Consider the following 115,343-nt stretch of genomic DNA (forward strand, 5'->3'; position numbering starts at 1 on the left):
ACAACCTAGCTTTGGCTGGGTTTTTCTTTTTTTTGAGTGTTACTTGTGATTTAGTCACCACATACTCTAACGCAGACATGATGTTACTGACTTAATTTCTTGAACTCTAAAACCATTTTTCATTCTTGTTAAGTTTAGGAAACCATAGGAAAGACATTGATTTTTTCATCTTCAATTGCGCTCGAGCTCACTTTTATTAGCTAAAAGTGTATTAAGCATGCTTTGGTTTTTGTCATGGGATTAACTGACCATCTTATCCAATATTTGACTTGGTAGAGGTCGGCGATTCGAATTCGCCTCGTTCTACCACTCTTTTTCTAAGGTCTTCCCGTAAAGCAATGCATTGATAACTCCCACTGTAAATCATCTCCGAATCTTTGATGCTCGCTACTGATGTAGTCTAGAAATTTTGTAGAGCCACAGAGGCTGCTTAAGGCGTGTTTTTTTATGATTTGAACTTATTGGTGTGCCAGACCAAAGAATTAATAAGAGAATTTTTTAATGTATACATTGATGCCTAATTTATTTATTATTGAGTCATCGATGATTTATGTAATAAACATTTCTTATAAAAATAAAAGGAGATTGTAATGAAAGTATTTACAGTAGCTGTAATGCCTGGAGATGGAATTGGAACGGAAGTAACTCCTCCGGCAGTTGAATTAGTTAAAGAAGCCGCTAGGCAGCAGGGCGTAGAACTTCGCTTTCAGCATATAGACGCTGGTGCCCAATATTATGCAGATACAGGTGAATCATTTCCTGAAGACCATTATGAAGAAGCAGTAAAAGCGGATGCTATTTTCTTATCGGCAATGGGTCATCCAGATATTCGTTATCCAGATGGGACAGAGATAGGACCACAGCATGATTTACGTAAACGATTAAACTTATATGCTGGTGTTCGTCCATGTCGTACTCTTCCTGGTTTACCTTTACCGCTTGTGGATGAGCGTAGTAAATCGTTAGATTTTGTTATTGTCCGAGAATCGACTGAAGGGTTATTTGCCTTTTCTCGTGGACATGAATTGGACGATGATGAATATGCTCATAATCTGATGCGCATATCGAAAACGACGAGCAAAAAACTTTATGATTTTAGTTTTAATTTGGCGAGACGTCGTGCGGAACAAGGTCGAGGACATAATTTAGTTACTCATATCGATAAAGCAAATGTCTTATCCTCGCAGCATGTTGCTAGGCAATGGTTTTATGAAGCTGCTGAGCGTCATTCAGATGTGACTGCGAATCATCAATATGTTGATTTTGCGGCATTAGACATGGTTCGTCGTCCTTGGGTCTTTGATGTTATGCCTACCGAAAACCAATACGGAGATATATTGTCCGATATCGCAGCTGGCTTGATGGGGGGGATGGGAATGGCTCCTTCTGGTGAAATTGGAGATACTCATGCTGTGTTTCAACCATGTCATGGATCGGCTCCAGATATTATGGGGCAAGGTAAAGCGAATCCTACTGCAATGATTTTATCTGGGGTGATGATGCTGGAATATTTGGCAGATAAAAATAATTCACCTGAACTATTGAATGCAGCTAAAAAACTAGAGTCTTCTGTAGAGGCAGCTTATGCAACTGGCAGTTTGCTTCCATATGAATTGGGTGGAACATCCGGTTTACATGATATTAGCGAGTTGGTTGCGAAAAAATTATCTTTATAATCGATCAATTTTAGTCATCATACTTGGTATCTTCAACGATCTAAAAATAAAGTTTTTATTCTATTAATACTAAACGAGGTTTAAATCCTTGTTTGGTATTAATTATAATATCTATATTTTGCTCTTATTTAAATTTCATATAAATATTAAGTAAAAGTTTTCTAAAAATGGAGTTTGTATGTTTGATATTATTTTAAAAATATCACCTTTGTTTTTTATAGTCGCTTTTGGTTTTTTTTGTAAGAAAAAAAACTTTTTTAATGATAACACTCTTAAATATTTAACCCGATTCGTTATGTATTTATCTTTACCTGCGATTTTGTTAGAAAAACTTGCCACGACAGATTTTGAAACCTTAATTGATGTTTCTTTTTTATTTGCATATTTATCTTCTCTTATGGGAGTAATGCTAATATCAGGAGGGATCGGCTATGTCATTTTTTCTAAAAACATGAAATATAATGTCATGTTAGGACTTGGTGGTGTTTATGGAAATATTGGTTTCCTTGCAATTCCTGTACTTTCAACAACTCTTGGTGAATGGGTATCTGTTCCTCTTGCGTTAATGCTTACCCTTGATTTACTTATTTTATTGCCTGTAGCTACATTTTTACTCCAACTTAATAGCGCTGATGAAAAATCGAATACTAGTCCACTAAAAGCATTAAAGCGCTCTTTGTTTAATCCTCTTATTTTATCTATTATGTTAGGGCTTATTTTATCAATTTTTCAGATAACACTACCTAATAATATAATTTTTGGTCTTGATTGGTTAGGTAAAGCGGCTGGACCTTGTGCTATGTTTATAGTTGGAACCGCTCTTTATGGTAGAACGATTAGCCATAAGCCAATTTCTGCTCTTTATATTTCAACTATGAAATTGATTGTTATGCCATTTGCAGTTTACTTCTTCATGAGTTTGTTCTCTGTTAATCCAGAATGGATTGTTGTTGCAACATTAGGAGCTGCGATGCCTTGTGCTGCAGTATTAGGTGTTATAGCAGAAGAGCATAAAATACTCCCTCAACAATCATCTACAGCAGTGTTACTTACGACTATTTTTTCTGTACTAACCATACCTCTGTTAATCGGTTTTTTTAGTTAAAATATATGAGAAATCTAAAGATTTTTCTATGAGGTGTTGAATAATAGACTAGAGGAAATAAAGGGTAGGTAGCTATAGAACGATAGATAAGCCTTATTCAATAAGGCTTATCTATCGTTTTTATCTAGATTTTTAGAAAATTTTGCTATGTGAATATGGATTAGATATTGTTTAATCCATATTTTTTTAGTAACTCTATAAGCATATTGCCACTAGCATCACGGTGGTTATGATGTATTAACCGTGCTTTCTCTGAGTCGCGAGCTTCTATTGCTAATATTAGATTCAAATGATCTTTATTGGAGTCTGTTGGTTTTGGGCGAAACTTTAATGTCATCATTCTCGCACGGTGAGACTGTTCTATAAAATTACCCACCAAAACATTCAGCCGTTTATTATTACTAAATTCAACTAAATAACGATGAAAACGTTCATCAGAGTGAGCCCATTTTTTTAAGTCATCTTGTAGCAAAGCTTGATCCATTTCTTCTACCGCATCTCTCATCAAGGATAGCTGATCCTCTGACAGGCCTTTTTTTGCACAAAGTGCTGCAGCAGTAGCTTCAATTCCAGTAAGAATTTCATATATTTCCTGCATATCAATAACTGATATAGGTTTGATACGCATACCATGTCTTGGTTTTAATTCTATTAGCCCTTCATTCGCTATTCTTAACATGGCTTCACGTGTTGGTGTTCTGCTCATGTTTAATAATTCGGAAACTTCAGCTTCAATCATTTGCTGACCAGCATGAAGCTCATTATCTAGAATCTTAGCTTTTAACTGGCGATAAGCTTTGTCTGACAACGACTCTTTGCTTTTTGAAATTTTTATGGCCATATTTATATTGCTCGGTTTTTAGGTTTTTTCTCTAAAATAAGTCTAACTTCTGTTTTAACTGTGCTGATCGATAAATACTTTCTTCAATGATTAAATTCTGGATATATTGTTGAGCGCAATTGTGAAGTTCTGAATCATATAACAAGTGATCAGCAACATGCCTTTGAAGAGTATAAACACAATCACCGCCAAAGTTATTTGTTGTGTAATTATACGTGTGGGGAGTCCAATAGCTTTCACCTTTTTGACGTGTACTTATTTTGCCATTGCCTTCTAGTTTTAAGCAAGCCTTGCTCCCTTCAATAAGCATTTCACCCATGGTTACACGTGCGTTCTCTGCCGCATGATCTGCTAAACGATTGCCGTCAAATGTAGCTCTAACCTGATTGTCAAATTCAAATAGAATAATCCCAGAATCTTCACCTTTAATCGCTGGGTTGCGCTTCATTAAGTCGGCATAAACACTTTTTACTTCGCCTAAGAGATAACGAAAAACATCCACCCAATGAATGGCCGTTTCATGAACTAAAAAGCGCTCCATTTGTTGGAAATAGGGTTGTCTTTCTAAATAAGCATCTTTACCTTGTCCATCACCTGGTCGCATCATGAATGTTGCTTGGTATAGTTGGCCAAACTGTTCAGTTAGTAATATTTTTTTAATTTCTTGGTACCAAGGCTGAAAGCGAAAATTTTCATGTATGACAACTAAGGATTTTTTTTCTTCTATTTCTTGAGTCAGTTTTTCAGCTTGACTGAAAGACGGTGTAAAAGGTTTTTGGCAAATACAAGGAATGCCTCGTTCAATTGCTGCCGTGACGAATTCTGTATGTGTTTCTGGTGGTGTAATGATATCAATAAGATCAGGTTTTTCAGAATCTAACATTTCAATAAAGTTAGTAAAGATGACAGGGATGGAATATTTTTTCGCTGTCTCAGCGGCTCCGGTACTACTACGATTGTAGAGTGCTACGACTTCCACATCATTCATCCGATCCCAAGCGTCATAATGGAACTGGCTAAAATAGCCAGTTCCTACTGTTACCACACGAAGTTTCTTTTCTTTCACTTGAGTCTCCTCGGCGACTTATTTCAGTTAATTGATAATTTCTTGAGTAATTGTTTTTGTTTCGATAGCTCTTTTTTCATAAGAAACCAAATCTCTACATGCTCAACTGCTTTATATATATTGCATGCAGTATGGTCGTTGTTAATATGGGCGGAAGGCATTAGGTATAGGTACATAGTGCTTCCTGTCTTGCTATACAATCCAGTGCTTTCTCAGGTGGTAGCTCGGTATACATTAGACCAATAACATCTGTTTTTTGCTGGCATGGTTAAGAATATGTAAAACATAGTGATATACACTCAGCTTAAATACTGTCAACGAAAAATACAGTAATATTAAGCCTCGTCTTATCCATTACGTATTTTTTGATTTGGTGGTATGCCTTATTGGACCTTTAAAATTCCAATGACTCGGTGCTAATCCTTTTATAGGCTGTTTTAGGCATGCTACTTGGTGTCCCAACAAACAACCAAAATAAAGAGTGTTTAGGTTTTGACCTCCAAAAGCCAAACTGGATATATTTCGTAGAAGACTACTTTTCACATTATCTAAATGAGGTCTACCCATACTATGGTTTTGAAAGGCTTCTTCGACCCAATCTAAGTGTTGAGCGTCTACATCTATTAGCATGGTTTCTTGCTGATTACCGTCTTTAGATACTTTTATAACTTGGTTACTAATGATGCTGGTAATCCAAAAATTTTCTTCAGCATCAAGTACTAATCCATCAGGAAAAATACCTGCTCCAAATTCCGTAATGACAGTCTTGTCAAAGAGATCACCATTTTCTGCGATGCTAAATCGTGTGAGACGGCGAGAAAAAGTTTCGTTGACGAATAAAAACTTTCCATCTGGTGAAGCGATACATTCATTTGTATAGCCTAATCCATCTGCGACGATACGAGCTTTATCACCATCGCAAAGTATGACAAAACCATCGCTAATATCAGATCGATAAGCGTTTGCTCTTGGCTTAGTACGAGTGCTTACTGTGATCCAAATTCTGCCTTGAAAATCAAGATGAACATAGTTGGTTGGAGGCAGTGGTTGGTCATCAATAGTTAACAAAAAAGGCATAAGTTCGCCGTTTTGCTTCAAACGGTAGACTCCACCATCTTCATTGCCTAAATGAGCAACTAGAAAGTCACCATTCTCCAATAGGCAAATACCGTTAGGCTTTAATTCAAAATCTTTGTTCTTTGCTAATAAAGACCATTGAGATCCATCTGGTTCTATAATGCTGACGCCGCCACTCCAGTTAGAAGTGAATATTCTGTTATTTGAATTTGTTAGTACGCATTCGGGGCGTTCAAGTTTTTCCCCTAAAAAAACGATTTGATCTAAAGTGTGCATTACCAAACCTCACTGTTATTTTTATTCTATATTGAAGATTTAATCACAATAACGAGTTTGAAAAAATATTGCAAAATAAATTTATTAATGTATAAATTAATTTCAATCCTAACTTAAATCTCTAAGAAAGGATGTCTCAATCTGACTATAACAATAAAAAATTAATTGGAGATGAATATGAAAAAAATCATTACAACACTAGCTGCAAGCGTCTTAGCTACAACGATAGCAACGAGCTCAATAGCCGCTGATCGCTATCCAGAACGTGATATAACAAATGTGGTTGTTTGGTCTGCAGGTGGTGGTACGGATGTTGTTAACCGTATGATCTCTGCGGAAATGGCCAAATCTTTAGATGTTAATATTAATGTGACTAATCGGCCTGGTGGTGTTGCAGGCTCGTTAGGCATGAGTTATGTGAAAAGACAAAAAGCAGATGGTTACACACTTGTTGGCTTGTCTGAATCCGTAGTTGGTTCTGCGGTACAGGGCGGCTGGGATCAGAAAATGAGTGTTTGGTATCCTTTTATTGTCGGTGGATCTCCAGATTTGATTTCTGTTTCAGCTGATTCCAAATATACGACTCTACAAGAATTAATTGCTGATGTTAAAAAAAATCCTCGCTCTATTAAGGCTAGTGCTGGCGGCGCAGGCTCTATTCATCACTTGAATTTATTGGCGTTGATGAATGGTACTGGTGCTGAATTCAACTATATTCCTTACCCAGGTTCAGCCCCAGCTCAAACGGCTGTAATGACTGGAGAAGTTGAGTTGGTAATTACTTCTCTCGCTGAGCAACAGCAATTAATAAAAGGTGGGAAATTAAAACCACTAGCTATGTTAGTTGCAGATGATCAAGCATTAGATGGCTTCGGAACAATCCCTTCAGCTTTTAAAGCTTTTCCTGAACTTCAAAAATACCTGCCAATTATGCAAGCCATTGGTTTAGCTGTTAGTCAAGATGTTCCTGATAATGTGAAGGCTAAATTAACTAAAGCATTTCAGAGTGCTATGGGAAGCCCAGTTATTCATAAATGGGCAAAAGACAACTTTTATGTGCTATCTGGCTTATCTGGTGCAGAAGCAAGTAAAGAGTTTGCATTCCTAGAGTCATTGTTCTCTTGGACATTAAATGACCTTGGTGCAGCTAAGGTTTCACCTTCTACGCTAGGTATTCCTAAACTTTCAGAACTAAAATAGTTTTGTCTTAATAGACAGAGGAATGCGTCTGCATTCCTCTTTTCTTAGTGTTAAATAGTCCTGTTTTGGACGTCTAGAGGTAGTTGTATGCAGCCTGAACAGCTAATGACCTTACGTCGTGCGGATATGAGAACGGCGTCAATATTAATGATTGTCTCTGCTTTCGCGATAATAGAAAGTCTTAGTTTTCCTTTGACGGGGAATTATGCAGGGGTACAAAATGTATGGTACGTTTCTCCTGCGCTGTTTCCCATTATTATTTCTTGCCTAGTCTTTTTATGTGGTGCTGCGTTACTTATAAAAAGTATTATTTTTATTAAGCAAAACGCTGCAATTGGAACCGCAAAAGAAAGCCCTGCAAGTTGGTGGCGTTTTTTTGTTTTGGTATCTTTGATTGCCGGACAAGTGTATGGCTTCGTTCCCTTAATCGATTTTGCCTTGTCTTCGTTTATTTTTCTCTTTGTTTTTATTTTTGCATTTTATTCTGATAACTCGACATTTCAAAAACGTATTTTTGCGATCTGGACAGTGGTCTGTGTTCTTCTCGCTTCTGTAACATTTAGTACAAATTTAACGGATGAAACTCGGTCTTTGTTTGATTGGACGGCACTGGTTTTTATTGTCTGCATGATAGTCACTTTGTATAAATGGGCTAAAAAATCTGAACAATTAAAAGTATGGAAAGTAAGCTGGAAAACAGCACTTATAGTTACCTTGGTAGTTTGTCCGGTGTTCCGACTAGGAATGCTTGTTCCTCTTCCAACGGAAGGTATCGTCATTAATCCTATGGTCGATATCAAATATGTTGTCCGTGACTTTTGGAGAGAAATGTAATGGATATTTTGGCTTCTTTTAGTGTATTTGGTAGCACGTTATTATCTCTTTTATCGTCGCCGACAAATTTAATGATTCTTATGGGGGCGTCGTTTTTTGGCATAATCTTTGGCGCATTACCAGGCCTTACAGCGACATTAGGTGTGGCCTTATTAACAACTTTGACTTATGGGATGGATGTTAATACCGCATTAATTGCACTGCTAGGTCTGTATGTTGGTGCTATTTACGGTGGCTCTTATCCATCGATTCTAATTAATATACCGGGTACCGCTGCTGCGGCGGCTACTGCGTTAGATGGCTTTCCTTTAGCTCAAAAAGGAGAGGGTGGTCGAGCATTGGGCTTGACAACAACAGCCTCTTTGATCGGCACTTTATTAGGTATTCTTGTGTTAGTCATTGCTGCTCCATTAGTCGCTCAAATGGCGTTACAGTTTACTTCTTTTGAATTTTTCTTATTGGCTTTGTTCGGCATATTAATCAGCGGAACATTAACAAGTCCTGATTTGGTTATTAAAGGGTGGATTGCTGGTTTAATTGGACTAGGGTTATCCACAATTGGGCGAGACCCGTTACAGTTTTTTCCTCGATTTACGTTTGATATGCCGGATCTCGATCAAGGTCTAGAAGTTGTACCTGTGTTAATTGGTGCGTTTGGTATTCCCCAAGTGATTAAGGCATTACGTAACAGGGAAAGCTTGGGAGTAATGAAGCAATTTGGACGTATTTTGCCTGAATGGAAAACTCTATTTAAAAATCGCATGAACATCGCTCGATCTTCCATGATTGGTATTGGGATTGGTGCCGTGCCGGGCATTGGTGAGGACATAGCAGGCTGGGTCTCATATGGTGCTGCGAAAAATACATCTAAGCACCCAGAGACTTTTGGGAAAGGTGAGCCCCAAGGAATTATTGCTTCTGAAACAGCTAATAACGCTTGTATTGGTGGTGCTTTAATACCGCTGTTAACATTAGGTATTCCAGGAAGTCCTCCTGCAGCTATGTTATTAGGTGCGCTAATGCTTCATGGCATTACTCCTGGTCCAATGATTGTGGTTGAAAGTCCAAACTTCTTAATCGAAGTTACAGCTATTCTTGTTTTATGTTCCATAGCTATGTGGTTAAACGGCATGTTCTTAGCGAAACAAGTCGTAAAAGTCCTACAGATACCTGCGTCTATTTTTCTTCCTGTTGTTACTTTGATGTGTATTTTAGGATCTTACGCCTTGGGCTTAAATATCTTTAACTTGTACCTAATGGTTATTGTTGGTGTATTTGCTTATTTTCTTGATGAAATGAAATACCCTATTTCTCCGCTTGTTATTGGTGTGATCCTTGGGCCAATGGCAGATGAAAGTTTACGCCGCGCATTAATGGTATCAGAAGGTGATTTAATGCCATTTATTGAACGACCTATTTGCATAGCATTGATTTCGATTATTGTCTTAATTGTTATGACAAAGGCTCCATTCTACCAACAGTGCAAAAAGTCATTTTTTTCATTATTTAAGAAGTAATGAAAGAGCTGAATATTTGACCACAAATTCTTGTTAAGAAAGAGGCAGGTTTTCGCTTCAAATTAGCCCCTTTTCATTGAAGGGGCATTTCTAACTGTTTAATAGCCGAGGTTTTTTTAATGTATATCATTACGGTTGTATTTTCTGTGTATAAAAAAAAATTGGAAGAGTTTTCATTGTTGGTAAATAAGCAAGCATTAGATTCTTTAACAAAAGAAAGTGATTGCCATACTTTTGATGTAGCAATAGGAGAAGAAGAGGGTGGGATTGTACCTTTCTTTTTGTACGAAATTTATAGTACTAAAGCCAGTTTTGATGCTCACCTTGTTTCGGATCATTTCAGTGAATTTAGTGAAAAAACAGCGAACATGGTTGCAAAAAAAGAAGTCAACTCATGGAATAAAATAAACTAAATAACCAGTTAGAAAATATTAGATTTTCAACATTTAATAGTGAGTAAATTCGTTTTTTCAATCATTATTAATTAAATGAGAAACTAATAAAGTATGGCTGAAGTAAAGATTAAGTTAGGTAATCCGAATATCGTTAGGGATGCCTATAAATGGGGAGTTTATAGTGAGCGTTTTATTAGGCTGTATTGCAGATGATTTTACTGGTGCGACAGATTTAGCAAGCTTTTTAGTGCAATCTGGTATGAGAACGGTTCAATTGATTGGTGTACCAACAGAACCTGTGGATCTATCTGATACGGATGCAGTGGTTATTGCTCTGAAATCTAGAACGCTTCCATCAGAAGTTGCGGTTGCGCAATCAATCGAAGCGCTTGAGTGGTTAAAAAGTCTTAATTGCGAGCAATATTACTTTAAATATTGCTCTACATTCGACTCCACCGAAAAAGGGAATATAGGCCCAGTTACAGACGCTTTACTGGATAACCTTAAAGAGTCTTTTACAATTCTTTGTCCTTCTCTGCCTGTGAATGGTCGTACTGTATATAAAGGCAATTTGTTTGTTAACGACGAATTGCTTAGTGAAAGTGGTATGCGTAATCATCCTCTGACACCAATGACAGATTCAAATTTAATGCGGGTTATGGCTGCGCAATCATCCGGTAAAGTTGGTTTGGTACCTTTTGATATTGTGTCTCAAGGTGCTGATAGGGTTAAACGTGCTCTTTCGAAGCTAGCTCATGAGCATCGATATGCTGTTGTCGATACGTTATCTAATAATGACTTACATGTTATTGGTGAGGCATGTGCAGACCTTATGCTGTTAACTGGTGGATCTGGTCTTTCAGTTGGTCTTGCGAAGAACTTTGTAGATAAGGGATTGTTTGAAATTCGTAATAACTCTGCGGAGCTTAGTAAAGTAAAAGGTGAGGCGGTTGTATTATCTGGGAGCTGCTCTGTTATGACGCAAAAACAAGTGGCTCGATTTAAGGAAAGTTTTTTATCAATGAAAATTTCACCACTCGATCTTAAGTCAGGAAAAAGCTCTCTAGCAGACGCTCTTACTTGGTTTGAAAAGAACCGCAATGTTGGTGCGTTAATGTTTTATGCTACAGATACACCTGAGAACATCCGATTTGTTCAAGAACAACTTGGAGTAGAACAAGCTAGTGAATTAGTTGAAAATTTCATGGCAGATTTGGTTTCCGCATTAGATAAAAAAGGCGTGACTAAATTTATTGTGGCTGGTGGGGAAACTTCTGGAGCTGTCGTGAAAGCGCTTAATCCAAGTATGCTAAAAATCGGTGCTAGCATTGCTCCTGGCGTACCTATTACTGAAATAGTGGGTTATTCGCCTAAATTGATTGCTCTAAAATCTGGTAATTTCGGTGACGAATTATTCTTCGAAAACGCGTTGGAGATGATGCAGTGAGTATTTCTGAGAACAAACTTCGTGAACAGATTTGTATCATGGCAAAGTCTTTATTCGATAGAGGCTTAACATGTGGCTCTTCAGGTAATATCTCTGTAAGAACAGAGGATGGCGGTTTATTAGTAACGCCTACTGGAAGCTGTTTTGGGCGTCTTGATCCAGCTATTTTGAGTCGTCTTGATAAAAACGGGCAACACATCAATGGTAATCAACCAACAAAAGAAATGCCTTTGCATGAAGCTTTTTATACGTCTAGATCAAGTGCTAATGCCATAGTGCATCTACATGGTACGTGTTCTGTTGCAATGTCGATGATGCCCGATGCAAATGAAGATAATTTCCTACCTCCGTTAACGCCATATTCGATCATGAAACTAGGTAAGGTGAAACTCTTACCTTATTTTATGCCTGGTGACCCTAGAACGGGTGATGCTATACGTGGACTTGCTGGAAAACGGTCAGCAGTAATGCTTGCTAACCATGGTCCTGTAGTGGCTGGCAAAGACCTTGAAGCCGCTGTGTTTGCCATTGAAGAGTTAGAAGAAACGGCCAAATTGGCTATGATGATGCGAGGGCTGTCGCCAAGAATGCTTGATGAATCGCAAATACGAAACATTATTACTAAATTTAATGTAGAGTGGGACTAATAAGCTTGTCAGGGCTAGCCTGAAATATAATATCTATGTACTTTTAATAGTAGATTAATCGTTCTGTCATTTAAAAAAGAAGTCTTGAGTTAATACTGTTTAGTGTTTTCTATTACTTTGAATTAAAGAATATATAGATGCTAACTATTTGAAAATAATATATAGAGTAATGGTTCACTATTTAATATGATGTTTTAGTAGTCTTAAATGGGAGAAATCAACAATTCTAATCTGCCTAGCCCTATCAGAATATTAAAAAAGAGGTTGACGTTAATTCGTTAACCTCTTTTTTTGTTTCAAGAAGAGCTTTTGTTAATTTACTTAAGCTATAAGTTTGCTCACAACAGTGACGTTGTTATGCAGTGTTTTGTGAACTGGACATTTATCTGCAATTTCTAAAAAGCGTTGTTTTTCCTTCTCATTCAATTCGCCTTCAAAACTGATATTACGAACGATAGCTTCTATGCCATTTTGTTGTTCGCAATTATCGCAGTCTTCTTGATAATTTCGAGTATGTGATAGCTCTACTTTGATGTGCGTAACAGGGAGTTTTTTACGTTCTGCATACATTCTTAATGTCATTGTCGTGCAAGCACCTAACCCTGCTAATAAGTGTTCATAAGGATCTGGACCGGTATTTTTACCACCTACTTTTATAGGCTCATCTGCCAACCAATAGTGGCTGTCTGTGCTGATGTGTTGTGCGAATTTATGGTCTTTTTCTTCAACGAGCACATGTCCTTGATCAACATTACTTTGGTAAGTTCCTACATCTGTTTGGACATATCGACTTGCCCAAGCAGCAATGATCTCGGCAGCGTATTCTGAGTCTTGTTTGTTGTTAAGTAAGTGATCCGCATTGTCTAAGCTGATAAAGCTTTTTGGGTGTAGCGCAGCCTGGTATATTTTTTCAGCTTCACTGATATTAACAATACTGTCGACTGGTGAATGCATCACTAATAATGCTTTTTTCAATTTGCCGATGTGTTGGTTTCCATAATTATTAACATCATCTAAAAACTGTTTTTGAATGTTGAACTTGCGTCCAGCAAGGCTTACTTCCGCCTCACCTTTCTCTTCTATGTCAGAAATATGTGCTGAAAAATTATGAGCCACATGAGCAGCATCAGATGGTGCGCCTATAGTAACAACAGCTTTAGATTCTGCTACTTGTTGTGCAACACCTAATACGGCAGCGCCACCCAAACTATGACCAATTAGCAATTCTGGTGCTTGGTATTTGTCTCGTAAAAAGTTTGCTGCTGCGACTAAATCTTGAATGTTTGAAGAAAAATTGGTGTTGGCAAAATCGCCGTCACTATTACCTAAGCCCGTAAAGTCAAAACGTAATACTGCGATGCCTTTGGCGGTTAGTTCACGACTGATACGAGAGGCGGCGGCCACATCTTTACCACAAGTAAAACAATGAGCGAATAGGGCGTAAAATTTGATGTCCGACTCGGGTGTTTCTAATAAGCCACTGAGCGTATGGTCACCACTAATAAATTCTACTTTCTGACGCATAAGGCATTCCTTCTTTGGGTAATGTATTGCATATAAATTTATAGTTTTAAGTATAGATCAATGTACGTAACAGAAATGTTTTAAAGAAGGTAGAAATGGTAATGCATTGAGGAAATCGAGCTTTTGATTTTAAAATTAAAGTTGTTTAAGCCGAGCTAAATGCTCGATTTTCTTTATCTGGTTTTTAATATTTAAAACCTACTAGGAGCCTTAGTTCATTAACCTGTGATAAACCGTGGACGCAAAATAGTGCTGGCTGTCCCATAGGCAATGTGTATACGTTCACAAACCAGATCTATTGGTTCTTCGATCACTTGCATACCAAAGGCGGTGGCGTGTATTAAGGTTGAATGTGATGAAGCTATTGCCACATGACCTGGCCAAAATAGCAAATCAGCAGCGCTAATATTCTCTCTAGTAATGACTTCTTTTTCAAATGCAGAAGTATGCAGTACTTGCTGTGCAGTGTCTCTAGGCAATAAGCAGCCACACAGTTCATAGCATAACTGTACTAATGACGAACAATCACAGCCCCAACCAGATCGACCTCCCCACATATAAGATAGGCCAATAAACTGTCTTGCGAGTGCAACAGGATCAGTATGAAGTTGGTTATTAAGCACTAGGTGTGCTTTATACACCCATGCCTGTAAGGGGGGAGAAAAGTAGTAGTCATGATTGTATTCAGTATTAAGTTGATTGCCTGTTACCACATATAACTCAGCACCAAATGGTAGCTCGCGTAACACAGGGGATTTCATATCCGGTGCAGCATATAAAGCGGTAGATAGCTGACTGACTTTTGCATTACTTTCAAAGAGAGGCGTTATTGTTTCAGCGCTGTTTAAGTAGCCCATGTAGCCATCGCGTTTACTTTGGACTAGATGCCAATTTTCAGCGATATTATCCATAGCTATTGCATGGTCCCTGTCAGGGCTATGAGAATAAATATCGTAATGCTCACCAAATAATAATTGAGAAACCTGCATAGAGGTTTTATCAGGCGCTTTATAAACTGGAACTCGTCCGGTGAGAATTTGCCCCGTATTAAGTAACGTGCCTTTGGGTGTAGAGTTTTGCATAGAAGTAATGTCTTTATTCATGGTCAATAAACTCTTCTATAACTTTGCGGTCATATCCTTTTGAAGCTAAATTTAGCTGAATTGTATAAGGGTGTTTGGCGTGAGTTTCCCCTTTGCTATTAACTTGTAAAAGTTCAACCAGCTTGCCGTGCTGCATTACAGCAACTTGCTCACACATATAAGATACTACCGCTAAATCATGGCTGACCAATAGATATGTTAGAGATAATTCTTCTCGTAGACGGTTAAGTAAATTAAGTATTTCTGCCTGTATAGAAACATCGAGTGCAGAAGTTGGTTCATCTAATAAGAGTATTTTGGGCTCTAAAATTAATGCGCGGGCAATGGCTACACGCTGTCGCTGTCCGCCCGATAACTGATGTGGATAGCGAAATCTAAACTTACTCGGTAAAGCGACTTGCTCCATAACTTGAGCTATACGCCGTTCACTGTCCTTGAAGCCATGAATGGCTAGAGGCTCAGCCAATATTTTATCGATAGTGTGTCTTGGATGTAGTGAGGCATAAGGGTCTTGAAAGACCATTTGTACTTTCTTATAGAAAGCCTTATCACGCTTACTCTGCAATGCTTCACCTTCAACGAACATGTTTCCATCGTTGTGCTGATTTAACCCTGCTAGTGCTCGTAAAATGGTTGATTTACCAGAGCCAGATTCCCCTACTAAACCAAAAGACTGTTGCTCAGGTACATTGAACGATACTTGGTCGACGGCTTTTACTAAGGATTCATCACTGCCAAAATGAATCGATAAATTATCAAGCTCTATGGCTGACTTGTGTTGAGACTCGATTATCATACTAGGCTCTCTTGCGCGTTTTTGTCTTGCTCTTGTCTGTTTGGAACCTCATCTAACCAGCTATCTTGGCGTTGCAAGGTAGCGAGCGGTTGACCCTTAATGGCATTATTTGGCAGGCAAGAAAGTAATCCTCGTGTATAAGGGTGTTGTGCTTCATTAAGCTTACTTGCTTCAATTTCTTCAACAATTTGGCCTGCGTACATAACCAAAATTCTGTCGCAGAAACTGGCGACCAAAGGCAAGTCATGTGATACCAAAATTAACCCCATTCCGCGCTCTTTAACTAGGTCATCCATGATGGCTAATACTTGCAGTTGCACTGTTACATCTAATGCTGAGGTCGGTTCGTCTGCAATCAATAAATCAGGACTTGAAAGCAACATCATGGCAATCATAATACGTTGGCCCATACCACCAGACACTTCGTGTGGGTAGGTGTTGAAAACCCGTTGAGGATTTCTTATTCGCACCGCTTCAAGCATATCCATACAGCGTTTTATGGCTTCTTTTTTGGAAACCTTCATTTGAATTCGACAGGCTTCTATCATTTGTTTGCCAACGGTCATGACCGGATTGAGCGAGTATTTAGGGTCCTGCATAATCATAGAAATCCGTTTACCACGGATCTCACGATAGTCACGCGTCGATAGGCTCTGTAAATCCACACCGTCAAAAATTAGCTTGTCAGCACTAACATTACCTTCACTTAAACCTAATATAGCTCGTCCGGTTTGTGACTTCCCTGAACCTGACTCTCCGACAATGGCTATTTTTTCGTGACCCATTTTAAATGAAAGATTACGCACAGCCTGTATTGGCCCATGAACAGAAGAAAAGGTTACGTTAAGGTTCTCAATTTCGAGCAGAGTGTTTTTTGAGCTGTTAGAGTGGCTCATTAATTTTGCCCTCCTGATTTTGGATCTAATACGTCTCTTAGACCATCACCTAAAAAGTTAAACCCAAGCGCGACAATAAAAATAGCCAAACCAGGGAAGGTGGCTAGCCACCAGTAACTAAGAATGTAATCACGCCCTTCGGCAATCATTGCACCCCATTCTGGAGTAGGAGGCTGAGCGCCTAAGCCTAAAAAGCCTAAGCCTGCTGCTGTTAGGATAATACCTGCCATATCTAAGGTCACACGAACAATCAACGATGAAAGACAGAGAGGCATAATATGACCAGAAATTAACCGCCAATGGTTTGCACCTTGTAGCTTTGCAGCGGCTAAATAATCAGTATTACGAACAGTTAACGTTTCAGCTCTGGCGAGACGAGCATAAGCTGGCCATGAGGTAATCGCGATCGCAAAAATAGCAGATTCTAAACCACGGCCCAGCGCTGCAGCGAGCGCAAGCGCAAGCACTAATTTAGGAAAGGCGAGGAAAACATCGGTAATACGCATTAACACAGCATCAACCCAACCACCAAAGTAGCCAGACACGGTACCAATGACAAAGCCCAATACAGGAGCGGTGAAAATCACAATGCCGATAATTAATAAAGTGATACGACTGCCCATAACAATACGACTAAAAACATCATTCGCTTGTCCGTCGGTTCCAAACCAATGTTCAGCAGAGGGTGGTAAAAAACGATTTAGTTTAAGCTCGTCACCGGTTAAGCCACTGGTGATTCCTTCGGGCGCAATTAAAGGCGCAAACAATGCCATTAACAACAACATAACCACAATCACAAAACCAATCATGGCTAATGGATTGTGGTAAAAACGCAGCCAGCCTAAATAGCTACGACCCAGAGTCGCTTGTTTTCTTGAATCTGGGTTTTCAGCTAACAGCCAACTTTTTAGCTCTTTCATTTTAAGCAATCCTGTTAGTATTTTGTCTTGCAAAACAGCTTTATCAAATAAGTACTTACTTGGCTCTAGGGTCAAATACTTTATAGAGTAGGTCTGACGTTAAGTTCAGAAGTATAAAAACTAATCCGACAACAATTGTGCCACCTAATACGGCGTTCATATCGGCAGCGAGTAGAGCATCGGTAATATAACGACCCAATCCTGGCCATGAAAAGACAATCTCGGTTAATACAGAACCTTCTAGTAACGTGGCATAAGTGAGGGCTATTACGGTGATCAGTGGTACCCAAGCATTGCCTAGCGCATGTCGCCATATAATGGTCATTTCTGATACACCTTTTACCCGTGCTGTAATAATGTATTCTTGTTTTAGCTGATCAAGCATAAATGAACGCGTCATCCTGCTTAGGTAAGCAATACTGTAATATGAGAGCAAAGAGGCGGGCAGAATAATGTGCGCAAAAGCGTCTTTAAAAGCATCCCAATTACCTGCGATTATAGTATCCACTAAAACCATATTGGTGACTTTGGGTAGGGTGTATTCATACATGACACTGAGTCGACCCTCAGGAGCGGCCACCCAATCCAAATGTTGATAAAAAACCACAATACCGAGCATTGCTAACCAAAATATGGGGGCGCTGTGGCCTATGAGGCCAAAAAATCGTACTAGGTAATCTTGCCATTTATTTTGCTTCACAGCGGCAAGTACGCCAATAGGTACGCCTAATAAAATACCAAATACAGTGGCTAGGGTTGCTAGCTCTAATGTCGCTGGGAAATAATTAAGAATATCGTCAGTGACTAAATTAGCGGTACGTACGGAAGTGCCTAAATCTCCTTGTAACACATCACCCAGGTAGTAAATGAACTGCATTACTATTGGTTCATCTAATCCCATTTCTTTATAAGTTTTTTGATATAACTCTTCGGGGGCTTTATCGCCAATCACCGCAATGACTGGATCTATTGGCATTAAGCGACCAATAACAAAAGTGAGCAATAGTAAGCCCAAGAACGTCATCGCCAGCATGCTGAAGAAGTGAATTAAAGGTTTGGCTTTCTTCTTATAGAAAGAAAAAAAGACGGCAATAAAGCCGTCTTTAGAGGGAGATACTGACATTATTTTTTCACAACATCTTTGTAGTAATTAGTATCAAATGATGGGCCTAATACATAACCATCAACGTTTTCACGTATCCCTGCCACTTCTTGTTCTTGCATAATGAAAGCGAAAGGAGCGCTTTTTTGGTGAGCTTTTTGAATGGCTAAATACATGTTTGCACGTTTATTAGAATCAGGTTCTAATAACGCAGCTAAAGTATCTTTTGTCATTTGCTTAGGCTCATACGCATTACGCCATGCAACAGGTTTAGATTTCGCATCATCGCTATTATCTAAGTTTTTCGCAAAGGTATCAGCATTGGTGTGCGGATCTTGGTAATCAGGCCCCCATGAACCGAAAAACAACTGATGCTTACGTGCGCGATATGTCGTTAGTACCTGTTTTCCATCCATAGGAATTAGCTTAACGTTAATTCCTGCTTTGGCGAAGGTTGTCTGAATAGATTTTGCTGTGTCTATACGAATAGATTTATTACGTACAATTAATTCAATATCAAAACCGTTCGGATAACCCGCTTCTGCAAGTAATGCTTTGGCTTTTTCAACATCGAGAGAGAAAGGCTGATCTTCTAATGCACCAAGGAAACCTTTAGGAAGGAACGCTTGCTGCACTTGACCGCGACCTGCCCAAACTGTTTCTTCTAAACCTTTATAGTCGATCAAGTATTTTAGCGCTTCTTGTACTTTAGGTTTAGCCAAGATTGGGTTTTTCATATTCATTGATAAATAGTAAAGCGATCCTTTACCTTTCTTCAATAATTTAACGTCTGTGCTACCAGCAAGGCTTTTTAATTGTTCTGTATCTAGATTTCGAGCGATATCAATATCGCCTTTTTCTAATAGAAGCTGCTGCACAGATGATTCAGCAATGTGGCGAATGAAGACGTTCTTCATTTCAGGCGCACCTGCCCAGTAATTTTTATTCGCGCTTAATACTACGATTTCAGATGGTTTCCATTGTTCTATTTTATAAGGACCAGAACCTGCATAGTTAGTACGTAGCCAAGCAAACCCCATGTCGCCATCGGCTTCATGCTTCATCACTTCTGTTTTATCAACAATGGACGCTACTGTGGCAGTTAAGCAATACAGCACAAACGTTGGTGCGTAGGCTTTATCTGTTTCTATGGTTAGGGTATGGGCATCAACTGCTTTAATTTTATCTTTTACATTGTCTTCGTTGAAACCGAATTGAGTTAATATAAAGGCAGGTGATTTATCTAGAATAACCGCTCGTTGTAATGAGAAAGCAGCATCTTCAGCGGTCATTTTGTTACCTGAAGAAAAGGTAACGCCTTTACGCATCTTAAAAGTAAATGTCTTACCATCTTTGCTGACAGTCCAGCTTTCTGCGGCAACACCAAATATTTTAGATACATCGTTTGGATCAAAACCAATCAAACGGTCATAAGTATTACCAGCGATTTCAGACCCTGAGAATTCAAATATTTCTGCAGTATCTAGGGTGATGATGTCATCAAACTGCCAACCTACCACGAGTGAATCTTTTGGTGTGGATGCAGATGCAAGGTTTGGGAACACGCAACTTGCCGATAGTGCCAACACTAAACTTGCCGTACTGACTATGCGACGCGTTTTGTTAAAAATTAATTTCATAGTACCTCCGATTATTTCCATGTGTTTTCTATTTTATGTTCACTTAATTTCTATGTGATTTTATCATTACTGTGGTGCTGGAATTTTCTTTGCTGCCAAATGTACTAGCACCATATACGTTGCGCTAAAGTACGCATATTAGTGCCATAAATTGCTTCGATGTCCGCTTGTTTATAGCCGCGGCTTTGAAGTAGCGCTGTCATTTCAAGAAAACGCTCAGGAGGCGCGAATAATATATTCAAAAATCCTTCGTTGGCTTTGTCATAACCGTATTCTGGCGGCCACCAATGGGCTAAATCTAATCCATCAGGACCTTTGTCTAAATGACAGTCATAAACGTAATCTAATCCCAGACCTACATGCTCAGGTCCTAGTAATTGAACTAGATAGTCTATTGCTTCAACCATACTTTCTGGGCTTGCTTGAGCAGAGTTTAGAAACCTTGAAACCCCATTAATGCAAACGACACCACCAGTAGCGGCACAAGCTTGCAACTGATCATCACGATAGTTACGAGCGTGGTCTTTCAGTGCTCTTGGATTGCCGTGGCTAATAATGACGGGCTGTGTTGAGTATTCAAAAATATCCATACTGGTACGATAGCCAGTATGAGACACGTCCATAAATAATTTGTTGGAGTTGATAGCGTCAACGATTGCACGACCTTTTACACTTAATCCAGGGTCTTCATCGTGACAGCCACCCGCTAGAGAATTAGTGCGGTTGTAGGCTAAATGTATTTGTCGTACACCTAGTTGGGCAAATAAATCGACCATTGCAGGGCTTTCGCACAAAGGTACGCCCCCTTCTAAGTCAAACGATACGGCTAGCTTGCCCTCTTTTTGTGCGCGTATTACATCGGCAAAACTGTCAACTTGAATTAAAAAATCCAGTTCGCTAATACGCTTTCTGAATCCTGCAATTATCTGAATAATGTCATCTAAAGGATTGAAGTCCATGCCTACATTAATTGATATATAGTATGCACCGGAGTCAATATGACGTTGTAATGAGGCTAAATCATATTCTGGGAACAGAGGTACACAAGTATGTGCATCCCAAACTGGTATTGCTGTCAAAATATGCTCCTTGTTATAAACTAATAACCACAATTGACCGAATATTACTTGACTCCAAAGTAGAGTAATATTTACGCCATGTCTAGGGCGTACTCAATAAGTTCTGACTTGAATTCAGGTTGTTAAAACGCAACAACTCAAATTTTTTGGTTTCTTTATCTAAAAACCGATTAGTGTAATGGAAGTACTAATCGCTTCAATAAATGTAACTTTGTAATTGGCAGAGTAGTATCGTGTCGTTTAAACTCACGGCACTGTTGAATGAAGGTGCGGTTTTGTAATGAAAGTGAAAATACCGTAAATTACTTTCAATTATGGCAAAAGATTACGTCTTCCGAGTTTATTTGCTAAAATAAGAGTCACAATTCTGATGCTCACGCATCTTATCTACATTTAAGTAACGCCTTTACTGTTTATTTTGGAGAAAAGTATGAATAAGGAGCGACCGGTTAATCTTGATATCAAGACAATCAGGATGCCAATAACCGCTGTTGTGTCTATCTTGCACCGCGTGTCTTCGATCATTTTATGGGTAAGCATGGCGGTTTTTCTTCCCGCTTTGTACTTTTCACTTGTGTCTAATGATGGCTTTGAGTGCGTACTTGAATTCTTTACTCAAAACGCTATCGGTCAGTTTGTTGTGTGGGGATTATTAAGCGCATTTGGTTATTACATGTGTGCAACAGTAAAACATATTATTCAAGACTTCGGCCACTTTGAAGAGCTTGAATCCGGTAAGAAAATTTCTGCAGCTGTTGCCATCATAGCCGCTGTTTTATGTGTTGTATCAGGGGTGTTGGTATGGGCGTAATGTCATTAGGAAAATCACGTAGTGGCACAAAAGAGTGGGTGTTCCAGCGCTTATCTAATGTTGCTATTTGCCTTTGGGGTGTCATTTTTATTGGACTTGTTCTTACTTTAGATAGTGCTACTTTTTCCGATTGGAAAGGTTTGTTTTCTCCGACATGGTTTAAAGTTTATTCAAGTATTACTTTGGTCATGGTTTGTCTTAACTCAGTACTAGCGGGTTGGCAAATAGGTACGGATTATATTAAACCAACCTGTGTAAATCGTTTTTACATGGTTGCTGTAAAGCTTGTAAGTTTGGCTTACGTTGCTTTTGGTTTATATATTCTTTGGATTGTAAGCTAAGAATAAATTATTTTTATATTACAACGATCCAAAAAATAGGGAGACATTTATGTCTCCCTATTTTTTTGTCTGGTGTATTTCTTGAGGCCTACCTATTTATTATTTTCCTAGTTTAGAGAGCATTTCAGGCTTCATAAACTTATTTATGATCAACATAAATAGGATAGACGGAACTAATAATATCAAAGCAGTGATAGATGCTATTTGATAGTTTCCTTCCATACTGGCTGTGTAGAGCAACAGTGGTAATGTACTAATATCGGGCGCACCAACAAAGAAGGTGCCGGTGAATTCATCTAGAGACTCTAAGAAAACAAAAATACAACTCGCAATGATTCCAGGCGCTGCTTGCGGTAATACAATATGAAAAAAAGTATACAAAGGTCCAGCACCTAGATTACGTGAAGCATTTTCTAGCATAGGATCCGTTGCTGAAAAGGCCGCGACACAAATCCAAATCGAAAACATTAATCCGTGAACACTATGAACCATAACAACGCCAAGTAGAGTTCCATTTAGGTTAAATTCATAAAACAGCCTAGCAATATTCATATAGACAGTTAAGTTCGGAAACGCTTGTGGAATTAAAAATAGAATCATCCAAAAAACACGAAATGGCATACTGCGTTTCGAAAGTGCATAGCCCGCAGGAATGGAAACAAGCAAGCAAACACAGACCGTTAGTATCGCAATAAGTAAGCTGGTCAACAGTGAACCCGATACATCGCTATAAGGGTTAAACACTTGCTGCCAATATTTGAATCCCCATTGTGATGGTAAAGCATGAGGGAAATACCATGTCTCAGCGACTGTCCAAAGTAGTAAATTTGTAATAGGGCCAATTAACATTAAGGCAAAAATAACAACAAAGCTGCACTGTATCCAAAAACTGATGTGTGTTGGTGCATGTTTAAGTTTTAACATAAAACTTGTTGTGAGTGTGCTTTTTGAATCCATCATGCGACGGCTCCTTTGTCCTTTAGACTTTGACGAAGATAGAACCAAGCAAGTCCTGCGCAAATAAGGTAAGACACGAGACCTAGAGCGTTAGCTACATGATAATCTCCATAAGAGTTAACACGAAAAGCCATATCGGCACTCATCATCGTTGGTGAACCAGTTCCAATCATCAAAGGAACAGATAGCACAGACATCATGGTGACCGTTGATAGCACCATTGCTACGCCTAAAGTTGGGGTGATTTGTGGCAACATAACTTCAAATAAGATACGAATTTTAGACGCACCTAAATTACGGGCGGCGCGAATTTGTGACTCGTCTAATGCTGCCATTGCACCAGAAATAAGTAAGGTCGAAAAAGCCATTTGCTTCCATACAAACGTAATAATAATGCCGCTCCAACCAAGTAGAGAAATGGTTTCCATTGGCGTGAGTAAGCCAGCCTCAACAAAAGCGTTGTTCATTAATCCGTTTTTTGCCAAAAAGGTTCGCATCATTTGTGCTGTCACAATAAAGGGAATAAATAACGGTAAGCGATACAGAAAACCAAGCAAACTTGTTATGCGTTTAAAGGGTGACAGAGCAATAGTAGCAGCAATAGTGATGGATAAAATTGCGAGTATGAAGACAGAAACGCAGACAAGCATAATGGTGAATAAAATATCATTAGAGTAAAGTTCAAAAGCCTTCTCTAGATGAGTAAGAGTAAAAGAACCATTGTCTAATGTGATGGCAGAGTAGAGAGAAAAATACAGCGGATAGAGAAAAAATACAGCAACCATAAGTGCCGCAGGTGCAATGAGCCAAAGATTGTATGATGCTTTGAAACGCATGAGAGCAAACCTATAAATCAAATAAAAAGTGCGAGAAAACGACATGTTTTTAAACGTTAATTCTTCAATATTTACAAAAGAATTGGTTGAAAAAGATTAAGTCGCTTCTCGCTATTTAGTTATATATTAACGAGATTAATTGGATACGTTACGTTCGTAACCTTCTTTTATATCGTCAAAATAAGGCGCGATAGGAAAGCTTTTTCCATATTGCGATAGATCTTCCGGTGTAATTTCTGCAAAGAGTTTTTCCCATGTAGCTGTGTCTAACTCGCTTTTTACATAGTTTGCATCAATGCCTGGGTACCAGTTGAAGCGCTTAACAATACCTTCCGCTTGAATTTCTGGGCTTGTTGCTAGCTCTATAAAGTCGCGAGCTAATTTAGGGTGCGCAGCTTTGCTTGGCGTAACGTAATACATCGGCTGACCTGGCATTCCAGGAGCGATTAAAGACAGTTTCATTGATGGTGGGATCTTGCCTTCAGCTTTCCAACTGTAAAACATATCAACCCAAACAGGCCCCATGAATATCTCGCCTCGGTTTAGCATATCTAATGTGCCAGCATTACCGGGTGTAAAGGTGATGTTTTTGTTGAAGGCTTTTAAATCTTCAAAAGCTTTATTCCAACTACTGTGTAGGTCTTTATTGTAAGTTTTGCTTGAAAGCGTGTTGGCGTCACTGCCATAAGCGTATATCCAACCCGTGACAAAACTAACACCAGACATGCCATTTTTAATACCGTTGTAACCAAACGCTTTCGGATTTTTTTGTGTCCAAGTGACTAGCTCGTCGTATGATTTTGGAGGGTTTGTGACAAAATCACTGTTATAGGCGATAGCTGTTTGACTATGGAACATTGGCATAACATAGCCATCTACATCTATTCCAAGAGCGTTCTTCGCGCTGTCTCTAGAAACCATTTTTCCTGTTTTAATGTTTGAACGGTATTTAGCCAACAAACCGCTGTTAACCATCTCGCCACCAATTTTCTGGTGAACGACAGCCACATCTATGTCCCAAGAAGTGCGATTGGCATTCTTTTGTGCAGATAGTTTTTCTGAGATTTTATGTGAACCTGCATCTCCAGGGCCAGTACCAACCACATTGACGGTAACATCAGGGTGTAGGGCTTCAAATTTTGGTGCTAGGTAGGTTTTCACGTAGTCCACCATATTTTGGCCGCCGGCTGTCGCGACATTTAAAACGGTTTCTGCTTGGGCAACGCCCATAAACTGAGTAAGACCAAGAGCGGCGATTGCCGCAATTTTAGTTTTAGTAAACATGATTATTCCTCATTTATTTAACTTAAACGACAGTGGATTTTTGATGCACTTTGTTCTCGACGATATTGTCGTAGATGTAGAGTGCATGGTTAGGAACTTGTAAAGACACGGGGGTGTTCATTGGTAAATCACTTGTGTGATCAACCTGTATAATGTGCATCCCGCAGCGCACACTAATTCGATAATTACTGCCAAAGAAAGCGCTTTGTTCTATATGGCCGGTTAGTATTAGTCCTTCTTCTTTTTGTATTTTTGAATTCGTTTGGCGTGTTGATAGGATGACGTTTTCACTACGAAAATAGACTTGTTTAGGTTGGTTTGATGGCTCGTTATTACTTGATTGATGCAATGTGATCTTATGACTGCTATCTGAAAATCCATCCTTCTCTGTTGGCCACTCTATTCGGTTTTCTGCGCCCATAAAGTCGGCAACAAAAGGACTATTTGGTTTGTTATAGATCTCTTCTGGTGTGCCTACTTGTACTATTTCACCCTTGTGTAAAACGGCAATTTTATCTGCCATAACAAGTGCCTCTTCTTGATCGTGTGTGACAATCAGAGAGGTAAAACCTAGCTGTTTCTGAAGGGCTTTTATTTCGTGACGAACATTTAATCTGACTTTAGCATCAAGATTGGAAAGTGGTTCATCTAGTACCAGCACATCAGGACGGATCGCTAAGGCACGGGCCAGTGCGACTCGTTGACGTTGCCCACCAGACAAGGCGGTTACTTTTTCATCTTGTAAGTTATCTAATTTTACAATTCGTAAGAGTTCATTAACGCGTGACTGGATTTCTGCTCGTTTGACTTTTCGGACTTTTAATCCATAGCCAATATTTTCTGCCACAGTCATGTGAGGCCAAAGTGCATAGCTTTGGAAAACCATGGTGATATTACGTTTTTCTGCGGGTAGGTGAGTGATGACTCTATCCCCCGAAAAAATGTCGCCTTGGGAAATAGGAACAAAACCACATAAGGCGTTTAGAAGCGTTGTTTTACCACAGCCAGATGGTCCTAAAAGCGCGATCATCTCGCCTTCTTCTACAGATAAATTAATGTTGTTGAGAATCAGTTTTTCACCATATTTGGCTTGCAGATTTTCGATGTGTAACCGTGTCATGTACCGCTCCGAAACATTACCAATGAGTTGTCGTAAGCGATTTTTAAAATTTATTTCACAAAATGAACACGTGTTCATAGTTCTGTAAAAAAAATGCAATCTCTATACGACATTATGGTTGCCTACTTTGTCGGATCTTTGTGACATTTTAATTAAGCTAAAAAGACATTTTGGTGAGAAGAGATGAAAATTGACGTAATTGGTAGCGGAAGTGCGTTTTCAAAAATCAATAATACTTCATCAATTCATATTGAAGATAATTATAAAAATCAATGGCTTATAGATTGTGGCCCTACTGTTCCAAGAGCTCTGTGGCAACGAAATATAGGTGTGAATAATATTCAGGTAATTTATTTCACGCACATTCACCCAGACCATAGTTCCGGTTTGACGGCATTGGTAAATCAGTGGAAAAGCTTTAATCGTACCAAGCCTTTGGATATTTTTTGCCAAATTGAGCAACAAGAACCTTTAAAATTATTGGTAGCGTTAGCCACTTGGCCAGAAACACATTTGTGTTTCGATATTCATTGGCACGATATTGACGATGAGTTTCATTGGCAACATTGGCATATTCAAACAGCCAATACACAACATGAGATGAGCAACCGAGCGATTCGTTTAAAGGTCGACAATCAAGTGTTGTTTTACAGTGGTGATGGTCGTCCAACAGAGGCAAGTGAAGCCTTGATGAAGGGAGCTGACTTAGCATTCCAAGAGTGTGCCTCATGTGAAGGGTTACCAAGCTATTCGTCTCATGGGGATTTACCTGATTGTTTACGTTTATTGGAAGGATCGGGCATTAAAGCTTTGGGTATTTATCATTGCTTTGATGCCGCTTTGCCCAGTTTGAGTAAGGCCGTTGATAATATGCCTAATGTATTTCTTAGTCATGATGGTTGGTCATTAGATTTAAGTAAATCTGGTGTTAATAAAGGATCGAACTCTGGTGAATATTAACAAGAATCATGCGGTCACCGCCCAAGACGTGGCAACAAAAGCGGGAGTATCTAGAGCAGCGGTTTCCCGCACTTTTACGAATAACGGCAGTGTTGCGAAAGAAACGCGTGAAAAAATTCTTAAAGCTGCGCAAGAGTTAGGTTATCAAGTGAACTTTCTTGCTCAAGGATTAAACCGAAAGCGTAGTCAATTGATTGGAGTCGTTGTTGCACGGCTGAGTGATCCTTTTAGAAGTCGCTTGTTAGAAGGTTTGTTAAGTGAAATTCAAAATAAAGGTTATCAAGCTTTAGTCACAGAGATTGGTAATCCAAAGGATCTAGAAGAAACCATTCGACGGTTTACTCAGTTTCGAGTGTCTGGTGTTGTCGTAACATCAGGACAACCACCCACAGGCCTAGTCAAAGAGTGTGTACAGCATAATATTCCTGTAGTTGGGATTAACCGTCACATGGACATTAAAGACGTTGATTTTATCTGCTCGGATAACCAAATGGGCGCAACGCTTGCTGCACAGCAATTAATCGATTCTGGTTGTCATAAATTAGCTTGGCTTAATTATAAAGAGTCGACATGGTCTGGCGTAAGCCGTGGCGAAGCTTTTCGTAATGCAATTGAACAGAAGCAGGCTGAGCAAGTGTTGAACCTTATTCAAATTACGGCATTACAAGATGGTTATGAAGGCGGTCGAAGCGCAGCTAAGCTGTTTTGTCGCTCTGATGAAAGAGTAGAGGGGGTCTTCTGTGCGAATGCTCAGTTAGCGTGCGGCTTTTTAGACGGGATGCGTGAAGAAGGGTTCGATGCCCCAAGAGACTTTCACCTTATTGGTTTCGATGATACTGAACTGACTGCCCAATACAGTTATCGCCTGACGACTATAGGGCAAGACATAGAAGAAACTGCAGCGCGTGCTTTGTCTTGTTTAGAAGCAAGAGGACGAGATGCAACAACAGAGCCGCGCTTTGAAGTGGTTCCTGTGAAGTTAGTGCTAAGGAATACATCGCCAGCACTGTTTTGTTAATTTTCATCGTTATTGAATATATAAAAAAGGATACTTTTTATGAGTCAGTTTAAAGAATATAAAGCGCTTGAACTTGAGATTAGAAAAGCAGGTGATCGGGCACAAGAAATTCGTCAATCTGGATTGTCTGTCACTATAAAAGGGCGACAAGACTTTGTTTCTCAAGCAGATGTTTTTGTCGAAGAGGCACTTAAAAATATCATTTGTTCTCTATTTCCACAAGACGGTTTTTTAGGGGAAGAAAGTGGTTTAGTAGAGAAAAAAACCAAAGAAAATGAAGTAGAAAATAACCATGGTGTTTGGGTGATTGACCCAATTGACGGTACCACAAACTATTTGCAAGGCATGGATTATTGGTGTGTTTCGGTCGCTTACGTTGTCGGTAATGTAATACAGCTAGGCTTTATTTATGCGCCAGATAGAAATGAGTTTTTCTTTGCTAAGCGTGGTGAAGGTGCTTACTTAAATGGACGGCGTTTAATAATTCAGGAGCCTGAAGAGGGTCAGTCTATTATCGGCTTAGGCCGTTCAAATCGTCGCCCTTTACAAGACTACTTGGGCCTTCTACAGATTTTAGATCAGCATGACATCGAGTATCGACGCTTTGGTGCAGGAGCGCTTATGCTAGCGCATGTGAGTTCAGGGTTAGTTCATGGTTACTTTGAAGCTCATCTTAATAGTTGGGATGCTTTAGCTGGATTATTATTGATTGAAGAGGCGGGTGGGTGTGTACCAAATTTCTTAGAAAATAATGGGTTGATTAATGGTAACCCTGTTTGGGCTGCAAGCCCTAAGCTATGGAATAAGCTAAAGAGGGCTTTCTAGTAGAGCTTTGTAGCAGAGCATAGAATTCGTAATATGGATTTAATAACAGCGACTCCAATCCCGACCTATTTTTAATCGTGACATTTAATCATTATTAAAAATAGGTGTTTATTAGTACATCTAACATCGCAGCGGCGGCAATAGAAAGGTTAGATCGTGGCTGACAAATTACCCCGACACGACGATGTATTTCTGGTTGCGTTACAGGGCGACAGATCGTGCCTTGTTCAGTTGCTTGTTGTCGGCAGATTGAAGGAACCACTGCAACGCCCATTCCCTCACTGACCATGCGGACGACTGTTGTGAGTTGATGGGCATCGAAGGCAACATTTAATTCAATACTAGCTTCATTTAATGTGCTTTCTATCATTGTTCGAACACTAGAAGGTCTTTGTAATGTGATGAAGTCGTATTCTAGCAATGCCTTCCATGTGATATTACTGTATTGTTCTAATGGGTGATCTTTCGGAAAAATAGCGATGAAATTATCATCATATAACGGATAAAAAGCCAATTCTAATAACCCTGTCGGCTCGAACGAAATCCCTAATTCCACCTGATTATTACGCACCATTTCCACGACAATGTCTGATAACACATCATCAATTGCCACCTGAATGTTTGGGTAGGTGGCGTGGTAGTTACGAATTGCTTTAGGTAATAAAGACGCTGCAAAAGAGGGCATAGAAGCAATCGTGATTTTACCCAGTTGCAGAGCAAAACGTTGTTTCATTTCATCTTCAGCATTTTCCCATTGTGCGAGTAATCGCCTTGCTATTGGGACTAGAGCCTCACCTTCTGGTGTCAGCGCAATGCTTCGGGTTGTTCGAGTGAGTAATTTACCTCCTAAGTTTTCTTCTAAGCTTTTTATCGACAAGCTCAATGCTGGCTGAGATAGGTGTAACTGATTGGCTGCATTAGCGAAACTCATAGACTGAGCAACAGCAAGAAAAGCTCGAACTTGTTTGATATTCATTAAAATTCACTTTTAGTGGCTTGATTTATTATTTTTTCTATTTATTTAAAAAACTTATTAATAAATATAAAAAACAAATTTAATTAATTTATTCTCTTGAGTCAAACTGTGGGCAATCAGAATAATAATTAGGAGCATAGTAATGGCTGGTTTTGACAAAGTAGTTGCCTCGTATACTGAAGCTATGAAAGGCCTAGAAGACGGAATGACCGTTCTTGCTGGTGGTTTTGGCTTGTGTGGTATACCTGAAAACTTGATTGCTGAAATTAAGAAAAAAGGCACAAAAGGCTTAACTGTTGTTTCTAATAATTGTGGAATAGACGGATTCGGCTTAGGAATTCTGCTAGAAGATAAGCAAATTAAAAAAATGGTGTCGTCTTACGTTGGTGAAAATGCACTCTTTGAAAAGCAACTTCTGAACGGTGAGTTAGAGGTTGAGTTAACACCACAAGGTACATTGGCTGAAAAAATGCGTGCAGGTGGTGCTGGAATTCCAGCTTTTTACACAGCAACAGGTGTTGGAACCCCAGTAGCGGAAGGCAAAGAAACTAAGATTTTTAATGGTCGTGAATACCTAATGGAAGAAGCCATTATAGGTGATTTTTCTATCGTAAAAGGTTGGAAAGCAGATCGATATGGCAATGTTGTTTATCGTCATACTGCACAAAACTTCAACCCACTTGTAGCAACCGCTGGGAAAATCACGGTAGTTGAAGTGGAAGAAATTGTTGAGGTGGGCGAGTTAGATCCAACTCAAATACATACGCCTGGAATTTATGTCGACCGTGTTGTACTTGGTACTTTCGAGAAGCGAATTGAGCAACGTACAGTAAAACCAACAAAATAATAAAGAGGTTTGATATGGCACTTTCTAGAGAGCAAATAGCGCAACGTGTGGCGCAAGAATTACAAGATGGCTTTTATGTGAACCTAGGCATAGGCATACCTACTTTAGTTGCTAACTATGTACCAGATAATATGGAAGTAATGCTGCAGTCAGAAAATGGCTTGTTGGGTATGGGCGAATTTCCTACCGAAGAAACCATAGATGCCGACATGATCAATGCCGGGAAACAAACGGTTACAGCGATTAAAGGCGCATCCATTTTTTCATCCGCAGAATCTTTCGCTATGATTCGTGGTGGGCATGTGGATTTAACCGTATTAGGTGCATTCGAAGTGGATGTGAACGGTAATATCGCCTCTTGGATGATTCCAAATAAATTGGTCAAAGGCATGGGCGGAGCAATGGATTTAGTTGCGGGCGCAGACAATATTATCGTCACCATGACACACGCGTCTAAGACGGGTGAATCTAAATTACTTTCTAATTGTTCATTGCCGTTAACAGGTAAAGGCTGCATTAAAAAAGTCTTAACCGATTTGGCTTGGTTAGAAATTGAAGAGGGTGCTTTTATTTTGAGAGAACGGGCGCCAGGTGTATCCGTCGAAGAAATTATAGAAAAAACTCAGGGGAAATTGATTGTGCCTGATCATGTGCCTGAAATGGTATTCGCTTAATTAAAAGTGCATTAAGGAATTGAGTTATGAAAGCAGTAATCGTTGCCGCCGCTCGAACACCCGTTGGCGCTTTTAATGGCGCTCTGTCTTCACTGACTGCCGTACAACTAGGTACTCAGCTGTTGTCTGGCATGTTGGCAAAGCAGCCAGTTTTAAAAGAAAATATTGAAGAAGTGATTCTGGGGCAAGTGCTCGCAGCGGGTTGTGGTCAAAACCCAGCGCGTCAAACCGCGCTTCATTCTGGTCTTCCAAATCACGTGTCAGCACTCACCATTAACAAAGTATGTGGGTCTGGCTTAAAAGCGGTACAACTTGCAGCTCAAGCCGTATTAAACGGTGATGCGACTATGGTTGTGGCTGGTGGTCAAGAAAGTATGAGTCAAGCTGCTCATATTTTACCGAACAGTCGTTCTGGTAAGAAAATGGGTAATTGGACACTGTTAGATTCCATGGTGACAGATGGTTTATGGGACGCTTTTAATGATTATCACATGGGACAAACCGCAGAGAATATTGCGTCTCGTTGGGATATTAGTCGTGATGATCAAGATGCTTTTGCCGTTAACTCTCAGCGGAAAGCCGCAGAGGCTCAAACTGCAGGACATTTTGTTGAAGAAATTTTACCTATCTCTATTCCTCAGCGTAAAGGCGAGCCAGTTATTGTTGCTTTGGATGAGCAAATCCGCCCAAACACAAACATAGAATCTCTTTCTAAGCTACGTCCTGCATTTTCTAAAGACGGCTCAGTAACCGCAGGTAATTCATCTACTTTGAATGATGGCGCCGCTATGGTTGTGGTTACTTCTGATGAAGAAGCTAAGCGCTTAGGCTTGCCTGTTTTAGCGGTTATCGAAGCGGCAAGTTCTGCTGGTGTTGATCCAGAAGTAATGGGAACAGGGCCAATTGCAGCGACGCAAAAGGTGCTTAAAAAAGCCAATTGGAAAGTGAGTGATTTAGACCTCGTTGAAGCGAACGAAGCTTTTTCTGTTCAAGCTTTGTGCGTGAACAAAGAGCTAGGTTTGGATGCAGATAAAGTTAATGTGAATGGTGGTGCTGTTGCGTTAGGTCATCCAATTGGTGCATCAGGTTGTCGAATTCTGGTGACCTTGCTTCATGAAATGCAACGCCAAGATGCGAAAAAAGGTTTGGCTACTTTATGTATTGGTGGCGGAATGGGTGTTGCCATGCTCGTTTCTCGTTAAAAAAATCGGGTTACAAGGAGTCAAATTTTTAAAGAATATATTTAAAAAACGTGTGAAAGAAAGTGGTGTTAAAAAGTGTTGCGTTAAGTGCGATTAAAAATCGCACTTTATAGAAGAGAGGATTCAGTTGGTACCATAAGTACCAGTCCTGAATATCTCTCTTTCTATTTTCTAATAAAAAATATAAAAATAGGAAAATCTCATGAATACAATTGAACAAAAAAAAACGGGTCTACAAAAATTAAGTCAGTTCTTTGTGCTGCTATTACAGCGCTATCTTCCTGATCCTTTTATCTTTGCCATTATTCTCACCTTTGCTGTATTTTTGGCTGTGATGCCAAGCACTGGTCAAGGTCCGATGCAGGTCGTCAACGCTTGGGCAGGAGGTTTTTGGAATCTATTAAGCTTCTCAATGCAAATGGCGATGGTTGTGGTAACAGGTCATGCTATGGCGAGTGCACCAGCCTTTAAACGTAAATTAGCTATGTTGGCAGGTGTTGCGAAAACACCGGGACAGGCGATAATTCTAGTGACTACGATCAGTGCTATGGCGTGCTGGGTAAACTGGGGTTTTGGTTTGGTTGTTGGGGCTATTTTTGCCCGTGAAATCGCAGCACGAGTGAAAGGTGTAGATTACCGCTTGCTGATTGCTTCCGCTTACAGTGGTTTCTTATTCTGGCATGCAGGTTTGTCTGGCTCAATTCCATTATCAATTGCAGGTGGCGCAAATATTTCGACTGTCACCAATGGTGCTGTAACCGCTCCTATTCCAACGTCAGATACGATCTTTTCTGCAATGAACTTGACGATTCTTGCTGTCATGTTCGTCACTATTCCTTTGTTGAATCGTTTGATGCACCCAGCACCACAAGATACGATTACAATTGATGCAGAGCTTTTGGAAGAAACTAAAGCTGAGGAAGTTAAAGATCGTGCGGACATGAGCCCTGCAGAGAGACTTGAAAGCAGTCGTGTGTTGTCTTTATTGCTAGGTGCGATGGGTTTTGCTTATATTATTTATTATTTCGTAACGAATGGCTTTGCATTGAATTTGAATATCGTTAACTTCACCTTCTTGTTCTCGGCTGTCTTGCTTCACGGCACACCAAAAAGTCTATTGAGTTCGATTTCACAAGGTGCTCGTAACTGTTCAGGCATATTGCTTCAGTTCCCATTCTACGCAGGTATTATGGGAATGATGACAGCAACAGGTGATTCTGGTGCTTCTCTTGCTGGTGTGATTTCACAAGGCTTTGTGTCTATTTCTAACGAAACAACGTTCCCATTATTTACTTTCTTAAGTGCGGGTATTGTGAACTTCTTCGTGCCTTCTGGTGGCGGTCAATGGGCTGTGCAGGCACCTATCATGATGCCAGCTGGTGCCGCACTGGGTGTGGATGCAGCGAAAACAGCGATGGCCATTGCATGGGGTGATGCCTGGACGAATATGATTCAACCATTTTGGGCATTACCTGCCTTAGCGATTGCAGGTCTTGGCGCGAAAGATGTGATGGGTTATTGCTTGATGGCATTACTTGGTTCTGGTGTGATCATCTCGTTAGGATTTTTAATCTTCTAACGTCTTGTTTTAACCTCAAACATAGATAGAAATAAGAATTAAAAAGCACCACTCAGGTTATCTTGAGTGGTGCTTTTTTGTGTGGAAAAAGAATGTTTGATCCTTTATAAGTTCATCATTATTCAATATTTCTTGGACTATGTTTCATCCTATAAACTTTATAATAGTCGGAGTTTTTTATTTGAAATTAGTTAATGAATCATTAGTTAAAATTAATGGGAGGGTGAAAAAAATCTATAATCTAAAAGTCAAAACAGAGTTTAGAAAATATCTTCTAGGTTTATTTCTTCTTTATGGCATGCAAGCTTATGGTGATGTGAATTGGGTGTCTGTCACACTAGACAACGATTTTTTCATTCAGGAAGACAATGGTTATACCAATGGTATTTATGTTTCGACATATGATGTTTATGACAAGGTGTCATCACAACAAGAGGGTGATATTTGGGTTCAGCCGTTAATGTGGAGTATGCCCAATTACTCGATTGACCAAGCGGTTAATGTATACAGCTTTGGGCAACGACTCACAACACCATATGACATTTCTCAAAGTGTTCCCGCAGAAAATGATTTGCCTTATTCAGCTTTCCTCAGCTTTACCAATACTTACGTCACTGTTGGGCCAAAATATGCAGATAGAGCCAGTACCACTTTAGGCGTTGTTGGTCCGATAGCGTTAGGCGAGCAAAGTCAGAAAACTATTCACTCTGTTATTTCCGCACAAAACCCGAAAGGTTGGGACACACAGTTAAATAATGAATTGGTGTTTGAGTTGTCTCGCGGAAGAACTTGGCGACAATGGGAATCTAATGGCGGTAATGCAGATTTATTATTGGGTGCAAATGTGAGTCTAGGTACCATCAAAAGTGGTGTAAGCACTGCAGCTATTATTCGTTATGGTGAGAATCTCAGATCATCTTACGCAACGGTTTTATTTGCTGATTCAAGAACGTCGAATCCAGTTGCGGTAAACGGTGGTTGGTTTATGTATTCTGGCTTGGCTTTGAAATACAACTTCAATCAGATCTATACCGACGGTAATACGTTTAGCGACAGCCGATCTATCGATTACGATCACAACATTAATATAGTTTCGTTAGGCGCTACTTACTCATGGGGAGAGGGCTCTCTTGCATTCGCAATCAACAGGCCATTTTCACTTAGCGAAGATGAAACTGATCGTAATCTAGATCAATTTAACAGCTACGGCACCCTCACATTTGCATGGAAAATTTAGTTTTTCAACCGTAATGCCTTTGTAGTAACTACACTTTATTGTCAGCATTAGACAATGCATTATTTTAGGTAGTTCTAAAGGAATGCAGAATGTATTTCATAAAAAATCCCACAGTCGATCATTTCGATAGTGGGATTTTTAGGCTCATATAAAGTGCTAAATTAAAGATGTTAAATACGTTTTCCATTCCATAGGCTTACCGTAGTAAGAGCTGTGTGGTAAACGTTGCAGTCTGCCATCTTTTTCGATGATCAAGGTTGGGTAACCGCTTACTTGCATCTTACTCATTAACGTATGGCTTTCCTTGATTTTTTCCATCACCAAAGCCTTAGCGTCTACCATTTTTGCTTTCCACGTTGTTTCATTAATTCCTAATGTAATCGCTAATGCTTGTAATTCTTCCGATTTGTCTAACTCTTTACCCTCTTGATAGTGCGCTTCTTGAATAGCTTTTAGCATTATGTGTGGTTTGATCCCCATTTCAATTCCAACCAAAAAGGCTTGGGTTGGTAAGTATGAGTCAAGAACAAACTCGCCGCTGTTTGCTACTCTCGCTTTGTAAGCATCACCAAAGTGGGCTTTGGTCATAGCTTCGATTTGTTCATCGGCCTGCAAAATATGCTGTCTAAAAGATGGGGCAATCGCACGTGTCGGAATCATGCCACCTGGATGGTAAGTGATCTCGAATTCAGATATTTCTGCCAGAATGCTAATTAATGATGTTGCGCCGTAACACCAACCGCACATAGGGTCGAAGAAGTAGTGAACATTTACCATTTCATTTCCCCTTTATGTACTTTCGCTGCGATGCTTAGATTTAAAGTACCTTGTACATTTGGGTATTCTGCTGTCATTGTTTTAATGAATGCTGTGCTGTCTTTGCTGTCTTTCTTCGCTTTTTGGAACGCCGTGATGTAATTAAGAGAGAAGTTAATGTTGTTTGCTGTTAACTCCGTACCTTGCGTCATATGACCAGAAACCACTGTGGTTGGTTTAAGCGCAAGCATTTCTTTCAATTGTGCTTGCCAAGCTGCTTGAGACTCACCCGATTGCGCATCGGCCATCCACAAATGCATGTTACCGAATATGGCTACATTACCCAAAATCGCTTTGCTTGATGGAACCCAAAGGTAAGGACGGTGAGCCAAAATACCTTCAGTGCCACGAATCTCAATAGTCTGGCCATCAAGCAGCAAAGTGGACTTAGTATAAGCCGCTGGGACGATAGGATTTAATGGTGCATTAGCGCCCATTTGAGGGCCCCAAAAAGCCAATTTCCCAGCCATTTTTTTTTCAATAACTTTTTTTACTGCAGGAGTAGTGATGATGTCTGCCTTCGGAAAAATGTCATGTAGTGTTTCGGCACCAAAGTAATAGTCAGGGTCTGCTTGGCTAATAAAAATAGTTTTTAGTTCTCTTTTAGAATCCAACACTTTAGCTGCAATACGCAATGCATCCGCTTTAGTGAACCCAGCATCAATAACCATAGCCTCAGTTTCACCGTATACCACTGTTGAGGTCACACCAAAGCTGCTTAAGGGCGCATTGTAAACATCTAGTATTAAAGGTTTTGTATCAGCTGCAAAAGTAGAATGAGCAATAAGAGCGGAAGCGGCGAATGTAATTAGTTTTTTCATTTTATATCTCCAAAAAGCCAATGTTTAATTTATGTAGCCATAATAGAGAATTGACGTACTCGGAAAAACACACAAAAATGAACATTATTGTTTCTTAAATCGTTCAAGTCGAAGGTTAGATATGGACAGAGTGACGGCTGCTAAGGTGTTTATCGATGTTGCGCAATCGCGCAGTTTTTCTCGTACTGCGGATCGCTTGAATATGTCCCGCCCCATGGTGACACGTTATATAGAAGCGATGGAGGATTGGCTCAAAATACGCTTGTTGCATCGTACAACACGTAAAATATCGTTAACTAGTGCAGGTGAAAATTGCCTTAAAGACATCGAGCTTTGGCTCGAACAAGCGGATAGTATTTCGGCGTTAGCTAATTTAGAGAATGAATTCGCGGGTGGTATTAAGATAACGACCAGCATGTCGTTTGGCTTTTCACAGTTGATGCCAGCGATCCAAAATTTTATGCAGCTTTACCCTAAAGTGCGTATCGACATGGACTTAGAGGACAGTGCTGTAGACCTTACAGAAAAAAGCATCGACCTTGCCTTGCGGATTGCTTCCAATCCAGACCCGTCTTTAATAGGTAAACCCATTGCTGTATGCGAATCCGCATTGGTGGCATCGCCATCGTATTTGAACAAAATGACTGAGAAATTAGGGAAAGCAAATGGCGTAATTCATCATCCGCGAGATTTAATAAAACATGAATGCTTGGGCTACAAAAACTTTGAACGCCACATTTGGCATCTATCTCAGAAAGATCTATTTGAATCCATCACAGTTGATTGTCGCTTAACGGCAAACGAAGCAACGGCTTTATTACATGCTGCTTTAAACGACGGTGGTATCTGTTTGCAACCCACTTATCTAGTGAACCGTTATATAAAAGAAGGTCGTTTGAGTCATGTATTACCAGAATGGAAGCCCAAAGACCTTACTATCTTCGCTCTATATTCGTCCAGAAAACATTTATCGCCAACGGTACGAGCTCTAATTGATCACCTTAGGGACTATTTTTTAGAGCATCCTTGGTAAGAGAAAGGTCTTATTTATTTCCTAAAATGCTCTGCGAGGATTTGCCATTGCTCTTCTGATTGTGCGGTGAGCATTTCTCCATCCAACATCGCTGGTCGGTATTCTGTGCCGTCTAGTAGTCGACAAACTCCACCCGTTTCTGTGTAGATTAGAACACCTGCTGCGTGGTCCCACGGGAGCATTTTGTAGGTGAGGCTGAAGTGGAAATGGCTAAGGGAAAGTTGGCGATACGCAGGGCAAGACGGTAGGTTATTGATGCGTGCAAAGCGGGTGGCTTTGATGGCGAAGTCTTGTTGTTTTTCGCCTGTGTAGGAATGTATCGACATGATGCCTGCGAGTCTTTCTATTTTTGTCTCTGGTTTGATCTGTAAGGCCAGCGGTTGTTGCGTTGGAGTTTGCTGTGTGCCTCTTTCTGATAAAGAGGTGCGTTGGAAAAAAGCACCTTCGCCTTTGTTGGCATAGATCCAGTCGTCATTGACTGGGTCATACAGTAGTCCCAAACGTGTTTCGCCTTTTACGACGACAGCGAGAATGATACCGAAGTCCGATAAACCGTGGGCGTAATTCCATGTACCGTCAATCGGATCAATGATGACGCAGGTGTCTGTGTTGTCTATTTTGTCTGTGGTGGAGGCGTCATCGGCGGTGGCTTCTTCTCCCACAATGGCCCAGTCAGGAAAATAGTGCTGTATTTCTTTTGTGATGAAAACTTCACAGGCTTTATCGGCGATGGTGACAAGATCACTTAGGCTACTTTTTTCTTCTATGTCTTCGCTGTTAAGTTGTCGAAAGTTTGGCATGACGATCTCTTGTCCTGCACGGCGAACGATGTCGATGAGTCTATTTTGAGAAGCTTTGTCGATATTCATTGTGCTGCCATTCCTTCTTATTTATTCAAAGTTGATTAAATTATACGCGATGAAGATGACAATTTGTTGATGTTGTTTTGAACGGTCAAAATTAAAAAGGCATCTAATAAAATATTAGATGCCTTAGAGAGTGTTACTTTTGGTTTGAGATATATAAGACTACGCGAGTTGTCGTGTGTAACTTTCTTCATTTTGGTGATGAAGTAAGTTATCTATGGTTGTTTCTGCAATATGATTCAAGGCTTCATCGGTGAAGTAACCTTGATGACCTGTTACCACGACATTTGGGAAGGTGAGCATAAGCTGAAAGACACTGTCTTGGATGATGTGAGAAGACATGTCCTCAAAGAAGATTTTGTTTTCTTGTTCGTATACATCCAAACCTAAGTAACCAATTTTTTTGCTGTACAGCGCATCAATGGCTTCTTGAGCGTGAACCAATGCACCACGGCTGGTGTTTATGATCATCACACCGTCCTTCATTTTTTGCAGGCTGTCTTTGTTAATTAAATGGTGAGTTGATTCATTTAATGGACAATGCAAGCTGATGATATCGCTTTGTGTGTAGAGTTCATCTAATGAAATGTACTGGCAACCCTGATCGATCAGTTCTTGTGATGGGTACAGGTCATAACAAAGTACCTTACAACCGAAACCTTTCATAATACGGCAAAACGCAGCCCCAATTCGTCCAGTGCCAATACAGCCAACTGTTCTTCCTTCTAGATTAAAGCCAAGTAATCCTTCTAGAGCAAAGTTGCCTTCTTTGACTCTGTGATAGGCTCTGTGGGTTTTTCTGTTGAGTGTCATGATCAATGCAACAGCGTGTTCTGCCACAGAAGTCGGGCTGTAATCTGGCACATGGAAAACTTTGATGCCTTCTTTTTTTGCCGCTTCCAAATCCACATTATTAAAACCTGCACAACGTAGGGCAATGGTTTTGACGCCTTGTTGTTTTAAGCAATGAATTACTTCAGCGTTAACGTCATCGTTCACGAAGCAAGAAACCGCATCAAAGTCTTTTACTAGGCTGATGGTTTCCATGCTTAATCGGCTTTCAAAATAAGACATAGACAATACAGTGCCATCTTCGGCATTACTGTTTAGTACACTATTGTTAGCGTGAGTAGATAAAGTTCTTTTGTCGTAAGGTTTACAAGAAAAAACGGCGACTTTCATAAACGCATTCCTGTCATTTTTTTAAATATCTTTTTGTTATACTCTAAAAAAGATTGTTTTGCTTACGTCCAGTAGGAGATATTGATATATAACAAAGAAATTTTGCGTTAAATCAAAGAATGCTTAGTTGATTCTTTATTGATTTGTATCTCGGTGTGTCATGGGGAGTGATCGTTTTAGCGTGAACTTTAAACCTAATCCAGAGGGTTAATTGAGATTATTGTTAGTTCATTATTTATAATTCAATATGACGCTATAAGTTGTTCATTAGTCTACACTTACGATTAATTTAATAAGATTAATCTATACTCTTCTTATTTTTTCAATGACATTGAAAGTAATGTTTGCTTGGGATTAAACGTGAATAAAATATCATCTGAGAATGTTTACACTCGATGGGTAATACTAACCCTGCTTTTAGGACTACTGATTACGTGCCTCTTTTCTTATAAAGTCAAAATTAATAATGAAAAACGTATTGCTCAAGCTGTAAATCAAGCTTCTCATAAAATATTCGATGACGTTATTGCTAAGGTTAGAATGTATCAATACGGCCTTAGAGGGGTGAGGGGGGTTGTTCTAACGGCCGGTGAAAATATTATCACCAAAGATATTTTTCGTCGGTATAGTTTAACTCGAGACATTAACACTGAGTTCCCTGGTACGAAAGGCTTTGGGTTTATTCGTCTAGTTCCGAAAAATCAAATTGAATCACTGCTTCAAACCATAAGACAAAGTGGTTGGCCTGATTTTCAAATTAAAGAGCTCTCATCTAATTTTTCTGATCGATACCTTATTCAATTTATTGAACCATTAGAAAATAATGAACAAGCAATTGGCTTGGACATTGCTTCGGAAAAAAACAGGAGAGAGGCTGCCAATACTGCACTATTAACGGGTGAAGTTCGAATTACAGGGCCTATTACGTTAGTTCAAACCTCTGGTCAAGCACAGCAATCTGTTTTGATTTTGATGCCAATTTACCGAGGCGGTAAAACACCAGATACGTTAGATGAAAGGAAACAATTAGGCTTTGGTTGGAGTTACGCTGCATTATTAATGGACGATGTATTGCGTGATTTGGATCTTGATGTGACAAAAGTTCATTATGAGCTTTTTGATGTGACAGATTTGGATGAAAAGGTACGTTTTTATAACAGTGGCGATTTAAGTGATCGTCAATATGAACAAGTCCAATCTACTTCGTTATATGGCAGGAATTGGGAGAGCCACTTTAGTGTTACGGCTGAATTCATTGAAGATCTACAGCTATCTAATCCATTTTCGGTACTGCTCACCGGTGTTTTTATTAGCTTTCTAAGTGTTGTGATTATCGCGATGGTTCGGGTAAATATTGCACGAAAACGAGAAGTAATGACTTATCAGTCTCGAATTACAGCGGTGGTTGAAAGTTCTGCAGATGGCATTATTAGTAAAAATTTGGAGGGAACCATTGTTAGTTGGAATAAAGGTGCAGAGCATATTTTTGGCTATACAAAAGAAGAGGCTATTGGCCAAAATGCATCGGATTTATTAGTACCTGTTGATCTTAAAAAGGAAGACAAATTAGCTTCGGGCTCTGTTCGAGACAAAAATGAATCGCTTCTAATTGAAACGCTACGGAAAAATAAGTCTGGGGCAGATATTCCAGTTGCGCTTACTTTATCTCCTATTTTTGATATGCATCGTCGTGTGGTAGGTATATCGAAAAGTGTTCGTGATATTTCTGAACGCAAAAAAGCAGAAGCTAAAATTCATGATTTAAATACCAACTTAGAAAGTCAGGTGAAAACCAGAACATTGGAGCTCCAAGAACTCAACCTTCTCTTGAATGATGTGCTTGAGGCTTCTTCTGAGATTTCTATTATTGCTACCGACAAAAATGGCATCATTAAGCTATTTAATCATGGTGCTCAACGAATGCTTGGTTATTCTGCCGAAGAGGTGATTGGTCAATTAACGCCTGTTACTTTCCATGTTGGTGAAGAAATTAATCGTCGACGAGAGTCCATCCAAAAAGAAACAGGTTCTTATATCTCTGGCGATATGGATGTTTTGCTTTTTACTGCAAACAGTGATGATTATGAGAGTAAGGAATGGACATATAGAGATAAATACGGAGAGACCTGTCCAGTATCTTTAGTGATTACACCAATGAAAAGTAATGATGGCCAAATCGTCGGTTTTTTAGGCATGGCCATGGATATCACTGAGCAAAGAAATAACCAGCAAGCTCTGGAGTCTGCTAGAGATCAATTATTAATCGCCACAAAAGCAGCTAGATTGGGTGTGTGGAGTTGGGAAATTGGTAGTGATGCTTTGGAGTGGAATGATATTATGTTTGATATCTACCAATATCCACTCGCGCTGAAAGATCAAGGCGTAACCATTGAGCAATGGCAAGACAAATTGCACCCTGAAGAAAAAGAAGAAGCGTCTGCCTCTTGGAATGCCATTATGGCGGGAGGGGAATCATACAGCGATATTTTCCGTATTATCTTGCCTGATGGCCGTGTCCGCTACATTAAAGCAGACGCTCATATTGAAAAAGACAATCATGGCAATACAATCAGAGTGACTGGAGTCGACCAAGATGTTACTTCCGAACGAGAGTTAGAAACTTGGCTACGTGAAGCGAAAAAACAAGCAGATGCAGCGAGTGCGTCTAAATCTAGCTTTTTGGCTAACATGAGTCATGAAATTCGTACGCCGATGAATGCTATTTTAGGTATGCTGCATTTGGCGAAACGAACTGAGTTAACTCATCAACAAGATGATTATATTTCTAAAGCACAAATCTCAGCGAAATCTTTACTTGGTCTAATTAACGATATTTTAGACTTCTCAAAAGTGGATGCAGGTAAGCTAAAACTAGAAAGTGTGCCGTTTGAAGTCGAGTCTCTATTGTATGAACTTTCCACCGTGCTATCAGGAAGCTCTCTAAGTAATAATGTAGAGCTGATTTTTGATATAGATAAAGACATTCCGGCTTATCTTGTTGGCGATAAATTGCGTCTACTTCAGGTACTTATTAATCTAGTCAGCAATGCTGTGAAGTTTACTTTAGAAGGCAGTGTTGTTTTAGAAATTAAGCCGATGCCTTCACCAACTTCTGATGTTTCTCGTTTGAGGATTGCAGTGAATGACACTGGTATTGGTATCTCAAAAGATCAATTAGGGTCTATTTTTGAGGCGTTTTCTCAAGCGGAATCTTCGATTGCTCGACGCTTTGGCGGGACTGGTTTAGGGTTGGTGATTTGTCGTCGGTTTGTTGAATTAATGGGTGGTGAATTACGCATCGAGAGCTCATTAAATGAAGGAAGTTGTTTTTACTTCACTATCGATTTACCTATCGCTGAAACACCTGTCAAAGAGAATGCTCCAGAAAGGCTGCTAAGAAAACCTGTACGAGTATTAATAGTAGAAAGTAACTCTGCTTCTCGCGTTATTCTAAGTCGTATGGCTTTAAATCTTGGCTGGTTTTGTCAAAAGGCGGAAAGTTTCGAGCAGATTATTAACATTGTAAATGAAGAAAGTAAGCAAGGTCGTTCGTTTGATGTTGTGCTGTTAGATATAAAAATAGCAGGCTTTGATGGTCGTAACAGTATTAAAAAAATGGAGACTGGCTTTGATACATCGATGACGCTGCCTAAGATTATTTTATTAGCCAATGCATCGAATGAAAAAATAGATGATGCCTTGGATGCTATTTCAGATTATTTATTAAAACCTCTGACATTGAGTCGCCTGTCTGAAACTGTTTATAAAGCTTTATCGAATAATGATAATTTATTAGACAAGAAATTTGGGAAATGGAATAACAATGTTGGTTTAGCAGGGGTCAAACTATTATTGGTTGAAGACAATGTTTTTAATCAGCAGGTAGCAACAGAGTTATTAGCCGCAGAAGGCGCTATCGTAACTGTTGCTGGAGGTGGCTTAGAGGGCATTAAGAAAGTTATTGATAGTAGATCAGGTACATTTGATTTAGTTCTAATGGATATGCAGATGCCTGATGTAGATGGTTTAGAAGCAACAAAACTGATTCGACAAGATGCTCGGTTTGACTCATTACCCATTGTTGCTATGACTGCTAATGTCTCTGAAGCTGACCGGCAGTTATGTTTTCAAGCTGGAATGAATGATCACATTGGTAAACCTTTAGATATTGATCAAATGATTGGCTGTATTCATAAATATGTTAATCAAGCCACGCCGCTTAGTAATAATAATTCTGAAATGCTAACTGTCGAAAAGCCAAATGACATACTAAAAGAGCATGAAGATGTTCAATCAATTATTGATAGATTTGGTGGCAGTATAGAGTTGTTTAGAAGCGTTTTAGATGGGTTTTTAGTTGAGTCAAAAGGCCTGTTGGAAATTATTGGTCAAGCCGCAGAGCTAGGAGATAAATTGAAAGTCCGTGAGAGTGCTCATACGTTAAAAGGTGCTGCTCTTACGATGGGGTTATTACATTTTTCAAAGCAGTTAGGCTCGATAGAGAAATTACTCAAAACATCTGAAGATAGTCAGGAAGTTGAAACATGCCTTTCTACGATTGATGTTGTGGAGTTAGATACACTTTTACACAATGAGTTAACAAAAATATTCACAGAACTCGATAACCTACACTGATTAATTAATAATTTAGTACTAGACTGAATTAAGTGTTTTCATAATATTTTGTACAGCTAAAGCGCTACTTTTTCATACCATTTGATATTGTCTATTAATAATGGATAAATAATAAAAATAGCTTGAGCGTATGTTTTCTTATGGAATAAGTGTTTGATAAAGGATTTCAGGAGATCGATATGTTCAACAATGCTTTTAAAAAAGAATGTAATATTTTAAAAGAAAATCTATATTCGTTAAATCAAGTTCGAGAAAGTTTAGATAAAGAAATGTTGGTCATAGCATTAACCCCTGATGGTGTGGTCAAATCAGTCAATGAAAACTTTATTGACGAGCTTGGAATACAAAGTGAAGATATTGTAGGGAAAAAACTTACCGATCTTGTCCCTTCTCATTCCCGTGATACTAACCATTACAAAGCCTTAGTAAATGCATTAAAAGAAGAAAAACACTGGGCTGGTGCAATAGAAATTGAAAAGAAAAATGGGCAAGAAGTCTGGTTAAGAACTATTTTTCAACCAATATTGTCTGGTTCTAGCCATGAAATAAAAGAGTTTTCACTCCATTGTAATGACCTAACCCGCACGATTACGAACTCCCGTGAAGACCAAAATATTATATCTGCGTTACAGCGCTCTACTGCGGTTATTGAGTTTGATATGTCAGGGAATATTTTAACTGCGAATGGCCTATTTTTGGGAGGTATGGGTTACCAGCTAGATCAAATTCAAGGCAAGCATCATCGGATTTTTTGTACTGAAGAAGAATCTAGTTCACCTGAATATATACGATTTTGGGAGCGTTTAAATCAAGGGCAGTTTGTTGCTGAACGATTTAAACGAATTGATAGTAGAGGAACTATTGTTTGGTTAGAAGCATCTTATAACCCAATATCTGATGTATACGGCCGACTTTATAAAGTAATTAAGTTTGCAACTATTATTACAGAGCAAGTAGCGCGTGAAGTGGCTATATCAGAAGCAGCAGATATTGCTTTTAGCACATCACAACAGACAGATAGAAGTGCCAAAAAAGGCAGTGAAGTTGTTAAAGAAACAGTATCTGTTATGCACCAATTGTCTGATCAAATGGCACAAGCTGCAGAAGGTATTTCTGAGTTAGATAAGCAATCTCAACTTGTTGGTTCTATCATTCAAAGCATTCAGGGTATTGCTGATCAAACGAATTTATTAGCTTTGAATGCGGCAATTGAAGCTGCTAGAGCAGGAGAGCAAGGCCGAGGATTTGCTGTTGTTGCAGATGAAGTTAGACAACTTGCTTCACGAACCAGCGCAGCGACAGAAGAAATTGTAGGCGTGGTTATGCAAAATCAAGCACTTGCTGAAAAAGCGGTTGCTTTGATCAATGAAGGTAAAGCACAAGCAGAGAAAGGATTGAATTTATCCAATGAAGCTGGTGATGTGATTGTTGAAATTCAAGACGGGGCACAGCGAGTTGTTGATGCAGTAGGCCAGTTCTCGAATAATTTCACTAAATAGAAATTAGTAGAATACGCCATGAAATGTGATTCATTTCTTGGCGTAGATAGCATAAAAAACCGAGCTAAGCTCGGTTTTTTATGCTTTTTCTGCTTCGCTTTAAAAGCTCACCTCTGTGAGGCATGCTATATAAACTAACGAGTTATCTTTAATTTTTATCTATAAACAGTACTTTTTAACTTGTTGAAATAGAAATATTGTTTGTTTCTTCACTGGCTTCTAGTTCAATTGCTATGCTTTTTGAAGTTGGTGTGTTGCTAAACTCACCATGGCTATCTAAAGGCACTAGGGGATTCGTTTCAGGATAGTAAGCCGCAATATTTCCAGCTGGAATACTATAAGGTATCAGCTTGAAACCATCTACTTTCCGCTCTACGCCATCATCCCATAGGGTACGCAATGTTACTCGTTGCCCTTCTTTGAAACCAAGTCGCTGTATATCAGCGGGGTTAATAAAGACCACGTTACGTTCACCTTTTATTCCACGATATCTGTCGTTCATTCCATAGATAGTCGTATTGTATTGATCATGAGAGCGTAAGGTTTGCAGAATGAGTGTTTTTTCTGATAACAAATCATGGGCACGTTTAGGCAAAATAGACTCAGGTAATACGTGGGTATGGACAATCGTTTTTCCACCTGGTGTATTCCATTTTCTTTCTCTAGCGCTGTTACCTAGATAGAATCCACCGTCTTGTAATATTCGTTCATTAAAATTGGTGAATCCTGGCACCACAGCGGCAATATGATCTCGAATAATATCGTAATCACTAATAGCCTCAGCCCAATTTATAGGGAAGTCACCTAATGTGGCGGTGGCCATACCTGCAATAATTGCAGGTTCGGATTTTTGTTCTGTACTTAGTGGCTCTATTACGCCACCAGAAGCATGAATCATACTAAAGGAATCTTCGACGGTGACTTTTTGCTGCCCCTTTGTTTGATGATCTATGTCTGTGCGTCCAAGACAAGGTAAAATTATCGCTTCTTCACCTACAATAAGGTGAGATCGATTTAGTTTTGTGCTGACTTGTACTGTGAGTTTACATTGTTTAAGTGCAAGCTTTGTTGCATTTGTATCCGGTGTTGCCGCTGCAAAGTTACCGCCTAAAGCAATAAAGACACCAACTTTACCATCGCGCATTGCTCGAATAGTGTCCACTACCGCTAAACCATGATTTTTAGGTGGTGTGAAGTTGAAACGTTTCTCTAAAGCATCAAGAAAAGCAGTAGAAGGGCGTTCGTTAATCCCCATTGTTCTATCGCCTTGTACATTACTGTGACCGCGAACAGGGCAAACTCCGGCGCCAGGCTTACCTAAATTACCTCGTAAAGCCAATAGATTTACTATTTCATGAATAGTGGCTACTGAATGATGATGTTGAGTTATGCCCATTGCCCAAGTGACAATGACTCGTTCTGATGTCGCATAAATATTGGCTGAGTGAGTGATTTCTTCTTTGGTTAGACCTGATTGTTCAATAATATCTGCCCAAGACGTTTGATTTACCTGTTGTAGGTAGGCGTCTAAACCTTGTGTGTGCTGGTTTATAAAGTCGTGATCAAAAATGGCTTTGCCTTCTTGTTGCGCTTTTTCTTCCATTTCAATTAATACTTTAACCATGCCTCGCACTGCGGCCATATCTCCGCCAATTTTTGGGCAAAAATAATCTGTATTTGTTGGCTTAGAGCCGTTTGTCAGCATTTCAATTGGGCTTTGAGGGTTTTGAAAACGCTCTAATCCTCTTTCACGAAGAGTATTAAAGGTTAGTACTTTACCTCCTGCCTGCACGACTTCTTTCAGCGTTTCTAACATCCGAGGGTGGTTTGTTCCTGGGTTCTGGCCGAAGACAAACACAGCATTCGCGCGTGCAAAGTCTTCTATTTCAACAGTGCCTTTGCCGATACCGATACTGCTTGTTAATGCATAACCACTGGCTTCATGGCACATGTTTGAGCAATCAGGGAAGTTGTTTGTACCATAAGATCGAGCAAACAGCTGATAAAGAAACGCGGCTTCGTTACTTGCACGGCCAGATGTATAAAAAGCGACATTATCTGGACTGGATTGACTTTTTAGCGTGTCGCCAATTTGTTTAAAGGCGAGATCCCAAGAAATAGGTTCGTAATGATCTGTTTCTCGGTTGTATCGCATTGGCTCTGTAAGGCGACCTTGGTATTCCAAGAAGTAATCGCTTTGTGAGTTAAGCCAAGTAACACTGTGTTTTGCCATAAACTCTGAGTCGACTTTACGTGAAGTCGCTTCCCAGTTAACCGCTTTTGCTCCATTTTCACAAAAACGAATTTTAGCTGGATCGTGTTTTTCTCCCCAAGCACAACCGGGACAGTCGAAGCCATGGGGTTGATTTGTTTTTAAGAGCGTATGGATGTTACGAACCGCATTTTCACTTTTAAGCCAGTGTTCTGTGGTGCTCTTTAATGCCCCCCAGCCGCCAGCAGGTCCTTTATACGACACATAAGAATTATCTTTTTTGCTCATCGACTATATCCTCGAGTTTAAAAGAAGATGCGAATATTCGGGGTGCATCCTTTTTAGGTAAGTGAATCAGTGTTAATCCATAGTGTTTTGCTAGTTTTACGGCAAGTGTACTAGGTGATGCTAAATGTGTGAGATGTGAAAGGCCAACCCGTACTGCTTTTTGAATAAGCTCTGTGCTGCATCGGCTGGACATCAATACATTATGGTTATGCAGATGAATATTATTTTGTAGTGCATAGCCAATTACTTTGTCGAGAGTATTGTGTCGACCAATGTCTTCCATGCAACAAATTACCTGATTATCTGGATCAATAAGTAAGGCTGCATGAATGGCACCTGTTTTATTACCTAATACTTGATGTTCGAAAAGCTTTTCTCTCAAAGGAACTAATTCGTTTACTTTTATAGATTGGCTTGGCGCTAATTTAGTTAGCACTGGAATGGCTTGCGCTAAAGATTCTACGCCACATAAACCACAACCTGTTGCGCCAAGGTGCGCTTGTTTTTTCTGTTTAAAATGTGCGAATCGGCGTGAGCTGATTTCTAAATTAATCGTAATGCTTTCAATGTCTAATTGGATTCTTGTTTTATCCGTATTGATGTCACGAATATCAGACAAATGTTCAATAATACCTTCACTTAAAGCGAACCCTACGACAAAAGAATCTAGATCAATAGGTGACACCATCATAACGGCGTAAGAGATGCCATTAACACTGATAGCCAGAGGTATTTCTTCTACTAAAGGTGTTGACTCTAATCGCGACCACTCATCACTACGACGAAAAATAAAGTCTTGGTATCCAGAAAAAATAAGCGATGAATTTTGCATAGGCTTGAATCTAATTGATGAGTGGAATCAGTCTTTTATAGTACGTAGAGAGGAGGCGAGCGTCCAATGGTTTTGTATTGTTTTGTAAATTCTCAATGGTATGTGGAATCTTAATAGCTCTTTTTTAGTGAAGTCAGAATATAGCGCTTTTTTATACTTTTTTATTACAATTCTTAGTATTTATCTAGATGTATAAACCACGTATTATGGCGTCAAAAATTAATAGCCAATCGTCTTTCGTATAAAATTTGTAAGACATTACTCAAATAGAGTATTGAATGTGGTTTTTTACGTGTCGGCAGTAGCAAGTATTATGCTTATGCTACAAAGTACGGCTTTGGTTTTCTCCATATAGTCAGAATGGGCGAAACTATTTATGTTTCGCATATAGCTAGATTCCTCCTGAGCCAACTTTTGTTTAATAGAGTTCTTTTATGTCGTTTAGAAAATACCTTACACGTAGTGTCTTTATTAGCACTTCGGTTTGGTTAGTTATCACTGTTATTGTGTTTGTTGTTTTATTTCTTCCTTACAAATTACTTGTCATGCAAAAAGATGATTTTAACGATTATGTTTTGCCTAACCGTAATAGTGATGTTGCTGTGCCGCTTAACCAGGTTAGTAAAGAGGTTCCAGACTTAATTGAAGATGATTCTTTAAATGCTGATAATTACAACCCTCTAATTACGACAGATCCGCTTCAAAGTGTAGAAAAAGTATCCGTACCATTACACTCTACAATTAATTATGTCATTAAATCTGGTGATACTCTTGGACGCATTTTTTCTAATTTAGGGCTATCCAGAGAATCTATGCATGCCGTACTAGATGCCGATCAAGAATATTTGGTGCTTGAACCCTTGTTGCCTAAAGATAAATACGCATTCAAATTAGATAAAAATGGTGAGTTAATCGCCTTAACGCGTCGAATTGATATAAGTAAGGAAGTGTCATTTGTTAAACATGATAGCGGTGGCTTTTCTTACGAGGAAAACATTACACCAATTACTTATACTCAAAGAGTAATACACAGCAAGGTGGAAGGAAATTTTTATATATCGGCTAAAAAGGCTGGATTGACTGATGCGAATATTTTGCTTATCCATGATGTTCTTGCAGGTCGAGTTGATTTTCGTAAAGACCTTAGGGCGAATGATGAGTTTGATTTAATTATCAAAGACGGAACTATTGGTGGTGTAACAGTAGGCACTACTCAGCTGGAGGCATTGCAAATAAAGGTGAAAGGACAAACTTATCGTGCATTCTTACATTCAGATGGTCGCTTTTATGATCAGAATGGAAATAGCCTCACGCCTTCCCTAAGACGATGGCCTACTTCTAAGCAATATAGAATCAGTTCACCTTTTAACGCTAATCGACGACATCCAATTACAGGGCATCCAGCACCCCATAATGGCGTTGATTTGGCAACGCCTTCAGGGACTCAAGTCTTAGCCACAGGCGACGGTGTGGTGACTCGTATTGCCAATCATAAATATGCCGGTCGTTATGTTGTCATAGATTATACTGGGCCATATAGTTCACGTTTTTTACATCTAAGTAAAATATTGGTGAAAAAAGGTCAGAAGGTAAAACGTGGTCAAGTGGTCGCTTTATCTGGTAACACTGGTCGTACAACAGGAGCCCACTTACACTATGAGTTACACATAAAAGGCCGGCCTGTTAATCCAATGACAACCAGTATTCCAACGACTCAATCTATTTCTTCTGATAACAAATCGGAATTTGATGGCAATGTTCGACTATGGATAGGAATGATGGCGAAAGATGTGAGTCAAAAACAAGATGAAGGTGACCTTCCCAGTGTATTGGATGAAGAAGATGTGCTCCCTTAAAGGGTGAGCTATTTGATTTAAATAATAGTTTTTGTTAGAAATAAAAAAGGACACATCTTTAATAAGAATGTGTCCTTTTTTTATATATCACTCGTCGAGCTGAGTGACATATTTCAGTACTTTATACCTATATAACCTACATACTTTTCTTATAGGACTTGTTACCTAAAAAGAAGAAAACCAAGAACATAGCTAAACCTATTAATTGAATCCAGATTTCAAGGTTTGGCCATAGCATCATTAAAGAAGCTATCAGCATAAGAGCTCTTGGGGCAAGTGACAGCTTGTCTTCTAAGTAGCCTTCCATTGCAGACACAAGCGCGTACATACCAAAGATCGCAAAGAAGGTTAGGCGTAACAGTGTGTCAGGCTCACCACCTATTAAAGGGGTATAGGCCATTAATAGGGGAATGATGTACAAGCCTTTTGCCAGTTTCCACGCTGTCATACCTGTCAGCATGGGTGGGGTTTTTGCAATAGCCGCTGCTGCGAATGCGGTTAAACAAACTGGTGGTGTGACATTACTGTCTTGGGATAGCCAGAAAATGATCATATGCGCTGTAACCAATATCATAGCAACACTTTGAGCACCAAGAGCTTGATCCATTAGCATGCTTTTAAAGTCATTAGGAACTTGCGCTAATAAAGCAACAGCTTGCTCCATTGGCATACCTTGCGCCAACGTGGCTATTGCAGAGGGGTCAACCAACATGAAAACAGCACTGGCCGCATCTGGTAAGTTACCAGCAGCCATCATATCTAATAGTTGGCTTTCTGCAATTAAATTGAACAAGGCAGGTGCGGAAAGTGTACCTAAAACAATGTAGGACGCAGTAACAGGCAACCCCATCCCTAAGATTAAAGACGCGATAGCGACTAAAATAATAGTAAAGAAAAGACTTCCACCAGCCCAATTTGTAATCAACAAAGAAAACGTATTACCCACACCAGTCGTACTGATGACGTTGACGACTAAGCCAATACCAACCAACAAGACCGCTGTGGTTGACATGTTTTTAGCGCCTTGAGCCATTGCGTCTAATATTGCCGCTGGACCCATTCTGTGCTTTTTCGATAAGAAAGAAGCGGCAACAACAGCAATAATACTAAGACCCGCTGCGTAGGTTGGTGTAAAACCTTGAATCAGTAAGGTAACAAGAATGCCAAGAGGAACAATATGGTGCCAGCCTTCTTTAAGAACTTTTGATACGACTACGTCGTCGTCACTTTCAGTTGAGATTACTTTACTGCGTTTTGCTTCTACACGAACAAAAAAACCAACAGACAAGAAATAAAGCAAAGCAGGAATCGCGGCAACACTGATGATAGTGACATAAGACACTTGAGTGTAAGAGGCCATGATGAAAGCGCCAGCGCCCATAACAGGAGGCATTAATTGTCCACCAGTCGATGCAGCGGCTTCAACGCCTGCTGAAAAACGTGCTGGAAAGCCAGCTTTTCTCATTAAAGGAATGGTAATAACACCTGTAGACACTGTGTTAGCAACAGATGATCCTGATACAGACCCCATTAAACCAGAGCCTAGAACGGCCACAAAACCAGGGCCACCAATCATCTTACTAGCAAGAGACCGGGACAAATCGATAATGAAATCACCTGCACCCGATTTAACTAAAAAGGCACCGAATAAAATAAACATGAAGACAAAGCTCCATGAAATTCGAGAGATAGAGCCAAACATACCATCAGTACTGAAAAAACTGCGATAAAGTAGCGTTTCAACACTAAGGCCTGGGAAGGTAAACATGCCTCCAAGCCATTGTCCCCAAAGTACAACATAGGTAAGTGCGATGACAATTAATAGAGGGATAAACCAGCCGCTTGTGCGGCGAATGAGTTCAAGAGCCAGTAAAACAGTAACACTAGAAACCACCCAGTCAGAGGTATTAAATGTCACACCTCTGTTATAAAGGGCGTCTTCGAAAAAGATAATGTAAAACACCATGCCAATTAAGGCGAATACGATAGCACTGTCAAAGAACATGGCAATTTTGCTATCCCGCCATTTAGGATTGGCTGGTATAAGTAGCGCGCATAATGTTCCGAAACCTGCAAAGTGAAAAGCAGATACCCATAACTCAGGCAAAGTAGCAATTGTGTTGATATAGATATGGGCAACAGCCAATAACACGGAAAGGGCGAATACGAAGCGATTTATCCAAGGCCCTGAACGGTGTTTTGTTTCGAAGTCGTCAAGGTTAATTTCTTGAGATTCAGTTGGTTGTGATGACGCAGTCATAGACGAACTACCTTTCATGTGTACAAACGAAGAGCGAAAAGAAGCGCCGTACATAAGTACGGCGCTGTAACACGGGTAAAGATTATTATTCTGCGATTAGGCGTGCTGGAATACTAATGCCGCGTTCACGGTAATAACGAATTGCACCAGGGTGTAACGGAACTGGAAGTCCTGCAATGGCTTTTTCAATAGACATAACAGCAGTTGCTTTATGAATAGCGCTTAAATAAGGCAAGTTTTCGTAAAGTGACTTAGTAAGTTCATAAACATCATCATCTGACAAATCAGCGCGAGTGGCTAAGAAGTTAGGTTGAGCAACAGTGTTGATGTTTTTTGTTTGGCCTGGGTAAGTGTTAGCTGGAATCACATAACGAGTCCAAAGTTCATAGTCACCATTGGCTTCTTTAATTTGTTCATCAGTGAAGTTTAATACTTGAACCTTGTCACCCATAGAGGCATAAAGTCGAGTTACTGCACTTACTGGAACACCTGCTGGTGTGTTCATACCTTCAATGTTGCCATTTTGCATAGCATCGGCACTGGCGCCGTATCCCATATAAGCAAGACTGAAGTTATCAGGATTGATGTTTAAGCCTTTAAGTTGCTGGCGACCAGAACCTTCTGTTCCGGAGTTCTTTTTACCAATAGAGAACTTATTGTTAGTACCTTCAAGGTCTTTTAAATCGGCAACAGTGCCTGTTTTAGCTAGGTCAGATTTAAGAACGAAATGTTCTACATTCTGCCACAACATAGAAACAGAGCGTAATTCTGTTTGCTTGCCTGAGCTTTTAAAAGGACCTTCTCCGTCCCAAGCCCAAGCACCGTAAAGACCTTGCAGAATGGCAAACTGTGCTTGGTCTTCTCTAAGTAATTTGATGTTTTCACCAGATCCTGCAGAGCTGATTGCTGATATAGAAAGGCCAAATTTAGGGGCCAGTTTTACTTTACTTAATGTCGCAATCGCAACACCAACAGGGTAGTAAGTTCCGCCTGTTGAGGCAGTGGCTAGAATGTAATCACGGTTGTCAACAGCGGATACATTAGATGCAGACAAGGCAATAGCGGCGGCAGTAGCGCTGGAAAGAATTGTTTTAGTTACAAATCCCAATTTCATATTATTTTTCTCCTATAGTGGGGTTGTTCACATATAGTATAGCTATTTTCATGCCACACTCTGAATTTATATTTATCTATTTGATATATAAGGTTTTATTTTGTTTTTATAAAATATCTTTCTTTTTATATGCACATATACGCAATTTATTGCTCATTCTGGTGGTTTTGATATAGGCAATAAATTGCTTATGATACAAGTGAGTAAAAATAGCCATTGCCCTGCTATTTCCTAAAATAATTTTTTTATATGAGCAAAATATTGCCGATACTTTAAAAATAGGTAAGTTATGAAACAAAATCATAGTATTCGTGTTGTATTGTTTGATTTAGGTAATGTCTTGGTGAATTTAGGTGACGTTTCTGAAATTCATTCAATGCTAAATACTCAAGGTGAAGAATCTGAGGTTTGGTTAAAGTGGTTAAAATCGCCAGCCGTTGCAGCATTTGATTCTGGTAAAATTTCTTTCGACAGCTTTGCTGAGAAGTTGCTGCAAGAAGTTGCTAGCAATACAGATAAAGAAACATTTAAGGCCTCTTTTGAAGCATGGCCAAAAGGTTTATTTTCAGGTGCATTGGATTTGGTCGATTCTGTAAAACCTGAATATCATCGTGCAATATTATCAAATACAAATGCCGCTCATTGGCCGAAATTGATGAATGAAATGGGTTTGGCTGGTAAGTTTCATAGCTATTATGCCTCTCATTTGGTGGGATTGGTCAAACCTGAGAAAGCAATTTATCAACACGTTATTGAACGTTTACAGGTTATGCCTGAACATATCCTTTTTATCGATGATAATCAGATTAATATTGATATGGCTAATAAGCTAGGGATGAAGGCGTATCGAGTGAAAGGTATAGATGAGGCTCGTTTGGTTCTAAATCGGTATGACGTATTATCTTCAAATAATTAAAGATAAATAAGATCGAGTAAAGTGTCCACAGAAGGGCAGTGAGAATCACTCGACATATTATGGGTGGTTAACAAAAATAAGCGCCACTTAACCCAGAGGTTTTTATGCGTACGTTCGATGGACAGTCTTCTACAACTTACTCGAAAACTCGGCCTATGTATCCTGCTGAGCTTTATTATTGGCTATCTCAACAAGCTTCTCCGTCTAGTACTGTTTGGGATTGTGCGTGTGGTACAGGCCAGGCTTCGGTTGATCTTGCCGTATATTTTGACCGGGTTGAAGCTTCTGATATTAGTGAGTCTCAAGTGGCGGCGGCAACACCGCACCGTAATGTGAACTATCAAGTCTTTCCTGCAGAGAAAACCACTTACCCTGATAACCATTTTGATGTCGTATGCGTTGCTCATGCCTTGCATTGGTTTGATTTAGAGGCGTTTTGGGTAGAACTTCGTCGAGTATTAAAACCTAATGGTATTTTTGTGTGCTGGGGTTATAACTGGCTAGAGATTGGTGAAGCAGAAGATAAAGCTATTACTGAGTGTGTGTTGCCTCACCTTGCTCCTTATTGGCCGCCCCAAAGCCGGTTATTATGGAATCAATATGATGAAGTGACGTTTCCTTTTGAGCCGATAACTGTCCCTAAATTTGAATTGAGCTGTCATTGGTCTGTTTCTCAAACATTGGATTTTATCCGCACTTGGTCTGCTTCTCAGTTACATATACAAGAGCATGGTGATGATTTTTTACAAGCGGCTTCCCCGATTATTCGTGAAGCTTGGTCTAAACCTAATCAAAAAAAGGACATACATTTACCGTTTTTTGTAAGGGCTGGAAGGGTCGCATAGTTATATTCACTCATAAGACTAAAGTGGAATAGATTGGAGCTCTTAGCAGGTTATAGTAGTTCAGCATCCGAATAACAAATTTAACAATGGAGCGGGTTATGAAGTCATTATATAGCGCAACCTCAAATGAGGCGGCAAAGAACGCCAATGTAAGTCAAGCAGAGTTTGAACAACGCTATCAAGAATCCATTGAGAATCCAGATGCTTTCTGGGGGAAGGAAGGGAAGCGTTTAGATTGGTTTACGCCTTACACAAAGGTGAAAAATACTTCGTTTCAGCGTGGTGAAGTGAGTATTAAATGGTTCGAAGATGGTGAACTTAATGTTGCTCATAACTGTATTGATCGTCATCTAGCAAAATCAGCTGATAAAGTTGCTTATTACTGTGAAGGTGATACTGAGAGTAGCGATAAAGTTGCGATCACTTATCAGACTCTACACGATGAAGTAGGTCGTTTGGCAAATACATTAAAACGCCAAGGTGTAAAAAAAGGTGATCGTGTTGCTATTTACATGCCGATGATCCCGCAAGCGGCCTATGCCATGCTAGCTTGTGCACGAATTGGTGCGATTCACTCTGTTATTTTTGGTGGTTTTTCCGCTCATGCCATTGCCGATCGTTTAAATGACTGTGGCGTGAAGCTGGTCATAACAGCCGATGAAGGTCGTCGAGCTGGCAACACTATCCCACTAAAACATAACGTCGACATGGCGCTTGAAAATAATGCCTGTCCATCTGTTGAAAAAGTTTTGGCATATCGCTATACACAAAAAGATGTGCCTTGGTTTGATGGTCGAGATTTAAATTGGGCTGATGAAGTAGCCAAAGAAAGTACTGAATGTCCTGCTGAACCAATGAACGCAGAAGACCCTTTATTCATTCTTTATACATCTGGTTCTACAGGCAAACCAAAAGGCGTTGTCCACACAACTGGTGGATATTTAGTCTACGCCGCGATGACTCATGAGTTGGTATTTGACCTTAAACCTGACGATGTTTATTGGTGTGCGGCAGATGTTGGTTGGATTACAGGGCATAGCTATATGGTTTATGGGCCTTTAGCAAATTGCACAACAAGCATCTTATTTGAAGGTGTTCCAACGTATCCTGATTCAGGTCGAATTGGTCGAGTCGTTGATAAATTCGGTGTCACTATTTTATATACAGCACCAACGGCTATTCGAGCACTTATGTCGAAAGGTGATGAAGCAACCAGTACCAGTAAACGAGATTCATTACGAGTGCTCGGCAGTGTGGGTGAACCGATTAACCCAGAAGCTTGGTCATGGTATTACTCTGAAATAGGTAATGCTTCTTGTCCAGTTGTTGATACTTGGTGGCAAACAGAAACCGGCGGAATGATGATGACGCCACGTATTGTACAGGGTGATATTAAGCCAGGATCATGTACTGGGCCTTTATTTGGAGTGCAGCCTGCGTTGGTTGATGCGCAAGGGGTCTTGCTAGAGGCTCAAGGTGTACAGGTCGACGGTGGTTTAGTGATCACGGATTCTTGGCCTGGCCAAGCTCGTACTGTTTACGGGGATCATGAAAGATTTGAACAAACTTACTTCAGTACGTTTGATGGCATGTATTTCACTGGTGATGGCGCATCTAGAGACGCTGATGGTCATTATTGGATTACTGGCCGTATGGACGATGTATTAAATGTCTCAGGGCATCGTTTAGGTACAGCGGAAATTGAAAGTGCTTTAGTCGCTCACCCTGCTGTCGCGGAAGCGGCTATCGTAGGTTACCCTCACGATATTAAAGGCCAAGCTATTTATGTTTATGTGAGTGCTGTTGCTGGTGTGACACCAGATGAAGAGCTGACTAAGTCTTTAAAGCAATTTGTACGTCAAGAAATCGGTCCGATTGCTACACCAGATTTAATTCAGTGGGCAAGTAAGGGCTTACCCAAAACACGTTCAGGTAAGATTATGCGTCGAATTTTGCGTAAGATTGCCGCGAATGAACATGACCAATTAGGTGACACAAGTACCCTAGCTGATCCAAGTGTGGTTGATGATTTGATCGAAAACCGTTTAAATGTGTAAAGGCTTACATATTTAAAAGGATACACAGTGATTTCACTTGTTATCGCGGATGATCATCCTCTGTTTCGTAGTGCACTTAGCGGTGCGCTACGAGCAGAAATACAGGGTATTGAAATAGTAGAATCTCACGATTTAGATTCTACTATTAAATGTTTAGAAAAAACCAATGACCTAGATTTACTGTTACTAGACTTGAATATGCCTGGTAGCGGAGAAATGTATGGGTTAATTCGAATACGAAAAGACTTTCCTGATGTGCCGGTTGCTATTATTTCTGGCAGTGAAGATAGTGTTATGGTGTCGAATGTCATTGATGCGGGAGCTCTGGGTTTTATTCCAAAAACCAGTGAACCTTCTACCTATGTTCAAGCTATTAACGCTATTTTAGCAGGCGATATTTGGCTTCCAGAAGATCTTAAAGAAGCGGTTGCTAATCAGCCTAAGTCTGACTTATCAATGCAGATGAAAGTTGCTGAACTTACTCCTCAGCAATATAAAGTTCTGTGTTATCTCCACGAAGGTTTGCTTAACAAGCAAATTGCATACGAATTATCGATATCTGAGGCAACAGTAAAAGCTCATATTACAGCGATATTTCGTAAGTTAGAGATAAATAATAGGACGCAAGCTGTGCTGGTGGCTAGTCAATTAAAGTTGCAGATGGTCTCAGTAACAAATTAAGTTTCTTTTTCTGTATCTTTTTTGCAACTGCAAGATGGTACAGGATCTATACCCCCTTCGTGCCACGGATGGCATTTCGATAGTCTCTTTATCCCTAGGTATACACCTTTAATAACCCCTTTTTGTTCAATTGCTTGGATCATATAATTAGAGCAAGTAGGATAAAAACGACAATTATTTCCTAGTAATGGGCTAATAATATATTGATAGCTTTTTACCAATAATATAAACAAAAATTTCATCATTAGAATGCTTTATTAAGTTAGTCCTTATTAAAGGATATTTTGTTGGAACTAAGTAATGGACAAGGTGAAAGTTATTGTCATTTTTGATGTATATCATTGCACCTATTTGTTACTGTAAAAGAAATATATTATAGAATCTATTTCAATATGCCAGAGCAATATCTTACTCTTGATGCAATGCAGGTTGTTGCCTATCAAGGCGAACCAGGTGCTTATTCACACCTTGCTTGCAAACACACCTTTCCTGACTGGACTAGCGTACATTGTGCGACCTTTGTTGATGCCTTAAAAATGGTAGAAAGAGGGGATGCTTATTACGCAATGATTCCTGTTGAAAATTCGACAGCAGGTCGAGTAGAAGAAATTTATCGAGAGCTAAAGCGTACTCAGCTTTATGTTGTGAAAGAGCATTTTGAGCCAGTAAATCACTGCTTAATGGCTCGTCATGGTATGACGTTAAATGACATCACGCATATTGGTAGTCACCCCCAAGCCTTAGCTCAATGCGATGCAAACATCAAAGCATTAGGTGCAACGAATCAGGCTATGTACGACACGGCTGGCGCAGCAAAGCACATTTCTGAATACGATGAGCCAGGATTGGCTGTTATCTCTTCAGAACTGGCTGCAGAGCTTTATGGTCTGAATATTTTGAAAACGTATTTTAATGATAGAGTAGGTAATACTACTCGATTTTTAGTATTTTCTCGTCAGCAAAAAATGCCAGTTTTTGAAGATAATCAAGTCTACATTACTTCTTTTATGTTTCGTGTTCGTAATATTCCAGCAGCACTTTATAAAGCAATGGGTGGTTTTGCCACACATGGTATTAATATGCTTAAACTAGAAAGCTATATGGAAAATGGGCATTTTACCGCAACTCAGTTTTATGTCGATGTGGAATCTCATTTTCAATCGTCAGAAATGCAAGCCGCACTCGAAGAACTGTCTTTTTTTTCGGAAGAGGTGCGAATCTTAGGAACTTACCTTGCCGATGATTATAGGCAGAAATAAGCATTATGACTCGTTGGGTATTCAAAGTTTCTTGTTTGCTATTGAGCCTAACGGTGGTAGAAGCGGAGAGCGTATTTTCTCAAGATCTATTGTCTGACTTAGGTGAATATGATGGGTTTTCTAATACCATTCCCGTTGTTATTACCCCTTCAAAGATCCCTCAAGCCAGAGTAGATGTTTCGTCTACCCTATCCGTTTTAGATGGCGATTTTATCCGTCGAATCAATATGCAATATGTTGAAGACCTTTTGCAGTTTGTTCCAGGTTTCGCGGTTATTCCTTACCACTCATCCAGTCAAAAAATTGTGTCTTATCATGGCACTGAATTTGATCACTATCGTCGTATTCAGGTATTGGTTAACGGTCGTTCTGTATACAGTGCTGGTTTAGCTCGTGTTGAATGGGCGACTCTTCCTCTAAATATTGAAGACGTTTCACGTGTTGAAGTGAACCGCGGTCCAAATGCAGCAAGTTATGGTATTAATTCTTTTTTTGCAGTAGTGAATATCATTACACGTTCACCATTAGAAACCTTAGGGAATAGCATTAGTGCTTATTCCGGAACACGAGGGGAGTATCGTTTATATGGCCAGCATAGTGGCTTGAATGGTGACTGGAGTTATAGAGCCTCAGCATCGACTAATTCCGTTAGCGGCTTCGATGAAGACGCCAGCGGTAATGAAAGGCATGATGGGCACAAAGCTGAAATGGGTAATGTATTTATTCAAAGAGAAACGGCAACAAGTTTTTTTGATTTGGATATAGGTGCCAGTTATGTAAAAGACAATGTTGAGCCTTCCTACTACAGCTCAGGTTCTTATGACACAAATAACCCTGTCGAAATTATTGATCGAGAGCATATTAAAATAGGTTACTCTCAACAAGTTTCAGCAAACCATGAATTGAAAGTGCAATATTATTACGACCAATCTGACTCGAATGAGCAGCATGATGTAGTACTAAGTAACAGTTTCTATAATCTACTCTTTAATGCTTCAGTATCGGGTGATGTTTATGATTCTTATGACGTTGATTTGTTAGAAGAGCGACACGATATTGAACTACAAAGTACGTGGAGAGCATCAGATGAACTGCGTTTGATTTCTGCAGCAGGTTATCGCTGGGATTCGGCAACGTCGGAACATTATTTATCTGGAAAGGCGAGTGATGAAGTTTTTCGTTTGTCTTCGAATATAGAATACAGAGTTGATAATAGCTGGGTAATTAATACTGGTGCAATGCTGGAGCATAGCGAAATAAGCGATACTTTTTTGTCTCCTAAGCTTGGCGTGACTTATAAATTATCCGAACAGGAATCTGTCCGTTTTAATGTATCAAAAGCGGTTCGTACTCCTGATTTGTCAGATCAGTATTTCAATTGGCATTATGTATTATCTAATGGTGAAAGCTCGACAACAACCTATGCAGAAAATGGTGAAGAAGAAGAAAAGATCACCTCTTATGAGTTAGGTTATTACCATTATTGGCCATCACAAGCGTTGTCGATGGACATAAAGCTTTACCATGATGAAGTCCAAGACATGGTATTAAGTAGAAAACAATTCACTGCAATTGGCTCCTCTGACGCTTCGATAGAAGAAGGTGTAACAGAAGATGTCGACATCAATGGTGTTGAAGTTGAATTTGATTGGCGATTTGAGTCTGGCGTAATGACTCGTTTCACCTATGCTTATCAAGACACCCAAACGGAAAACAATAAACTACTTAAAACAACGACACCTATTATGATGTCTTTTTTCTATAGCATGCCACTAACGGAGAAGTGGTTCTACCAAGGTTATTATTTGTATGCCAATAAATTGGGCGGAAATGATTACAAATTATTCAATACTTGGCTGTCTTATAACGTGTCTTTGGGAGGGTATTCGAAAGCGACATTTGGGGTAGGTGTAGAGGCTCGTTTGGATGATAACGCATTAGTCTCTACGCATAATAACTTGGCTGAAGATGCTTTTGGTTATGTCTTCACCAATGTTACTTTTTAACTTGGATAACTAAATACGTGAAAAGGATTTTGTTTTTTTTATTTTGGATGCTGATGTCGACAAATGCGTCGGCGTCTATTTATGTTGTCCATGATACTGCTGAGAGCTCAGTACGTTCTTTGACGTTCCAACTTTCTAAATTGTTAACGATACAAACTCCACTTATCTCCGTTCGAAACTCATTTTTCAAGTTACGCCTCACCGAGCTTAACTATCAGGATGTGATTGTAACTGTTGGTGTTGATAGCTTTCGCCATGTTTGTAGTTACGATTCTAAAGGCATCGTCATTGCCATGTTCATAGGTAAAGAGGAATATTTAGAAGCTCAAAAAACGTGCTCTATACCAAGCAGTGGTGTTTTTTCAGGGGCGCCTTTAGATAAACGTTTAGATTTACTCGCTTCAATTTGGCCGGATAAAAAACCGCTAGCAATACTCTATAGTGATTATGTTTTTGTCGACGAGAAAAAAATGGAAATCGAAGCAGCAAAGTTCGGATTTAAATTACAATTTCTAAAGACAGAGGCAAATCGATTATCTGTTTTGAAATCAGTTAACTTTATATTGGAAGAGTCCGAGTTGATTCTCGCATTTGTGGACAGTGAGTTGTATAAAAATGGGGTGGCACAAGACATTCTCAAACTGTTGTTTCATAAGCAGCAAGTGATGGTTGGGCCTTCTGCTGCTTTTGTTCGTGCAGGTTCGTTATTTGCCATTCATTCTGATAGTAAATCTAAGCTCAAATCCTTAGTGGAACGTCTTGAGTATTGGCTACTAAAAGGTGAATTGATACCAGCAGATTATCCAGACTCTTTACGAGTTAGTTTTAATCCTTATGTGATTCGCTCTCACGGTATCGTTCTACCTTCTGCATCATATCTAAAAGATAAATATGATCTTTGCTCAGAAGCGCAATGTAGCTGATATATCGCTCTTAGCGTTTATCCGAGCACACAGAAAATCCAATTCTTAATCTACCATCCATAGTGTTATTGCAAAAAACGTCTTACAAGGCTAGTAAAAGGAAGTGGCTTTTCAGCGTGTAGCCAATGGCCTGTTCCCGGTATTATTTTGAAGCTTGCTTGTGGGAAAGCCGTCATGATGCTTTGTTGATAATCTGCCACAATATAATCTGATTTTTCTCCTTTGATAAACAGCGTTGGTATTGTCACTGGCTGTTCAATAAGAGGCTTTTTTAAAATAGTGTCGTAACTGTTAGCTATGTTGTCTACCGACAAAGACAGCTTATAAGTGCCTTGTTCATCGCGAACAAGGTTTTTGAGTAAAAACTGCCTAATACCTAGAATTGGTTCGTATTGGCTTAATATTGTATCTGCTTCTTTTCTTGAGGCGATTGTCTCTTTATCTATGGCCTTTAAACCTTCTAATATTTGAGTGTGGCTTGGCTGATAATCGACAGGTGCAATATCGGCGACAATAAGCTTTTCTATTTTTGAGGGCGTTGCAATGGCTGCCATTTGCATGGCCACTTTCCCTCCCATTGAATGACCTAAAAGATAAAAATTGTTTATTTTATTAGAGCTTGCCCAATTTAAAATAGCTTGAGCCATTTTTGGGTAGCTTGCGTCAGTCATGCTGTCTGACTGGCCGTGATTAGGCAGGTCGATACAATACACGTTAAAATTTTCAGATAGGCTTTGTGCAATAGAGTGCCAATTATCTGCATTACCAAATAAACCATGAATGATAATAAGGTTAGGACCTGAGGAACTATATTGCTTTGCGTGTATCATATTAACCTTATATCAATAGATTGGTTTTAAGTGAACGAATATTAAAATCCATTGTAGCAAGCCAATAGCGGCTTCGTCATTCTTGATAAGTGAGAGTTTTTTTATTTATGTTAGACCCATTTTTTATTAAACAACTTAAAACACCATTGCGAAATGTGGCGATGAAACTGGATGCGGTGGGCATCAAAGCCAACCATATTACCTTCTTTGGTTTCGTAATGGGTATGTTAGCTGTGCCTTCTTTAAGCCAAGAATATTATGGGTTGGCTGTGATTTTTATTATTATCAACAGATTGATGGATGGTTTAGACGGCGCCGTGGCGAGGGTGCAAGGACCAACAGATCTAGGTGGTTACCTTGATATCACGTTAGATTTCATTTTTTATTCAGCGGTTATTTTTGGCTTTGCATTGGCAAATCCTGCTGACAATGCTTTAGCAGCAAGCTTTGTGATTTTCTCTTTTATGGGTACAGGAAGTAGCTTTTTGGCTTTTGCCATCATGGCGGAAAAGCGCAACATTAAAAGCTTGGATTACGGTGGTAAATCTTTATATTTTATTGGTGGCTTAGCTGAAGGTGCAGAAACCATTGCGTTTCTGATATTGATTTGTCTAGTGCCAGCGCACTTTGCTTTGTTGGCCTATATCTTCGGGACTGTGTGTTGGGTAACAACTGCGACCCGTATTTATGCCGCTTATCGGACGTTGAAGTAGAAAAAACCATTAATTAGGTAGCTAAATAATTAAGAAATGCCTTCTTTTATAAAAACTGTATCTCAATATCGCTTTTCACAATGGCACAACATGCCAGTAAATAACCGCTTTGTACCCAAGCTAGTGGCTCAAACGGGTAGCTCACATTTCCCCATAACAACTTGATTGAACATGAAGAGCAATAGCCTTCGCGGCATTGGTATTCCACATGAATGCCTGCTCGTTCAAGTTGAACCAATAAAGGTTCATCTTCCGTCACAAGAATCTGTTTTTTTCCCAACAACACGCGATGCATTTGTTCTTTTTTTTGCGAGATGTCTTGCTTAGAGGTCAAAGTCATCGAAGTCTGAGTCGTCTAAACTATTATCTGTTTGCCCAACAAGGTAGGAGCTTATCTCTGCTTCTTGTGGCGCAACTTGAACGTTGTCGCTGACTAGCCAAGCGTTAATCCAAGGTATCGGGTTGTGCTTGGTCTCGAAGTGAGTATCTAGGCCAACAGCCTGCATACGAACATTGGTAATGTACTCCACATACTGACCTAAGATTTGTGCGTTTAGGCCGATCATAGAGCCGTCTTTGAATAAGTAGGTTGCCCATTCTTTTTCTTGCTCAGCGGCTTCTATAAAGATGTTACGCACGTCGTCTTTGCATTCTTCTGCAATGATGGCCATTTCTGGGTCATCTTTACCAGATGCCATTAAATTCATCATGTGCTGAGTGCCTGTCAAATGAAGCGCTTCATCGCGGGCAATCAATTTGATTATTTTCGCGTTGCCTTCCATTAATGTGCGTTCAGCAAAGCCAAAGCTACAGGCAAAACTGACATAAAAACGCACAGCTTCTAATACGTTAACGGATGCAACGGTTAGGTAGAGGGCTTTTTTCAGTTTAGGCATGGTGATTTCAACATCACCTTTGCCTGGTACATTAAAGGTACCAAATCCCATGGTGTTATACAGATTCACCATTTCAATCAAATTGTCGTAATATTTTGAAACACTGTCTGCTCGTTTGGTGATTTCTTCATTTGTCACAATATCATCAAAGATCAATGTTGGATCGTTGACGATATTACGAATAATATGAGTGTAAGATCGACTATGGATGGTCTCACTAAATGACCAAGTTTCAATCCATGTTTCTAATTCAGGTAAAGATACGATAGGTAAAAGCGCAACATTAGGAGAGCGACCTTGGACACTGTCTAGTAGTGTTTGGTATTTTAGATTGCTCAAGAAAATGTGTTGTTCATGTTCTTCTAATCGTTGGAAGTCTTTTCTATCGTTTGATAGATCTACTTCTTCTGGACGCCAAAAGAAGGAAAGTTGTTTTTCGATCAATTTTTCAAAAATAGGGTGCTTTTGCTGATCGTAACGAGCTACGTTGACGTTCTCACCAAAGAACATAGGCTCTTTCATACTGTCGAATTTTTTACGGTTGAACGTCGAGTAACTCATTTTTTGGGTATATCCTCTAATCCGTAAAGCATAAACAGTAGTGAAAATGCTTTAGGTATTAATTCAGTGTAATAACGTAGTTTGAGCATCAATAGTAACTAGCCTCAACAATGATGAGGCTAGTTACTATTTAATATGGCTAGATTTTACAAGCACCACCTGCACAATCATCCATGTCTTCTTGTTTATCATCTGCACCGTCACGAGTGTTGTGATAGTACAAAGTTTTAACACCGAGTTTATAAGCTGTTAAAAGGTCTTTTAGAATCACTTTCATTGGTACTTTTTGTGACTCGAATTTCTGTGGGTCATAGTTAGTGTTGGCCGAGATAGCTTGGTCAACAAACTTCTGCATGATGCCGACTAATTGTAAGTAGCCGTCATTCGATGGGATGGTCCACAATAATTCATAGTTATCTTTTAGTTTTTCAAACTCAGGAACAACCTGCTTCAAAATTCCGTCTTTGCTGGCTTTAACAGAAACAAAACCACGAGGTGGTTCAATACCATTGGTTGCGTTACTGATCTGAGAAGAGGTTTCTGATGGCATAAGTGCCGTCAATGTCGAGTTACGTAGACCGTGTTCGACAATCTCAGTACGCAAAGTTTCCCAGTCGTAATACAGTGTTGAAGGACAAATGTTATCGATTTCTTTTTTGTAGCTATCGATTGGCAAAATGCCTTTCGAGTACGTTGTTTCATTGAACGCTAAACAAGGGCCAAATTCTTTCGACAGTTTATTAGACGCTTTTAGCAAGAAGTATTGAATGGCTTCAAAGGTCTTGTGAGTCAATTCGTTAGCACTGCCATCTGAATACTTAACGCCATTTTTCGCTAAATAATACGCGTAGTTAATAACACCAACACCTAAGGTGCGACGCAATTCAGTCGCACGTTGAGCCGCAGGGATTGGATAGTTTTGATAATCCAATAGGCTGTCTAGCGCACGAACGATCAATTCTGCTAATTCTTCCAGTTCACTCAGATCTTCTAGTGCGCCTAAGTTGAAAGCAGATAAAGTACAAAGGGCAATTTCACCTTCAGAGTCATTTATGCTGTTTAGAGGTTTAGTCGGAAGTGCAATCTCTAAACACAAGTTACTTTGTTTAACTGGCGCTACTTTAGGATCAAATGGGCTGTGAGTATTACAGTGATCGACGTTTTGAAGGTAAATACGACCTGTACTAGCTCGCTCGGAAGCGAACAAGGTAAACAGCTCAGTTGCTTTAATCGTTTGCTTACGGATCGAATCATCTTGCTCATATAGGGTGTATAAGCGATCGAATTCTTCTTGATCGGCGAAGAATGCGTCATAAAGACCAGGAACGTCAGATGGGCTGAATAAGGTGATATTGCCGCCTTTAATCAAACGTTGGTACATCAAGCGGTTGAACTGCACTCCGTAATCTAAATGACGAACACGGTTCTCTTCAACACCACGGTTGTTCTTAAGCACCAATAGGCTTTCAACTTCCAAATGCCAGATTGGGTAGAAAACAGTTGCTGCACCACCACGAACACCGCCTTGAGAACAGCTTTTAACGGCTGTTTGGAAGTGTTTGTAGAATGGAATGCAACCAGTGTGGAAAGCTTCGCCGCCACGTATTGTGCTGCCAAGAGCTCGAATGGCACCCGCATTTACGCCAATGCCTGCACGTTGACTTACGTATTTAACGATGGCGCTGGATGTAGCGTTAATAGAGTCTAACGAGTCACCACATTCGATCAATACACAACTACTGAACTGACGAGTTGGTGTACGAATACCAGACATGATTGGCGTCGGTAACGAAATTTTGAATTGAGACACTGCATCGTAAAAGCGACGAATTAAATTCAAACGTTCTTTCTTGTCGTATTTAGCAAATAAGCAAGCGGCGACTAAAATGTAAATAAACTGCGGGCTTTCATAGATCTCGCCTGTTACACGGTTTTGAACTAAGTACTTGCCTTCAAGTTGTTTAACAGCCGCATAAGAGAAGTTCATGTCACGAGAATGATCAATTACATCGTTTAACTGGTCGAAGTCTTCTTTGGTGTAATCTTCAAGCAAATGATCATCGTAACGTTTTTGTTGAACTAGGTTTTTTACATGATCGTAAATATGTGGTGGTTCGAAATCACCGAAGGCTTTCTTACGTAAGTGGAAAATCGCCAAACGTGCTGCCAAGTATTGATAATCTGGAGTGTTTTCAGAGATTAAATCAGCTGCAGACTTAATGAGTGTTTCGTGAATGTCAGTCGTTCGAATCCCTTCAAAAAACTGAATTTGTGCTTTTAATTCCACTTGGGAAACAGACACATTGTCTAAGCCTTCAGCGGCCCACGTGATGACTTTATGTATCTTTTCCAGATTGATACTTTCAGTCTTTCCATTACGCTTAGTAACTGTGAGAGTGCTCATGCCATAACTTCCCATTAGTGCATTATAAAAAGAGGTGATTTACTCTATATAGTGTGTCGTCTTAAACAAAAACACTATATGTAGTGTCTTACTGTGAATCTGGAACGAACAATAGTGTGCATTTAGATGAAAATCAAGGCTTGAAAATCGATCAAAAATGCGAAACAAAAAAAGCCTAAGTGGTCACTTACTTTGTTTGCCTCATAAATCATAAACTTTGCAATAGGCAAGATAGGAAAGGGTATTTTTGTCTATTTATTTTTATTTTTCCTAGAGAACAGTAAAACAAAATAGTGCACGACAATTGACCAGTATTAAAGCGTAAGCACCATTTTAAACCCAGCAACGAGTGCGAATAAAAAAACTTGATGTACAAGATAAATTGGTAAAGCGTAACGTCCCATAAATGCCAAAATGTGGCTTAAAGCATGTTCAGGTATTGGCCATTTTTGACAATTTAAATAACCAAACAAAGGGCCTATTAAAACAACGCCAATCCATGGAAACGGAAAGACGATGTCGAGCGTTCTTTGTGGAAGGTCAAGATAGTTGGTGATCATGACAAATGCACCTGGGAACACTAGCAAGTCAGTGAGGTGGTAAGCTGCGACTATGCTTGCACCTATAGAAGCTGATACAAGTGGCCATTTGGCTAATGGTCTGGTGATCAACGAGGCTACAAATATAAAATGCAAAATACCAAAGAAGATCCACTGATCTGGTGTTGCTATATAAGTTGCCAATGAAATAACGACTGCAGCGAAAAACAGTCTGGCATCACGCTTCCAAAATGCTCGATAGCTTCCTTTAGAGAGAGTGTTTTCAGCTAATGTATTTTTTTTGAAGGTTAGGTAGGTCGACCAACCAATGGCGGTCATAAATAGCGTTAGAATAAGGCTACGGAAATACACCCAGAAAGGGTCGTAAATGGAATATTCCATGAAACCGAAATTACGTAAATCCCAGCAGAAATGGAATACAATCATTAATAGAACGCCTAAGCCACGGTAAGCGTCTAAAAAATTACTGCGTTTTACTAACGCATCAATTGAGGAAGGTTGCATTGAGATCCAAGGTAAATAGTTGAATGGAAGCTAAGCCATCATACCGACACTCATTTTTTAGCTCAAGCTCGCAGGAGCTCATGCTGTTACTTAAGTCTAATGCGCTTTGGCAAAGAGAGAGCTTATCTATGTTTGGGCGCGACGTTTTAGTGCCAAGGCAAGTGGCCTTTGTTGCTAATACTGGAATTTGTTATCGCTATACCGGCAAGGACCACTATGGGGAAGGTTGGCCTGAGTGGTTGTTACCTATTAAAGCAGAGGCCGAAGCCTTGGCTCAGCAGCCCTTTAACTCGGTTTTGCTTAATTGGTATAAAGATGGAGAAGATTATATGGGCTGGCATTCGGATGATGAAAAAGCATTAGGTCCTGCACCTGTTGTTGCCATGTTAAGCCTTGGAGCGCAAAGAGACTTTCTCTTTCGTTTAAAAGCAGACCATAAGGTGAAACACAAAATAGAATTAGAGGATGCGAGCTGGTTAATTATGAGTTCCTCTATTCAAGTGCTGTGGCAACACTCATTACCTGTAAGAAAACGAATCAAAGAAGAGCGAATAAGTTTAACATTTAGGCTCTTGCTTTGATTGTCATAGGTGAGGGCGTTAAGGTGCTTTTCGAGCTCTAAGCCAATCATCGTCTTTTTGAGTAAAACAAATTCTGTCATGAAGTCGGCTTGGTCGGCCCTGCCAAAATTCAATGAAGGTTGGTTTTAATACGTAACCACCCCAGTTATCAGGACAAGGAACGTTTTGATCTTCAAACGTTAATTCTTCATTTTCAAACGCTTTTTGCAATACGCCACGATTATCAATCACAGTACTTTGCTGAGAGGTTCTCGCTGCCAATTGGCTTCCGCGAGGACGACTTGCGAAATACGTTTCAGATACATCACGAGCTACTTTTTCAATTGTGCCTTCAATGCGAATTTGGCGAGAAAGAGCGGGCCAAAAAAACGTCATACAGGCTTGATTGTTTTGCATCAGTTGTTGGCCTTTCTCACTGTCGTAATTAGTAAAAAATGAAAAGCCAAGCTCATTGCGTTGTTTTAGTAGTACCACACGAGCATGAGGTCGTCCGCCTGAATCAACCGTACTTAGAGTCATGGCGGTAGGATCATCAGGGCAAGCGTCAATCGCTTTTGCTAGCCAAGTATCAAATAAAGCAAGGGGGTCATTACCCGCTTGGTCTTCTAAAAGATCGTCGAATTGATAGTCTCGGCGAATAGAGTGAAGGTCTCTGTTCATGATTAAATCCGATAAGTAGTAGTGGTCATGACTTTAGATATCTGAGTCATGATGGACATAACCGCTTGCGGGAATTCGTAACCGCCAGCTTCTAAAGCCATTTCTTTGTGTCTGGCTTCGTCTATGTGCATTTGCATTAAAACGGCTTTGCTTTTTTCATCTTGCATTGGCAAGGTCGTCATGTGTTTTTGAAGGTGAATACACACTTGTTCTTCTGTTGCGGCAACAAAACCTAAGCTTAATTTATCGCTTATAAAGCCAGCCCCAGCACCTATCACAAAGGAAGCGCCATAAAAAAATGGATTTAGGATACTAGGCTTACTTTTTAAGTCATAAATTCGTTGTTCACACCATACGAGATGATCAATTTCTTCGTCTGCAGCGTGCTCCATATCTTCACGCACAGTAGCAAGCTTGGCTGTTGTTGCTTGACCTGCGTAAAGCGCTTGAGCGCAGACTTCGCCTGTGTGGTTAATTCGCATTAATCCAGAAGCGTGCTTACGTTCAGCATCATCTAACTCGCCTTCATCAATTGAGTTGGCCGGCGAGGGGCGGGATGCATTGGCAGCATGGGGAACGAGTGTTTGTAATGCTCGATCAAATTGTAATACGGCTTTATCTAGAAAAGAGATCATATTATTTCCTCTTGTTAGCCAGGAGGCCAGGTCATTGGTCGACCACCCAGTACGTGCATATGAATATGGTACACCGTTTGTCCGCCCATTTCGTTACAGTTCATGGCGACTCGGTAACCTGCATCACTGATGCCTTTTTGTTTTGCAATTTTTGCCGCAGTAATTTGCAATTTTCCAATAGCAGGTGCGTCTTCGTCAGTAAGGTCATTTAGCGTACTAATATGACGCTTAGGGATAACAAGGAAGTGGGTTGGAGCTTGCGGCATAATATCTTCAAAAGCGATGACGTCATCGTCTTCATATAAAATAGTTGCTGGGATATCGCCGTTAGTTATCTTGCAAAATAAGCAGTCCATATTGTTTCCCTTTATTCGTATTATTCAAGGTTCGTTGTTTGGCTTCAAGGTGTTTTACGCAAAGAGTTGACTCGTGACAAGGATGCATTCTTTAGCCTATCACCTTTCTGGATTAGGTGTGAAAGTTGTTGTGTGAACTTCTGCTCTAATTCGGTACAAGCCAAAATGTCATCAAACCCAAGTTTTTTGGCGTAATCAAGCGACATTTTAATGTTATTGCTGATGAGCAAACATTGGTCTTCATTACGCATTAGAGGTGTTAGTCTTTGCTGAGTAATGTGAGGGATATGTCCCCCATTATCAAAGACTAAAATTATAGTGACAAATTGTCTTGTTCCAGGGCTCTCTAAGTGTTCAAGCATACTTTCTAGAGTAGAGAAATGTTCAATCTGGTTCGGATTGCTTTGCAATAATGTAAGGGTCTTTTGCAGATCCTCATCTTCTTGTCCGAACAAAATGATATGAAATTGATGTTGTTGTTTTGTCTCGTAAGTCAGATGACGAACATGAGCTCGAATAGGAATTTTGATATTAACGCTTCGTACTTGACCATCTTCTGAAAGACGCATTTCACCTTTTAAATGCTGTATTAAAAGCGCTATGTAACCCATACCAAAGTCGAAATCCGCAGTGCTTTCATGGACTCTAGTCGGTAGTGGATAACAATTGATTTCTAATATAGTAACGCCTTCTCTGCTGATGTCATGATGGGTAATATTGATGGTTAATACTTGGTCAGTAAAGTGTTTGAACTCTTGTGTAATGACCTCAAGTAAGTGTTGAATAGTAGGTGCATTTTGTAAAATTTCTACCTGATCAGATGTACTAGAATTAAATTCTACTAGTGTATTGTCTTGATCTAAGCGCTGAAAATTATTATGAGCGTTGTCAATTAATTGATTCAGAAAAATCGGAGTTGCTTGCTCTCGCAAGACACTGTCTGTTATGTCGCTGATGCAGTCGATTCGCTCGATTAAACTTTTAATATTGTTGTTTGCTGTTTGAGTACTGGTGAGTAATGTTTTGGTGTCTGGTGATTGTGCTGCTTGTTCAAGGTGGGTTAACCCTCCACCTATGATGTTAATTTGACGACGAAGACGACTCGATAAATCGGCTAAAAGGTCAAAAGTTTCAGCTTGTGAGTGGCGAGTGCCATATGTATGTTTACTGAGTAATGGCGTTGTTTGAACAATCATTCCTGTAAAATGGATGAGTGCTTCAATGATGATGGTTACAGTCAAGCCCCATTCCAATAACGTTGCACTAGGTATAATGCCGTAAATGGACATTACCCAGAAGAAATGACCAATAAGAAGCGTTGATCGAGCTATTAGATAATATCCAGAGAAAGGCACATTCTTGATAAAGGAAATAATAGCGTGGACGGTAAGGCAAATTAGAGTAGAGACAACCAATAATGACAATACGATGATGCTGATGCTTTCTGGTGATAATGTAAAAATAAACGCAAATATTATATTGAGTGATCCTATCGCGATTAATAAATTATCAAAAGTAGGAAAATACCTCTTTGTATCCAAATAAAGCCTAGAAAAGAAAACAATGGAGCTAAGACAGAATAAAGACGCAGCGTTATAAATACGTTCTTGGATCCCAATGATGTTCGGAAAAAATTGAGCAAATTGATCGTGAAGAGCCAAATGCAAAATGACAATGCCAACAAGTAAAAAGCTGTATATCAAATACATTGGGTGCGACGATTTGACATAAAAGAACAGATTACTAATAAACAGTGTCAGTAATATACCAATCAGAGTGCCTGTGATAGTGAGGTTTTTTTGATTATCCGAGCTCAGTTTAGATAAGGTTTTTAGCTCTATTCCTGCGTTCATAGGAAGATGTGAAGACAATTTTATATAAACTGTAAAAACAGGAGGCATATTAGTTGGAATAGTAAAAAGATAGTTTGGCGCTTTTATGTTTCTATTGTTATAAGGGCGTGCATTACCTAATTGGACTTGAGCTTGAACTTCATGTCGGCTAGGTAAAAATATGTCTAAGTACTGTACTCTTGGGGATTTTATCTCTAATAATATAGGCGTACTTTCTGTAGACTGAATCGCAATGTCGGTGCGAACCCAAACATTTCCTTTCACAATGCCTAATCGTAAATAATCACTATTTATTGGTCGAAAACGCTTTGAGTATTCATCGGATGAAATGGCATCAAGTGAGAGTGTTTTATTGTCGTCAATAAAGTAATAACCAGTTTCGGCTATATTTACAACATCATTGTGGTTATCAATAATCGCAATAGTGTTTGCGCTCCAGACAAGGTTGGAGGCGCAGAGTAAAAAGAGTAAAATTAATCGAGAAAACAAAAAATAGTCCACGCTTGTTGAATACAAAACAGACTATCATTATCAACTAGATAAGGGGTCAAATGCTATATCCAATTTTAGTAGAGTATTATATTTGGTTTGGTTTGGTGTTAATCGTAGCGACTTGGTTCACTCGACAATCAACCCCAGCAACGCGCACTAACCTAATATATGGGTACGGTATTGTCGTTGCCCTCGGATTTGTGTTGGGACTAGATTGGGTTGCTGGTGTGATTTTTGGTTTGTTGGTGTTAGAGCTGGGCCGCCTTTTCAAGGCGTGGCTAGATAGAAAAGAGTCTCAATTGAAAAAATAGATCTTATTTTTCGAATAAAAAAGGCCTCACTTTGTTTATCAATGAAGTGAGGCCTTTTTTTGCTTAATGTTTGAGTCTTCTTTTATTTACGGGCAATAGCTCGATGGCCAATGTCAGTTCTGAAGTACACTTTATCCCAGGCTAAGGTTTTAACAACATCGTAAGCGCCAGCTTGCGCATCAGCAACGGTGTCGCCTAATGAAACAGCACAAAGTACACGGCCGCCATTAGTGACTACATTCCCGTCTTTTAATGCCGTTCCAGCTTGAAAAACTTTTTGGTGCGCTGGAAGTGCTTTATCTAACCCAGAAATAATATCGCCTTTTGGGTAATCAGCAGGGTAGCCACCAGCGGCAAGAACAACGCCTAAGCTTGCTCTAGGATCCCAATCTGCTTCTACAGTATCAAGCTTGCCATTGATAGCCGCCAAACACATTTTTGCCAAATCAGAGCGTAAGCGCATCATAATAGGCTGTGTTTCAGGGTCACCAAAGCGGCAGTTGTATTCCAATGTTTTTGGTGTGCCATCAGGTCCAATCATTACGCCAGCGTACAAAAAACCACGGTAGCGATTGCCTTCAGCATTCATACCTTTTACCGTTGGCATGATTACTTCGTTCATAATGCGATCATGTATTTCAGGCGTCACAACAGGAGCAGGAGAATATGCCCCCATGCCACCAGTGTTAGGACCTAAGTCACCATTGTCGCGTGCTTTATGGTCTTGGCTGGTGGCCATAGGTAAAACAGTTTCGCCATCAACCATACAAATAAAGCTGGCTTCTTCACCGAATAAAAACTCTTCGATGACAACTCGGCTGCCTGCATCACCAAATGAATTGCCTTGCAGCATGTCTTCGACCGCTTCAATAGCTTCTTCTTCGGTTTGTGCCAAAATAACGCCTTTACCTGCTGCTAAACCATCCGCTTTTATTACGATTGGAGCGCCTTGTTGCTTGATATAAGCCACTGCTGCGGCGATTTCGGTGAAATTACCATAACTTGCTGTTGGAATGTTATGGCGTGCTAAGAAATCTTTAGTGAAGGCTTTGGAGCCTTCTAACTGTGCAGCCGCTGCCGTTGGGCCAAAGATAGCTAAGTTTTCTTTCTCGAATGCGTCAACAACGCCAAGTACTAAAGGAACTTCTGGGCCAACAATTGTTAGATCAATACTTTCGCGTTTTGCAAAAGCAACTAATTCATCAATGTCTGTTACGCCAATGTTAACGTTTTCGACTTTGTTTTCTGTTGCTGAGCCAGCATTACCAGGGGCAACGAATACTTTGCTGACATCGCTTGATTCCGCTGTTTTCCATGCAAGTGCATGTTCGCGGCCGCCGTTACCAATAATAAGAACTTTCATTGTGTAAATCCTTTATCGCAAAATCTATGAGTCAATATTGAACGTATCTTGCTAGCAGTGCCATTAATGAGGCTCCTCTAGCAATAATACCTTTTATGACTACTTATTAATGGCGGAAGTGACGGATGCCAGTGAAGACCATTGCCATACCAGCTTCGTCTGCTGCAGCAATTACTTCAACATCGCGCATTGAACCGCCAGGCTGAATGACCGCTGTAATACCGGCTGCAGCTGCTGCGTCTATGCCATCACGGAATGGAAAGAAAGCATCTGAAGCCATAACAGAACCTGGTACTTCAAGGTTTTCGTCAGCGGCTTTAATGCCCGCAATTTTCGCACTGTATACTCGGCTCATTTGTCCTGCGCCAACACCAATAGTTTGTTCTGCTTTTGCGTAAACAATGGCGTTAGATTTAACAAATTTCGCTACTTTCCAAGCAAACAACAAATCTTTCAATTCTGCTTCGCTTGGTTGGCGTTTAGAGACCACTTTAAGATCGTCTAATGTGATGCAGCCATCGTCACGGTCTTGAACTAACAAACCGCCGTTAACACGTTTGTAATCTAATGCAGCAGGTTTGTCTGCTGACCATTGGCCACACTCTAAAACACGGACGTTTTGTTTTGCGGCAACAATTTCAGTCGCTTCTTTACTGACGCTAGGGGCGATAATTACTTCAACAAATTGACGATCGACAATAGCTTGCGCTGTTTTAGCATCTAATTCTTGATTGAACGCAATGATGCCACCAAACGCAGACGTTGGGTCTGTTTGGAAGGCAAGGTCATATGCTTCAAATTGTGTTGCTGCTGTTGCTACGCCACAAGGGTTCGCGTGCTTAACAATGACACAAGCAGGCTTCTCGAAGCTTTTTACACATTCAAGTGCCGCATCTGTGTCAGCGATGTTGTTGTAAGACAATGCCTTACCTTGAATTTGTTTTGCTGTGCTAATAGATGCTTCTTTTGGATTGGCTTCAACATAAAATGCTGCTTTCTGATGAGGGTTCTCACCGTAGCGCATTTCTTCTTGTTTGTTGAATTGTAGATTAAAGGTACGTGCGAAATCTTCGCTGCCGCCTGCTACTTTTTTACCTAAAAAGTTGGCAATTGCACCATCATAATGAGACGTATGCTCAAATGCTTGAACAGCAAGATCAAAGCGCTGATCGTAAGTTAAGCCACCATCAGCTTTTAATGAAGCCAGTAGGCTGTCGTAGCTTGATGGAGAAACAACGATAGCAACGTCTTTATGGTTTTTCGCTGCTGAGCGAACCATAGTTGGTCCACCGATATCAATGTTTTCAATAGCCATTGGCAAATCGCAATCTGGGCGTTCAATCGTTGCTTCGAATGGGTAAAGGTTTACGACAACCATATCGATTTCGTCGATACCATGTTCTTTCATGACAGCGCCATCGATACCACGACGACCAAGTATGCCGCCATGCACTTTCGGGTGAAGTGTTTTTACACGACCATCCATCATTTCTGGGAAGCCTGTGTAATCGGACACTTCAGTTGCAGCGACATTATTTTTTAACAACAAGGCGTAAGTGCCACCAGTTGAAAGAATTTCAATGCCTTGAGCAGTAAGCTCACGTGCGAATTCGACAATGCCTGTTTTGTCGGAAACGCTGATTAACGCTCGTTTGATTGGAGTAACTTTTTCTAGATTTGCCATCATGGTTCTCGCAATTAATTAACACTAAATAAACAAGGGGAATATAAAGCAAAAAAAGGGCGAAAATCGCCCTTTTTTGTTGTATTTATAGCATGCCGTATTGCTTTAGCTTCTTGCGAAGCGTACCTCGGTTCAAACCAAGGATGGTGGATGCTTTTGTTTGATTGTCCTTTGTGTAGCTCATTACAGACTCTAGCAAAGGCGCCTCAACCTCAGCTAAGACTAACTGATATAAGTCTGTTATTGGCTGCCCATCAAGATGAGCGAAATAGTTTTGTAGTGCTTTTTCAACATTGTCACGTAGAGTTTGTGACTGTTCTGAAGAAGCGGCTTGAAACGTATAATTATGAGTTTGTTCTACCACAGAATGACCTTCTATTTTTAAAGCTAACCGTTTATTAATGTGAACTGAATATCAAAAAGATACATCTTGTTGAACTTCTTTTTGCTATTCAATGCATTAAGTACAAGGTTTGTTTACCTATTGGCAAACAAAGAACTCTTCTAATTTATCAAGTTGCTCTTGCGTATTATCAATACGATTAAACAAACTGCGAAATTGTGTTTTATCCGCTAACGTCTGCAAGTACCAACCAATGTGTTTGCGAGCAATACGCACACCCAAATAGTCACCATAAAATTGGTGCAGGGCGCTTACATGATTGATGACAAGCTGTTTCACCTCTAATAACGATGGAGGTGCTAACAATTCGTTTGTTTCTAAATAGTGATTTATTTCACGAAATATCCACGGTCTACCTTGAGCAGCCCGACCAATCATAATGCCGTCTGCTTTAGTGTAGTCTTTTACAAATTTGGCCGTTTCAGGATCTTTAATATCACCATTAGCAAAAACAGGAATGCTCAGGTGATGTTTGATCTCTGCGATAGTGTCATATTCAACTTGCCCTTGGAATTTGCATTCACGAGTACGTCCATGAATCGCCAGGGCTTTAATGCCAATATCTTCTGCCATTTTTGCAATTACTAAACCGTTTTTCTGATCGAGACTCCATCCTGTACGTATTTTTAGAGTCACAGGGACAGAAACACTATTTACAACCGATTCCAGTATTTCACGAACAAGTGCTTCGTCTTTGAGTAATGCAGAGCCAGCGGCCTTGTTACAGACTTTTTTTGCAGGACAACCCATATTAATATCAATGATTTGTGCGCCTAGCTCAACGTTCTGTTGTGCTGCTTCAGCCATCATTTCAGGGTCGCCACCAGCAATTTGAACGGATCTTGGCGAAACTTCCGCATCATGAATTAAACGATGTCGACTTTTGTTCGTGTTCCATAAACGAACATCAGACGTAACCATTTCAGATACGACTAAACCTGCGCCTTGATCATGGCAAAGACGGCGAAAAGGCAAATCTGTTACACCAGCCATTGGAGCTAGAATAATAGGTTTGTCAACGCAATATGGGCCAATAGCAAATGCCATGATATTCCTGAATACTGGATTGATTGTTAAAGATCGTCGACAGCGTCGAGCGGGCGTGAATAATACCTATGCAATTGCTATTTTTGAAGTCTTGACAGACTAAAAATTGACTGTTTTTTGTTCTTTTTTTTAGCTTAGTTCAAAAATACCTTAAAACTAGTGGGAGCGAGTGTCTGAAGGGAAGGTTTTTAGCTGGTGCGTCACTGCTCTAGCGCCTGGGTCTTGGATAGGAATAACTAAGTGAATAGGTGTGTTTGGTGGCATGTAGGTAATATCGAGGAAATCTTTGTGTAAATACGCACTAGGTGAAAATAATCTTGCAGCAACTGGCGCACCGTTTAAATCAAAAAATTCCAATGCTATTTTTGGCATAGGTTGGGAAAAACTGCTGGTGTTGGTGATAATCGCATTCACTAAAAGTGTATTTGGAATGGATGGATGACTTTGTATACGCACATGTTGAGTGGTAATGGCGCTAACGTCTTCAAAACCAGGTAGGGCGCAACCAGAGTAAGAACAGATTATTTGGTAAAAGGACCGAAAATTAGGGGAGCGGCTACCTTCATCAAAAAAATGCATGGCAACTTGGCCAACTAACAAAGCCAGGCCCAGCAATGAGGCAAAAAACCACATCCAAGGGTGATTGCTCTTCGGGCGAGTTGTTGTCTCATTTTCTTCTAATAATGGAGCAAGGCTTTCTTGAGCGGATAGTTGCTCGAGAATAGAATGCTGATTTTTTATATCTGATGGACGTGTCTGTTCAGAGGCGGATTGAGCTAATGACTGCAACGCAACCATGTAGTCTGGTTCTTGTGCTGGCTGTTTTGGCGCTTCTGACTTTGTTTGTTTGGGTTGTGCTGCTTGAGTTGTAGTTTGTCTAGGCTTAATTGGAGATGTTTTAAGCGCGGCTTCTACTTCAGCCAGTTCTACTTCCCAAGGTGCTAGGTCATCTTGTTTCTGCTGCTCTGTTCTCGCTTTTCTTTTAGTAGTATCTGGATTATTCGAAGGTGATGTTTTAGGCCCCCCGTTGTCTTGAGTACGAGCTGCGTCTTCAGTTTCTTTGGTTTTTAGTGTTTTTTGTTCGCCAATAGGAGATAAGTCTTCATCGTCAAACAAGGTATGCAGCCAATCTGGATTAACCGTATCGTCTTCAACAGAAATGCTATTGCTTGTCGTATTAATACTTTCAGATTCTGCTGCTTTAACCACGGATTCGGTTAATGGTTTGTCGTTAAATGGTTGGGCCAAAGGCTGTTTTTTAGGTGTTATAGGTTCTTTTTTTGGAGTCACTTTTTCTGTGTTGTTAGGCGTTTTGCTTGCATCGAATATATGAAAACACTGGCCACAGCGTACTTTGCCTTTGGCCATGCTTAATACTTCCTCGCTGACACGAAATGCAGTTGAACATTTTGGGCAACGTGTAATTAAGCTATCGGCCATGAGCTAGTATCTTCCTATTAAAAACTGTACTAAATGTGTGAGTGAGTGCTTTTGTATATTTATAAGCGTTATGCGTGCTTAGTACCAACAATACGAACCCATTCTTCGCGCTCTGTTATGGCGTCAATGGTAAACCACTCTTGGTAAGCGTGAATCACTTCTTCTGCTTGATTAGCAAGAATACCTGAAAGTGCTAACTGACCGCCCGTCTTAACCAAGGCTGAAATGGTTGGTGCTAAATGAGCAAGTGGACCCGCAAGGATATTTGCGACCACAATATCTGCCTGTAAGTCAGACTCATAAGGCGGTAGTTTTACTTCAATACGGCTTGGATCAATTTTGTTGCGTTCTGCATTGGCTTCTGTTGCTTGAACAGCCTGAGGGTCTATATCGATACCAACCATATTGGTTGCACCAAGTAATAAACCTGCAATACCAAGAATGCCAGAACCACAACCATAATCGATGATGGTTTTGTCTTGGCAATCAATACTGTCTAGCCACTGTAAGCATAAGGCAGTGGTTGGATGAGTGCCTGTGCCAAAAGCTAAACCTGGGTCAAGCATCAGCGTAACCGCTTTAGGGTCTGGTACTTCGCGCCAGCTTGGACATACCCAAAGGCGCTCACCAAATTGAATAGGATGATAGCTGTCCATCCATTCTCTTTCCCAATCTTTGTCTTCTAATATTTCGATTTTTAAATCAATCTCTGATTCACCAATAGAGGCGGCTTTATGCTCAAGTAAAGGACGAACGGCTTCGACATCTGTATCGGCCTCGAATAGACCTGTGACCTTAGTATTCTTCCAGAGTGGTGTGGTGTTCAACTCTGGTTCGTATACTGGGTCATCATGAACATCTTCAAAAGTAACAACCATAGCACCGCATTCTAGAAGTGTATCTTCAAAAGCGGGAACATGATCAGGAGTAGTGTGGATACATATTTGAAGCCAAGGCATAAAGTGGAGTCCAACAGTTAACAAACATGAATAGGATAACGAAGCTTGGCGTGAGAGGCGAGAGGAAAATGATGACCCCTAGTGATTTATATTATCACCAGGGGTAAAACTACCGTCTTATAGACCGAGTTTTTTCTCCAAGTAGTGGATATTTACACCACCAGCAATGAAGTTAGTATCATTTACTAATTCTTTTTGAAGTTCAATGTTGGTTTTAATACCATCAATGAAGGTTTCATCTAATGCGCCTGAAAGACGTTTTAGAGCAGCGGTTCTGTCTGGTGCATGGCAAATGATTTTAGCAATCATTGAGTCATACGTTGGCGGAACTGTATAACCACTGTACAGGTGAGAGTCAACACGAACACCCATACCACCTGGCGCATGGAAATAATCCACTTTACCTGGGCAAGGCATGAAGGTTTTAGAGTCTTCCGCGTTGATACGAGACTCAACAGCGTGACCATTCAGTTTGATGTCTTCTTGTTTCATTGACAATGGCAAGCCGCTTGCAATGCGAAGTTGCTCTTTTACGATATCAACACCCGTTACCATTTCAGTAACTGGATGTTCTACTTGAACACGAGTATTCATTTCGATGAAGTAAAATCCACCATCTTCGTATAAAAATTCAAACGTACCAGCACCGCGGTAGTTAATCTTAATACAAGCATCAACACAGGCTTTAAAACATGCTTGTCGAGATGTCTCGTCTAGCATTGGTGCTGGCGCTTCTTCTAATACTTTTTGGTGGCGACGTTGCAAAGAACAATCACGGTCGTATAAATGTACCGCGTTGCCTTGACCGTCAGCCAATACTTGAACTTCAACATGACGAGGGTTTTGTAGGAATTTTTCCATGTAAACCGTGCTATCACCGAAGTAAGAGCCCGCTTCAGACTGTGTAATGCTGATTGATTTTAGTAGGCTGCCTTCGTTGTGAACAACGCGCATACCACGGCCACCGCCACCTGCAGCGGCTTTAATGATAACCGGAAAACCGATTTCATGAGCAATTCGTATACATTCAGCTGGATCTGTTGGAACAGGGCCATTTGAACCAGGAACGGTAGGAACGCCAGCTTCTTTCATTGCTTTAATTGCAGAAACTTTATCACCCATAAGGCGAATTGTTTCGGCTTTAGGGCCAATGAAAGCAAAGCCTGAATTTTCAACTTGTTCAGCAAAGTCTGCGTTTTCCGCAAGGAAACCGTAGCCTGGGTGTATCGCAGAGGTGTCTGTTAATTCTGCAGCACTAATGATCGCTGGAATATTCAGGTAACTTTGTGCTGAAGGATTTGGACCTATGCAGATAGATTCGTCTGCAAGGCGTACATGTAGTAAGTCGCGGTCAACTTTAGAGTGAACAGCAACGGTTTTGATACCAAGTTCTTTACACGCACGTAAAATACGTAGCGCGATTTCGCCTCGGTTAGCAATCAATACCTTATCGAGCATGATGAAACCTATTGTTTGGGTTATTAAATGATAGTAACAAGTGGTTGATCAAATTCAACTGGCTCGCCGTCTTCAACTAGAATTGCGCCAATTGTGCCAGATTTGTCGGCTTCAATTTGGTTCATCATTTTCATTGCTTCAACGATACAAATTGTATCGCCAGCATTTACTTTCTGGCCTACTTCGATGAAAGACTTAGCGCCTGGCGCTGAAGACTTGTAGTAAGTACCAACCATTGGTGAGTTAATCACGTGCCCAGCAATTACTGCTGGTGCTTCTGGAGCAGCGGAAGCAACAGGTGCTGCGGCAACAGGAGCAGCCATCACAGGGGCAGCCATTTGTGCCATCACAGGGGCACCACCACGGCTAATACGAACAGCTTCCTCGCCTTCTTTAATTTCGATCTCGTAAACGTTAGATTCTTCTAAAAGTTCGATTAGCTTTTTAATTTTACGAATGTCCATGATTAATCTCTTCTGTCTGTATTTGTGGTTCAGTGATGATGACATTCACTGAATATAATAAAATTGGTATCTAGCTCTAAAAGTGTATTTAGGGCTCAGCTTTTATAAAGCATACAAATATAAAAGCATGTAGCAGGAAATTATCGATAAAAAGCGGGATATTGTCCAGTTATGCGGCAAAAAAACCTAAAAATGTTTGTGATGGTCTTTTTTTAATCTCTAGTAAACTCACTGAGAAGTTAAGAAGTATTACTCATTGATAATAAAGTTTAAGCGTTCAATAATATCTGCTTTTGTTGGTTCTCCCATAAGCGTCAAAGACTGCCTTTCTTTGCCTTGAGCGTCTAAAAAGATCAATGATGGAGGTCCAAATAGATTGAATTTTTTCATCAAAGCTTTGTTCTCAGCCGAGTTTTCTGTCACATCAACTCTGATTAGTTGTACTTTACTAATCATAGGTTGTATCTCAGGTGATACAAACATAGCTTCTACTTCCTTGCAGCTAATGCACCAGTCAGCGTATAAATCCAGCATAACTGGACGACCATCTTGATTAGCCACTATGTTATTAAGCTCACTTAAACTTTTGATACTCGCATCAAAGGTGGCTGTTTCTTTTACGGTACCGTTAGTAGATGTCGTCGAAAGTGACATCTTTAATGGATGTAGTAAGGATGTATTGCCCATAGTCCCACCTAAAAACTCCACGGTACCCACAAGGAAGAACCCCATAGCTAAAAACCAACGAATAGGGTGAGAAGTATCTTGAGAAGCTCGATGAATGAAATAGCTGCTAATCGCGATCGCTAAAAGGCCCCATAAATACAAATGCGTATTCTCTGGTAACCAGCGTGTCACTAACCAAATAGAGACGGCTATTAAACCAAATCCCATCAAGTTCTTAATATCTTGTAACCATTCTCCATTTTTAGGTAATACTCTAGGGCCAAAAAGCCCGACGAGTAACAAGGGAACTCCCATGCCCAATGCCATGATGAATAGCATCATAGCGCCATACCAGGCATTACCTTGTCCACTTATGTAAAGCAGTGTGCCTGCCAATGGCGCAGATACACAAGGTGACACGATTAAAGTAGATAAAACACCCGCTAGGAAAACACTTCCACTTGTACGCCAAACTGAATTGGAGTGATTCGTCGATGTCTGCAGTCTTTGTTGCCAAGACGAAGGGAGTTTGAGTTCATAAACGCCGAACATAGCCAGCGATAGTAGAAGGAAAATTACCGCACTAACGGCTAGTAAAATAGGGTTCTGTAATTGCGCCTGTAAATTAAGCTGAGTACCAAAAATACCAACCAAACCACCAATGGCCGCGTAAGTGAATGCCATCGCAAGTACATAAACTAAACTGTAGTAAAATGCCCCTGTTTTTGAGCTGCGCGTACCTACTACAATTGCGCTAACAATAGGCACCATAGGTAATACACAAGGCGTGAGAGAGAGTAATAGCCCTAAACCAAACAGTACAACTAATGCTGTCCAAGGGCTGCTAGATTCAAGAAGCAGGCTGACAGACTGAGATTCAGAAGGTGCAATACTATTTATTGACGGATTTGTAATACTAGCACTGCTTACATTCGTAGACTGAGATTGCGCCCCAAGATCAGGTGAAGACAAAAGCGGAACAGTAAAATTAATTTGTACTTTTTGTGGTGCATAACACAATCCTGCATCCGCACACCCTTGAAAACCTAGAGTCGCGTTTACTTTCGTTCCTGCAGGAAGATTAATGTCATAATAAATAGGTAAGGTGATTTTGTTGCGATAGGTTGTCACTTCTCCAAAATAAGGATCTTGTTTGGTTTCACCTTGAGGGAAAGGTGAAAAGTGTAATTTCTCTGCGTCTTTACCAGACAAATTAAATTGTTCTTGGTATAAATAGTAACCATCATGAATTTGCCATTCTGCGATAAGTTTACCGTCTTGCGGTTCAGACACAAAAAGCTGGAACGCTTGCTCGACAGGTAAAAAGTCAGGCTTAGTTAAGTTGGACGTTGGGGCAAACGTGAATGCCATAGAAATATTTTGGAACAAAAGCAAAAATAACAGAACAAATAAGCGCATAAACATCTTCAATCAAGTTGAACGTGTAGGTTTAAAATAAGTAAACCATATTTCATCACGTTAGGTAGAAGGTGTAGACTACCAATCCACCTTAAAGTTGCCAATCGCAAGGGGACAAATTGAATAAAAATCTATTTTCTTTTCTATTTTCTGTGTTTTTTATTACAGGATGTGGGTGGAGTAACTCTCCGTCTGCCGGAAATACAACCTCATTAGAGACAGTAGAAGTAACTAAGAGTGCTGAAAATGGTCGTGATGGTGCAACAGCGATAAAACCTTCAGAGCCTAAAGTTCTGGTATTGTCTGCATCAGAGAAAATAACACAAAGTCTTATTATAAGAGGTCAACAAGCTTTTGCAGAGGAGCGTTTTTTAACGCCCGTAGAAGATAATGCCAACCTGTATTTTCAGGCGGCATTAGGTAGAGAACCTGGCAATTTTGAGGCAACTCAAGGTATTGCTAACATAGTTGAAACTTATACCAACTGGGCTTGGCGTGCTGTACTTAGCCGCGATTATGTCAAAGCCTCTCGCTATTTAGATTCAGCTCGTTCTGTTAACCCTCAAGATCCACTAATCATTGAAGTAGACGCTCGAATAGAAGATCTGAAAACAAAACGTAAAAACGAGGCCATTTATAGCTCAAAAAAATCTGTTGAGGGAGCAGGGCAAGCAGTCTTCAATAAAGATAAGTATTTTTTACCAAAAACACTGTTTAGTTTGCCCGAAGAAGAGATAATTAAAGAGATTCAGCCTATCATAGATGAAGTGGCTAAAACGGAGCGATCAATCGCAATACATTGGCCAAATGACAAAGAAGCACGTTTGATTTATCAAATTATTAACAGCCGTGTTACAGAATTCCGTGTACGTGCGATGACACTAGGTCGCGCAGACTATATGGTAGAATTACAACAAGATTAAGGTAGGTCAATAATGTCATGGTTAGCCGATAAATTAGAACGTTTAAAAGCAAGTGTTAACTTGTCAGGACTTTGGAAAATTATCGTTTCTATTGTTGTTGTAGCGGGCGTGTTATTAACCTTTTTAGGTATGTACTGGAGCAATGAGCCAGATCAATTTGATGTGGTAGCAACCGCAAAAGAAAAAGCCACAGAAAAAGGCTATTTAAACAACAGCAAAAAATTGGTTGTTGGTTATACAACCGCAAGCACACTCCATTCAATTGTCGGAACATTATTAGATAAACCAGGCGGCTTTACTAACAATGATGTAATGCCACCGGGTATCTTTATGGACAATATGCCTTCTTGGGAGTTTGGCGTTTTAGTTCAGGCTCGTGATTTGGCAAGATCCTTTCGTAAAGAATTTAGCCGTTCTCAGTCTCAGTCCACTGAAGATGTTAATTTGAAAATAGCAGAGCCTCAATTTAATTTTGATAATAACAGTTGGGCATTACCTTCTAGTGAGAGTGAATACCGTCGCGGTAATAATGAACTGATGGAATACCTTGATCGACTAGCGGTATCTGACGCGCAATTTTATGCTCGTGCAGATAATCTTTCTGATTGGTTGTCTGATGTGAGTACTCGTTTAGGTAGTTTATCTCAGCGCTTATCTGCTAGTGTTATCGAAGAGGAAGGAGGAGACGATCAACAAATAGATGGCGACAGCCGTTATGTTCGTACACCTTGGTTAGAAGTCGATAATGTATTTTATGAGGCGCGAGGTACAAGCTGGGCACTAATTCACATGCTACGAGCAATAGAAGTCGATTTTATTTTTACTCTTCAAGATAAAAATGCATTGGTCAGCTTGCGCCAAATTATTCGTGAGTTAGAAGCAACGCAAGAAACGGTTTGGGCCCCAATGATATTAAATGGCAGTGGCTTTGGTGTTTTAGCTAATCACTCTTTGGTTATGGCGTCCTATATTGCCCGCGCAAATACAGCAATTATCGATTTACGTAGTCTACTTGAACAAGGCTAGTAATAGTATAATGAAACAGGATAATAATATGGGGAGTATTCGTACCGCGGTACTCGACGATGCTCCTCATATTTTTGCCATATTTCAACAACGAAACGCTTTCGAACAAACGATCAGGCAATACCAAGGTATTGGCTTGGTTGATGTCATCGAATGGATCGAAACCACCACAGATAAACATCCTTTTTTAGTCATTGAATATCAAGGTGACGTCATTGCTTGGTGCTCTATAGAACCTTTCTACGGTTTGCCTGCTTTTGATAGTGCATCCGAAATTAGCCTTTATGTTTCACCCGCCTACCATAGCCAAGGCTTAGGCCGAAAATTCCTCTCTCATATAGAAAACCATCGTATGGATATTGGCTTTAGTCATCTGGTTGCTTATGTCTACGAAAGTAACAAGAGAAGCCAAGGTTTCTTTACTCGACAAGGGTTTGAGTTGTGGGGAGTGCTACCAAATATCGCTCAGGAGGAATATATCACAGAAGATGTGCTTCTTCTTGGGCGAGAGTTTTAGCATTTTCTAATTTCTTCTTCTTACACCTTTTTTGATTTTGGTATCAGCTTTTATTGCTTAGCACAAACTGAATTTCCTTGCTCGGCATTATCGTTTGACCTTGCTCGGCATTATCGTTTGACCTCGCTCTAGGAATTCTCTTTGCGATAATTGATTCTGGAGTTTTTATCTGCCTAAATGAAGTGAGAGCTCATTTCGACGAAAGCGGTTTACCAAGTTCATGGAGATGCTTTTACAGGAAAAGAAACCGACTTAGATTTCTTTATTGTTAGAGTGCTGGATATAAGAAACTAAGTTTCTACCATTTCTCTTTGATTGATACATGGCTTCATCGACGTCTTTAATTAATGTATGTAGGTTTAACTCTTCAATATCAGTGAAGGTGCCGACACCAATGCTGATGGTGATATGTAGCTTACCTGCACAGGTTTGAATTGAGGCTTTTTCAACTATCCTCCTTAAATTTTCCGCAACCGTTTTACTGCCTATTGCATTGGTATTCGGCAATAAAACAATGAACTCTTCACCGCCATAGCGCCCCAAGATATCTGACTCACGTAATCTATTATTTATTATCTTCGATAACTCTATGAGTACATCGTCTCCTGCTTGGTGACCATGCGTGTCATTAATATTTTTAAAATGGTCTATATCAAACATGATAAGTGAGTAGTCGATGTGAGACTCTTCATGTTTTTCAATTGCTTGCTTGATACTAAAATCCATACTTTCACGATTGAGCAGTTTTGTAAGACTATCTTGGCTCGCTAGGTTAAATAGATTTTCTTGATAACCTGTTTGTGTTTTACGCAATTTATCTAATATGAAGCTCATAATGATAATTAGCGTGATGCTAACAATAGATGAGAAAATGAACATGATAGTGATGTTGTTGATAAGAAAATTTGTTTTTTCTTTACGTAGATTAAGGTCGTAATAAACTTCTAAAACACCAATGAATGCACCTTTTTCCATAATAGGAATATACACTTCAGCAAAGTAGTGTGGTTTCGTTTCTGGATTGATTTCCCTATAGGATGTCGTAATAAAGGAGTTGCCTTTAGCTAGATTCGCTTTGAAATAGGGTTTGGTATTGACTGTTCCGACTTCACTTTTGATGGTTGAAAAAATCACTTTTCCTTCTGAATTGAAAAATTTTATTTTCCATAGCTCAAAATAATGCACGGCATCGTTGAGGAATTCTCTTTCTTCTGGTGTGATGTTGAACTCATCGCTTTTAAATTTTTCTGTTAAGGAGGTGGTTTCTTTATTTTTTAGAAAAATTGCATGAGTAATGTATTTTGTCACTCTTTCAGCATCGTTTTCTGCACTTTGCAAAATTATCTTTTCAAATGATGGGCTGATGTATTGCTGATGTAATATAGGAAAGACAATCGCTATAAAAATAACAGTAGCCTGCATAAGGCGAATAATGATTTTGGAAAGTTTGAAATAATTTTGATTCAGCTGCATAGATATCCCTAAAATCTATAGAAAACACCCTATTCAGTTTCTATGGAATGTAATTGTTTTTTTAAGCTTAGTTTGGAATATCTATAATGCAATATTAATTGAGAATCGTTTTCAATGGCTGGTCTCCAGTAAATCAGAAAATTTACTGGAGACGCTTTGTCATATAGTTTTTTTGTGTCTGCTCGTGGAGAGCGCAATAATTCGATCTATTACTTTAAAAGCTGTTTCGGGGGTTGTGTCGTATTGTACTCGGACAATGGCTTCACCAATTTTCAGGTCAATATATCTATGATTAACTAAGGGCGGTATCAGCTCAGATACTATCTCTATCATATCTTTTCGTATCAAAAAACCGTGAATTGTAGCAAGTCATATTACTAAAAAACTCTTTGTCTTTTTACTCTATTAGAGAAGATTCTTATTAACTACGTAGATAATTTATACAATTAATGGCATTCTAGCCAAATATTATTTTTTAGATTGTTTTTATAGGTTTTTGTATGATTGATATATCAAAAATGAATAATGAGTTGGCTGATGCAACACCTCTTGAAATCATAGAGTGGGCTGTTAAACAGGGTAATAACTCTATTGTATCTACACACTTTGGGCCGTTCGAAGCGGTTGTTTTGCATACTGCCGTTGCGGCTAAAAAAGACATTACCGTTGTTTGGGCCGATTCTGGTTATAACACCCGAGATACCTATGTTGTTGCTGAAAAATTAATTGGTTCACTTGGACTCGATGTGAAAGTTTATACGCCGAAAATTACTGCAGCACGTTGGGATAATGCCTTTGGTGGTGTGCCTGATGTAGGCGAAGAACGCCATACTGAATTCACTGAAAACTTTAAACTTGAGCCTTTTACTAGAGCTTTAAAAGAAGTTGCACCTGACGTTTGGATTACAGGTGTTAGGGCTGAGCAAACAGAATTTAGAAAAAATATGGAAGTGATTAGCCAAGGTGCGGATGGTGTTATTAAAGTTGCGCCTTTTTTACATTGGAAAGAAGCTGACATGCAAAAATATTTGAATGAGAATAACTTGCCAAATGTTCAGAACTATTTTGATCCAACGAAAGGTCTTTCTAACCGTGAGTGTGGCCTTCATACTCAGCTATAATTTTTCTAAAATAATCAGTACAACAGCTGGTTTGTTGTACTGATTATCCTCTTCGATTTCTACACTTCTCTTTTAAATTCTAAATTAAGCTTGTAGTAAACAGCCGTCCGAATTCTGTCATGGTTTCAAAAGGTAGTTCGATGCTAGTATTCAGCAGCTATAATAAGCCGTTTAAAATAGCGCTAACCAACAAGGATTCTTGATGATAGATTTTGATAATAAAAGTGTTTTTAAACTTAAGCAGGATTCTGATTTTGCTGAGAAGGTGAGTGATTTTCTGTTAGATGATGAGTCTATAATTGATTCGTATAAATCCATGCGTGATGGCGTTGTCTTTACGAATAAAAGAATTATAGCGGTAAACGTTCAAGGAATTACAGGGAGCAAGAAGGATTTTACAACCTTACCTTACAAAAACATCGTTGCTTACTCCGTCGAAACATCTGGTACATTGGACCTTGATTCTGAGCTAGAAATATACTTTTCTGCACTGGGCAAAGTGAGATTTGAATTTACAGGCAAAACCTCAATGTCAGAAATCTCAAAAACGATTTCAAGCTACTTGCTTTAGCTTTCCTATAGTAACGTGAAATTTAGCCTTATGATGAGGCGTATTATTATCAATAAAATTAGGATGTTTTATGAAAAAAATTATTATGTTGTCTGTTTCTGTTGTTCTCCTTACTGCTTGTTCACCTGAAGTAGGAAGTGAGGGTTGGTGTTCAGATATGAAAGAAAAACCTAAGGGTGATTGGACTGCAACAGAAGCGAAAGATTTCACAAAGAATTGTATATTTTAAGATAAATAATTTAATTTATTTAGGTGTAAAAGAAAGACTATTGTGTCTTGTTTTTTTAGCGCCCGATACATAAATGTTAGATGTCGCGAGGTGATAAAAAAACCATTCTTTAGAATGACTTTTTTATCTTTAAATTTAGTTATTGTGTATCTTTTTAGTATCTAAAAAACGAGTAGCTTGCTGAAATTTGAGTAGAGTTAGATAAAAGGTTAAAGCTAGTAGTGCAAAAAGCCAGCCTTATGAGTATTATTCTCAAACAGTATGAACTTAACGCTACTAATATTACTAGAGACGTATGTATTAAGTTTTATTAAAATATAGGTGTATTTATAATATTTCGAGACTAAGCTAATGGTCATATTATCATTTTTTAGTCTTCATTAGGTTTCGTAATATGACTAATTTTTTACCAAAAAATCAAGAAAAGGGAATTTAATATGGGTTGGAAAGGGACTATTCGATCTGCTGGTGCTGAAGCTAATATTGCAGAGCGGGATGAAAAAATTCGACAAAATGAGTTGAAAGAACAGCATGAAAAATATGATGCTATGTCTGTTTTAGAGCAAGCTGCTTATGATGTTGATGTTTATGAAAACTACATCGATGTTATTCAATCTATGCATAAAGAATGTGGCGCCAAAATCAATTGGCGCAGCATACAAACATCTCCAAAACCTGAAGAACCTATTAAGGCACGCGAGCATGAGCAGAAAGCTCTGCTAGAGGTTAATAACTATAAACCGAACTTGATAGATCGGTTTTTGAATAGAGTTGAAAAGAAAAAGGCCATATTGTTAAAAGTGGTAGAAGATGCAATCACTTTAGATCAAAAAGCACATGAGTATCAATTGCCTGCTTGGAATCGTGAAGTAGAGACTTGGCAAGAAAATGTTGATCTGGCTAAAGCGCTTTTAAACTCAGAAGAAAAAGCAAAATTAGAAACTATAGAAGCACTTCAACCATTTACAGAAATGTCTAATCTTGGGTCAGAATTTTCTGTATCAACGAAGACTAACGGCTTGCTAGAGGTGACCGTTAAAGTGAATGGAGCGATAATCGTTCCGAGTAAATTGAAAGGTTTACTTAAGAGTGGGAAGTTATCAGTTAAAAAGCTGCCAAATACAAAATTCAATGAAATATACCGAGATTATGTTTGCAGTGTTGCATTGCGAGTTGCTAATGAATTATTTTCCATTCTTCCGGATAAACTGATTGTCGTTACTGCTGTCGATGGCGTGTTAAATACTGAAACAGAAGCGTTAGAAGACGCTACTATTTTGTCTATTGCTATGTCTCGAAAAGTGATGGCTAAGCTTAAGTTAAAAACACTAGAGCCATCTACTGCAATCAGTGATTTTGTACACAATATGTCTTTCAAGAAAACAAAAGGTTTTGAGGAAGTCGAATCTATTGATGTAGAAAGTTTAGATCTAAAAGCGTAAATTTTTTAAAGAATTCAAACCTTCTCTTTACGGAAAAAGAGAAGGTTTTTTATTTAAAATCCTGCCTTTCTTCGAATGTCCAATATAAAAAATTCAATTTCAATACACTTCTTATTAGATTATAGACAAGAGCTCTGGTAGGCATCACCGTATTCATGAGCTATATAGATTTGCTACATAGGTTCAAATACAGATCCTAAACTTGGAACAAATAGTTTGTTATACATGCGACTGGCGTAGTCGTCTGTCATCGATGCCATGTAGTCACAGATGATACGTAAGCCGCTTTCACCATTTTCCTGACTCTTACGCCATTCATTGGCTATTTCTCTTGGTAGTAAGCGGTTAGGGTCTGCTGAATAGGTTTCGAACATTTCCAGTAGCATCTGTTGCCCTTTATAGACAAGCATTTGAACTTCTGGGCGTTGGATTATGTGTTGCATTTCAAATTGCTTTAATAGAGACAAGGCTTGACGCTGCCCTTCGGGTAAGCCGACTTGGAAGCGCAATAGTGGATGTTCAAAATTTTGTTTTTCGACCACTTGGCAAGATGTAATAAACCAACTAACGAGATCACCAATGGCTTCTTTACGAAGGTGACTTTGGCGACTAAAAAGTTGTGTTCGTATGTTATTTAGATTTTTGGATAAATAAGGAGATGCCAAGGCGGTAAGTTTTGGTTCTAAGTGCTCTAGCCACATATCTTTAGTAACCATGCCTAGGACTATGGCGTCTTCTAAATCGTGAACACCATAGGCTATGTCATCAGCGAGATCCATTATGCTGGTATCAAAGCTGGCATGTTTAGCTTTTGAATGACTACCAGGTTCAGTTTCTCTTACGTCTTGCAACGCCGCTTTATCGAAATCACTAAAGGGTTCAATAATCCAATTTAAAAGGTCTTTCTCTTCATGGTAAACGCATTTTGGTGGTGCCCAATCGGAGGCTTTGAATTGACGGAAGTTATTGGGTTTTTCTCGGTAAGCTCCAACGACATTTTCGTGTAAAACAGGGTATTTTAAAATGCCCAATAAAGTACGGCGAGTTACGTCCATTCCATAGGTTTCAGAATAAGAACCGCGTTTTCCTAAGATACGAAGGGATTGAGCATTTCCTTCGAAACCACCGTTCGATTGCATCATATAATTAAGAGCCACTTCACCGCCGTGACCAAAAGGCGGATGACCGATGTCGTGACTAAGGCAAACGGTTTCAATTAATGCATCGTCTGCTAACCATTTTTGAAAATCGGCTTCGGCAGGTGAACTGTGCTTTAAATGATGGACTATGCCGTTGCCTATTTGAGCCACTTCTAAAGAGTGGGTTAGTCGTGTACGGCTATAGTCGTTTTGGCGAATAGCGAGAATTTGTGTTTTGGATTGTAAGCGCCGAAAGGCGGCACTATGAATGATGCGGGCACGGTCACGCTGGTAGGGCGTACGGTAATCGTTTTCACGGGACTCTTCATGACCAGATTGTCTCTTGTGCCAAGGCAATAGATCATAGTGCGTATTTGTCATTCTTATCATCCACTTAAATACTAATAATGATCAATCTTTCATGAAAACACGATATAGGTCAATGTTCATGAAAAAGGCCTTATGCATAATAGGGTTCATTATAAGGAATCTTTATGCTTAACACACAACATCTGATGACATTTAAAGTGTTAGTTGAAACAGGAAGTTTTACACAAACGGCCAAACAGTTGGGGTTAACTCAGCCAGCTGTGAGTCAACATATTCAGAAGTTGGAGCGTGACTTAGGCGAATCCTTGCTGATTCGGCATGGACGTACTACTGAAGTCACTGATGCTGGTAAAGTCTTGCTAAAACATATATCAGAATTAGAAGCTTGTTATCATCGTTTTACCACATCTTGGAAGCCATTTATTGAATCTAAGCGTGATAACCCTAAAAAAACTAAGGCTAGCTAGTCTTAGTTAAGTCACTAAAAACAGATTTTAAGAAGCTCAACGAATGTGTTTCGCTAAGGTTTGATAGAGTCCAAATAATATGCCAGCAGTAACGCCCCAAATACGAATTTCTTCATATTCAATTTCGAAATAGCCACGTGAATTTGTGTCGAGTTTTTTCTTTTTAAAGCGATAGTTCTGCGGTGTGAGTAAGTGTCGTAATGGCACCCAGTGAACACACTTTACTTCATCTTCACAAAGGCTGAGTTCACTTTTTCGAGTCATTTCTGCAATAATAGGTTTGATGCAATAACCTGATAACGTACAGTACTCACCAAGTTCACCGAGTAAATCAAAGCAGTCTGGTGCAAGGCCCACTTCTTCTAACGTTTCTCGTAATGCCGTGTATTGAATACTGGCGTCTTCAGCGTCATGTTTTCCACCTGGAAAAGCAATTTGCCCCGGATGGTTACGCATGTGAAGCGCCCGTTGTGTTAATAGCGTGTATAGCTCGCCATCATTTGGATCTTGCCAAATTGGAATTAATATTGCGGCTGAACGGTAATCTGCGCCATAACCGCTGGGAAACATTTCTTTATCTGGGTTATGGATTTGATGCGCATAAGGTTCTTTATCTAAGGCTGCGCGAATTTCATCTAAACTCAGATCAATAGGAGGAGCATTTAAAAACTGCTCTATGTCAGACATGATACGGCCTACTTCAAAAAGACATGTTCTAGAGTATGGGTTAATTTACCTACTTTGGTAAAGGTTTCTTGATATTCTTCTTCACATTCTGAATCTGCGACTAAACCGCCACCGGCCCAACAATGCAAATTTCCATGGTCTGCAACCAGTGTTCGTATGGTAATACTAGAGTCCATTTGGCCGTTAGTACTGAAGTACGCAATCGATCCGCAGTAGGCTGAACGCTGATGAGGTTCTAGCTCATCAATAATTTCCATAGAACGAATTTTTGGTGCGCCAGTAATCGAGCCGCCAGGAAAACTTTGGTGAAATACACGAATGGCTTGATCTGCTTTATCTATTCTGCCTTCTACCGTTGACACAAGATGATGTACATTGGCGTAGCTTTCCAATTTAAACAATGCCGGCACTTTTATACTGCCTGTTAAGCAAGTCCGACCAAGGTCGTTACGCAGTAAATCAACAATCATTAAGTTTTCAGATCGATTTTTTTCTGATGCTTCTAGCCAATCAGAATTTGCTTTGTCTTCTTCTGGTGTCTCACCACGGGCAATCGTACCCTTAATAGGCTTAGATTCAACATGGCCCTGATCACACAACAAAAAGCGCTCTGGTGAATGGCTTAATAAACTTTGTTCGGGCGAAATCTCTAAATAGGCAGAAAAGGGGGTGGGACAAACCTCGCGTAATGCTTGGTAAGCGGTAAAAGTATCGCCCTGATAAGTACTGGAAAAACGTTGAGCTAAGTTCACTTGATAGCAGTCACCAGATTGAATGTACTCTTGAACTGTAGCAAACTTTTTGGCGTAGTCGCTTGCTGTCATATTAGAGGTGAAAGGCGCAGTTAATGAAAATGTTTGTCGTTCTTTAGTGTGTTTTTTATCACTCATTTCAGTGAAGCGTTTGATTAAGTCAATTGCTTCCGTTTCATCACACCAAGGTGTAATGATAAGTTGTGTTGTTTTCTCTTGGTGAGAGGTAATAACGGCCCAAGTATAAAGACCCATATTTAAAGGATCTAGCTGAATATCGTGTTTTACTGTATCAGGCAGCTGTTCAACAAAATGGCCGCTCTCGTAACTGTAATAGCCTAATAAACCGCCAGTAAATGGCAAATCTTTTGATGCAGAGATTGCCCAAGGTTCTTGACAAATCAAGGTCATGAGTTCGTTTAATAAATCCATCGGATTCTGTGTGCTTTGCAACTCATACAGCGGTGCTTTTTGCCATGTAATCAGCGAGTTATTTTTAGACGGGCGAATGCGTGCTAATGGGTTTGCCACTAATATGTCGTGGTTTGTATCAGGGAAATGTTCATGGTTACTGTCAAGCAGAGCGGGGAAAGGTAAGTCGCGCACGGCAGAAAAGAAAGACAGTAAGGATGTCTGGTAAGGGAGATTCACCCGTTTGATTTCTGACATTTAATTTAATACCTAGTAATATTCAATTATCTATCTCATTGTATTCTTTTAACAAAGTTCCTCACAGGGTAATTGTAAGTGTCTGACGTTTTTTTTCTATCTTTACCAAAAGCACGCATTGCGTATCGTCTTTATGAAAATCCGAATGCGCAAACGGATCGCGTTTGTCTACTTTTGCATGGTGCGGGTGTCGCAGGGGAAATCACCTATTCTCCGATGTTGCCGTATTTTACCCAGTGGCGCTGGATGCTGCTACCGGATTTAAAAGGCATGGGGGATTCTTTCCATCATCATGGGGAGGAAGATCCAGTCTCGATTGATGAACTTACCGACGAAGTAGAGGCGTTATTAGCGCACGTTAAATGGGGTGATTTTGATCTGGTTGCTTATTCACTTGGAGGTTTGGTCGCATTGAATTTGAATTACCGACGCAGCCTGCAAGGTAAATCAAAAGTAAAAATGGCATTACTAGAGCCGGCGTCTTTCGATAGAGAAGACTTATCAAGCTTAATGGAAGTGCGTTTGAAGTATCGTCATGCTTCTACGCTAATTCGTGAAACGGGTGATGTGGAGTTGGGTGTTGCTCAGTTTATGGATGGTGTATCGCCCAATCGTCGTAAGCATCCCGTGGCAGAAGCTACAACACAATCTCGTCTTGCTCATCGTCCTTTTGGCTTTGCTTATGCGTTAGACGCGGTGACGGATCATGTTGAAATCATGTCGACGCAGCCGAGTTTGCGAGACGAGATGATAGCGGCGTCCGAGCAGGTGTTCTTGTTTTCTGGCGAGTTAAGCCATGAAGCATTAAAGCAACATTATGAATTATTGAATTTGCAGAATGAAGAATGGGAGCACAAAACCATGAGTGCTTGTGATCATTCTCTGCCTTTTCAAAAACCAAGACAGATCGCGAATCATATTAACAAATGGTTTGCAGTAGGTTAACTTGATCAAACAATGATAAGAGACGAGCAAGGATGCTCGTCTCTTATCATGAAGTAAGGTGGAAAACGTTTAAAAAAGTAAGACAAATGAAAACAAGGAGGTTTTCAATGAAGAATCAAGATGGTTTTTCCTTGCTAGAGTTATTGTGTGTACTCGCTATTTTGAGTGTTCTAGCTTATGCAGGCTCAGCGCAGTTTTTGGCAGTCAGTCAAGATACTCAAGATCAAAGTGCTCTTAAAAACGAAGTTAAGCGGTTGTCTGAAGCCTTGATACAGGCTCGGCAATTAGCTGTGGTTAGTGGAAAACCGAGCGTCTTATGTGGTAGTACAATTAGTAATGCTATGAATAGCAGCAGTTGCAATGGTGATTGGTCTTCAGGTTTTCGGCTTTATCAAGATATTAGTGGAAGCGAAGGTGGTATTGAATATCGTGCGATTGCCTTCACAAATTCATTACAGGTTTCTTGGCATGGTTTCCCAGTCCAAAAACAACAAATAGAATTTCACTCCAACGGCTTGTCTGGCTACCAAAATGGTACTTTTGAATTTTGCTTAGGTGCTTGGCAAGCCAATCTAGTGCTGAACCAAAGTGGACGTTTTTATACTACAGACCCACAAGTCAAAGTTGAGGGGGCCTGTTTATGACTTTTCGCTTTCTTTCAAACTCTTCTAAAAAAATACAAGGCAAAACCTTATTACTCAAACGACGCCTACAAGGCTGGATGATGATGGAAGTTATCATATGTCTAGCCTTGCTTGCGGTGGTGTTACATCTCGTTCAGAGCCAAAGTGAGGTTCAATGGCAGTCCATTCAGTTAGCTGAAGAACAAAGAAAAATCAGTGAAAACAAAACCAAACAACAGGCTATGGTGCAACTAACAGGCTCTATCTCTTGGAGGGACAATTCTAATATTACTTTTAATTCTGGTTATCCTGATTGTCAGTTATGTAGAGGTAATCAATTAGAGCGCTGGTTTTATGCATCGCAGCACATAAATCCTGACTCCGATGAAGGAGATGAATAATGGCTTCGGATATGAGTAGAAAATCCACTTATCTAATTCGTGGTTTTAACTGTGGTTCGAAAAGTAGGGCACAAGGCAGTTTGTTGATGGAGCTGCTGGTAGTATGTTTATTAATTTCTTTGTTTTTACCTTTTCTTGTCAGCACTATCTCTCATTTACAAGATCGCCATTTGTTAGCTCAAACCTATCAAGATCAACGTACCTTTAAAGCGGCTATTGATGCTCACTTTCAATCCCAGTGGTCTCGTTTAATTCCTGCTAATTGTACGGATGATGCTTCATTATTACTGACAGTTCAATCTGGCACTTCAGTACCAAATCGGCTTTCTTCCCGTGTTGTTTCTGCAGATTCAGATTGGTTGAAAGGTGTAGATTATGGATCTTGCCGGATAGGTATGACAGTAGCAAGCAATCCATTTGACGTTACATTAGATTGCCATTCGAAAAATGGTGATAGAGCAGCGTTTTTTAGTTGTGATGCTTATTCTACGGGACAAGTTACAGCCTTATCTGGTAGTAAAAGAACAATACAATTAGATAATGTCAATGTAATTGGTTTGTCTGGCATGCTAGAAAGTGAAGACGGTTTTTATTGGTATTTATCACCAGGTAAAAATGGAGGTACCGCATTTTGGCGAACACCAGAAGAAAGTGGTAATTCATTAGAGTTACTTAATGGTATTGAACGGCTATCAATTTTCCCTTTACTAGACAGTGACGATAACGGATCAGTGGATACTTTAGCGACAAGTTATGGCGATTTTTCTCTAAAGCAAGTTCGAGGACTTTGGGTAGAATATCAATACCGCTTAGATGATTGTAAGTCTGAGCGTGGTATAGAGCTGAATCAAAGTTATGAGTCGATGCGAGGTGATACTTGGCACTATTCGACACCTTGCCAGAGTGTAGGGAATCAAATTATTTCATTAAAGTGACAGCATCCTAGACCTCAAAAATAAGTGACAAGGAAGGTTGTGAAATGAGCATAAAGAAAATTTCAACTCAAAAAGGTTGGGTATCTTTACCTATCATTGCTTTGTTATTGGCTGTTTCGGCTTTGTCTGCACGTTATCAAGAAACCTTGTTAGCGTCTTATAAATGGCGTGGACAACTTAGTGATGTGGCAGAAAAGCAAGAAATTTGGCGTTTTTTTCGCGAAGGCTTTGTAGAGTCGCCTTCTTTTAACTTGGCAAGCCTAAGTGTCTGTGTAGGGTTTTGTGAATTAGCTAGTTTACAAAATACGAGCCAAGAAAAAGAGTGGAACCACGATGGTAAAGTGTTGAATTACCAATGGACTCGTTATGAAAAATTTGATGTCGATACTAATCTTGTTGAAACATCATATAGACTTTGTGCCACGCAAAACCAGCAAACGTATTTATGCTGGTGGTGGCGTGAAAGCAAGCTGATATCAAGCGGTTGGGTCTCAATTAATTAAACATTTTTCTAATCATAATTAGACATTTTATAGCTCTCAGTCCTTGTGATTAAAGGTTTTTAAATGATCGGCACTGCAAAATGGACGAGCATCTTGATCATGAACCGCATGAGAGCGAGGCATAAAAGTTTTGCATTGCTCACAACGAACCATGCTTTCTTGAGTATCTTCTTTTGTAGCAGATTCTGTTTTTTCTGACTTTACAGGCGACTGCTTGCTTTTAAACATGATAAATTGACGGTATAACCACCAGCCAATGAAGAAAATAGCTATAAAAACGATCAAACGTACGATCATATACTTTACCTAAGTTGGTTAATTCCAGACAATAAGCAGCATAATCTAACAGAGTTTACGAGATAGCAACTGTATGACATTACGAATTGCAATGGCCCAGCTAGACATGTTGGTCGGCGATATTAGCAAAAACACCCAATCCGTTATAGACGCGGCCTGTAAAGCTCGTGATGAAGAGCGTGCTGATGTGGTCGTTTTTCCTGAGTTGACCTTAACGGGTTACCCTCCAGAAGATTTATTGTTACGCCCAAGTTTAGAGCCGCGTATTGAATCAGCCTTGACGAAAATCTTAGCTGAAGTGCGTGATATTTATGTATTAATTGGCTATCCGCGACATATAGATGGCGAGTTGTTCAACTGCGCTGGCGTAATCTACCAAGGTAAAATATTAGCCGAATACGCTAAACAGAAATTACCTAATTTTCTTGTGTTCGATGACAAACGTTATTTCCGAGAAGGCCAAGATGTAGGTATTGTAAACATCAAAGGTGTAAACGTGGGTTTAAGCATTTGTGAAGATATTTGGCACCCAGAACCTATAGCACAAGCAAAAGCTGCAGGCGCGGAGCTAATTCTTAACTTAAACGCATCGCCTTATCACATTGAAAAAATGGGTGAGCGAGAAGCTTTACTTTATAGGCGTGCCACCGAAGCTAGCTTGCCAATTGTCTATGTAAATTACATGGGGGCGCAAGATGAATTGGTGTATGAAGGTGGCTCGTTCGTAGTGAATGCGAAAGGTCAAAAAGTGATGCAGGCACCTTGGTTTGAAGCAGGCTTATATTGTGTTGATATGATAATTGATGATTCTCGGCCTAATAAAGTAGAACCTGTTTCAGGAAAAATAGCACCATCACTTGGTGAAGAGGCCAGCGTATACCAAGCCATGGTTTTAGGCTTGCGTGATTATATTGAAAAGAATCACTTTAAAGGAATCGTACTGGGATTAAGTGGTGGTATCGATTCTGCTTTGTCTCTTGCCGTTGCGGTAGATGCAATTGGCGCGGATCGCGTTCAAGCGGTAATGATGCCTTACACCTATACCTCGTCTATCAGCTTGCACGATGCAGAGGAAGAAGCCAACTTACTTGGTGTTAAATACAGCGTGTTACCAATTGAATCTATGGTGTCGGCGTTTACTGATGTCTTGGCGCCAGAATTTGAAGGCTATGCCAAAGATACAACAGAAGAAAACCTACAAGCCCGAACCCGTGGTGTTGCTTTAATGGCAATTTCTAACAAGAAAGGCTTAATGGTTTTGACGACAGGAAATAAAAGCGAAATGGCAGTCGGTTATGCAACGCTTTATGGCGACATGGTTGGCGGCTACTCAGTATTAAAGGACGTATTCAAAACCTTGGTATTTAGGCTTTGTCGATATCGTAATACGCTAGGTTACGTGATTCCTGAACGCGTTATTACGCGCCCACCTTCAGCAGAACTTGCGCCAGATCAGAAAGACGAAGATTCCTTACCAAGTTACGACATTTTAGATGATATCTTGCGAATGTACATAGAAGAAGACCAAAGCGCGGAAGCGATACTCGCTACTAATAAATTTGATCGTGAAACCGTGTATCGTGTACTCCGTCTTGTCGACGTAAATGAATATAAGCGTCGTCAGTCTCCAACAGGTGTCAGAATTACTGCACGTGGGTTTGGCCGAGATCGTCGTTATCCGATTACCAATGGATGGCATATCGGAGAGTAACCTTCGTACTTTCTCATTTCCTTTATGTAAAAAGTCGGCTTGAGGTCGACTTTTTACACTCTATTCAAGCCGCTTCCATTCCTTTAATGCTTTTATATGATTAGGCGCAATACCACAGCAGCCACCTATAATATTGGCACCAAGGTGATGCCATTCTTTAGCGAATTCAAGATATTCTTCCGGTGATAGGTCTCGGTAGCCTTGTACATTTAGGTTTGCTTTATGATCTTTTGGAATGGGAACAAAGCTATTCGCAAAGGCGCCGATATCGAGCTGTCTGTTATGTTTCGATAATATGCAGGTTGTATCGCGTATTGCTTGTTCAATCACTTCTGGAATCGAGCAGTTAAAGAAAATACCGTCAATGTTTTCTAATAGTATTGCTTCAATAGCGTCTGTTACTAACTCGCCTGAGCGTAAGCTGGCAGGTTGTTCCATCTCATCACTCAATGTAAATGCGTAATAACAAGGCTTACTTGAGCCTTTTAATACACTGGCAATTACCTGAGCTTCTTCGATGCTGGCGATCGTTTCAGCCAGCCATAAATCGACATAATCCTCTTGAGCGTTAAGTAATGTGGTTAAAATATCAGTGGCACGATGGGGCTCAAATAAATCTGGGCGATAAGAGCCGAATGGCGGTGGTAATGAGCCTGCTACTAAGATGTTATGTTGTGCATTTTCAGCGACTTCTTTTGCAATAATAGCTGCTTGTTTAGCGAGTATCGCGCCTTGTTTTTGATAACCATCTTCACCAAGATGGAAAGGCACACAAGCATAGCTATTGACCGTGATAATTTCGGCACCAGCATCAATAAAGCTTTGATGTGCTTGGGCGACATAATGCGGCGCTTCTATCAAGGCTTGAGCGCTCCATAATGGTTGAGAGAAAGGCGCGCCAATACGCTTAAGCTCACGGCCCATGCCGCCATCTAAAATGGTTAAGTTTTTCATTTTGGTCTTTTATATGTCTGAATTAATATGGGCTTCATTCAATCATAATTACACGCAAAACATAATGAAACTTGGTCATGATAAGTATGAAGGGAGTTCACTAAATTATAAGAGTGAATTTTTCTCTTAATTGTCTTTACGTTATTTTGCAATTCCAGACCTATTAGATGAGAGTGAATCTCGTTAAAATTAATTATTAAACACTCGTGTTACTCCTCTTATTGATAGGGCATTTAATGAAAAGATTATTCATAGTATTCATCGCTTTAATGCTAACAATTCCGAGTTTTGCTTATGCTCACGACGTTCCTGGTACTGGTGGATTTATGTCTGGTCTGAGTCACCCAATATTAGGGTTTGATCATTTGTTGGCAATGTTGAGTGTGGGTATTTTGAGTGCTCAAATGGGAGGGAAGGCGATATGGAAAGTACCAGCTACCTTCGTCATTGTGATGTTAGTGGGCGGTGTTCTTGGAATGGAAGGCGTTAAAATGATTTCCGTTGAATTAGGTATTGCAGTATCGGTATTAGCCTTGGGCCTTTCTATTACGATAGAGAAAAAATTGCCTGCTTTTATTGCGATGATTTTTGTCGGTTTTTTTGCTGTCTTTCATGGTTTTGCACATGGCGTAGAAATGCCTTACTTGGCTAAGCCTGAGTATTATGCCTTGGGCTTTGTCGTTGGAACGGCATCTATACATATTGCGGGGGTAGTTGTGGGTGTGTTCTTTCAAAAAATAAAGGACGGACAGCGATTGTTAAGGTATTTAGGCGCCGCTATAGCGGGTATTGGGTTTTACTTGATCGCTATGTAATGGCGATTTTTTGATTAAATGGTAAAGCCGTATTCTGATTAGATCTGTACATTACTTATTGTTCCATTGGATGTTTTTCTAATTTGACTGACTGCTTATGCTTTGCCTAGATGTTAAACAGAAAAACCTGTGCATGCTTGAGCTTCTTTCAAACATGACGTGTTAGTTGTATTAATTGGTTGTTTGAAACCATTCAAAGATTGCTAAAATGCTAGCAGATGTATATTCTTGCCGTTTAAGATAAACATATAATAATACAATTACATCTTCTAGGAGTTAGATATGTCTAAACCAGTAATCGGTTTTATCGGTCTTGGCCTTATGGGCGGCAACATGGTAGAGAATCTACAAAAACGTGGCTACCAAGTAAACGTAATGGACCTTAGCCAAGACGCAGTTGATGCTGTACTTGCTCGTGGTAACGCGACTCAATTTACTTCTGCAAAAGCATTAGCAGCAGCAAGTGACGTTGTTGAGTTTTGTCTTACAACTTCTGCTGTTGTTGAGAAAATCGTTCACGGTGAAGACGGTGTTTTAGCAGGTATTAAAGCCGGCTCTACACTCATCGACTTCGGTACTTCTATCCCAGCTTCTACTATCAAAATTGGTGCTGCTCTTGCTGAAAAAGGCTGTGGCATGATTGATGCTCCTCTAGGTCGTACACCTGCGCACGCTAAAGATGGTTTGCTAAACATCATGGCTGCTGGTGACATGGACACATTTAATAAAGTTAAACCTTTATTAGAAGAGCAAGGCGAGAACGTATTCCACCTTGGCGCTTTGGGTGCAGGCCATACCACTAAGTTAATCAATAACTTTATTGGTATGACAACTGTTACGGCTATGTCTCAAGCCTTTGCTGTTGCAAAAGCGGCAGGTGTTGACGGTCAGCAATTGTTCGACATCATGTCTGCTGGTCCATCTAACTCACCATTCATGCAATTTACTAAATTCTATGCAGTAGATGGCGAAGAAAAATTAGGTTTCTCTGTAGCAAATGCTAACAAAGATCTAGGTTACTTCTTACAGATGGTTTCTGACTTAGGTTCTGAGTCTCCAATCGCTGAAGGTACTTCTAAAGCGCTACAAGCTGGTGTTGATGCTGGTTTTGGCCAAAATGACGTACCAAAAATCTTTGATTATTTCACTGGTTTAAAGAAGTAATTTAAACTACTTCTTTAAAGACCTCGTGCATTTTTAAAAATTGCACGGGGTTTTTTTTTTGCTTTTTTGTCTATACTTAAAACCTTCCTTTCATAATGTAATAACCCATTAATACCTGCTTTGTTTCTCAAACTGTTAAAACATAAGATGTTTCAATACAAGATGAGGAAGTATCATGAACAATAAAAAAATCTTAATGATCACTGGCGACTTTACTGAAGACTACGAAACTATGGTGCCTTTTCAGGCATTAATAAGTGTTGGTCATACTGTGCATGCGGTTTGCCCCGATAAAAAGTCTGGGGACACTGTTGCAACAGCAATTCATGACTTTGAAGGTGATCAAACATATACCGAAAAAGTCGGTCACCGCTTCGCTCTTAATGCGACGTTTGCTGATGTGAACGTTGAAGATTACGATGCTTTGATTATTCCCGGTGGTCGAGCACCTGAATACCTTCGTCTAAATAAAGACGTCATTGCTATGGTGAAGTACTTTTTTGAGACAAATAAACCTGTGGCGGCGGTATGTCATGGTGCCCAATTATTGGCAGCAGCCGGCGTTCTAGAAGGTAGAAAGTGTTCTGCTTATCCTGCGTGTCAGCCTGAAGTAGAGCTTGCCAAAGGGAAATTTGTAGAGTTGCCTGTAGATCAAGCGGTAACAGACGGCAATTTAGTAACAGCGCCTGCGTGGCCAGCACATCCAGCCTGGTTAGCGCAATTTTATGTGTTGTTAGCAAAGTAATTGACTGATATCTGCTCCGTCAGAATTCAGATCTAAACATTCAGGGCTAAGAGCTCAGAAAGTTAGTCAGGTTTAATTGTTGTCTTAAGACAATAAAGTATTAAGCCTGACTAACTTGCATCTATGTTTTAGGCTAAACTGTTTACCTCGTACCACTTTACATTCCAGCGTTATTTCAAATAATAAAAATAGGAAAAATAAGATGTGTAAGCTTTTTGTGAACTCAGATCCAAGTCTATGGGAAAATGTTACTCGTTCTTTACGTATTGATGGCATGGTGACCAGTATCCGATTAGAAAGCTTCTTTTGGTTTACGTTAGAAGAGATTGCTCAGAGAGATAAAATATCTTTGTCGCAGATGATTGCTAAGCTGAACCATGAAGCTTTAGATGCAGGTCATAATCTTGATAACTTTACATCCTTTTTACGTGTTTGTGCTATGCGGTATTTGCATTTGCAAACAATCGGTATGTTGCCTCATTCTCATGAAATTAGTATCGCATCGCTCAATACAGACCGTATTCTTGAGCAAGAGAAGTACTATTTAGAAACGCATCAGTAATTATCTGCGTTTTTTCAGTACTTTCTTCGTCTTTTCAACAGCCTGTTTTTTTATACTGACATCACTTTATTATTTAAAATTCCAATCTTACCTCATACTTACTAGTTGATCAAAAAACAACCTTACAAAAAGGCTACATACCAAATCTTCGATATTACATATTGCAACACATACTTCTCTGAAACTTTACTATAGTTATCTGGTGATGGTTGAAATGACGATTGTTCATTTTTACGTTTTAAGATTCATGAAAGACGTTTTTTTTACCGCATACAGATAAATGGAATGCTGCAAAGCGGACAGCCTTGATAGGAAAGGATGTATTTATACAAACCTTTTTATTAAATGCTCATTATATAGAGAAGGACATTCGATGCTAAGTGTAGAGTCATATATAGGAAATCCTGAGAAAAACTCTGAAACGGGTCTTTTGGATATTGTTCTTGATAGCAGCATTCAAACCAATTTGGACAGTATCTGTGAATTGGTACTAACAATCTTCGACGCACAGGCTTGCTTGATAACAGCTAACTTCTCACAAGGTCCGATTACTCTATCTCAATGTGGTGAGAGCCTTTCTGAATTAAATGATAATCAACAAGCTAGCATCAACAGAGTAAAACAATTTGAAGAATTCGTACTAGACACGAATCCTAATACAAATGCCGATAGTAAAAACACCGCATCAACTATTTACGAAGCTCATTCGCCTATTATCTTCCCCTCAGGTTTAGTATTTGGAATGTTGATATTTGAACGCCACAGTGAGAGCCCTCTTGATGGAAAAGAAAAAGCCATTTTAAGCATTTTACAAAGAGATATTACTAATCACCTAATTCAGCAAAAACAAGCTTTTGAAGAAGCCAAGTCTACTGAATTACATACTTTAATCTCCAAACATAATCAGGATTGGATCTTTGTTAAAGACGAAAGCTTCCGCATTGTTTATGCCAATGATGCGTTTCTCGGTGTTTATCCTGAAAATATGCAAGATAAAATTATTGGTTTTACCACACTCGAAGAATACGATGTGGCGGAAGCTGAACTGTTTTTAGCGGACGACAAGACTGCGTTTGAAAAAGGCATTTGCATCGTTACAGAAGACCTTCATATGCCAGATGGTCAGCACATTATTGTAGAAACAGTGAAGCGACGCTTCGAAGATGAGTATGGGAAAGCTTACATCTTAGGTGTATGTCGTAATGTCACGCGAAGAGAGCATTTAATTCGTGAGCTTAAGAAAGCAAACGATGAGTTAGACGATTTTACTAGTATTGCGTCTCATGATTTGAAATCGCCTCTCAATGCCATTAAGCGGTTACTTGAGTGGATTGAAGAAGATTGCAAAGCGTTATTGCCGGAAGAACATTTAGAAAATTTGAATCTAGTAATGAATCGAGCAGACCGAATGCAGGTGCTGCTAGATGACTTACTTCGTTATGCAAGAATTGATCAGGGTGATATTTCAACTGCCGAGATAAACCTTGCAGAAGTCAAACACGATGTTACCCAACTGTTAGATCTACCGAAAAATATCACCGTCAACATTGACGAAGGGATGTTGACAGTCCCTGTGGTGCCATTCAAAACTGTGATGTTGAACCTTATTGGTAATGCAATTAAGCACAACGATAAAGCGGAAGGTCTTGTTAAAGTGACCATGTTGGACTCTCGACATCATTACATTATCGAAGTTTCTGATAATGGTCCCGGTATTGAGCCAAAGTATTTTGATCGAATATTTCAACTCTTTCAAACTTTACGTTCTCGTGATGAACTGGAAGGTAGCGGTATTGGATTGTCGGTTGTTATGAAACATCTCAACAACTTCGATGGGAAAATTGAAGTTGAGTCTGATGGAAAATTAGGGTCTACCTTTAGGGTGTATTGGCCGAAAAAAGCTAAATGAGTTAATAATTATGATTCCAAAAACTACTTCATTGCTGATCGTCGAAGATGACGATGTTGATTATAAATTACTTATGCGCTCTTTTGCGCAACGTAAAATTGCAAATGTTACCGTACGAGCTAAAGACGGTTTAGATGCATGGGAAAAAATAAAAAGTGGTGAAATACAAAAACCTTTTATTGTTTTACTTGATCTAAATATGCCTCGTATGAACGGTAAAGAGCTGCTTACGGAAATTCGCAACGATCCAGACCATGCGGATACCGTTGTCTTTTTGATGACAACATCAACAGACAAAAATGATATTAAAGAAAGTTTTTCTAAGCATGCAGCAGGCTATTTCTTAAAAGACAATGTTCAGGGCAGTATTGATAAAATGGTGGAAGTGATTGATGGCTATTGGCAAATAGTGATCTTACCGTCATAAGGAGTGTTATGAATATCTTAATCGTCGATGATGACGCGGTTGATCGTAAGCTCATTAAAAGAGCCCTAAGTACGACCACTCATTTCCATAATATTGTGGAAGTGGCTTCTGTTACAGAGGGCTTAGACGCATCCTTAGTGAGTCACTTTGATATTATTTTGCTAGATTGCAATATGCCAGAAGTGGATGGCATTGAAATGTTGATTGAGATGCGAGCCAAACCCAATTTGGGGAATACTGCCATTATCATGATCAGTTCATCTGACGATTCACCGTTAGCGCTCGATTGTATTGAAGCTGGTGCACAGGACTTTTTGCCTAAGAGTGACATCTCTATTCGTGATTTGAATAAGTCGATTATGTACGCGAAAAAACGGTTTGAAACAGAACAACGGATGCATGAAAGTTACTTAACAGCTAAACATATGGCTGAATGCGATACATTGACAGGGTTATCTAATCGTTATCATTTTGAAGAAACTGTGAAAGAAATGATTGGGAGAGAAGGTAGTAAGTCGAATAGTATGGCGTTATTGGCTTTAGATATTGATAACTTTAAACACATTAATGACACTCTCGGGCATGATGTAGGCGATGATGTATTAAAAGAAGTGGTTGTTCGAATTAAGCGCGTATTGAGTCGTCATGAACGTTTTGCTCGTCTTGGTGGTGATGAATTTGCTGTGATGATGAGCCAAGTCCGTAATGCCGACGAAGTAAATTTACTTTCGAGTCGTATGCTTACTCAATTTCAAGACCCTATGGTTATCAACGACAAAATTGTTAATTGTAGTATTAGTATTGGTAGTGCTGTTTTTCCTTCTGATGCGAGTCGGTTTCATGAGTTATTAAAGTGCGCTGACATTGCCATGTACCATTCTAAACAAAATGGTAAAAATCAATTCAGTTGTTACAAACCCTATTACCAAACAGAATTTAATCGCCGTTTCAATATTCAAAATGAAATAAAAAATATTATTAAAGAGGAGACGTTTAGACTTTTTTATCAGCCGATTTACTCAACTCAAACAGAAACAATTGTTGGTTTTGAAGCTTTAATTCGCTGGCCAGAAATGGATGAAATGTTTACACCAGACGAGTTCATTCCTGTTGCAGAAGAGTGCGGACTGATTAGTGAACTGGGTAAATGGATTATTTCAACTGCGGTTCAGCAGGTAGCGTTATGGCGTGAAAATTTCAAATTATCACTTACTATCGCGGTTAATATTTCACCTGTTCAATTGCAAGACAAAAATTTATTACCTCATTTGATTGATACGGTTAAAAAGAACGGTGTGCCATCAGATAGCATAACACTTGAAATCACTGAAACAGCATTGTTTAAAGACAGCGAGAAAATCACAGAGACATTAAGACAATTGTCTCAACATGGGTTTAAAATTGCTCTAGATGATTTTGGTATGGGTTACTCATCTATCGCACATTTAATCGAATACCCAATTGATATTGTGAAATTGGATAGAAGTATGCAATCGTTCGTAGATGACGGGTGTAAGCGTTATAAAGTGCTGGAAAGCTTGGCATATATGCTAAATAAATTGGATCTAACTATTGTGGCGGAAGGTATAGAGACTGAATCTCAATCTAGTTTATGTAAGCAACTTAATCTTGACTATAAACAAGGTTTTTTATTATCAAGGCCTCTTCCTGTAGATCAAATTGACGCTATGCTTGCGTCTCCTTCCTTAAGTTAACAACTAAACGGCCTTATGTGTCTTTTAGACCATAAGGCCGTACACTTTTTTATTGTCACTTCTCCCTTTTAAATTCTTTGTAAGATCTTCTACACATGGTTTCCTATATGTTGTTTCCTATATAATGTGCTGAATCTCATTTTTCGAATCATCAAGTTTAAGCCGTTTTTTATAAAAGGCTTTAAACTCTCAATAATTAAGATCAAGACGGCACCTTATGTTTAACGCTTCATCTACTCGTTTAAATAAATACATCAGTGAAAGTGGCATCTGCTCTCGAAGAGATGCGGACCGTTTTATCGAACAAGGTAATGTCTTCATTAATGGCAAACGTGCCAAAATAGGTGATCAAGTTGCCGCAGGTGATACGGTTAAAGTAAATGGGCAGCTTATCGAACCTCAAGATGCTGATGATTTTGTGTTTATCGTATTGAATAAACCTGTTGGTATCGTGAGCACTACGGAAAGCTCAGAAAAAGACAATATTGTCGACTTTGTTGGCCATAGTACGCGTATTTTTCCTATCGGCCGTTTAGATAAAGATTCTCAAGGTTTGATATTTCTGACAAATAATGGCGACCTTGTAAATAAGGTGCTACGTGCAGGTAACAATCACGAAAAAGAATATTTAGTCACAGTAAACAAACCGATCACCGATGACTTTATTAAAGGCTTAGCTGGTGGTGTTCCTATTTTAGGCACTATGACAAAAAAATGCCCAGTGACGAAAGTGGCGGCAAACGTATTTAATATTACGTTAGTTCAAGGCTTAAATCGTCAGATTCGTCGTATGTGTGAGCATTTTGGCTATGAAGCAATGAAGTTAGAGCGAACGCGCATTATGAATGTGAGCTTAAAAGGTGTTTCTGTGGGTGAGTGGCGTGACTTAACAGAAAAAGAGTTAAGTGTATTATTAGAGTCTGTAGAAACATCATCTTCTGAAAGTAGTGTGTCTGCGAAAAAATCACGTACGACACAGAAAAAAACCTCTCGGCCTAATACGTCATCAACATCTATAGGAGCTTCGAAAGGCAATACTAAACATACTAAAGTCGAAGCACGTAAGCCTACGAGTACATCGAAAAGCAAAGATAGGCGGCCTTTTGCTGAAGATAAGAGTTCAAATACAAAGCATCCTAACAAGAGCAACCCAAATGCTCCAAAACCTAATAGTAAGCATCCTAGTAAAAAGCGTCCTAGCAGTAAACCTGCATCAAACGGCAAACCAGTAGGCTCTACCAAGGGAAGCGGTAATCGACCTCCAAGAGGAAAAAAATCTTCGCGTCCTTAGTTCGTGTTTAATAATGGATAAATACAAGGTCTGAAAGGCCACCATGGTGTCAGTCACGGTGGCTTATTAGCAGCTAGATCTAATTACCTAAAACATTGACGGTAGATTTTTTAGTGGCTTTTGCCGCTTTCTTTTCTTTCGGTGTTAGAAGCGCTTTCTTTTTGGAATTCTTTTTACTGTCTTGACCCTTGCTCATGATATTCACCATTCGTTATCACTATATTAACCTAGGTCGGTTTTAGCCAACATAAGGGCTGTGTTACGCATATGCATATAAACGGAAATGCCTAAATGGGTAACCATATGAGTATGTTCTTATTATCAGGGAAGTGAAAGATATACTTGGCGCCTTAATAGTTGCGGCTTCTTGCTGTTGTCATTCTATATTCTTAAGTAATAATTTATAAAAAAAGAAGAAGTGAATATTGCCAAATCTGAATAATACAGTGACTTAAGTGTCAGTTTTAGGATAATTTTTTGTTGAAAATAAGAGGATTTTGACACTGTATTCTATTGTCTATTGTATGAAATGTATCATCTTCATATGATAAAGCTTCAAATTTTGATAGAGAGTTATTATGAATATAATTAAGCGTTTGAGTGTTCTTGTTTGCATTGCCGTATTAGCTTTGAGTGTTACTGCATGTGCTAGACATGGGCATGGCGGTGGTGGAAGTGGTGGCGGTGGTAGTTCCCATCAAAAATAAGGCATAGTAAGATGTTCAAACACGTTGGCGTCAGGCATACGCTTTATGTTTGATAGTGATTTTTAAAACGGTTTCTAAATAGAAGCCGTTTTTTTGTAGTTGAAAATAAATGTCATGCTTAAGGAGTAAAGGGTAGTTATGTACACAGATGAAGATTTAAATTTGGCGGTTAAAAAAGGGATATTCTCGACAGGTTCTGTTGAGGAATTTCGCCATCTGATTGAGAGCTCTAATCACTCGCCTTCTGTTGATGAAGAAAACTTCCGCTTGGTCGGAGGTTTTAACGATATCTTTATTGTGATTGCTTGTGCTTTGTTGTTATTTTCATCACTTTGGGTGCTTAACTCGTTTGATAGTAGTGTTGGCTATTTTGTTTTTTCTGCATTGTCTTGGGGATTGGCTGAGATTTTTGTATTAAAACGCAAGATGGCACTGCCTGCTATTATGCTATTACTCGCCTTCATTGGCGGCATATTTATGTTATCAGAAAGTATTTTCGGGGTTGAAAATTATTCCTATAATGCTGATGTTGGCTACTCTGTTATTGCATCTACGGCATTATCAGCTTTAGCTGCATATTGTCATTGGAGACGCTTTAACGTGCCTATTACTGTCGCTGTTGGGACAAGTGTTGGCTTGGCTTTCTTAGTTGCAATTGTGCAGAGTATATTTCCTTACAATACGGATATTTTGCTGGTGGCTTTATTTTTGTGTGGTTGTATCGCCTTCACATGTGCGATGTATTGGGACTCGTCAGATATAACTCGGACTACACGCAAATCGGATATAGCTTTCTGGTTGCATCTTTTGTCTGCCCCTTTAATCATTCATCCAATTTTTTGGGGGCTCGGTGTATTAGATGGCGATGAAAGTGTTGGTAGTATGTTGTTGATTGTAATTTTATATGTCTTGATGACAAGTATTTCAATTGCAATTGATCGCCGTGCTTTTATGGTATCTTCGCTAATATATGTTATTTATGCGCTTTCTAGTTTGATCGAAAATTACGGCGGTGTTGGCTACAGTTTCGCTTTAACAGGTGTCGTTATGGGCGCTTCTTTATTGTTATTGTCCATATATTGGCAAACCGTAAGGGTTCATTTTGTGGGCCTGCTGCCTATGCGTATACAGGGTTATGTTCCATCTGTTCTTAGTGAAAAATAACTAAAAAAATACATAACATGGGTAAAGTATGATTTTAAGAATAGGTTTTATTGCATTAATTGTGTTTTTAACAGGTTGCTCCACTTTTAAAAATACATTAGATGCTAGTAAGCCTAATGCCTCTGTAACCTCGGTTTCTATTGGTGATATATCGATGGAAACGGTGACATTATTAGTAGGGATTGAAGTATATAACCCAAATTCATTCGCATTAAAGGCAGCCGGATTCGATTTAGATTTACTGATTGATAACAGTACTGTTGCTTCGATTGGACAGCCCGATGCGAGTCTTACTTTACCTGCCAAAGGCAGTAATCGTGTTCAATTACCTGTTACTTTAACCTTTGATGAAATTCTCTCGAGTATGCGTGGCTTGGGTGATAAAACTGAAGTTGATTATGGTGTTCAAGGTAAGGTTGCGGTTAATCTTCCTGTACTTGGTAGTATCGATATGCCAGTTGAGTACTCAGGTGTTTTGCCGATTCCAAAACAGCCAGAGGTGACATTTAAAAATTTAAACGTCGATTCAATTGGCTTTAGTGGTGTTAAATTGAGTGTGGATTTAGAAGTCATGAACCCTAATGTCTTTGATATTAATCTTAATGATGTTACATATCAGTTAGACGTAGAAAGTAAATCACTTGGTGGAGGCAACATAAAAACCATCAATCTACCGCAAGGTGAATTTCGTGTTATTTCCATCCCTTTATCTATTGGTGTGAGTGATATGGGAACAAGCTTGTATCGCTTATTAATTGGCTCAGAGCCTGTTTCTGTCGATGTTAGTATAGAGGCAGAAGTGGATACAAATATTGATGGTTGGAAGTCGGTCCCTGTTACATATGAAATGAAACAAGAGTTGAATTGATAAACCGATTTTACTCTTTTTGGTGACTAAGCTATAAAGGTTCTATGATATTTTAGAAAAGCCATGGTCTTATGTTGAGACTATGGCTTTTTA

Annotated in this window: 106 protein-coding genes; 57 read left to right on the forward strand and 49 right to left on the reverse strand. The window is 39.6% G+C overall.

The genetic code is table 11. The features are described 5' to 3' along the window. The first annotated feature begins 590 nt into the window (after window positions 1-590). Both IF202_RS02930 and IF202_RS02935 read left to right on the forward strand, forming a co-directional pair. Window positions 591-1,676, forward strand: a complete 1,086-nt coding sequence (locus IF202_RS02930) for an isocitrate/isopropylmalate dehydrogenase family protein (RefSeq protein WP_191593362.1) — start codon at window positions 591-593, stop codon at window positions 1,674-1,676. Window positions 1,677-1,854: 178 nt separating this feature from the next. Beyond that, window positions 1,855-2,781 carry an AEC family transporter gene (locus tag IF202_RS02935; protein ID WP_191593363.1) on the forward strand — a complete coding sequence of 309 codons (927 nt, stop codon included), beginning with the start codon at window positions 1,855-1,857 and terminating at the stop codon, window positions 2,779-2,781. Window positions 2,782-2,941: 160 nt separating this feature from the next. Here the strand turns inward: IF202_RS02935 and IF202_RS02940 are convergent, their stop codons facing one another. From IF202_RS02940 to IF202_RS02950, 3 genes are all read right to left on the reverse strand, one after another. Further along, window positions 2,942-3,622 (reverse strand): GntR family transcriptional regulator, encoded by a 681-nt coding sequence (locus tag IF202_RS02940; protein WP_191593364.1) that lies wholly within the window; start codon window positions 3,620-3,622, stop codon window positions 2,942-2,944. Between the two features lie 31 nt (window positions 3,623-3,653). Next, window positions 3,654-4,688 (reverse strand): Gfo/Idh/MocA family protein, encoded by a 1,035-nt coding sequence (locus IF202_RS17400; RefSeq protein WP_191593365.1) that lies wholly within the window; start codon window positions 4,686-4,688, stop codon window positions 3,654-3,656. 354 nt (window positions 4,689-5,042) lie between these two features. Then, window positions 5,043-6,041: an SMP-30/gluconolactonase/LRE family protein gene (locus tag IF202_RS02950; RefSeq protein ID WP_191593366.1), complete on the reverse strand. Its 999-nt coding sequence runs from the start codon at window positions 6,039-6,041 to the stop codon at window positions 5,043-5,045. Between the two features lie 177 nt (window positions 6,042-6,218). Here IF202_RS02950 and IF202_RS02955 point away from each other — a divergent pair, with 177 nt between their 5' ends. From IF202_RS02955 to otnC, 6 genes are all read left to right on the forward strand, one after another. Then, window positions 6,219-7,241 (forward strand): tripartite tricarboxylate transporter substrate binding protein, encoded by a 1,023-nt coding sequence (locus tag IF202_RS02955; protein WP_191593367.1) that lies wholly within the window; start codon window positions 6,219-6,221, stop codon window positions 7,239-7,241. Between the two features lie 87 nt (window positions 7,242-7,328). Next, on the forward strand, window positions 7,329-8,075 hold the full coding sequence (locus IF202_RS02960; protein WP_191593368.1) for a tripartite tricarboxylate transporter TctB family protein: 747 nt from the start codon (window positions 7,329-7,331) through the stop codon (window positions 8,073-8,075). After that, entirely contained in the window at window positions 8,075-9,592 is a 1,518-nt protein-coding gene (locus IF202_RS02965; RefSeq protein WP_191593369.1) for a tripartite tricarboxylate transporter permease, read from the forward strand. The genes IF202_RS02960 and IF202_RS02965 overlap by 1 nt, the downstream gene beginning before the upstream one ends. A gap of 119 nt (window positions 9,593-9,711) precedes the next feature. Next, window positions 9,712-10,005 carry a putative quinol monooxygenase gene (locus IF202_RS02970; RefSeq protein ID WP_191593370.1) on the forward strand — a complete coding sequence of 98 codons (294 nt, stop codon included), beginning with the start codon at window positions 9,712-9,714 and terminating at the stop codon, window positions 10,003-10,005. A gap of 163 nt (window positions 10,006-10,168) precedes the next feature. Further along, the gene (gene otnK, locus IF202_RS02975) at window positions 10,169-11,434 is read left to right on the forward strand and encodes a 3-oxo-tetronate kinase (RefSeq protein ID WP_328797185.1); all 1,266 of its coding nucleotides are present in this window, start codon (window positions 10,169-10,171) and stop codon (window positions 11,432-11,434) included. Further along, the gene (gene otnC / locus IF202_RS02980) at window positions 11,431-12,081 is read left to right on the forward strand and encodes a 3-oxo-tetronate 4-phosphate decarboxylase (RefSeq protein ID WP_191593372.1); all 651 of its coding nucleotides are present in this window, start codon (window positions 11,431-11,433) and stop codon (window positions 12,079-12,081) included. Before otnK ends, otnC begins: the two co-directional genes overlap by 4 nt. Before the next feature lie 321 nt (window positions 12,082-12,402). Here the strand turns inward: otnC and IF202_RS02985 are convergent, their stop codons facing one another. The 8 genes from IF202_RS02985 to IF202_RS03020 all read right to left on the reverse strand — a co-directional run bounded on the left by IF202_RS02985 (window position 12,403) and on the right by IF202_RS03020 (window position 21,141). Next, a complete protein-coding gene (locus IF202_RS02985) occupies window positions 12,403-13,605 on the reverse strand; it encodes a bifunctional alpha/beta hydrolase/OsmC family protein (protein WP_191593373.1) in 1,203 nt (400 codons plus the stop codon). A 218-nt stretch (window positions 13,606-13,823) separates the two neighbouring features. Continuing rightward, entirely contained in the window at window positions 13,824-14,708 is an 885-nt protein-coding gene (locus tag IF202_RS02990; protein WP_191593374.1) for a C40 family peptidase, read from the reverse strand. Further along, entirely contained in the window at window positions 14,701-15,504 is an 804-nt protein-coding gene (locus IF202_RS02995) for an ABC transporter ATP-binding protein (RefSeq protein ID WP_191593375.1), read from the reverse strand. The genes IF202_RS02990 and IF202_RS02995 overlap by 8 nt, the downstream gene beginning before the upstream one ends. After that, on the reverse strand, window positions 15,501-16,400 hold the full coding sequence (locus tag IF202_RS03000) for an ABC transporter ATP-binding protein (RefSeq protein ID WP_191593376.1): 900 nt from the start codon (window positions 16,398-16,400) through the stop codon (window positions 15,501-15,503). The genes IF202_RS02995 and IF202_RS03000 overlap by 4 nt, the downstream gene beginning before the upstream one ends. Next, entirely contained in the window at window positions 16,400-17,320 is a 921-nt protein-coding gene (locus IF202_RS03005; protein ID WP_191593377.1) for an ABC transporter permease, read from the reverse strand. The genes IF202_RS03000 and IF202_RS03005 overlap by 1 nt, the downstream gene beginning before the upstream one ends. Before the next feature lie 55 nt (window positions 17,321-17,375). After that, window positions 17,376-18,443 (reverse strand): ABC transporter permease, encoded by a 1,068-nt coding sequence (locus IF202_RS03010; RefSeq protein WP_191593378.1) that lies wholly within the window; start codon window positions 18,441-18,443, stop codon window positions 17,376-17,378. After that, entirely contained in the window at window positions 18,443-20,062 is a 1,620-nt protein-coding gene (locus tag IF202_RS03015; RefSeq protein WP_191593379.1) for an ABC transporter substrate-binding protein, read from the reverse strand. Before IF202_RS03015 ends, IF202_RS03010 begins: the two co-directional genes overlap by 1 nt. Before the next feature lie 104 nt (window positions 20,063-20,166). Further along, window positions 20,167-21,141 carry a dipeptidase gene (locus IF202_RS03020; protein WP_191593380.1) on the reverse strand — a complete coding sequence of 325 codons (975 nt, stop codon included), beginning with the start codon at window positions 21,139-21,141 and terminating at the stop codon, window positions 20,167-20,169. A 430-nt stretch (window positions 21,142-21,571) separates the two neighbouring features. Between IF202_RS03020 and sdhC the strand changes: the two genes are divergently transcribed. Together sdhC and sdhD are read left to right on the forward strand one after the other, a co-directional pair. Next, window positions 21,572-21,952, forward strand: coding sequence for a succinate dehydrogenase, cytochrome b556 subunit (gene sdhC, locus IF202_RS03025; RefSeq protein ID WP_191593381.1), 381 nt, complete (start codon window positions 21,572-21,574; stop codon window positions 21,950-21,952). Then, window positions 21,943-22,293, forward strand: coding sequence for a succinate dehydrogenase, hydrophobic membrane anchor protein (sdhD, locus tag IF202_RS03030; RefSeq protein WP_191593382.1), 351 nt, complete (start codon window positions 21,943-21,945; stop codon window positions 22,291-22,293). The genes sdhC and sdhD overlap by 10 nt, the downstream gene beginning before the upstream one ends. Window positions 22,294-22,392: 99 nt before the next feature. Here the strand turns inward: sdhD and IF202_RS03035 are convergent, their stop codons facing one another. The 4 genes from IF202_RS03035 to IF202_RS03050 form a co-directional block, all read right to left on the reverse strand. Next, window positions 22,393-23,253 (reverse strand): ABC transporter permease, encoded by an 861-nt coding sequence (locus IF202_RS03035; RefSeq protein WP_235963179.1) that lies wholly within the window; start codon window positions 23,251-23,253, stop codon window positions 22,393-22,395. Continuing rightward, on the reverse strand, window positions 23,250-24,086 hold the full coding sequence (locus IF202_RS03040; protein WP_191593383.1) for an ABC transporter permease: 837 nt from the start codon (window positions 24,084-24,086) through the stop codon (window positions 23,250-23,252). Before IF202_RS03040 ends, IF202_RS03035 begins: the two co-directional genes overlap by 4 nt. Before the next feature lie 135 nt (window positions 24,087-24,221). Further along, the gene (locus IF202_RS03045) at window positions 24,222-25,370 is read right to left on the reverse strand and encodes an ABC transporter substrate-binding protein (RefSeq protein WP_191593384.1); all 1,149 of its coding nucleotides are present in this window, start codon (window positions 25,368-25,370) and stop codon (window positions 24,222-24,224) included. Window positions 25,371-25,392: 22 nt separating this feature from the next. Further along, entirely contained in the window at window positions 25,393-26,490 is a 1,098-nt protein-coding gene (locus tag IF202_RS03050; RefSeq protein WP_191593385.1) for an ABC transporter ATP-binding protein, read from the reverse strand. A gap of 183 nt (window positions 26,491-26,673) precedes the next feature. On the opposite strand from IF202_RS03050, the gene IF202_RS03055 reads away from it, so the two are divergent. From IF202_RS03055 to IF202_RS03065, 3 genes are read left to right on the forward strand one after another with little or no spacing between them, the layout of a single operon-like run. Then, complete coding sequence (locus IF202_RS03055) at window positions 26,674-27,450, forward strand: MBL fold metallo-hydrolase (RefSeq protein WP_191593386.1); 777 nt, start codon at window positions 26,674-26,676, stop codon at window positions 27,448-27,450. Further along, entirely contained in the window at window positions 27,440-28,468 is a 1,029-nt protein-coding gene (locus IF202_RS03060; RefSeq protein WP_328797186.1) for a LacI family DNA-binding transcriptional regulator, read from the forward strand. Before IF202_RS03055 ends, IF202_RS03060 begins: the two co-directional genes overlap by 11 nt. Window positions 28,469-28,507: 39 nt before the next feature. Further along, the gene (locus IF202_RS03065) at window positions 28,508-29,293 is read left to right on the forward strand and encodes an inositol monophosphatase family protein (protein ID WP_191593387.1); all 786 of its coding nucleotides are present in this window, start codon (window positions 28,508-28,510) and stop codon (window positions 29,291-29,293) included. Between the two features lie 94 nt (window positions 29,294-29,387). Here IF202_RS03065 and IF202_RS03070 read toward each other — a convergent pair whose 3' ends face one another. Continuing rightward, window positions 29,388-30,269 (reverse strand): LysR family transcriptional regulator, encoded by an 882-nt coding sequence (locus tag IF202_RS03070; protein ID WP_191593388.1) that lies wholly within the window; start codon window positions 30,267-30,269, stop codon window positions 29,388-29,390. A gap of 142 nt (window positions 30,270-30,411) precedes the next feature. Between IF202_RS03070 and IF202_RS03075 the strand changes: the two genes are divergently transcribed. The 5 genes from IF202_RS03075 to IF202_RS03095 all read left to right on the forward strand — a co-directional run bounded on the left by IF202_RS03075 (window position 30,412) and on the right by IF202_RS03095 (window position 35,808). Further along, a complete protein-coding gene (locus IF202_RS03075) occupies window positions 30,412-31,116 on the forward strand; it encodes a CoA transferase subunit A (RefSeq protein ID WP_191593389.1) in 705 nt (234 codons plus the stop codon). 14 nt (window positions 31,117-31,130) lie between these two features. Continuing rightward, complete coding sequence (locus tag IF202_RS03080) at window positions 31,131-31,790, forward strand: CoA transferase subunit B (RefSeq protein WP_191593390.1); 660 nt, start codon at window positions 31,131-31,133, stop codon at window positions 31,788-31,790. 26 nt (window positions 31,791-31,816) lie between these two features. Continuing rightward, window positions 31,817-32,992 (forward strand): acetyl-CoA C-acetyltransferase, encoded by a 1,176-nt coding sequence (locus IF202_RS03085; protein ID WP_191593391.1) that lies wholly within the window; start codon window positions 31,817-31,819, stop codon window positions 32,990-32,992. A 202-nt stretch (window positions 32,993-33,194) separates the two neighbouring features. Continuing rightward, the gene (locus tag IF202_RS03090) at window positions 33,195-34,571 is read left to right on the forward strand and encodes a short-chain fatty acid transporter (RefSeq protein WP_191593392.1); all 1,377 of its coding nucleotides are present in this window, start codon (window positions 33,195-33,197) and stop codon (window positions 34,569-34,571) included. A gap of 181 nt (window positions 34,572-34,752) precedes the next feature. Further along, on the forward strand, window positions 34,753-35,808 hold the full coding sequence (locus IF202_RS03095; protein ID WP_235963181.1) for a lipid A deacylase LpxR family protein: 1,056 nt from the start codon (window positions 34,753-34,755) through the stop codon (window positions 35,806-35,808). 156 nt (window positions 35,809-35,964) lie between these two features. Here the strand turns inward: IF202_RS03095 and IF202_RS03100 are convergent, their stop codons facing one another. Together IF202_RS03100 and IF202_RS03105 are read right to left on the reverse strand one after the other, a co-directional pair. Beyond that, a complete protein-coding gene (locus IF202_RS03100; protein WP_191593393.1) occupies window positions 35,965-36,585 on the reverse strand; it encodes a DsbA family protein in 621 nt (206 codons plus the stop codon). After that, window positions 36,579-37,445, reverse strand: a complete 867-nt coding sequence (locus IF202_RS03105) for an MBL fold metallo-hydrolase (RefSeq protein WP_191593394.1) — start codon at window positions 37,443-37,445, stop codon at window positions 36,579-36,581. The genes IF202_RS03100 and IF202_RS03105 overlap by 7 nt, the downstream gene beginning before the upstream one ends. A 121-nt stretch (window positions 37,446-37,566) precedes the next feature. Between IF202_RS03105 and IF202_RS03110 the strand changes: the two genes are divergently transcribed. Then, window positions 37,567-38,478 (forward strand): LysR family transcriptional regulator, encoded by a 912-nt coding sequence (locus IF202_RS03110; protein WP_191593395.1) that lies wholly within the window; start codon window positions 37,567-37,569, stop codon window positions 38,476-38,478. Between the two features lie 14 nt (window positions 38,479-38,492). Here the strand turns inward: IF202_RS03110 and IF202_RS03115 are convergent, their stop codons facing one another. Continuing rightward, window positions 38,493-39,347, reverse strand: a complete 855-nt coding sequence (locus IF202_RS03115; RefSeq protein WP_191593396.1) for an inositol monophosphatase family protein — start codon at window positions 39,345-39,347, stop codon at window positions 38,493-38,495. 159 nt (window positions 39,348-39,506) lie between these two features. Next, window positions 39,507-40,526, reverse strand: coding sequence for a 2-hydroxyacid dehydrogenase (locus tag IF202_RS03120; protein WP_191593397.1), 1,020 nt, complete (start codon window positions 40,524-40,526; stop codon window positions 39,507-39,509). A gap of 360 nt (window positions 40,527-40,886) precedes the next feature. Here IF202_RS03120 and IF202_RS03125 point away from each other — a divergent pair, with 360 nt between their 5' ends. Together IF202_RS03125 and IF202_RS03130 are read left to right on the forward strand one after the other, a co-directional pair. Beyond that, window positions 40,887-45,161 carry a PAS domain-containing hybrid sensor histidine kinase/response regulator gene (locus IF202_RS03125; RefSeq protein ID WP_191593398.1) on the forward strand — a complete coding sequence of 1,425 codons (4,275 nt, stop codon included), beginning with the start codon at window positions 40,887-40,889 and terminating at the stop codon, window positions 45,159-45,161. A 179-nt stretch (window positions 45,162-45,340) separates the two neighbouring features. Then, complete coding sequence (locus IF202_RS03130) at window positions 45,341-46,660, forward strand: methyl-accepting chemotaxis protein (RefSeq protein WP_191593399.1); 1,320 nt, start codon at window positions 45,341-45,343, stop codon at window positions 46,658-46,660. A gap of 175 nt (window positions 46,661-46,835) precedes the next feature. Here the strand turns inward: IF202_RS03130 and IF202_RS03135 are convergent, their stop codons facing one another. Together IF202_RS03135 and fdhD are read right to left on the reverse strand one after the other, a co-directional pair. Then, complete coding sequence (locus IF202_RS03135) at window positions 46,836-49,160, reverse strand: FdhF/YdeP family oxidoreductase (RefSeq protein ID WP_191593400.1); 2,325 nt, start codon at window positions 49,158-49,160, stop codon at window positions 46,836-46,838. Continuing rightward, window positions 49,144-49,992 (reverse strand): formate dehydrogenase accessory sulfurtransferase FdhD, encoded by an 849-nt coding sequence (gene fdhD, locus IF202_RS03140; protein WP_191593401.1) that lies wholly within the window; start codon window positions 49,990-49,992, stop codon window positions 49,144-49,146. The genes IF202_RS03135 and fdhD overlap by 17 nt, the downstream gene beginning before the upstream one ends. A gap of 434 nt (window positions 49,993-50,426) precedes the next feature. Here fdhD and IF202_RS03145 point away from each other — a divergent pair, with 434 nt between their 5' ends. Further along, the gene (locus IF202_RS03145) at window positions 50,427-51,848 is read left to right on the forward strand and encodes a peptidoglycan DD-metalloendopeptidase family protein (RefSeq protein WP_191593402.1); all 1,422 of its coding nucleotides are present in this window, start codon (window positions 50,427-50,429) and stop codon (window positions 51,846-51,848) included. Between the two features lie 136 nt (window positions 51,849-51,984). On the opposite strand, the gene IF202_RS03150 is transcribed toward IF202_RS03145, so the two are convergent. Together IF202_RS03150 and IF202_RS03155 are read right to left on the reverse strand one after the other, a co-directional pair. Beyond that, window positions 51,985-54,108: a TRAP transporter permease gene (locus IF202_RS03150; protein ID WP_191593403.1), complete on the reverse strand. Its 2,124-nt coding sequence runs from the start codon at window positions 54,106-54,108 to the stop codon at window positions 51,985-51,987. An 85-nt stretch (window positions 54,109-54,193) separates the two neighbouring features. After that, window positions 54,194-55,222 (reverse strand): TAXI family TRAP transporter solute-binding subunit, encoded by a 1,029-nt coding sequence (locus IF202_RS03155; RefSeq protein WP_191593404.1) that lies wholly within the window; start codon window positions 55,220-55,222, stop codon window positions 54,194-54,196. A gap of 289 nt (window positions 55,223-55,511) precedes the next feature. Between IF202_RS03155 and IF202_RS03160 the strand changes: the two genes are divergently transcribed. The 4 genes from IF202_RS03160 to IF202_RS17660 all read left to right on the forward strand — a co-directional run bounded on the left by IF202_RS03160 (window position 55,512) and on the right by IF202_RS17660 (window position 59,721). Further along, window positions 55,512-56,138, forward strand: a complete 627-nt coding sequence (locus IF202_RS03160) for an HAD family hydrolase (RefSeq protein WP_191593405.1) — start codon at window positions 55,512-55,514, stop codon at window positions 56,136-56,138. A 104-nt stretch (window positions 56,139-56,242) separates the two neighbouring features. Then, entirely contained in the window at window positions 56,243-56,983 is a 741-nt protein-coding gene (locus tag IF202_RS03165) for a class I SAM-dependent methyltransferase (protein WP_191593406.1), read from the forward strand. A gap of 98 nt (window positions 56,984-57,081) precedes the next feature. Next, window positions 57,082-59,040 (forward strand): acetate--CoA ligase, encoded by a 1,959-nt coding sequence (gene acs / locus IF202_RS03170; RefSeq protein ID WP_191593407.1) that lies wholly within the window; start codon window positions 57,082-57,084, stop codon window positions 59,038-59,040. Between the two features lie 27 nt (window positions 59,041-59,067). Continuing rightward, window positions 59,068-59,721, forward strand: a complete 654-nt coding sequence (locus IF202_RS17660) for a LuxR C-terminal-related transcriptional regulator (RefSeq protein WP_191593408.1) — start codon at window positions 59,068-59,070, stop codon at window positions 59,719-59,721. Here IF202_RS17660 and yidD read toward each other — a convergent pair. After that, window positions 59,718-59,966 (reverse strand): membrane protein insertion efficiency factor YidD, encoded by a 249-nt coding sequence (yidD, locus tag IF202_RS03180; protein ID WP_328797187.1) that lies wholly within the window; start codon window positions 59,964-59,966, stop codon window positions 59,718-59,720. The genes IF202_RS17660 and yidD overlap by 4 nt on opposite strands. A gap of 147 nt (window positions 59,967-60,113) precedes the next feature. Here yidD and IF202_RS03185 point away from each other — a divergent pair, with 147 nt between their 5' ends. From IF202_RS03185 to IF202_RS03195, 3 genes are read left to right on the forward strand one after another with little or no spacing between them, the layout of a single operon-like run. Next, window positions 60,114-60,980, forward strand: a complete 867-nt coding sequence (locus IF202_RS03185; protein WP_191593409.1) for a prephenate dehydratase — start codon at window positions 60,114-60,116, stop codon at window positions 60,978-60,980. Between the two features lie 5 nt (window positions 60,981-60,985). Continuing rightward, a complete protein-coding gene (locus IF202_RS03190; protein WP_191593410.1) occupies window positions 60,986-62,986 on the forward strand; it encodes a TonB-dependent receptor plug domain-containing protein in 2,001 nt (666 codons plus the stop codon). 53 nt (window positions 62,987-63,039) lie between these two features. Beyond that, window positions 63,040-63,909, forward strand: a complete 870-nt coding sequence (locus tag IF202_RS03195) for a hypothetical protein (protein ID WP_191593411.1) — start codon at window positions 63,040-63,042, stop codon at window positions 63,907-63,909. 65 nt (window positions 63,910-63,974) lie between these two features. Here IF202_RS03195 and IF202_RS03200 read toward each other — a convergent pair whose 3' ends face one another. Then, complete coding sequence (locus IF202_RS03200) at window positions 63,975-64,739, reverse strand: alpha/beta fold hydrolase (protein ID WP_191593412.1); 765 nt, start codon at window positions 64,737-64,739, stop codon at window positions 63,975-63,977. Window positions 64,740-64,846: 107 nt separating this feature from the next. Here IF202_RS03200 and IF202_RS03205 point away from each other — a divergent pair, with 107 nt between their 5' ends. After that, window positions 64,847-65,452 (forward strand): CDP-alcohol phosphatidyltransferase family protein, encoded by a 606-nt coding sequence (locus IF202_RS03205; protein ID WP_191593413.1) that lies wholly within the window; start codon window positions 64,847-64,849, stop codon window positions 65,450-65,452. Between the two features lie 46 nt (window positions 65,453-65,498). Here the strand turns inward: IF202_RS03205 and yfaE are convergent, their stop codons facing one another. The 4 genes from yfaE to IF202_RS03225 form a co-directional block, all read right to left on the reverse strand. Next, window positions 65,499-65,792, reverse strand: coding sequence for a class I ribonucleotide reductase maintenance protein YfaE (gene yfaE / locus IF202_RS03210; RefSeq protein WP_407943807.1), 294 nt, complete (start codon window positions 65,790-65,792; stop codon window positions 65,499-65,501). Further along, window positions 65,776-66,909: a class Ia ribonucleoside-diphosphate reductase subunit beta gene (gene nrdB, locus IF202_RS03215; RefSeq protein WP_191593414.1), complete on the reverse strand. Its 1,134-nt coding sequence runs from the start codon at window positions 66,907-66,909 to the stop codon at window positions 65,776-65,778. The genes yfaE and nrdB overlap by 17 nt, the downstream gene beginning before the upstream one ends. Before the next feature lie 139 nt (window positions 66,910-67,048). Further along, window positions 67,049-69,313, reverse strand: a complete 2,265-nt coding sequence (nrdA, locus tag IF202_RS03220; RefSeq protein WP_191593415.1) for a class 1a ribonucleoside-diphosphate reductase subunit alpha — start codon at window positions 69,311-69,313, stop codon at window positions 67,049-67,051. A gap of 314 nt (window positions 69,314-69,627) precedes the next feature. Continuing rightward, a complete protein-coding gene (locus IF202_RS03225; RefSeq protein WP_191593416.1) occupies window positions 69,628-70,377 on the reverse strand; it encodes a heparan-alpha-glucosaminide N-acetyltransferase in 750 nt (249 codons plus the stop codon). Between the two features lie 80 nt (window positions 70,378-70,457). On the opposite strand from IF202_RS03225, the gene IF202_RS03230 reads away from it, so the two are divergent. Continuing rightward, window positions 70,458-70,958 carry an alpha-ketoglutarate-dependent dioxygenase AlkB family protein gene (locus IF202_RS03230; protein ID WP_235963183.1) on the forward strand — a complete coding sequence of 167 codons (501 nt, stop codon included), beginning with the start codon at window positions 70,458-70,460 and terminating at the stop codon, window positions 70,956-70,958. Window positions 70,959-70,976: 18 nt separating this feature from the next. Here IF202_RS03230 and pdxH read toward each other — a convergent pair whose 3' ends face one another. Genes pdxH through IF202_RS03250 form a run of 4 tightly spaced genes read right to left on the reverse strand, consistent with a single transcriptional unit; the run spans window position 70,977 to window position 74,951 of the window. Then, entirely contained in the window at window positions 70,977-71,618 is a 642-nt protein-coding gene (pdxH, locus tag IF202_RS03235; protein ID WP_191593418.1) for a pyridoxamine 5'-phosphate oxidase, read from the reverse strand. Window positions 71,619-71,620: 2 nt separating this feature from the next. Then, window positions 71,621-72,253 carry a 2-polyprenyl-3-methyl-6-methoxy-1,4-benzoquinone monooxygenase gene (gene coq7, locus IF202_RS03240; RefSeq protein ID WP_191593419.1) on the reverse strand — a complete coding sequence of 211 codons (633 nt, stop codon included), beginning with the start codon at window positions 72,251-72,253 and terminating at the stop codon, window positions 71,621-71,623. Window positions 72,254-72,267: 14 nt separating this feature from the next. Further along, on the reverse strand, window positions 72,268-72,609 hold the full coding sequence (locus tag IF202_RS03245; protein WP_191593420.1) for a histidine triad nucleotide-binding protein: 342 nt from the start codon (window positions 72,607-72,609) through the stop codon (window positions 72,268-72,270). Window positions 72,610-72,653: 44 nt separating this feature from the next. Next, window positions 72,654-74,951 carry a 7TMR-DISM family protein gene (locus IF202_RS03250; protein ID WP_191593421.1) on the reverse strand — a complete coding sequence of 766 codons (2,298 nt, stop codon included), beginning with the start codon at window positions 74,949-74,951 and terminating at the stop codon, window positions 72,654-72,656. 62 nt (window positions 74,952-75,013) lie between these two features. Here IF202_RS03250 and IF202_RS03255 point away from each other — a divergent pair, with 62 nt between their 5' ends. Next, on the forward strand, window positions 75,014-75,265 hold the full coding sequence (locus tag IF202_RS03255) for a hypothetical protein (protein ID WP_191593422.1): 252 nt from the start codon (window positions 75,014-75,016) through the stop codon (window positions 75,263-75,265). Between the two features lie 82 nt (window positions 75,266-75,347). Here IF202_RS03255 and purD read toward each other — a convergent pair whose 3' ends face one another. From purD to dsbD, 9 genes are all read right to left on the reverse strand, one after another. Beyond that, a complete protein-coding gene (purD, locus tag IF202_RS03260) occupies window positions 75,348-76,628 on the reverse strand; it encodes a phosphoribosylamine--glycine ligase (protein ID WP_191593423.1) in 1,281 nt (426 codons plus the stop codon). A gap of 106 nt (window positions 76,629-76,734) precedes the next feature. Beyond that, complete coding sequence (gene purH, locus IF202_RS03265) at window positions 76,735-78,312, reverse strand: bifunctional phosphoribosylaminoimidazolecarboxamide formyltransferase/IMP cyclohydrolase (protein ID WP_191593822.1); 1,578 nt, start codon at window positions 78,310-78,312, stop codon at window positions 76,735-76,737. 85 nt (window positions 78,313-78,397) lie between these two features. Next, window positions 78,398-78,676 carry a DNA-binding transcriptional regulator Fis gene (gene fis / locus IF202_RS03270; RefSeq protein WP_191593424.1) on the reverse strand — a complete coding sequence of 93 codons (279 nt, stop codon included), beginning with the start codon at window positions 78,674-78,676 and terminating at the stop codon, window positions 78,398-78,400. Between the two features lie 117 nt (window positions 78,677-78,793). Continuing rightward, window positions 78,794-79,762 carry a tRNA dihydrouridine synthase DusB gene (gene dusB / locus IF202_RS03275; protein WP_206705350.1) on the reverse strand — a complete coding sequence of 323 codons (969 nt, stop codon included), beginning with the start codon at window positions 79,760-79,762 and terminating at the stop codon, window positions 78,794-78,796. Window positions 79,763-79,918: 156 nt separating this feature from the next. Next, the gene (locus IF202_RS03280) at window positions 79,919-81,202 is read right to left on the reverse strand and encodes a zinc-ribbon and DUF3426 domain-containing protein (RefSeq protein WP_191593425.1); all 1,284 of its coding nucleotides are present in this window, start codon (window positions 81,200-81,202) and stop codon (window positions 79,919-79,921) included. Between the two features lie 68 nt (window positions 81,203-81,270). Then, the gene (prmA, locus tag IF202_RS03285; RefSeq protein ID WP_191593426.1) at window positions 81,271-82,161 is read right to left on the reverse strand and encodes a 50S ribosomal protein L11 methyltransferase; all 891 of its coding nucleotides are present in this window, start codon (window positions 82,159-82,161) and stop codon (window positions 81,271-81,273) included. A gap of 117 nt (window positions 82,162-82,278) precedes the next feature. Next, the gene (accC, locus tag IF202_RS03290) at window positions 82,279-83,619 is read right to left on the reverse strand and encodes an acetyl-CoA carboxylase biotin carboxylase subunit (protein ID WP_191593427.1); all 1,341 of its coding nucleotides are present in this window, start codon (window positions 83,617-83,619) and stop codon (window positions 82,279-82,281) included. Between the two features lie 23 nt (window positions 83,620-83,642). Then, the gene (gene accB, locus IF202_RS03295; RefSeq protein ID WP_191593428.1) at window positions 83,643-84,083 is read right to left on the reverse strand and encodes an acetyl-CoA carboxylase biotin carboxyl carrier protein; all 441 of its coding nucleotides are present in this window, start codon (window positions 84,081-84,083) and stop codon (window positions 83,643-83,645) included. Between the two features lie 249 nt (window positions 84,084-84,332). After that, window positions 84,333-86,168, reverse strand: a complete 1,836-nt coding sequence (dsbD, locus tag IF202_RS03300; protein WP_191593429.1) for a protein-disulfide reductase DsbD — start codon at window positions 86,166-86,168, stop codon at window positions 84,333-84,335. Between the two features lie 119 nt (window positions 86,169-86,287). On the opposite strand from dsbD, the gene IF202_RS03305 reads away from it, so the two are divergent. From IF202_RS03305 to IF202_RS03315, 3 genes are read left to right on the forward strand one after another with little or no spacing between them, the layout of a single operon-like run. Beyond that, a complete protein-coding gene (locus IF202_RS03305) occupies window positions 86,288-87,091 on the forward strand; it encodes a tetratricopeptide repeat protein (RefSeq protein WP_191593430.1) in 804 nt (267 codons plus the stop codon). Between the two features lie 12 nt (window positions 87,092-87,103). Then, the gene (locus tag IF202_RS03310; RefSeq protein WP_191593431.1) at window positions 87,104-88,117 is read left to right on the forward strand and encodes a DUF2333 family protein; all 1,014 of its coding nucleotides are present in this window, start codon (window positions 87,104-87,106) and stop codon (window positions 88,115-88,117) included. A 28-nt stretch (window positions 88,118-88,145) separates the two neighbouring features. Then, window positions 88,146-88,634 (forward strand): GNAT family N-acetyltransferase, encoded by a 489-nt coding sequence (locus IF202_RS03315; protein ID WP_191593432.1) that lies wholly within the window; start codon window positions 88,146-88,148, stop codon window positions 88,632-88,634. Between the two features lie 252 nt (window positions 88,635-88,886). Here IF202_RS03315 and IF202_RS03320 read toward each other — a convergent pair whose 3' ends face one another. Continuing rightward, window positions 88,887-90,107 (reverse strand): GGDEF domain-containing protein, encoded by a 1,221-nt coding sequence (locus tag IF202_RS03320; RefSeq protein WP_191593433.1) that lies wholly within the window; start codon window positions 90,105-90,107, stop codon window positions 88,887-88,889. Between the two features lie 500 nt (window positions 90,108-90,607). Here IF202_RS03320 and IF202_RS03325 point away from each other — a divergent pair, with 500 nt between their 5' ends. The 4 genes from IF202_RS03325 to IF202_RS03340 all read left to right on the forward strand — a co-directional run bounded on the left by IF202_RS03325 (window position 90,608) and on the right by IF202_RS03340 (window position 93,470). Next, window positions 90,608-91,228, forward strand: a complete 621-nt coding sequence (locus IF202_RS03325; protein ID WP_191593434.1) for a phosphoadenosine phosphosulfate reductase domain-containing protein — start codon at window positions 90,608-90,610, stop codon at window positions 91,226-91,228. 202 nt (window positions 91,229-91,430) lie between these two features. Further along, window positions 91,431-91,799 carry a PH domain-containing protein gene (locus tag IF202_RS03330; RefSeq protein WP_191593435.1) on the forward strand — a complete coding sequence of 123 codons (369 nt, stop codon included), beginning with the start codon at window positions 91,431-91,433 and terminating at the stop codon, window positions 91,797-91,799. 70 nt (window positions 91,800-91,869) lie between these two features. Next, a complete protein-coding gene (locus IF202_RS03335; RefSeq protein WP_191593436.1) occupies window positions 91,870-92,028 on the forward strand; it encodes a DUF3012 domain-containing protein in 159 nt (52 codons plus the stop codon). A gap of 437 nt (window positions 92,029-92,465) precedes the next feature. Then, window positions 92,466-93,470, forward strand: coding sequence for a hypothetical protein (locus IF202_RS03340; RefSeq protein WP_191593437.1), 1,005 nt, complete (start codon window positions 92,466-92,468; stop codon window positions 93,468-93,470). A 173-nt stretch (window positions 93,471-93,643) separates the two neighbouring features. On the opposite strand, the gene IF202_RS03345 is transcribed toward IF202_RS03340, so the two are convergent. Beyond that, complete coding sequence (locus IF202_RS03345) at window positions 93,644-94,990, reverse strand: anti-phage deoxyguanosine triphosphatase (protein ID WP_191593438.1); 1,347 nt, start codon at window positions 94,988-94,990, stop codon at window positions 93,644-93,646. A 113-nt stretch (window positions 94,991-95,103) separates the two neighbouring features. On the opposite strand from IF202_RS03345, the gene IF202_RS03350 reads away from it, so the two are divergent. Then, window positions 95,104-95,406 carry a LysR family transcriptional regulator gene (locus IF202_RS03350; RefSeq protein WP_191593439.1) on the forward strand — a complete coding sequence of 101 codons (303 nt, stop codon included), beginning with the start codon at window positions 95,104-95,106 and terminating at the stop codon, window positions 95,404-95,406. Between the two features lie 36 nt (window positions 95,407-95,442). On the opposite strand, the gene IF202_RS03355 is transcribed toward IF202_RS03350, so the two are convergent. Together IF202_RS03355 and pabB are read right to left on the reverse strand one after the other, a co-directional pair. Beyond that, on the reverse strand, window positions 95,443-96,093 hold the full coding sequence (locus tag IF202_RS03355) for an NUDIX hydrolase (protein ID WP_191593440.1): 651 nt from the start codon (window positions 96,091-96,093) through the stop codon (window positions 95,443-95,445). An 8-nt stretch (window positions 96,094-96,101) separates the two neighbouring features. Beyond that, a complete protein-coding gene (gene pabB, locus IF202_RS03360; RefSeq protein WP_191593441.1) occupies window positions 96,102-97,514 on the reverse strand; it encodes an aminodeoxychorismate synthase component I in 1,413 nt (470 codons plus the stop codon). Between the two features lie 78 nt (window positions 97,515-97,592). On the opposite strand from pabB, the gene IF202_RS03365 reads away from it, so the two are divergent. The 5 genes from IF202_RS03365 to IF202_RS03385 all read left to right on the forward strand — a co-directional run bounded on the left by IF202_RS03365 (window position 97,593) and on the right by IF202_RS03385 (window position 100,921). Continuing rightward, the gene (locus IF202_RS03365; protein ID WP_191593442.1) at window positions 97,593-98,459 is read left to right on the forward strand and encodes an alpha/beta hydrolase; all 867 of its coding nucleotides are present in this window, start codon (window positions 97,593-97,595) and stop codon (window positions 98,457-98,459) included. A gap of 107 nt (window positions 98,460-98,566) precedes the next feature. Then, window positions 98,567-99,103 (forward strand): GspH/FimT family pseudopilin, encoded by a 537-nt coding sequence (locus tag IF202_RS03370; RefSeq protein WP_191593443.1) that lies wholly within the window; start codon window positions 98,567-98,569, stop codon window positions 99,101-99,103. Then, window positions 99,100-99,483: a hypothetical protein gene (locus IF202_RS03375; protein ID WP_191593444.1), complete on the forward strand. Its 384-nt coding sequence runs from the start codon at window positions 99,100-99,102 to the stop codon at window positions 99,481-99,483. Before IF202_RS03370 ends, IF202_RS03375 begins: the two co-directional genes overlap by 4 nt. Next, window positions 99,483-100,418 (forward strand): hypothetical protein, encoded by a 936-nt coding sequence (locus tag IF202_RS03380; protein WP_235963185.1) that lies wholly within the window; start codon window positions 99,483-99,485, stop codon window positions 100,416-100,418. The genes IF202_RS03375 and IF202_RS03380 overlap by 1 nt, the downstream gene beginning before the upstream one ends. Window positions 100,419-100,462: 44 nt before the next feature. Continuing rightward, window positions 100,463-100,921, forward strand: a complete 459-nt coding sequence (locus tag IF202_RS03385; protein WP_191593445.1) for a hypothetical protein — start codon at window positions 100,463-100,465, stop codon at window positions 100,919-100,921. Window positions 100,922-100,957: 36 nt separating this feature from the next. Here IF202_RS03385 and IF202_RS03390 read toward each other — a convergent pair whose 3' ends face one another. Continuing rightward, window positions 100,958-101,218, reverse strand: a complete 261-nt coding sequence (locus IF202_RS03390) for a PP0621 family protein (protein WP_191593446.1) — start codon at window positions 101,216-101,218, stop codon at window positions 100,958-100,960. Between the two features lie 73 nt (window positions 101,219-101,291). Between IF202_RS03390 and IF202_RS03395 the strand changes: the two genes are divergently transcribed. Further along, window positions 101,292-102,929: an NAD+ synthase gene (locus IF202_RS03395; protein WP_191593447.1), complete on the forward strand. Its 1,638-nt coding sequence runs from the start codon at window positions 101,292-101,294 to the stop codon at window positions 102,927-102,929. A 60-nt stretch (window positions 102,930-102,989) separates the two neighbouring features. Here the strand turns inward: IF202_RS03395 and IF202_RS03400 are convergent, their stop codons facing one another. Continuing rightward, on the reverse strand, window positions 102,990-103,883 hold the full coding sequence (locus IF202_RS03400) for a homocysteine S-methyltransferase family protein (RefSeq protein ID WP_191593448.1): 894 nt from the start codon (window positions 103,881-103,883) through the stop codon (window positions 102,990-102,992). A gap of 236 nt (window positions 103,884-104,119) precedes the next feature. Between IF202_RS03400 and IF202_RS03405 the strand changes: the two genes are divergently transcribed. From IF202_RS03405 to IF202_RS03450, 11 genes are all read left to right on the forward strand, one after another. Then, window positions 104,120-104,698, forward strand: coding sequence for a HupE/UreJ family protein (locus IF202_RS03405; RefSeq protein ID WP_191593449.1), 579 nt, complete (start codon window positions 104,120-104,122; stop codon window positions 104,696-104,698). Between the two features lie 282 nt (window positions 104,699-104,980). After that, complete coding sequence (locus tag IF202_RS03410) at window positions 104,981-105,862, forward strand: NAD(P)-dependent oxidoreductase (protein WP_191593450.1); 882 nt, start codon at window positions 104,981-104,983, stop codon at window positions 105,860-105,862. 175 nt (window positions 105,863-106,037) lie between these two features. Continuing rightward, entirely contained in the window at window positions 106,038-106,607 is a 570-nt protein-coding gene (locus tag IF202_RS03415) for a DJ-1/PfpI family protein (protein WP_191593451.1), read from the forward strand. Window positions 106,608-106,809: 202 nt separating this feature from the next. Next, window positions 106,810-107,169, forward strand: coding sequence for a ribbon-helix-helix domain-containing protein (locus IF202_RS03420; RefSeq protein ID WP_191593452.1), 360 nt, complete (start codon window positions 106,810-106,812; stop codon window positions 107,167-107,169). A gap of 373 nt (window positions 107,170-107,542) precedes the next feature. Further along, entirely contained in the window at window positions 107,543-109,078 is a 1,536-nt protein-coding gene (locus IF202_RS03425) for a sensor histidine kinase (RefSeq protein WP_191593453.1), read from the forward strand. 10 nt (window positions 109,079-109,088) lie between these two features. Then, the gene (locus IF202_RS03430; RefSeq protein ID WP_191593454.1) at window positions 109,089-109,505 is read left to right on the forward strand and encodes a response regulator; all 417 of its coding nucleotides are present in this window, start codon (window positions 109,089-109,091) and stop codon (window positions 109,503-109,505) included. An 8-nt stretch (window positions 109,506-109,513) separates the two neighbouring features. Beyond that, window positions 109,514-111,220, forward strand: coding sequence for a two-component system response regulator (locus tag IF202_RS03435; protein WP_191593455.1), 1,707 nt, complete (start codon window positions 109,514-109,516; stop codon window positions 111,218-111,220). Between the two features lie 217 nt (window positions 111,221-111,437). Then, on the forward strand, window positions 111,438-112,511 hold the full coding sequence (rluF, locus tag IF202_RS03440) for a 23S rRNA pseudouridine(2604) synthase RluF (RefSeq protein WP_191593456.1): 1,074 nt from the start codon (window positions 111,438-111,440) through the stop codon (window positions 112,509-112,511). A gap of 578 nt (window positions 112,512-113,089) precedes the next feature. After that, window positions 113,090-113,218 (forward strand): hypothetical protein, encoded by a 129-nt coding sequence (locus IF202_RS17580; protein ID WP_268926160.1) that lies wholly within the window; start codon window positions 113,090-113,092, stop codon window positions 113,216-113,218. A 138-nt stretch (window positions 113,219-113,356) separates the two neighbouring features. Then, window positions 113,357-114,382, forward strand: a complete 1,026-nt coding sequence (locus tag IF202_RS03445) for a hypothetical protein (RefSeq protein ID WP_191593457.1) — start codon at window positions 113,357-113,359, stop codon at window positions 114,380-114,382. Between the two features lie 28 nt (window positions 114,383-114,410). Next, window positions 114,411-115,250, forward strand: coding sequence for an NDR1/HIN1-like protein (locus tag IF202_RS03450; protein ID WP_191593458.1), 840 nt, complete (start codon window positions 114,411-114,413; stop codon window positions 115,248-115,250). Window positions 115,251-115,343: the final 93 nt, after the last annotated feature.

This window comes from Marinomonas colpomeniae (assembly GCF_014803385.1).
GTDB classification, from domain to species: Bacteria; Pseudomonadota; Gammaproteobacteria; order Pseudomonadales; family Marinomonadaceae; genus Marinomonas; species Marinomonas colpomeniae.

Excerpts from the sequence above, each read along its gene's own strand:
- IF202_RS02930 (WP_191593362.1), top strand. The coding sequence starts at position 591 with ATGAAAGTATTTACAGTAGCTGTAATGCCTGGAGATGGAATTGGAACG.
- IF202_RS02935 (WP_191593363.1), top strand. The coding sequence starts at position 1,855 with ATGTTTGATATTATTTTAAAAATATCACCTTTGTTTTTTATAGTCGCT.
- IF202_RS02940 (WP_191593364.1), bottom strand. The coding sequence starts at position 3,622 with ATGGCCATAAAAATTTCAAAAAGCAAAGAGTCGTTGTCAGACAAAGCT.
- IF202_RS02950 (WP_191593366.1), bottom strand. The coding sequence starts at position 6,041 with ATGCACACTTTAGATCAAATCGTTTTTTTAGGGGAAAAACTTGAACGC.
- IF202_RS02955 (WP_191593367.1), top strand. The coding sequence starts at position 6,219 with ATGAAAAAAATCATTACAACACTAGCTGCAAGCGTCTTAGCTACAACG.
- IF202_RS02960 (WP_191593368.1), top strand. The coding sequence starts at position 7,329 with ATGCAGCCTGAACAGCTAATGACCTTACGTCGTGCGGATATGAGAACG.
- IF202_RS02965 (WP_191593369.1), top strand. The coding sequence starts at position 8,075 with ATGGATATTTTGGCTTCTTTTAGTGTATTTGGTAGCACGTTATTATCT.
- IF202_RS02970 (WP_191593370.1), top strand. The coding sequence starts at position 9,712 with ATGTATATCATTACGGTTGTATTTTCTGTGTATAAAAAAAAATTGGAA.
- IF202_RS02985 (WP_191593373.1), bottom strand. The coding sequence starts at position 13,605 with ATGCGTCAGAAAGTAGAATTTATTAGTGGTGACCATACGCTCAGTGGC.
- IF202_RS02990 (WP_191593374.1), bottom strand. The coding sequence starts at position 14,708 with ATGAATAAAGACATTACTTCTATGCAAAACTCTACACCCAAAGGCACG.
- IF202_RS02995 (WP_191593375.1), bottom strand. The coding sequence starts at position 15,504 with ATGATAATCGAGTCTCAACACAAGTCAGCCATAGAGCTTGATAATTTA.
- IF202_RS03000 (WP_191593376.1), bottom strand. The coding sequence starts at position 16,400 with ATGAGCCACTCTAACAGCTCAAAAAACACTCTGCTCGAAATTGAGAAC.
- IF202_RS03005 (WP_191593377.1), bottom strand. The coding sequence starts at position 17,320 with ATGAAAGAGCTAAAAAGTTGGCTGTTAGCTGAAAACCCAGATTCAAGA.
- IF202_RS03010 (WP_191593378.1), bottom strand. The coding sequence starts at position 18,443 with ATGTCAGTATCTCCCTCTAAAGACGGCTTTATTGCCGTCTTTTTTTCT.
- IF202_RS03015 (WP_191593379.1), bottom strand. The coding sequence starts at position 20,062 with ATGAAATTAATTTTTAACAAAACGCGTCGCATAGTCAGTACGGCAAGT.
- sdhC (WP_191593381.1), top strand. The coding sequence starts at position 21,572 with ATGAATAAGGAGCGACCGGTTAATCTTGATATCAAGACAATCAGGATG.
- sdhD (WP_191593382.1), top strand. The coding sequence starts at position 21,943 with ATGGGCGTAATGTCATTAGGAAAATCACGTAGTGGCACAAAAGAGTGG.
- IF202_RS03035 (WP_235963179.1), bottom strand. The coding sequence starts at position 23,253 with ATGATGGATTCAAAAAGCACACTCACAACAAGTTTTATGTTAAAACTT.
- IF202_RS03040 (WP_191593383.1), bottom strand. The coding sequence starts at position 24,086 with ATGCGTTTCAAAGCATCATACAATCTTTGGCTCATTGCACCTGCGGCA.
- IF202_RS03045 (WP_191593384.1), bottom strand. The coding sequence starts at position 25,370 with ATGTTTACTAAAACTAAAATTGCGGCAATCGCCGCTCTTGGTCTTACT.
- IF202_RS03050 (WP_191593385.1), bottom strand. The coding sequence starts at position 26,490 with ATGACACGGTTACACATCGAAAATCTGCAAGCCAAATATGGTGAAAAA.
- IF202_RS03055 (WP_191593386.1), top strand. The coding sequence starts at position 26,674 with ATGAAAATTGACGTAATTGGTAGCGGAAGTGCGTTTTCAAAAATCAAT.
- IF202_RS03065 (WP_191593387.1), top strand. The coding sequence starts at position 28,508 with ATGAGTCAGTTTAAAGAATATAAAGCGCTTGAACTTGAGATTAGAAAA.
- IF202_RS03070 (WP_191593388.1), bottom strand. The coding sequence starts at position 30,269 with ATGAATATCAAACAAGTTCGAGCTTTTCTTGCTGTTGCTCAGTCTATG.
- IF202_RS03075 (WP_191593389.1), top strand. The coding sequence starts at position 30,412 with ATGGCTGGTTTTGACAAAGTAGTTGCCTCGTATACTGAAGCTATGAAA.
- IF202_RS03080 (WP_191593390.1), top strand. The coding sequence starts at position 31,131 with ATGGCACTTTCTAGAGAGCAAATAGCGCAACGTGTGGCGCAAGAATTA.
- IF202_RS03085 (WP_191593391.1), top strand. The coding sequence starts at position 31,817 with ATGAAAGCAGTAATCGTTGCCGCCGCTCGAACACCCGTTGGCGCTTTT.
- IF202_RS03090 (WP_191593392.1), top strand. The coding sequence starts at position 33,195 with ATGAATACAATTGAACAAAAAAAAACGGGTCTACAAAAATTAAGTCAG.
- IF202_RS03100 (WP_191593393.1), bottom strand. The coding sequence starts at position 36,585 with ATGGTAAATGTTCACTACTTCTTCGACCCTATGTGCGGTTGGTGTTAC.
- IF202_RS03105 (WP_191593394.1), bottom strand. The coding sequence starts at position 37,445 with ATGAAAAAACTAATTACATTCGCCGCTTCCGCTCTTATTGCTCATTCT.
- IF202_RS03110 (WP_191593395.1), top strand. The coding sequence starts at position 37,567 with ATGGACAGAGTGACGGCTGCTAAGGTGTTTATCGATGTTGCGCAATCG.
- IF202_RS03115 (WP_191593396.1), bottom strand. The coding sequence starts at position 39,347 with ATGAATATCGACAAAGCTTCTCAAAATAGACTCATCGACATCGTTCGC.
- IF202_RS03120 (WP_191593397.1), bottom strand. The coding sequence starts at position 40,526 with ATGAAAGTCGCCGTTTTTTCTTGTAAACCTTACGACAAAAGAACTTTA.
- IF202_RS03130 (WP_191593399.1), top strand. The coding sequence starts at position 45,341 with ATGTTCAACAATGCTTTTAAAAAAGAATGTAATATTTTAAAAGAAAAT.
- IF202_RS03135 (WP_191593400.1), bottom strand. The coding sequence starts at position 49,160 with ATGAGCAAAAAAGATAATTCTTATGTGTCGTATAAAGGACCTGCTGGC.
- fdhD (WP_191593401.1), bottom strand. The coding sequence starts at position 49,992 with ATGCAAAATTCATCGCTTATTTTTTCTGGATACCAAGACTTTATTTTT.
- IF202_RS03145 (WP_191593402.1), top strand. The coding sequence starts at position 50,427 with ATGTCGTTTAGAAAATACCTTACACGTAGTGTCTTTATTAGCACTTCG.
- IF202_RS03150 (WP_191593403.1), bottom strand. The coding sequence starts at position 54,108 with ATGACTGCGTCATCACAACCAACTGAATCTCAAGAAATTAACCTTGAC.
- IF202_RS03155 (WP_191593404.1), bottom strand. The coding sequence starts at position 55,222 with ATGAAATTGGGATTTGTAACTAAAACAATTCTTTCCAGCGCTACTGCC.
- IF202_RS03160 (WP_191593405.1), top strand. The coding sequence starts at position 55,512 with ATGAAACAAAATCATAGTATTCGTGTTGTATTGTTTGATTTAGGTAAT.
- IF202_RS03165 (WP_191593406.1), top strand. The coding sequence starts at position 56,243 with ATGCGTACGTTCGATGGACAGTCTTCTACAACTTACTCGAAAACTCGG.
- acs (WP_191593407.1), top strand. The coding sequence starts at position 57,082 with ATGAAGTCATTATATAGCGCAACCTCAAATGAGGCGGCAAAGAACGCC.
- yidD (WP_328797187.1), bottom strand. The coding sequence starts at position 59,966 with ATGATGAAATTTTTGTTTATATTATTGGTAAAAAGCTATCAATATATT.
- IF202_RS03185 (WP_191593409.1), top strand. The coding sequence starts at position 60,114 with ATGCCAGAGCAATATCTTACTCTTGATGCAATGCAGGTTGTTGCCTAT.
- IF202_RS03190 (WP_191593410.1), top strand. The coding sequence starts at position 60,986 with ATGACTCGTTGGGTATTCAAAGTTTCTTGTTTGCTATTGAGCCTAACG.
- IF202_RS03195 (WP_191593411.1), top strand. The coding sequence starts at position 63,040 with ATGTCGACAAATGCGTCGGCGTCTATTTATGTTGTCCATGATACTGCT.
- IF202_RS03200 (WP_191593412.1), bottom strand. The coding sequence starts at position 64,739 with ATGATACACGCAAAGCAATATAGTTCCTCAGGTCCTAACCTTATTATC.
- IF202_RS03205 (WP_191593413.1), top strand. The coding sequence starts at position 64,847 with ATGTTAGACCCATTTTTTATTAAACAACTTAAAACACCATTGCGAAAT.
- yfaE (WP_407943807.1), bottom strand. The coding sequence starts at position 65,792 with ATGACTTTGACCTCTAAGCAAGACATCTCGCAAAAAAAAGAACAAATG.
- nrdB (WP_191593414.1), bottom strand. The coding sequence starts at position 66,909 with ATGAGTTACTCGACGTTCAACCGTAAAAAATTCGACAGTATGAAAGAG.
- nrdA (WP_191593415.1), bottom strand. The coding sequence starts at position 69,313 with ATGAGCACTCTCACAGTTACTAAGCGTAATGGAAAGACTGAAAGTATC.
- IF202_RS03225 (WP_191593416.1), bottom strand. The coding sequence starts at position 70,377 with ATGCAACCTTCCTCAATTGATGCGTTAGTAAAACGCAGTAATTTTTTA.
- IF202_RS03230 (WP_235963183.1), top strand. The coding sequence starts at position 70,458 with ATGCTGTTACTTAAGTCTAATGCGCTTTGGCAAAGAGAGAGCTTATCT.
- pdxH (WP_191593418.1), bottom strand. The coding sequence starts at position 71,618 with ATGAACAGAGACCTTCACTCTATTCGCCGAGACTATCAATTCGACGAT.
- coq7 (WP_191593419.1), bottom strand. The coding sequence starts at position 72,253 with ATGATCTCTTTTCTAGATAAAGCCGTATTACAATTTGATCGAGCATTA.
- IF202_RS03245 (WP_191593420.1), bottom strand. The coding sequence starts at position 72,609 with ATGGACTGCTTATTTTGCAAGATAACTAACGGCGATATCCCAGCAACT.
- IF202_RS03255 (WP_191593422.1), top strand. The coding sequence starts at position 75,014 with ATGCTATATCCAATTTTAGTAGAGTATTATATTTGGTTTGGTTTGGTG.
- purD (WP_191593423.1), bottom strand. The coding sequence starts at position 76,628 with ATGAAAGTTCTTATTATTGGTAACGGCGGCCGCGAACATGCACTTGCA.
- purH (WP_191593822.1), bottom strand. The coding sequence starts at position 78,312 with ATGGCAAATCTAGAAAAAGTTACTCCAATCAAACGAGCGTTAATCAGC.
- dusB (WP_206705350.1), bottom strand. The coding sequence starts at position 79,762 with ATGGCATTTGCTATTGGCCCATATTGCGTTGACAAACCTATTATTCTA.
- IF202_RS03280 (WP_191593425.1), bottom strand. The coding sequence starts at position 81,202 with ATGGCCGATAGCTTAATTACACGTTGCCCAAAATGTTCAACTGCATTT.
- prmA (WP_191593426.1), bottom strand. The coding sequence starts at position 82,161 with ATGCCTTGGCTTCAAATATGTATCCACACTACTCCTGATCATGTTCCC.
- accC (WP_191593427.1), bottom strand. The coding sequence starts at position 83,619 with ATGCTCGATAAGGTATTGATTGCTAACCGAGGCGAAATCGCGCTACGT.
- accB (WP_191593428.1), bottom strand. The coding sequence starts at position 84,083 with ATGGACATTCGTAAAATTAAAAAGCTAATCGAACTTTTAGAAGAATCT.
- dsbD (WP_191593429.1), bottom strand. The coding sequence starts at position 86,168 with ATGCGCTTATTTGTTCTGTTATTTTTGCTTTTGTTCCAAAATATTTCT.
- IF202_RS03310 (WP_191593431.1), top strand. The coding sequence starts at position 87,104 with ATGTCATGGTTAGCCGATAAATTAGAACGTTTAAAAGCAAGTGTTAAC.
- IF202_RS03315 (WP_191593432.1), top strand. The coding sequence starts at position 88,146 with ATGGGGAGTATTCGTACCGCGGTACTCGACGATGCTCCTCATATTTTT.
- IF202_RS03320 (WP_191593433.1), bottom strand. The coding sequence starts at position 90,107 with ATGCAGCTGAATCAAAATTATTTCAAACTTTCCAAAATCATTATTCGC.
- IF202_RS03325 (WP_191593434.1), top strand. The coding sequence starts at position 90,608 with ATGATTGATATATCAAAAATGAATAATGAGTTGGCTGATGCAACACCT.
- IF202_RS03330 (WP_191593435.1), top strand. The coding sequence starts at position 91,431 with ATGATAGATTTTGATAATAAAAGTGTTTTTAAACTTAAGCAGGATTCT.
- IF202_RS03335 (WP_191593436.1), top strand. The coding sequence starts at position 91,870 with ATGAAAAAAATTATTATGTTGTCTGTTTCTGTTGTTCTCCTTACTGCT.
- IF202_RS03340 (WP_191593437.1), top strand. The coding sequence starts at position 92,466 with ATGGGTTGGAAAGGGACTATTCGATCTGCTGGTGCTGAAGCTAATATT.
- IF202_RS03345 (WP_191593438.1), bottom strand. The coding sequence starts at position 94,990 with ATGACAAATACGCACTATGATCTATTGCCTTGGCACAAGAGACAATCT.
- IF202_RS03350 (WP_191593439.1), top strand. The coding sequence starts at position 95,104 with ATGCTTAACACACAACATCTGATGACATTTAAAGTGTTAGTTGAAACA.
- IF202_RS03355 (WP_191593440.1), bottom strand. The coding sequence starts at position 96,093 with ATGTCTGACATAGAGCAGTTTTTAAATGCTCCTCCTATTGATCTGAGT.
- pabB (WP_191593441.1), bottom strand. The coding sequence starts at position 97,514 with ATGTCAGAAATCAAACGGGTGAATCTCCCTTACCAGACATCCTTACTG.
- IF202_RS03370 (WP_191593443.1), top strand. The coding sequence starts at position 98,567 with ATGAAGAATCAAGATGGTTTTTCCTTGCTAGAGTTATTGTGTGTACTC.
- IF202_RS03375 (WP_191593444.1), top strand. The coding sequence starts at position 99,100 with ATGACTTTTCGCTTTCTTTCAAACTCTTCTAAAAAAATACAAGGCAAA.
- IF202_RS03380 (WP_235963185.1), top strand. The coding sequence starts at position 99,483 with ATGGCTTCGGATATGAGTAGAAAATCCACTTATCTAATTCGTGGTTTT.
- IF202_RS03385 (WP_191593445.1), top strand. The coding sequence starts at position 100,463 with ATGAGCATAAAGAAAATTTCAACTCAAAAAGGTTGGGTATCTTTACCT.
- IF202_RS03390 (WP_191593446.1), bottom strand. The coding sequence starts at position 101,218 with ATGATCGTACGTTTGATCGTTTTTATAGCTATTTTCTTCATTGGCTGG.
- IF202_RS03395 (WP_191593447.1), top strand. The coding sequence starts at position 101,292 with ATGACATTACGAATTGCAATGGCCCAGCTAGACATGTTGGTCGGCGAT.
- IF202_RS03400 (WP_191593448.1), bottom strand. The coding sequence starts at position 103,883 with ATGAAAAACTTAACCATTTTAGATGGCGGCATGGGCCGTGAGCTTAAG.
- IF202_RS03405 (WP_191593449.1), top strand. The coding sequence starts at position 104,120 with ATGAAAAGATTATTCATAGTATTCATCGCTTTAATGCTAACAATTCCG.
- IF202_RS03410 (WP_191593450.1), top strand. The coding sequence starts at position 104,981 with ATGTCTAAACCAGTAATCGGTTTTATCGGTCTTGGCCTTATGGGCGGC.
- IF202_RS03415 (WP_191593451.1), top strand. The coding sequence starts at position 106,038 with ATGAACAATAAAAAAATCTTAATGATCACTGGCGACTTTACTGAAGAC.
- IF202_RS03420 (WP_191593452.1), top strand. The coding sequence starts at position 106,810 with ATGTGTAAGCTTTTTGTGAACTCAGATCCAAGTCTATGGGAAAATGTT.
- IF202_RS03425 (WP_191593453.1), top strand. The coding sequence starts at position 107,543 with ATGCTAAGTGTAGAGTCATATATAGGAAATCCTGAGAAAAACTCTGAA.
- IF202_RS03430 (WP_191593454.1), top strand. The coding sequence starts at position 109,089 with ATGATTCCAAAAACTACTTCATTGCTGATCGTCGAAGATGACGATGTT.
- IF202_RS03435 (WP_191593455.1), top strand. The coding sequence starts at position 109,514 with ATGAATATCTTAATCGTCGATGATGACGCGGTTGATCGTAAGCTCATT.
- rluF (WP_191593456.1), top strand. The coding sequence starts at position 111,438 with ATGTTTAACGCTTCATCTACTCGTTTAAATAAATACATCAGTGAAAGT.
- IF202_RS17580 (WP_268926160.1), top strand. The coding sequence starts at position 113,090 with ATGAATATAATTAAGCGTTTGAGTGTTCTTGTTTGCATTGCCGTATTA.
- IF202_RS03445 (WP_191593457.1), top strand. The coding sequence starts at position 113,357 with ATGTACACAGATGAAGATTTAAATTTGGCGGTTAAAAAAGGGATATTC.
- IF202_RS03450 (WP_191593458.1), top strand. The coding sequence starts at position 114,411 with ATGATTTTAAGAATAGGTTTTATTGCATTAATTGTGTTTTTAACAGGT.